The organism is Flavobacterium sp. RSSA_27 (assembly GCF_051547125.1).
GTDB lineage: Bacteria > Bacteroidota > Bacteroidia > Flavobacteriales > Flavobacteriaceae > Flavobacterium.
In genome coordinates, this window is record NZ_JBPTTN010000001.1 from 346,028 (window position 1) to 461,370 (window position 115,343).

A 115,343-nucleotide genomic window follows, 5' to 3' on the forward strand; every position below is an offset into this window, starting at 1 on the left:
CTAGAACCAATTATGAGTAACTCTGAAAGTATTATTCAATTTGGAAATAATGCCTACGGTAAACCTGCGACAGCATTGAATATCTTGAGAGAAACAGTTATGGGTCGTGAATTATTCGATCACGCATTCAAAACTTACGCAAATCGTTGGAAATTCAAACACCCTACACCTGAAGACTTTTTCAGAACTATGGAAGATGCTTCTGCATTTGACTTAGACTGGTTTTGGAGAGGTTGGTTTTACTCAACTGACTTTGTTGACATAGGAATAAATGATGTAAAGCAATATTATGTAACTGATACTCCTACAACCGAATTGAAAAATTCAAAAGTAAGAAGAGGACGTTTTGGTGAAGAAAAAGGACCATTTGTATATTTGGTTGAAGGAACAAATGCCGAATTAAAAGAATCAGATAAAAAAGCATTGAAAATTGAAGAATTCAAGTTACTAGCTGACTATGTTAACGAAAAACTGACTGCTGAAGAAAAAGCAAGTCTAAATGCACCTAAATATTTTTACGAAGTAGAATTCAACAAACCTGGTGGGTTGATTATGCCAATTTTAGTAGAAATCACTTATGAGGATGGTACTACTGAAAACTATAAATATCCAGCACAAATTTGGAGAAAAAATAATGATACAGCCAAAAAAGTATACGCTACTTCAAAAGCAATTAAAAAAATCCAAATCGATCCAAAATTAGAAACGGCTGACATTGATGTTACCAACAACAGTTGGCCAAAAGCAGAAGAAAAATCAAAATTTGATTAAGTAAACTAATAACATTTGTATGAAACAAGCCCGAATCTGTCGGGCTTGTTTTATTTTATTAATATGTACACTAATCAAAATCGTTAAATAAAAGATAAATTTTAGTCACTAATAAAAGAAGACAAGCAGCTATGAATGAAAACAAGTATTAATTTAATAAGTTTGCTTTGTGTTCCTTAATTCGGGAAACTTACTAAAAAGAATTTATACAAAAGAAATGGCAATAGCTGAAAACTTATTAAAGATAAAAGAATCGCTTCCTGAAAACGTTACACTTGTTGCGGTTTCAAAAACAAAACCCGTAACCGATTTAATGGAAGCCTACACAGCCGGGCAACGCATTTTTGGGGAAAATAAAATCCAAGAAATGGTCGATAAGTGGGAACAAATGCCAAAAGATATTGAATGGCACATGATTGGCCATGTTCAAACCAATAAGGTAAAATATATGGCTCCGTTTGTATCATTAATTCATGGAGTCGATAGCTTAAAATTATTAGAAGAAATCAATAAACAAGCTCAAAAAAACAACCGAATTATAGATTGCTTATTGCAAATTTATATCGCCGAAGAAGAATCAAAATTTGGTCTGGATGAAGTAGAATTACAAAATTTACTCAACTCCACTTCTTTCAATCAAATGAACAATATTAGAATAGTTGGATTAATGGGAATGGCTACCTTTACGGATAATCAAAACCAAATCAAAAAAGAGTTTACCCATTTGAAATCTATTTTTGATACCCTACAAAAACTAGAGCTTAAAAACTGCCAACTGAATACCATCTCAATGGGAATGTCAGGCGATTATCCATTAGCTATAGTATGCGGCAGCACTATGGTTAGAATCGGAAGTAGTATCTTTGGCGGAAGATAATTATATACCATTATAGATTAAGGATTTAAGATTTATAAACTGATTACTAAAAACTGTAAACTGAACACTGAATTTGTACGCAATACTTGACATAGAAACCACAGGAGGACAATTTAACGAAGAAGGAATCACAGAGATTGCGATTTATAAATTTGACGGACACGAAATCGTAGACCAGTTTATAAGTCTTGTCAATCCCGAAATTCCAATTCAACCCTTTGTAGTAAAGCTTACTGGCATAAACAATGCTATGTTGCGTTCTGCTCCAAAGTTTTTTGAAGTGGCCAAACGCATCATCGAAATTACATCCGACTGTGTTTTGGTCGCGCACAATGCCAGTTTTGACTACAGAATCTTAAGAACTGAATTTCGCAGACTGGGCTATGATTTCAATTTAAAAACGCTTTGCACTGTTGAATTGTCTCAAAAACTATTACCAGAACAACCTTCGCACAGCTTAGGAAAATTAGTCCGAGCATTGGGAATTCCAATGGCAGACAGACATCGTGCGAGCGGAGACGCAATGGCCACCGTAAAACTCTTTAAGTTGCTACTCGAAAAAGATGTCGAAAAAACAATCATAAAAGAGCTAATCAAAACCGAAATCGAAAAAGGAATCGCTCCAAAACTCTTGGATATTGTACAAAGTATGCCTTCTAGAACTGGAATTTATTACATCCACAACGACAAAGGCAACCTAATTTATATTGGCAAAAGCCGAAACATAAAAAAGAGAATCAACCAACATTTTACTGGAAAATCCAATAAATGTAAAAAAATCCAAACCGAAGTTTTTGCGGTAACTTATGAAGAAACAGGAAGCGAATTGATTGCGCTGCTCAAAGAAAGTGAAGAAATAAAAATCAATAAACCAATACTAAACCGTGCCCAACGCAAAAGTATTTTTCAATTGGCGCTTTATACTGAGAAGGACAAAAATGGCTATTTGAACCTAAAAATTCAAAAATACGATGGAAGAAAAAAAGAAATCACTTCATTTTCTTCTTTGCAGGAAGCCAAAAACACATTGTTCAAGATTACGTCTAAATATCATTTGTGTCAAAAATTAACTGGGCTTTACCAAACCAAAAAAGAATGTTTTCAATACGGCATAAAAGGATGTGACGGTGCTTGCATTGGCGAAATCACCCCCGAAGAATACAATCAAAGAGTCCATCAATTCCTCAAAGAAAATGATTTTGAGACGCAAAATATGATTGTAATAGACAAAGGACGCAACATCAGCGAGCGTTCCGCAGTACTCATTGAAAACGGAATTTACAAAGGATATGCTTTTTATGATTTAAATTATCAGATTACAAATCCAGAAATCTTAAAAAATATTTTAGTGCCTATGCAAAACAACCGAGATGCTAAAAATATAATCCAAAGCCAAATTCGTAAAAGTAAAACACTAAAGATTATTCACTTTTAATAAAGAGCTATTCCTGCTGTACATTACAACTCCTCGCGATTAGAGTAGTTTTTCTAAGGCACAAAAGGAGCTTCCGTTGGTCGCTCTTTTCTACCAAGAAAAAACAAACTCCAATCACTCCGGGGTTTTCATTTCCATCAGGGCTAAAAAAAATGAAACATCTAATCACCATAATAGGACCCACCGCTATTGGCAAAACCGCTTTGAGTATTCAACTTGCGCAGCATTATAATTGCGAAGTTGTTTCATGCGATAGCAGACAATTTTTTAAAGAAATGACCATAGGCACAGCCGTACCAAGCAAGGAAGAATTAAAAGCTGCCAAACATCATTTTATACAAAACAAATCTATTTTTGAGAATTATACCGTTGGAGACTATGAAAAAGAAGTCCTTTCAAAAATAGACGAATTGTTTACCAATAATGATTTTGTGGTTTTGGTGGGTGGTTCAGGCTTATATGTAGATGCGGTTTTAAAAGGTTTTGATGCTTTTCCAGATATAGACCCAAACGTAAGAGCCACAATTCAATCCCAATACGAAACTGATGGAATAGCCTTTTTACAAAACCAACTCAAAACGTTAGACCCTGTTTATTATGAAAAAATAAACAATGAAAATCCTCAAACGCTACTCAATCCACAACGAATGATGCGCTTTGTAGAAGTTTGTGTTGGCACGAAAAAGCCTTATTCTTCATTTTTAAATCAACAAAAAAACAATAGAAATTTTAACCCAATTCTTATTGGTCTTGAGGCAGAAAGAGCAATCATCTACAACAGAATTAATCAAAGAGTAGACATAATGATTCAACAAGGATTAGTAGAAGAAGCTCAAAATTTATACCCTCACAAATCGTTAAACGCTTTACAAACTGTAGGATATCGTGAACTTTTTAGTCATTTTGATGGTGAATGGGATTTACCTTTTGCAATTGAAGAAATCAAAAAGAACACCCGCCGTTTTTCAAAAAGACAACTCACTTGGTTTAAACGAAAAGAACATACTCAATGGTTTGATTACTTATCAGATAAAAAAGAAATCATAAATTTTATTGATTCACAAATAACATAACAAAAAATCTTAATGTTGGCTCTTTAGCCCCGACAGAAGGGATAAACCTTGTGTGCCGGGGTTCGGCTCACAAGTTTAGGAATGATGGCGGGAACGATGTTTACTGAAAAAGCCTGATGATTCGCTCCTAATTCTTACTAATTAACTTTATTTCTATCTTAAAACTTTTTTTTTCAAATGCCTATATCTCCAAACTTTACTTCAATCTTATCAAAAAACTGGGACGTAAATTTTACGCAATGCGCCCCAAATGGTTTTTTGAAATATACTGAATTATGTAATTTATTACAGCTAACCGCTGCGGCACACTCTGAACTTGGAGGGATTAGCTTTGCTGATATGCAGGAATTTCATCAAGCGTGGGTTTTGAGCAGAATGCGAGTAGAAATCGAAGCTTTACCTAAATGGGGTGATACCGTTACGGTAACTACTTGGATTAACTCTTTGGAAAATTCACGCTCGGTAAGAGCCTTGGAAGTACATGTAAATGGAAAAAAAATAGTTGGTTCTGAGACATTTTGGGCAGTTTTTAACACCCAAAAGCGTCGTCCTGAAGCTTTGGCCTTACCTTATGAACATTTTGAATTGTATCCTAATAAAAGAGCAACTGCAAGCACGTTTTCTAAAATAGATATTCATAATGAAAAAGAAATTTTGTTTGAAAAAACAGTTTGCCTCTCGGATTTAGACATAGTAAATCATGCCAACAACGTTAAATATCTTGAATGGTGTTTAGATTTGGTGGACCCAAAATTATTACTCAAACAAAAAGTAGCTAGTTTTGAAATGAATTTTTTAAAAGAATTATCACTTGCTGAGACTGTTCAAATTCATGAAAACATTGAAGAAAATGAAACCATTTTCTCTATTACAAAGGAAGATAAAACCTGTTTTGCCTTGCAATTGCATTTTAAATAAAAATAAAAAAGCTTCGAAATTTTTTCGAAGCTTTTTGGTTTTATGCTGTAGTATTACTTTTTACTACCAATCTGAATCCTTCACCGTGAATGTTTAAGATTTCTACATCTTCATCTGGTTTTAGGTACTTTCTCAATTTGGCGATGTAAACATCCATACTTCTTGAAGTAAAATAATTATCATCTCTCCAAATTTTTGTCAAGGCTAGTTCTCTTGGCATTAAATCATTTTCATGCAGAATTAACATTTTAAGTAATTCATTCTCTTTTGGAGATAATTTGATTGGCTCTTCATTTTGATAGGTTAAAAATCTCAATTTAGAGTTCAAATGAAACTTACCTATATTGAATTCAAATTGCACTTGATCCGTTTTTACTTCAGAAGATTTTCTTTGAATGATGGCTTTGATTTTCATCAACAACACTTCAGAATCAAAAGGTTTGTTAAGGTAATCATCGGCACCTGCTTTGTAGCCTTTCATAACATCTTCTTTCATCGTTTTTGCGGTTAAGAAAATAATTGGCACTTCGCTGTTTTTTTCTCTGATTTCTTTGGCAAGGGTATATCCGTCTTTATACGGCATCATTACATCTAAGATACAAAGGTCAAAAGTATCTTTCTTAAATTTCTCAAACCCTTCCATTCCGTTTTTGGCTAAAACAACTTCAAAGTCATTTAACATCAAATAATCTTTTAAAACGGCTCCAAAATTCAAATCGTCTTCTACTAGTAGAATTTTTTTATTTACATTTTCCATCGCTAATTTATTAGTGGTATTTTAATGATAAAGGTACTTCCTTTACCCTTTTCGCTTTCAACATAAACTTGACCGTTATGGTCTTCAACTATTTGTTTTACATATGCTAAACCTAGACCATGTCCTTTAACATTATGCAAATCTCCAGTGTGTTCTCTATAAAATTTTTCGAACACTCTCTTTTGAGCCACTTTACTCATACCCAATCCATTATCCTTTACTTTAATCAAAAGCATGTCTTTGATGTTTTCAGTAAAAATTTCAATTTCAGGAACACCAGGGGTGTATTTTATGGCATTTTCTAAAATATTTACAATTACATTGGTAAAATGAAAATCATTCAATAAAACCGTAGTTCTTGTAGCATTAAAATGCAATTTTATAGTTCCTCCTCTATCCTCAAGAATCAGGTTAACGTGTTCGATTGCATCTTCTATAACTTCTTGTGCATCGATAGATTCTTTGATAATATCTAATTCTTTCTTTTCTAATTTTGATATTCTAAGCACATTCTCAACTTGGGCATGCATTCTTTTATTTTCTTCTCGAATCATTTCGAGATATTTATATACTTTATCTTTATCTTCAATAATCTTTGGATTCCGAATAGCATCTAAAGCAAGATTTATAGTAGCTATAGGTGTTTTAAATTCATGCGTCATATTGTTAATGAAATCTGTTTTTATTTCAGAAATCTGACGTTGCCTAATCAACTGATTCAAAGCAGAGGTATAAGCAATCAAGATTATCAAGGTGAAAATAATCGACAAAACAGTAATACTTACTAATTCAGACAATAAAAATTTCTTTTTATTGGGAAAAGAAACTAATAATTTATATTTTTCAGTTCCTTCATTGTCGGTAAAAATGGGAGTTGAGTAGGTAGCATCTAAATCATACGTAAAATTTTCAGAATGAATCTTTGTCGCTAAACCATTACTGTAGACACCAAATTCAAACAGCGTATTTATACCACTTTCTTCTAATTCCTTTTTGATCAATTTGGTAAGAACGTCATTTGAAACCCTTTCTTGGATAGGCAAAGCAGCTGCAAAATCTTTATACGATATTTCTAATTGTGCGTTATCTAAAATTGCTAAACTCCCTGATTTTTCGATAGTTACATCTGGAATCAAACTTTTTTGAAAATTCGAGTTATCTACACTATTGTTATTGTATATCTCGGTTTTTCTTTTAGAATTAAAGCTTTTAAATTTTAAATCATCTTTTGCTCCTGTTGAAAAAGTTGGGTTGATTTTATAATCTTCAGAAATAATGCTATTGGAATATACAATGGTCTTATTGGTTTTTTTATTTTTTTGAACCAAAGTAAACTCCATGATATCTTCTCGCTGAGGAATTCTACCCGTACTGTCTTTTAACTTATTGATGTTATTGTAAAAGATATAAGCTTCTTGTTGTTCTAATTTATCGGCTACATTTCCAATAACTTGTTTAACATGAAATTTGAATTGCTCATCATTATTGTTAAACGAAGAATTGAACCAATACACCTGTACTAGAATTATACCAATAAGCGATAAACTCATTAACAGCACCAATAATCTAAAAAACATTCTATTCATGTCACAAAATTAACATTTTAACAATATAATAAATAATGTATTAACCAAATATTAACAATATATTGTCAGATTGTTTTTTCTATAAAATTTTAAGAATTTTAACAATTTGTGCTTTTGTCTTATTAAAATCAATATTTTCGATTACAAAATCACTTTTTGCAAGGCGTTTTGCATCTGTCCATTGCGAATTCATTCGTTGAAGTACTTGATCTTTTGTAGTAGCATCTCTTTCCATTACGCGCTCAATTCTCATAGCTTCGGGAGCAGTAACTGTAATAATTTTATCACATTTTTGATCACCACCACTTTCAAATAAGATGGCAGCTTCATAAATAATAAAAGGAAATTGTTGATAATTAGACAACCAGGTTTTGAAGTGCTGCGCTACAGCAGGATGTACAATAGCATTGAGTTGTTGTAATTTTTTTGGATTGGCAAATACTATTGAAGCTAGTTTTTGTCGATTTAAAATTTGGTTCTCAAAAATTGCATCACCAAAAGTCTTTCTGATAGCTGTAAGAATGTCTTCAGACTGCATGACTTCTTTAGCAGCATCATCGGCAATATAAACAGGGACACCTAATTCCTTAAAATAATTAGCCACAGTAGTTTTTCCACTACCAATACCACCTGTTAAGCCAATAATTTTAGTCATTATACTTTAAAAAATAATTCAGGAAAAGCTTCTTGAGGTTTTTGTTTCAAGAGAATAACTTTGATAAAGGATACCAAAAAACCAGTTCCATATCCCCAAAATTGTTTCCAAACCGCCACCATTGAAAGATATCCAATTTTTACACTTTTATTTTGAATTGAAGAAGTAACAAAAATTATAATGAAATATAAAAAATACAATTGCAATAAAAAATCAAAATTTTGGCTAAACAAATACATGAATATGGAAAAACCAAATCCTAAAATAAAGAAGGTAGGAAAAAAGAAAGTCAGTTTATTGTATTTAGGATACCAACTGTTCAAAATAGGTCTTGCTTTTCCAAACTTATTCACCTGAATGGTAAATTTATCCCAATCAATTCGGCGTTTGTGATACACATATGCATTAGGAATTAATTTGGTTTCAAAACCTAACTCCCACAAGCGAATGGATAAATCTGGATCTTCACCAGGATGTAAGTTACCAAATCCTTTAGAAATTTCAAAAGCTTTACGAGACAAACCCATGTTAAAACTACGAGGTTGGAATTTACCTATTTTTTCAGAACCACCACGAATACCTCCTGTAGTCAAGAAAGAAGTCATAGCAAAATTGATGGCTTTTTGAATATCAGAAAAACTATCCAAAGCTTTGTCAGGTCCTCCAAAACAATCTACATACTTTTCATTAAGAGATGCTTCAACTTCTTTTAAATAATTTGATGGAATGATACAATCCGAATCGAAAATGATAAAATAATTCCCCCTTGCTTTTTCCATGCCAAAATTTCTTGAATCACCTGGACCTGAATTAGGCTTAAAATAGTAAGAGATATTTAATTTATCAGCATACTTTTCTAGTACTTCTTGGCATTTGATAGTAGAGCCATCTTCAACAATAACTATTTCGTATACATCATGATACTGCATTTGTGACAAACTCATCAAAAGTTCATCCACTTCATCCGGTCGGTTATATACTGGAATTATTAAAGAAAAAAACATAGTAAAAAAAGTGGTATTAAAATTAACGCTGTTTTGAAATGAGTTGCAAAGATACTATTTATTCAAACATTTCCATTATTTCCTGACTTACACCTACATTAGAAAAACCACCGTCATGCATCAAATTTTGCAGCGTTACTTTTCGTGTCAAGTCAGAAAACAAGGTAACCGTATAATTGGCACAATCTAACGCAGAAGCATTTCCTAAAGGCGACATCTTTTCTGAATAATTTATAAAACCTTTAAAACCTTTTACACCATGACCCGCTTTGGTAGCCGTTGGAGATTGAGAAATCGTATTTACTCTTACTTTTGATTTTTTACCAAAAAAATAACCAAAACTTCTTGCTATAGATTCTAAGAACGCTTTATTATCGGCCATGTCATTATAATCCGGAAAAACACGTTGTGCTGCCATATAAGATAACGCTACTATACTTCCCCATTCGTTCATAGCATCTTTGTGATAAAGAACTTGAAGGACTTTATGAAAAGAAACTGCTGAAACATTCCAACCTTTTTCAGTAAAGTCATAATTTTGGTTGGTGTAATGATTGCCTTTGCGCACATTTACCGACATTCCAATCGAATGCAATACAAAATCTATTTTACCTCCAAGAATTTTTACAGCTTGGTCTACCAGGTTTTCTAAATCAGAAACAGAAGTAGCGTCCGCAGGAATCACAGTAGCGCCAGTTTTCAATGCTAAGTCTTCAATATTCCCCATTCTTATGGAGGCAGGAGCATTGGTTAATACAAAAACACCGCCTTCTTCATGGACGCGTTCAGCCGTCTTCCAAGCAATAGAATTCTCGTCTAATGCTCCAAAAATAATTCCTTTTTTTCCTTTCAATAAATTATACATAGGTCTAGATTTATGTCAATAAAAAAACACCCTATTCTGTATTTTATTATAAATAAAATCAAAAATAAGGTGTTTTCAACTTCTCTTTATTATTATGCTATACTTGGCACATTTACCAATTCGTTAGCTTCTGCTTTGTAATCTACTCCGTCAAATTCGAAACCAAATAGATTATAGAAATCATGACGGTATCCAGCTAGATCTCCAATTTCGGATAAATTTTCGGTTGTAGCCTCAGGCCATAACTTGGCAACTAATTCCTGAACATCTTCTCTCATTTCCCAATCATCGATACGAATACGTCCTTTTTCATCGGTAGCAATCCCATCGTTGTTGTACAAACGTTCGCTATACAAACGCTGGATTTGCTCAATACAACCTTCGTGAATTCCTTTTTCTTTCATGATTTTATACAACAAAGAAATATACAATGGAATTACTGGAATAGCCGAACTTGCTTGGGTAACCAAGGCTTTATTTACAGAAACAAAAGCTTTTCCATTTAAGTCCTTCAAACTATCAGCTATTGTAAATGCCGTAGCTTCAAGATGATCTTTTGCACGACCAATAGTACCTTTTCTATAAACAGCTTCTGTCAATGCTGGTCCAATGTATGAATAAGCAACGGTCATAGCTCCTTCTGCTAATAAATTTTCCGCTTTTAAAGCCTCAATCCACATAGACCAATCCTCACCTCCCATTACAGCCACTGTATTTTCAATATCGTCGCCTTCACAAGGTTGGATTGAAATTTCAGACACTTTACCTGAATGGAAATCAACTGTTTTATTAGAATAAACACCTCCAATAGGTTTTAAAGTAGATCTATGTAAAACTCCTGTTACTGGATGTTGACGCACTGGAGAGGCTAAACTGTACACTACTAAATCAACTTGACCTAAGTCTTTTTTTATTAAATCAATCGTTTGTTGTTTCACTTCATTAGAAAACGCATCACCATTAATACTTTTCGCATACAAACCGGCTTTGTGTGCTTCTTTTTCGAAAGCGGCAGAATTGTACCAACCTGGTGAGGCTGTTTTACCTTCAGCAGCTGGTTTTTCGAAAAAAACACCAATTGTTGCAGCATTCGACCCGAAAGCACTAGTAATTCTTGAAGCTAATCCAAATCCCGTTGAAGCACCAATTACTAAAACTTTTTTGGCTCCAGCTATTGTACCTTTTGATTTGATGTATTCTATTTGATTTTTTACATTTTGTTCGCATCCATCTGGGTGAGATGTCAAACAAATAAATCCTCTCATTCTTGGTTCTATAATCATAGTATTGAAATTTCTTTTTGTAAAATAAAAAAGCTATTAATTTTTTTTTTTGAACAGTGGTCTTTTTTTGAATCAACAAATATAGCCCATTTTTTTAGTTCAGCAAGGCTTTGGCATGATTTAGGGCCGATTCAGAAACAACGGTTCCAGAGAGCATTTGAGCAATTTCAAGCACTCGTTCCTCTTCGGTCAACAACTTCAATTCGGAGTTAGTCACCTCTCCTACCGTACTTTTAGCTACCTTAAAATGCGAATCTCCTTTAGCGGCAATTTGAGATAAATGAGTAATCGCAAAAACTTGCATTGTTGTACTCATTTGTTTCATAATTTCTCCCATTCGAATAGCGATTTCACCCGAAACACCTGTATCGATTTCATCAAAAATCAAAGTAGGCAATTTAGAATATTGTGCTAATATAGCTTTGACAGCCAACATAATTCTTGACATTTCTCCACCTGAAGCTACTTTTTTTAATAACCCAAACTCTCCTCCTTTATTAGCCGAAAATAAAAAGTGTAATGCTTCTTTTCCATTAGAAAAAAAAGTTGGCACTAAATTTAAATCTATTTTAAAACGCACATTAGGCATTCCTAATTTTTCCAAAATCTGAATCATTTTTTCGGTCAAAACAGGAATGGCTTGTATTCTCTTCTCATGAATTACTTGTGCCAATGCATCTAATTCTTGTTCATTTTTAGTAATAAGCTCCTGGAGCTTGTTAATTTCAGATTCGAGATTACTAATCAACACCAAAGACTGATCTAACTCATTTTGAATCACCAATAATTCGGCAACAGTTTTAACTTGGTGTTTTTTTTGTAAAGTATAAATCAACTGTAATTTTTGATTCGTATACTCTAATTTTTCAGGATCGTTTAGTAACTGTTCAGCATGCTGGTTAAGCTCTAAAGTAATATCATCAAACTCAATAATAATACTATTCATCCGCTCAAGCAATTCTTGATACTTACTCCCGAAAGGAGCTATTCGCTGGAGTGTACTTTTGATTTCTTTTAAATGATGTAGGGCACCAATTTCTTCTTCATGAGCTATGAGTAACGCTTTATCAATAGATTCTTTGATGCTTTCAACATTATTTAATTGTTCAAAATCTTCTTCTAATTGTTCTTGTTCCCCATCAATTAATTTAGCTGATAACAACTCATCTAATAAAAAAGAATGATACTCTTGTTCTTTAAGAGATTCACCTTGTTTTCTTTGAAGCGAAACCAATTGAGATTTATGATTTTTATACTTTTTTAGTATTTCCTGATATTGCTCAAGTTCATTCTTATTATCAGCAATTGCATCAATAATTTTAAATTGTACTTCTTCTTCAGACAATTCTTGTGTTTGTTGTTGCGAATGAATATCTATTAAAAAAAGGCTTAAAGCTTGTAATTCTTGTAGATTAACAGGGCTATCATTAATAAAAGCTCTCGATTTTCCTGAGGGCAAAATTTCTCTTCTAATAATCGTTTCTGCTTCGTAGTCTAAATCATTTTCTTCAAAAAAAGAGAATAAGTTGTATTTTGAAATATCAAATTGAGCCTCAATAACACATTTTTCATCGGTATTTTTCAGTGAAGACAAATCGGCTCTTTTTCCTAAAACCAATCCTAGCGCTCCTAAAATGATGGATTTACCAGCTCCAGTTTCCCCTGTAATTATAGATAATCCATTGGTAAAATCAATTGCTAGTTGATCTATTAAAGCAAAATTTTTGATAGAAAGTGAGGTTATCATTAAAATACGTTTTGAATAAAGCTACTAAAATAAGGCAAAAATATAGGTTGTATTAGTATTTAATTTGACTCCATTTACTTGAATTCATAGGAGAGATTTTATTTAATGTTTCCACTAAATCCGCAATAGTGATGCTTGGACCACCAGAAAAAATCAACACTATCTCATCGGCTTTTGCATCAAAAAATACGCGAGTCAGAAAAGCATTGGGACGTGTTTGATTCAATTTGGATAAATTTAAAATAGCCGTTTTTATTTTCTCTTTAGCTGTTTTTACATCGGTGCTCATTACATCTAAGCCTTGATGATAATCTGCTATAGCTTGACGGTAAGGTGCAAAAGTAGGAGATAACAAATCGTTGGTTAAAAAAAATCGATTCTGAACACCATCTGCTTGACTCCAACCTTTGTAACCACCTTGTTGTGCAACATTTAAAATGTTTTGAGCTGTTTCAAGATAAGTATTCCCACTAAACGATTGAAAACTATCCATATTCAAACCCAAAATCACATAACTGTAATAAGCTATTACAGAAACTAAATTGGATTCAAAAACGGAAGGGTTAAAAATTAAATTTTCAAACTCAACATATTTAAAATTAAAATCTTTGTCGTTATAATTAAGTACTGGTGAACTGTAAGTAGAATTATAAATTAGTCTTGAAGATTGTACCTGAATGGTTCCTGAAAACTGGTCTGAGTTAACAGCCGAAAGCGTAATAAACATAGAGCATTTTATCTTTTCATTCTGCTTTAATGTTTGCCCAGTCCAATCAGTTTTGTTGACAAATTCATTTAAGGCTAATTCTAAATTTTTAATCAATTGCTGATTGGTATTCGTCACCTTTTGAGCATTAATAACTACGGAACAATTTAATTGCTGAGCAAATAAAAAAGTTGTATTGAACAAAATCAAGAAAAAGACCCCTATAAATCTATACATATTCAAAAGTATTGTTTGGTTAGAAACGGCTAATAAATCGAAAAAGTATACTATTTTAATTTATCTTTTTTTTGATTAAAATGTTCACATACTTTGTCGATGATATCGATAGCTACTGCAGTTTTAGTTTTTAAATCCATAGGTTCTACAGCAAAATTCTTATCAATAAAGGTAATCTTATTCGTGGATTTACCAAAACCAGCTCCTTCATCTTGTAAAGAATTCAAAACAATTAAATCCAAATTCTTTTTTTGAATTTTAATTTTGGCATTATCAATTTCATTTTCTGTTTCTAAGGCAAATCCAATTAAGAATTGCTGTTCTTTGGAGGCGCCTAAAGAAGCCAAAATATCTTGTGTCTTTTCCAATTCAATGACAAAATTTTCTGCCGCTTTTTTGATTTTCTGTTCAGCTACGATTTTAGGTCTGTAATCCGCAACGGCAGCAGCAGCAATAGCTACATCAACTTGACCATACAGCTCATGACATTTTGTATACATTTCTTTAGCAGAAACCACCGGAAAAACTTCAATCGAAGAAAATAACGGCTTACAATGGGTTGGTCCTGAAACGAGATATACTTTAGCACCTAATTCTGCAGCTCTATTGGCAATAGCAAACCCCATCTTACCGGAAGAATGATTGCCTATAAAACGAACGGGATCAATTGCTTCATAAGTTGGTCCTGCAGTAATCAAAATAGACTTATTGAATAAGGGTAACTTTTTTTCGATATCTGCTTCGATAAAAGCAATAATATTCTCAGGTTCAGCCATACGTCCTTCACCAGAAAGCCCACTTGCCAACTCCCCACTTTCGGCAGGAATCATTATATTACCAAACTGTTGTAACTTTTGAAAACTTGCAAGAGTTGAAGGGTGTTTATACATATCCAAATCCATTGCAGGAGCAAAATAAACAGGACATTTAGAAGAAAGATAAACCGCAAGCAATAAATTATCACAAACACCATTTGCCATTTTAGACATAGTATTGGCTGTAGCTGGTGCGATAAGCATTATATCGGCCCAAAGTCCCAATTCTACATGATTGTTCCATAATTCTTTAGCTTCTTTTTGTTGAGCTAAAGTATCGGCAGTTTCTTTATCAAAAAACGTAGAATAAACAGGATTTTTGGATAAAACAGATAATGTCAAGGGAGTGACAAAATCCTTAGAAGCAGGTGTCATAATCACTTGGACCTGTGCACCTGCTTTTATAAAAAGTCGTACTAACGAAGCGGTTTTATAGGCTGCAATTCCACCAGAAATTCCTAGTAAAACCTTTTTGCCTTTTAAAACTGACATCAATAGTATTATTTGTTTGAATCTCTATGGTAGATTTTTCCATCCAACCACTCTTGCACTGCTAATGCGTGTGGTTTTGGTAATTTTTCGTAAAATTTAGAAACTTCAATTTGTTCTTTATTTTCAAAAACTTCTTCAAGACTATCATTATAAGTAGCAAACTCTTCTAATTTCTCAGTCAATTCTTTTTTAATTTCAGAATTGATTTGATTTGCTCTTTTAGCCATAATGGTTATTGCTTCATATACATTACCAGTGGGTTCTTCAATTACAGTTTTGTTGTAGGTAATTGTATTTACTGGAGCATTCGTCTTCTTTAAATCCATGACTTTAATTATTTAGTAAATTTTTGTAAATCGTTTTCAATTCTAGCCAACATTTCATCAGCTTTTTCTTTGTATTCAGTATCTGGTTTGTAACGCATTAAAGTTGTATGCGCTAATTTTGCAACTTGTAAACGCTCTTCCATTTTCTCTGGAACACTATTTACTGCCAAGTTGTAGGCAGAATCTAATTTGTAATATAGTGCTTTTTCTTTCAAAGTAGTACCAGGAAAATCAGCAATAAAATTATCTAATGCAACTAAAGCAGACTTATAATCCATGATGGTATTATAACCAACAGCATTTTCATATACTTTTTTCTCAATTTTCTCATTCAAAGTTCGCATCGTAGTATTCGCTTCGGCTAAATATTCTGAATTGGGATAATTATCTATAAATGCTTGCAATTTTTCAATTGCTTTGAATGTATCAACCTGATCCAAACTATATACTGGAGAAAGTTTTGAATAACATTTTGCACCCAAATAGGCTGCTTCTTGTACTTTTTCGCTTTTAGGGTAATTAGAAGCAAAACTTTCAAACTGATAACCTGCTAAATAGTATTGTTTTGTTTTATAATACGACTGTGAGTACATGTAAAACATTTTCTCTGCTTGAGGTTTTCCTCTATATGCTGGAGCTATCTGCTCAAAAAGTCGAATAGCTTTAGAATATTTACCTGCATCATATAGCTTTTCAGCTAAATCATACTTAACCCCCACATCTTCGGTCTTTAATGCTTTTTGATATTCTCCACAAGATCCTAAAGCAAGGGCAAGAAATAATAATGCAACAATTTTCTTCATTTATTTTACTTTTATTACAATTTAACACCAAATAGTTAAAATCAAACGTAACTTTGGCTGGCAAATTTAGGTATTAATTTAGCGACTTCAAAATATATTTTTATTTAAAAAAAAGCTTACGTTTTCTTCGTTTTTTTAAAAATTTTTCACAAACTCAAAAATCCTTTCAGAAAGCGAATCATCCACTGAAACCAATGGCAAACGAACCACATTCTCTGCAATTCCAAGAGCTTTAAAGACTTCTTTTATTCCTGCTGGATTTCCTTGTTCAAAAATCATATCAATACTGTCTGCAATTTTGTATTGAACTTCAAAAGCAGCATCCACTTTTTTGTTCAATCCAAGACGAATCATTTCTGAAAATTCTTTTGGGAATCCTTGACCAATTACAGAAATAACACCAGCTCCACCTGCCAAAACCATTGGTAAAGCAATCATATCATCTCCGGATATCACCATAAAATCCTTAGGTTTATGTTGAATAATCTTCATGGCTTGAACTAAATCTCCTGCTGCCTCTTTAATTCCAATAATATTTGAAAAATCATTAGCTAAACGAAGTACTGTTGAAGGCAACATATTACTCGAAGTTCTCCCAGGTACATTATACAAAATAACGGGTATAGGAGAAGCTTCTGAAATAGCTTTAAAATGTTGGTATATCCCTTCTTGTGTAGGCTTATTGTAATATGGCGAAACCGATAAAATTGCATCAAAAGCAGACAAATTTCTTGTTTGCAATTCAGCAACTACCTGCATGGTATTATTACCACCAACACCCAAAACCAAAGGTATCCTTCCATTGTTAGTCTCAACTACAGTTGCAATAACCAACTCTTTTTCTTCAGCACTTAGGGTAGCATTCTCAGCGGTTGTACCCATTACTACCAAATATTCTATCCCATTTTCTATTGAAAAATTTACAATACTTTTCAACGCTTCCACATCTACTGAAAAATCTGTTTTGAAGGGTGTAACCAATGCAACACCCGTGCCTATTAATGATTGCATATTATGTAACTATTAAATATATATTTATATTGTTTTGGAAAAATAACGTTAAACTTTTCGCTATAATAACAAATACTTTAGTCTAAAAAGCTTAAAATTACAGGAAAACTGACTACTTTTACGTACTTCAAATTTAATTAATAAAGACGCAAAACAAATGGCAAATTTAAAAAAGTATAACGGTTTTTTAAAACTTTTTGTTATATTCTTAACATTTTTTTTAATTTTTTCATGCACTTCAACTCAGATTGGTATTACCAAAATTGAAGGAAAACGTATCCCTGTAAACCAATCAATTAGCGAAAATCCTTCAATTACTGCTTTTATTAAACCCTATAGAGAACATATCGACAAAGACTTGACAACCGTAATTGCTTATTGTCCAGAAACACTAGACAAAAATAGCAGTAAATGGCAATCAACCTTAGGTAATTTAATGGCAGATGCTTGTATACATAGAGGTAACATCATCCTGTATGCCCGTGAAAAAAAGAAAATTGACCTTTGTATTTTAAATCATGGTGGTATTCGAGCTGCTTTACCAAAGGGAGATGTTACAGCTCGTAACGCATTTCAAATTATGCCTTTCGAAAATAGCTTGGTAGTGATTGCTATGAACGGAGAAGTTGTTATGGATATGATTCATTATTTTATCAAAACACAAAAAGCACAACCTCTTGCAGGAATAACTTTTACAATCGACAAAAACAACCAACCAAAAGACATCAAAATTCAAGGAAAACCTTTAGAAATTTCAAAAATTTATAATGTTGCTACTAATGATTATCTTGCCGCAGGAGGTGACAATATGACTTTTTTCCAAAAAGGAATACAGACCTATGACTTAAATTACAAATTACGAAACGTTCTGATTGATTATTTCAAGGAAATAAAAACCATACCTGTGCTAAAAGAAGTTCGAATAGCAGTAGAATAAATTTTAAAAAACAAAAAACCTTTTACGACTTAAAAAAAAAATAAAATGAAAAGAAGAGATTTTATTCAAAAAACCGCTGCTAGTTCTGCTTTATTAGCGTTACCTAGTTTGCCGCTAATGAGTTTTAAGCCTGAAATAAAAAAAATAACTATTCTACACACCAATGATGTTCACAGTCATATAGATCCCTTTCCAGCAGATGATCCTCGAAATGCAAACATGGGAGGTGTATCTAGAAGAGCTGCTTTAATTGAAACTATACGAAAAGAAAACCAAAATGTTTTGTTATTGGATGCCGGTGATGTGTTCCAAGGAACCCCATATTTCAATTACTATGGTGGCGAAATTGAGTTGAAATTAATGAGTATGATGAAATATGATCTCGCTACATTAGGCAATCATGATTTCGATAATGGCATCGAAGGTTTTTATTCACAATTGCCTCACGCCACTTTTGATTTTGTTTCAGCCAATTATGACTTCAAAAACACGGCTTTGGATACTCATATTAAACCCTATAAAATCTTTCACAAAGACGGAATCAAAATTGGTGTTTTCGGATTAGGTATAGAATTACAAGGCTTAGTTGACAAAAAAAACTACAAAGAAACAGTTTATCACGATCCGATAGAAATTGCCCAAGATATGACTCGCATCCTTAAAAAGGAGGAGAAATGCGACTTAGTAATTTGCTTATCTCACTTGGGCTATGAGTACAAAAAAAGTGATGACAACAAGATATCTGATTTGAAATTAGCTCAAAACACTCAAGACATAGATTTGATTATTGGAGGTCACACTCACACTTTTTTAGACAAACCTACTATTGTAAAAAACGCAGCAGATAAAGAAGTTTTAGTTAATCAAGTTGGTTGTTATGGTTTATATCTAGGTAGAATCGATTTCTATTTTGACACTAACAAACAAAATATTGCCAAAGGAAAAGCGATCTTAATTTAAAAAACAGTTATCAAAATGTCCTTTTAACTTATAATAAAGCCAATATGAGATAATTACTAAATCATCTAGACTCTAATTCATTATTAAATTAATTTCTTCTTCCCTTTTTCTAACCAAAAAATAATGTGTCATAAAATAATACCCAATCACTTGTGCTAAATTCCCACCCGTTCTTAAAAAAGTCAATTTAATAAAATAATTATTTAGCAAAAAAAACAAATCCGAAACAAAAACAGTCACTCCAAAAAGAACTAAGAACAAACTACTCCTATGATGAGTTTTTACCAAATTGGCAAACGACAAAATAAACATGGTCACAAAAACAATACTATAAATAATATATAATACAAAATTCACATCTGTATCTCGTAAATCCAAAGATAAAATAGCGTATACAAATACCGTTATTACTCCCATCAAAAGTAGTAACTTAATAAATTCCGATTGTTTCCAGTTTTTTCTTCTGACTTCCACCCATGATAGTCGCAAAAAAATCAAATTCACGCATAAAAAAAGTACAATTGGAACAGTTTCGGTATACGACTTAACAAAAAGATAATACGTTTCACCAAAAAAAGAAAGTAAAAGAACAGCCGTAACAACAGGACTAAATTTTTTCGTTTTGACAAAAAAACAAAGTGCAATTACAATAACAATTCCTCCTTTGAGATAAAGTACAAGTTCATTAAAATGACACAAACTAACTACTCCAACTAAAAAACATAACAAAAAATAAAGACCAAATACTACTTTATCTACTTTCATCCAACAGTAGTTTAAAATTTTCTTCTGTCAAAATAGCTATTCCTAATTGGGTTGCTTTTTCTAATTTGGAAGGTCCCATATTCTCACCAGCAACAACATAATCTGTTTTAGAGGAAATAGAACTTCCTACTTTACCTCCATTATCTTCAATCACCCTTTTTAATTCATCTCTAGAAAATTGTTCAAAAACACCCGAAACAACAAAGGTTTTCCCTAAGAACTTAGTTGTAGCGTTAGGATTCACTTTTTCAACTATTTCCATTTGAACGCCATGCAATTTCAATCGCTCAACAATCATTCTATTTTCGTCATTTTCAAAAAATTCTATTACACTTCTTGCAATGCGTTCCCCTATTTCATCTACCAAAATCAAATCTTCAAGAGTAGCTTGCTCTAAAGCCATAATAGTTTTGTAATGCTTGGCCAGTTTTTTGGCTACCGTTTCCCCTACAAATCGAATTCCTAAAGCATACAAAACACTTTCAAAAGGGATTTCTTTAGATTTTGCTACACCATTAACTAAATTTTCAGCAGATTTCTGAGCCATTCGTTCCAAAGGTAACAGTTGCTCCACTTTCAAATCATACAAATCGGCATAGTTATGAACCAAACCATTATTATACAATAAAGCCACTGTTTCTCCTCCTAAACCTTCAATATCCATTGCCTTACGAGAAATAAAATGCTGAATTCTACCAATAATTTGAGGGGGACAACCATAAAAATTAGGACAATAATGATTGGCTTCCCCTTCAGAGCGCACCAAAGCCGTTTTACATTCAGGGCAATTTGTAATATAATGTGTTACTTCTGAATGTTCAGGGCGCTTCTCTAAATCAACAGCAATGATTTTAGGGATTATTTCCCCTCCTTTTTCTACAAAAACCGTATCACCAATTCGGATATCCAATTTTTCTATTTGGTCGGCATTGTGCAAGGAAGCTCGTTTCACAACGGTTCCTGCCAATTGTACTGCCTCTAAATTGGCGACTGGAGTAATGGCGCCTGTACGTCCTACTTGATATGAAATCGAATTTAATTTGGTGCTAACTTGTTCGGATTTGAATTTATAGGCTATCGCCCAACGCGGAGATTTTGCAGTATATCCAAGCTCGTCTTGATACGACAAAGCATTTACTTTGATTACTACCCCATCTGTTTCATAAGGGAGTTGATGGCGATGCACGTCCCAATAATCAATGAATTCAAAAACTTCGTCTATATTTTTGGCTAGTTTGGCTTCTTTTGGTGCCTTGAAGCCCCAATCTCTAGCTGCTTGTAGCCCTTCAAACTGTGATTGAAACGGCAAATTACTTCCAACTAATGAATATAGTAAACAATCTAAGGGTCGTTTAGCCACTTCTGAGCTGTCTTGTAATTTCAAACTTCCTGAAGCGGTATTTCTGGGGTTGGAATAAGGCGTTTCCCCAATTTCTATCAACTCTTGATTCATTTTTTCAAAACCAGCAAATGGCAAGATGATTTCACCGCGAATAGCAAAGTGATCGGGATAATTCCCTTTCAATTGTAAAGGAATCGATTTGATAGTTTTGATGTTATTCGTTACCTCGTCGCCCTGAAAACCATCACCACGAGTGACAGCTCGGGACAATTGACCGTTTTCATAGGTGATACTAATGGAAGCTCCGTCATATTTTAATTCGCAAGTATATTCTAATGGTAGGTCGCCAAGTACTTTTTGAATCCGTTTTTCCCAGTCTAATAATTCATCTTTCGAATACGAATTATCCAATGAATACATGCGGTAATCGTGAACTACTGTTTGGAAATTTTTAGTGATTGTACCACCCACTCTTTGGGTTGGAGAATTAGCATCAAAAAATTCGGGATGCTCTGCTTCTAATGCTTGCAGTTCTTTTAATTTTTGGTCAAATTCGAAATCCGAAATTTGAGGTTGGTCCAACACGTAATAGTTGTAATTGTGTTGGTCTAATTCGGAGCGCAACTGCTGAATCGTATCTTGAATATTCATGAAATAAAAATGGCTATTTTAGTTTTCAAATAAGGTACTAAAATAGCCAATTTATACTTTATAAAATAGTTTTACGATTCTATAATTGTATTAATTTGATTGAACAATTGTCCATCGCTTAGAAAAGCACCTTGTTGGATTAATTGAAACAAGGAATAATTTCGTTCTTCGGTAAAAACTTTTTTACCCACTTTCATTTCGATGGTATCGGTAAACATGTTATCAGAAAGCCATTGTAACCCTTCTTTGGTCAAAAAATCAACTTCTGGAACCAAAGATTTCAGCACAATTGATTTTACTTCCGTAGCAAAGCATTGAAAAAGGAATATATGATTTTTAGAAAAATGTTCTAAAAACTGTGCCTTAGTTAACACACCCTCCCAAATTAAATCTGAAAAAACATCCAGTTCTTGTTCGGCCACCTCAGGTTTTTCTTTTTTAATGGTATCCCACTCTGCTTTATCAATCGACTGAGTTGCTAAAAAAGTCGTAAACTCTTGGTGTAACTCCTCGAACTGTTCTTTTGTAAGTCTTGTATATTTCATTGTATTATGATTTAACCTAAAACACTTTTACTTCGTATCCGTTCTATAAAATAAAAAATCCCGATTGCGTTAATAAAACGTATCGGGATTTTATAATTTTTAATCTGAAATTATGCTTTCTCAGGAACGATTTCGTATGGTATTTCAACAATTACATCTCTGTGTAAACGGATAGATGCAGTGTATTTTCCAATACGTTTTACGATACCGCTAGTGATGAATTTACGATCAATTTCTTGACCTGCATTCGCTAAAGCAGCAGCAATGTCAATGTTTGTAATAGATCCGAATAATTTTTCACCACCTGCTTTTGCAGCAATTTTAATTTCTAATGCTTTCAATGCTTCAGCAGTAGCTTTAGCATCAGCAACGATTTTAGCTTCTTTGTGCGCTCTTTGTTTTAGGTTTTCAGCCAAAACTTTCTTTGCAGAAGCGGTTGCTAAATGAGCAAATCCTTGAGGAATCAAGTAATTACGTCCGTAACCATTTTTTACTGTTACGATATCATCTTTAAAACCTAAGTTTTGTACGTCTTTATTTAAAATAAGTTCCATGTTGTTGTCCTTATATTGCAGAAGTTAGGTTTCATTTGACCGAAAACCAACAACTATTAATTAATTATTATTTTAGTAAATCAGCCACATATGGCATTAAAGCTAAGTGACGTGCTCTTTTTACAGCTACAGACACTTTTCTTTGGTATTTCAATGAAGTACCTGTTAAACGACGAGGTAAGATTTTACCTTGTTCATTCACAAATTTCAATAAGAAATCAGCATCTTTGTAGTCTACATATTTGATACCTGATTTTTTGAAACGACAATACTTTTTAGTTTTGTTGATTTCTATGTTCAAAGGCGTTAGATATCTGATATCTCCGTCTTTTTTTCCTGAAGCAGATTGTTGTAATGTTGCCATGATAATTAAGCTTTAGTAGATTTAAGTTTTGCTCTTCTTCTTTCAGCCCAAGAGATAGCATGTTTGTCTAGAGCAACAGTTAAGAAACGCATTACACGCTCGTCACGTCTAAATTCTGTTTCGAATGGAAGTAAAACTTCACCAGCTACTTTGTACTCGAATAAATGGTAAAAACCACTTTTTTTGTTTTGAATTTCGTAAGCCATTTTTTTAAGACCCCAATCTTCTTTCGATACCATTTCAGCTCCTCTACTAGTAAGAAATTCTTCAAATTTACTTACTGTTTCCTTTACCTGTACCTCAGATAAAACGGGATTTAAAATGAAAACAGTTTCATAATGATTCATAAATAATATATTTATTTGTTAAATTGGGTGCAAAAGTAGTCTTTTTATTTTAACCCACAAGCGAATTATTAAAATAATCGATTAAGTGTTAAATTTATACCTTTGAATTTGCATTACATAATAAAAAAAAATATATTTACCTTACCAAATCGTAAACTATTCTATTATGAAACTAAACTGTGTTGTTGTTGACGATAGTTCCATACAACGAATGATTATAGCCAAACTAGTTAATAATCACCAACATTTGCATTTAATAGGTGATTTTTCAAATGCCATTGAAGCCAAAAATTGCATGTCAATCCATACGGTTGATTTGATTTTTCTAGACATTGAAATGCCTGTCATAAGCGGGTTTGATTTTTTAGATGGTTTAAAGTCAAAACCTCAAATTATCTTCATCACTTCCAAAGCGGAATATGCCATGAAAGCTTTTGATTATGACGCTACTGATTATTTACAAAAACCCATAGCTCTAGAACGTTTCAACGCATCTGTAAAACGAGCCATTGATCACCATTTATTAAAAACAGAAAACAAAGAAGAAGAAGGGGAACATATCTTTATAAAAAGTAATTTAAAAAAACTTAAGGTTTTCACTTCAAAAATAAAATGGATCGAAGCCTATGGCGACTATGTACGAGTAGTTACAGAAGAAGATAGTAATTTGGTACTATCTACTATGAAGTCTTTTGAAAATGATTTAAGCAAAGACAAATTCATACGAGTTCATAAATCCTTCATTGTAAATATTGACAAAATAGATCGATTCAATAGTAAATTTGCTGAAATTGGCGTAAACAAAATTCCTTTAAGTCGCAATAAAAAAGAAGATCTAGTAAAAGCATTGTCTATGTCATAAAACTACTTTATACTAATAAAAGTCAACATTAACACCAACTCTAATAGTCCTAAACTGAACAACAGCCTCAAAACTATTGACTATTTTTTGAATAGTTTTTTTGGTACTACCAATAGGCTTGTTTTGAGGTATTTTAATCATTATTGTTCTGATATATTCGTTTCTAATCCTATTAATTGCAGGCTCCTCTGGTCCTAACACAGGCATGTCTAGAGATTGCGACATTACTTGATACAACCACAATGCCCCTTCTTTGAGCTTATCAAAATCCCGATGTTTTAATGTAATTTTTATTAACCTATAATAAGGAGGGTATTTATAAATTTGCCTGTCATACAACTGCTCCTTATACATCCCTTCATAATCATTTCGAGTTACTTGTTGGATTGTATTATGCAAGGGATTATATGTTTGAATAATAACCTTTCCTTGTTTTTCAGCTCTTCCGGCACGACCAGCCACTTGGGTCATCATTTGAAAACTACGTTCAAAAGCTCTAAAATCAGGATGGTACAACATCGTATCAGCATTCATAATCCCAACTAAGCTCACCTTATCAAAGTCCAATCCTTTGGCAAGCATTTGAGTACCTACCAAAATATCAATTTCTTGATTTTTAAAACTATCAATTATTTTTTCGAATCCGTATTTTCCTCTAGTAGTATCTTGATCCATTCTCCCAATTTTGGCACTTGGAAATAGAGAAAGTAATTCCAATTCAATTTGCTCAGTACCAAAACCTTTTGTTGTCAAATCAATACTAGAACACGAATGACAATTGGTTGGTTTACCAATAGCAAACCCACAATAATGACAGCGTAACTGACTTTTATATTTATGATAGGTTAAACTAACATCACATTGTGGACACTGAGGAATATGACCACAAGTCATACATTCTACTACAGGCGAAAAACCTCTTCGATTTTGAAACAAAATCACTTGTTCGCCTAAAGATAGGGTCGCACTTATTTCTTGGATTAGGGCGCCACTAAAATGACCTTTCATTTGTTTTCGAAAATAGTTGTCCTTCAAATCAACCAGCATTATCACAGGCATCTTAGCATAACCAAATCGTTCATTAAGTATAACCAATCCAAACTTAGCAGTTTGTGCATTATAATAGGTTTCCAAACTGGGTGTTGCTGACCCTAAAAGCACTTTAGACTTGTGAAAATTAGCCAAAACTATAGCAGCGTCACGAGTATGAAATCGAGGAGCTGGATCGGTTTGTTTAAAGGTTTGTTCATGTTCTTCATCGATAATAATACCTCCTAACTGTTGAAAAGGAAGAAATAATGCCGAACGAGCTCCAATGACAATCTGAGCTTTTTCAGAATTATTCAAAACCTGCTGCCATACTTCTACTCTTTCATTGTTATTATATTTAGAATGAAAAACAGCCACTTTATCTCCAAAATGCAATCTCAAACGACCTACTAACTGAGTCGTTAACGCTATTTCTGGCAACAAATACAGCACTTGCATTCCTTTTTCTAAAAAAGTTTCAATCCATTTAATATAGATTTCGGTTTTTCCACTAGCTGTAACACCGTGCAACAAACAAACATTTTTTTGAGAAAATTGATTTTGTAACGCATCAAAAGCAGCTTGTTGTGAGGCACTCAACTGCAACTCTTTTGAAGCAACGTCTCCTGAATAAGTTACTCGGTCTTGTTGCACATAATATTCTTCAAACACCTCTTTATCAACCAAAGCTTTAACAGTTGCTGCTGTAACTTTTGCAGATTCGACCAACTTTTTTACAGAAATTGGTTTTTTCTCTATAGCATTCAATTGAAAATAATGGAGAACAATTTCTTTTTGTTTAGTAGCATTTTTTAATAGTTCCAATAGCAAAGTCAAACCTTCTTGCGAATTATATTGTGGATGCAAACGAATATAGCGCACCAACTTGGGTTTGTAGCTTTCAGATATTTCTTCCTGTAAAACTAATATGTTTTTATCGATCATTTTATGAATAATCGGAAACACATTCTTTTTATTCAGTATAGCAATGATATCCTCAATTTTTAATGAACTTTGTTGTTGCAATGCTTGATACACCAAATACTCCTGATCCGAAAGTTCTATTTCATTAACAAAAGTAGACAACTGAGCGGTCACGACTGTTTCGCTTTCTAAAAGTAACGCATTAGGCATGGCATTTTTATACACATCGCCAATACTACACATATAATAATTGGCCATCCAAAACCAATGCTCAATTTGAATCGGTGTCACAATGGGTTCATGATCCAAAATTTGATGAATTTCTTTAGCTTGATATAAAACAGGTTCGTTTTGATGCAATTCAACAGCTATGGCAGTGTAAATTTTGCTTTTACCAAAAGGTACCGCCAAACGCATTCCTTTTTTAATGAAAAGAAATTCGGATTCCGAGACTTGATAGGTAAAAGTTTTAGCTAAGGCTAAAGGTAAAATTACTTCAACGAAGAACATGCGGCTTGGGATTTTGTCAAAAGGACAATTTTGAAAGATTATTATATTGGGCTAGACACCAAAAATAATAAAAAATACCCTTATCACTCAATTTCAAAATACAATCTGAAAATTGAATTATAAGGGTACCTCTTATTAAGTAAAAAATTATTTAACTCTATGCCAATATTGCGTTCTTCCGATTAAAGAAAAGCCTACATAACCTCTCACTTTTAATTTATCTTTTCCTTCTAAAGTGATAAAACATTTATACTTTTTACCCGTTACTGGATCCGTAATTGAGCCTCCATTATATTCATCAGCATCTTTATGAAGTCCTTTCACAATTACCATTCCTAGAACCGGCTTGTTCTTTTCGTCTCCCGAACATTCAGTACACAATTTATCTTTTTTTTGGGGATCTAAAATCTCTACAATTTTGCCATAAATTTTTCCTGATTTTTCATACACTTCGACAATTGATTTAGGTTTTCCTGTTTCATCATCTATGGTTTTCCATTTTCCTAATACCGATTGACTTTGAGCTGTGGTTACAACTGCAAAACATAAAACACTTGCTAATAGTAAGATTTTTTTCATTGGAAATGATTTCTTTTTGTTATTTGATTGAATCCCGTTTCTCGGCGATTACCTTATTTGGTCAATTTATAGAAACATAGTTGGATAAAAATTTCTAAAAATAAAAGCACCAGTAATGCTGATTTTTTTACAAAAATAGTACAGAATTTCGTATTCTAACACAACTATAGCATTTTTTTAGATTTTGTTTGATTGCGATGGGACTGAATAATAGCATTGAGCTCAAAACCAAGCAAGAGTAATATACAATTAAGCCATATATAAAACATCAGGATTAATAAAGTTCCAATAGAGCCGTATAATTCGTTGTATTTCGAAAACTTGACTACCCAAATCCCAAAACCATACGAAGAAAGAATGATTAGAATCGTAGTAAAAACAGATCCTACGGAAATAAATTTAGGTTTATGCCGTTGTTTAATTCCAAAGCGTAATAAAATGGAAGTGGTGAACAGTATCATTAACGAAAGGAACAAGTAACGTCCTAGTTGAATTAAAGAAATCGTATCACTTAATACATCCTGAATTTTAGATTTTTGAATAATCACTTCAAAAACAACAATGATTGCTACTGTAAAAATCAATAAAAAGGAAAGGAAAATAGACATTCCAATAGCTACAATATATTGATCCACAAAGCCCCTCTTTTCAATGACATGACGAGACTCTTCGAACCCTCCTAAAATCGCATTCAATCCATTAGCCATCAAAAAAATAGACAAAATAAAACCCGAAGAAAGCAATCCAGAATGGCTATTATTTAGAATATCATTAATAATTCCTGCAATGGCATCATAAGTATTTGGAGGAACACTATGTTCAACAAAACGCAAAAAATCATTCTGAAAACCTTCAATTGGAATGTATGGGATTAAATTCAAAATATAAAGTGCAAACGGGAATAAAGCCATAAAAAAACTAAAAGCAATTGCTCCAGCTCTTACCGATAGTTTTCCATCTAAAACACCAACAACATACGATCGCAAAAAATCATATAGAGAAACTTCATCTAACCAAAGTAGTTTTTGATTTTGCAAAAAATGAATACACTTTTTAACCAAGACATTTTGCCTGATTTTTTTTTTAAACTGTATCTCAAAAGGAACTTTATTTTTTGGAATCATTTGACAAACTGTATTAAAATCAAATGGCTTTTAAACTCAAATCCATATTATAAACAGAATGCGTTAACGCTCCAGAGGAGATAAAATCCACTCCACAAGCCGCATATTCACTAATGGTAGTTTCGTTGATATTTCCTGAAGATTCGGACTGGCATTTGCCGTTAATCATAGCCACTGCTTTACGGGTATCCTCGTAATTAAAGTTGTCTATCAAAATTCTGTAAATACCGTCTGATTTTAAAATTTCTTCAATTTCGGCTAAATCTCTAGCTTCAACAATGATTTTTAAGTCCAAGTTGCTTTCCTTTAAATAGGCTTTGGTCTTTTCGATAGCTTTTGTGATGCCTCCAGCAAAATCGATATGATTGTCTTTGAGCATGATCATATCGTACAACGCAAATCGATGATTCACTCCTCCGCCAATGGTTACAGCCCATTTCTCGGCAGCACGGAATCCTGGCGTAGTTTTACGAGTATCTAAAATTTGAGTCTTTGTACCTTCTAATAAACGAACATAACTGTTGGTTTTAGTTGCAATGGCTGACATTCTTTGCATTGTATTCAACACCAAACGCTCTGATTTTAATATAGATTGCGAACTTCCTGAAACGTGGAAAACCACATCGCCATAGCGCACAGGCGTTCCATCTTGTATAAAAGTTTCTATTTGTAAGGAAGGGTCAACATAGTTGAAAATCATTTTTGCCAAGGCAACACCTGCTATTATCCCATCTTCTTTTACCAGCAATTTTGCTTTTCCCGTGGCCGTTGACGGAATACAAGCTAAGGAGCTGTAATCCCCTGGGCCAACATCTTCACGAATACCATTGGCAATAAACAATTGTAACTCTTGTTGAAACTGTGCTTCTGAAATCATTCTCTTATTATTTTGTGGCGCTAAATTAATCAAAAACGACGGCAAAAGCTAGTCTAAAAACCAAAATAAACCATCAAAATTACTCGAAAAAAAACCAGCAAAAACATGGGTTTTCATTAGGCGTACCCAATTTTTCAAATCCTTCACTTTCACTTTTTTTTTGAAGTAATGTTTTCATTCAAACAGATTAAAATAATAAATTTTTATTGTTTATCAATAAATTTTTGTTATTTTTGAATCAATAAACCCAAAAAAACAAACTGTTATGGAAATCAAAATTAGCACAACACAATTACTACAAATATTGTATTATGTAGCTTTCATTATTTTTATCAGCATTTGCATCGAGTCAGGTATTTATATTTTTAATGGTATTTACACCTTCACCATTAATTCATACAATGCCAATTTTTTGAATCTAAAAGACCTTTACCTATTTGATCCAGGTCATTATGGTGCAATTATGCTATTTATATGTATAGTAACCACATTAAAAGCAGTTCTATTTTATGTTATTGTAAAATTCATACACGATAAAAATCTGGATATTTACCAACCCTTCAATACAAAAATGTATCGTTTTCTCTTGTTCCTAAGTGGTTTTAGCGTTATTATTGCCTTTTTCTCACACTACGGCATCAGCTATTTGGAGTGGTTACAAAAAAAATCTATACAACTTCCCGACTTCAATACCTTACCTTTAGGCGGAGCCGATGTATGGTTTTTTATGGGAATTATATTGTATGTTATTGCACAAATCTTCAAAAGAGGCATCGAAATCCAATCCGAAAACGAATTAACCATATAATTATGCCTATAATAGTCAACCTAGATGTAATGATGGCCAAAAGAAAAATGTCACTCAACGAGCTATCCGAAAAAGTAGATTTAACACTCTCCAATCTTTCGATTTTAAAAACAGGTAAAGCCAAAGCCATTCGTTTCAGCACCCTCGAAGCGCTCTGCAAAGCCTTAGATTGCGAACCTGGCGATTTACTTGAATATAAAAAATAACCTTTCTCAAACCATCACAAAACCTCGACTTATATATTTAACAAGTCGAGGTTTCTTTTTCAGGAGCACAAAACAAAAGGCTTATTTGTTAGCAGGATACTTGCTCTCCGCTATATCTTTGTCTTTTTAAAGAAAAAAGACAAAGGATGCCGCTGCGATCAAGGCTAAGGAGCAGCATTGTTGCTTTTTTGGTTTCATACCTAAGATCCAACATAATAGCTTTTTGAAATTTTTAACGCAGCTTCATTACAGAAATAGTACCTTTGCAAGAAAATTGAAAGATGTCAAATAGTTACATAGGATACCATTTTACTATTGAACCCAAAGAATTAGGTTCAGAAATTCTAATTGCCGAATTGGGCGAAAAAGCATTCGAAAGCTTTACTGAAACTGAAACAGGAATTGACGCCTTCGTTCAAAAAGACCTTTGGGACGAAACTATTTTAGAAGATATTTTTATTCTACAATCCGAAGAATTCAAGATTAGCTATACCTTCGAAGAAATCGAACAAATCAATTGGAACGAAGAATGGGAAAAAAACTTTGACCCGATTGATGTAGACGGAAAATGCCATGTACGAGCTCCCTTTCACGTAAAAACAGATGCCGAATTTGACATTGTCATCGAACCCAAAATGAGTTTTGGTACAGGCCATCACGAAACCACGCATATGATGATTCAGCATTTACTTGATATGGATGTTGCAGGTTTAAAAACACTGGATATGGGATGTGGAACCGCTATTTTGGCCATTTTAGCCGAAATGAAAGGCGCTCAACCCATAGATGCCATCGATATCGACAATTGGTGTTATTTGAATTCCATTGAAAACGCACAACGCAATAATTGCGAACATATTAGCGTTTACGAAGGTGATGCCGCTTTACTTGCTGGCAAACAATACGATTTGATTATTGCCAATATCAACAGAAACATTTTATTGAACGATATGCAAAGTTATGTTGATTGTTTGAATCCAAAAGGCACCTTATTATTGAGTGGTTTTTACGAAGAAGACATTCCGTTCTTAGATGCTTCTTGTACTGAAAAAGGACTTACTTTTGTAAAAAAACTACAAAGAAACAATTGGGTTTCGCTTAAATATAACAAGTAAACATTTTACACCATTCCTAGTATCAAAATACAGCATTATGAGTACTAAAGAAAAAGTAAGAGAAAAAGTCAATATCAAAGAATTGATGGGACTCAACAATGAAATTATAGTATACAATGACGATGTAAACACCTTTGATCATGTAATTGACACTTTAATTCGAGTTTGCGACCACACACCTGAGCAAGCAGAACAATGCTCGTTAATCATTCACTATAACGGAAAATGCACTGTAAAAACAGGACCTTATGACAAATTAAAACCACAATGTACGAAACTATTGGCCGCAGGTTTAAGTGCTGAAATAGTCTAAGAAAAAGTCTTTTATAAAAAAGCAGAATTATCAATACAATTGGTAGTTCTGCTTTTTCTTTTTGATATATTTGGTAAAAAAAAGTACTTTATGGAAGAATACGGCAAAATATTGGTAGTTGTAATGCCTATATTTTTACTACTCATTGCGATTGAAAAAATCTATGGGCATTTTAAAGGTCAGGACACTGCCCCCTATATGGATACCGTGTCAAGTGTAAGTTCAGGAATGACCAATTCGGTCAAAGATGTTTTGGGGATTAGTGTTTCCATTCTGACTTATGAATGGCTTGAAGCCCATATTGCCCTATTTCATTTAGAAGCCAATGTTTGGGCGTATATCATTGCCTTTATTTGTATTGATTTTTATGGGTATTGGTCGCACCGATGGGCACATCAAATTAATTTTTTATGGAACAAACACGCTATTCATCACAGTAGTGAGGAATTCAATTTGGCTTGTGCACTGCGCCAAACCATTTCAAGTTTTGTCAATCTATTTACGTTTTTATTGATTCCTGCAGCAGTCTTGGGAGTTCCTTCAGTGGTAATTGCCGTTACCTTACCCATTCATTTGTTCTTGCAGTTTTGGTACCATACCAAACATATCAAAAAAATGGGCTTTTTAGAAAAAATATTAGTAACACCCTCTCATCATAGAGTGCATCACGCCATCAATCCAGAATATATTGATAAGAATCATTCCCAAATCTTCATTTTTTGGGACAAACTCTTTGGTACTTTCCAAGAAGAATTGGATGCAGTGCCTCCTGTTTTTGGAATTACCCGACCAGCACAAACTTGGAATCCCATTAGAATTAATTTTCAGCATTTAGGATTGCTGATTTCGGATGCATGGCGTGCTGAAAACTGGAAAGACAAACTCACCATTTGGTTCAAACCAACCGGTTGGCGTCCAGAAAATTTTGAAGAAAAATATCCCGTTACCAAAATTAGCGATGTCTATCATTTTGAAAAATATGGGACTCAGCATTCTAAAAAACTGATGTACTGGTCTATTTTTCAAGCCTTGGTTACTTTGCTTTTGATTACCTATATGTATGATTCAATAGGAACGATTGGCTTACCGCACGTGTTTGTATATGGTGCCTTTATCTTTGTAACCGTATACAGTTACACCGAATTGATGGATGCCCGAAAAACGGCTGTCTTTTGGGAGGCTTTACGATTCCTGTTTGCTATGGGGCTGCTCTATTTTTATGGTGATTGGTTTGGTTTGTCTAACTTATTACCTGTGAGTACCTTTATTTTAATTGGGTATTTTTCGATTTCCCTTGCTATGAGTATTTACTTTGTAGCTGTTGATTTTGAAAAAGAAAAAATAGTACTCGCCTAATTGCTTCAATCTTATACTAAACTTACTTAATCTTTATTAAGTGGTCTTTTGACTGCTTACTACTTCTTGTGTCTTATGAAAACAAACAACATCCTCAACAGCTACCTTGTTTTTAGCCTACTATATTTAGTTTTACCTTTTATTGGACTAGATACTGTTAACTGGTATTTAAAGCCTTTTTTGTTGCCCTTTTTGCTAGGAACTGTTCTACTTACAGCTGATTTCCAAGGCAAAAAATTATTGCTTAGCGCTTTATTATTTTCTTGGATAGGAGACATCGTTTTAATGTTTGCAGACAAAGCCGAAATTTATTTCATTTTGGGATTGGTCTCCTTTTTACTTTCTCACATCCTTTACATTATCCTTTTTAGCAGACAACCCAAATCAACATTTAAAGGTACTTCCGTTGTTTTGTACCTAGGAGCTATCCTGATTCTTGGTTACTTCTTTGGAATGATTAGTTTATTGTTTCCGAAATTAGGTCCTTTGCAAATTCCTGTGATGGTTTACGCTGCAGTTATTACTACAATGCTCTTTGTTGCTTATAAAAGAAGTTTGACTTGGGAAAAACCAGCTGCTCATTATATCCTAGCAGGTGCAATTTTCTTTGTGCTTTCGGACAGTATTTTGGCTGTTAATAAATTCTACCACCCCATAGCTCAATCTGGTTTTTGGATTATGAGTACTTACATCTTGGCACAGTATCTTATAGTTTCGGGCCTACTTCGCCTAAACCAAAAAAAGTAGTCTTTTCAGCATAGAAAAGACTACTTTTTTTATCAATTTTTAACTAAAATTCTATTCAGAAATTTAATGAGGCAGTTTGTCTTTGAATAATCCATAGACAAAAGTTCCTAAAAGTGCTCCCAATAGCACTAGCACCACTGGGAAAAATCCAGCGCCTAATAATATAAAGATAGGTCCAGGACAACAACCTACAAGCGCCCATCCTAAGCCAAAAAGAATGCCACCAATCCAATATCGAGTTGACCCTTTTTCTTTGTCTTCAACTTGCATAAGCGTCCCTTTGATATTTTTGATTTGAAACCGTTTCACCAATTGCATTCCGATTAATCCAGTAGTTACCGCTACACCAATTATTCCATACATGTGAAAGGATTGAAAGTGAAACATTTCGTAAATGCGGTACCAAGAAACGGCTTCTGATTTCGTTAAAACAATTCCGAATAGGAATCCAACGAGAAGGTATTTTAAAGCTTTGAACATATCGTAATTATTTTAAAAGTAAAGGCAACAAGAGATGCGCCATAATTAAACCACCAATAAAGAACCCAATTACCGCTTTGAGCGAAGGCAATTGCAAATTACTTAAGCCTGTAATAGCGTGTCCTGAAGTACAGCCACCGGCATAACGAGAGCCAAAACCAATTAAAAACCCACCTAAAAGCAAAAGCGCGATTCCTTTTGGAGATTGAAACACCGAACTGCTAAAAAGGGCATCAGGCACTAATTTCCCATCCGGAGCATCAATACCAAGTGTTGCCAATTGCTCGACAGTTTGAGGATTGATTGCTACGTTGTTTGGAGTACTCATGTAATGTACCGCCACAAATCCACCTAGCATTGCTCCTAGCACCACAACTAAATTCCAGCGGGAGGCTTTCCAATCAAAATCAAAGAAAGCTACTTTTTTACCAGCACCAGCCAAGGTACATAAAGAACGAAGATTAGAAGACATTCCGAATGTTTTTCCAAAATACACCAAAAGAAGCATGACCATTCCGATTAGAAAACCAGAAACGTACCACGCCCAAGTTTGAGAAATAAAATCCATAAATTACTGTTTAATTTTCGGCAAAGATAAGACCCTTTTTACTCTTTTTTGTGAGTTGTGTCACTTAGATTTAAAAACATGAATACTCTTTCCTCAAATAAACCTGCTGAAAGTTTTATATTTGCATAAAATTAACAACCAAGATTGGTATCATTCTTGTTTAAAATTGCAAAAAAGCAAATCAATGAAAAAAATAGTCCTTTTCTCTTGCCTACTTTTACTTGTTTCTTGCATTAGTACCAAATCTACCTTACAAAACGTAGACAACAATGCACCTGTACCCCAACTCTCCAAAAACAATACATTCGTTATATCGGAATTTAGTAAAGACAAAAAGTATGGGTACGATAAAGACTATCCCATCAATATGTTTTATAAAGGCACCAAAGACGACAGGATTAATCAGCAACGCTTTTTGAATGCATTGGCTGGGCCAAACGGGGAAGCGATTACTTTTTCGAAACTAGAAAGTTGTTGTCCTTTCCCTTCAAAAAACACTGAAATGGGAGCTGGATTTCTAGATGTCTACGAAATAAAATGGGAAGGGCAAAAAAAACCAATTTTGTTGTATTTAAACATTTACGAAAGAGGTCATTTGATGGTTCCAATAGGCTTAACATTGAAGAAAAACTAAATTTCACATTGATTCAATGGTTAAGACATACTTAAATATAGATTTAAATCAATATTTTACCTTCTATTTATAATCAAAAATCGCAAAAGCTAATTACCTTTGCACTCAAAATTTAAAAAAATGAACATACATCATATCCCGCAAATTAAGCATACCGATAGTGGTAATTTTTTTGTATTAGCAGGTCCTTGCGCAATTGAAGGTGAAGAAATGGCATTGCGCATAGCAGAGCGTTTGGTTGGCATTACAGACAAATTGCAAATTCCATACGTATTCAAAGGTTCTTTCAAAAAAGCGAACCGTTCTAGAATTGATAGTTTTTCTGGGATTGGGGACGAGAAAGCTTTGAAAATTCTTCGAAAAGTATCAGAAACATTTGGTGTTCCAACGGTTACAGATATTCATACCAACGAGGACGCTGCTATGGCTGCTGCTTATGTAGATGTGTTACAAATTCCAGCTTTTTTAGTAAGACAAACTGATTTGGTTGTAGCTGCTGCCAAAACTGGAAAAGTAGTCAACTTGAAAAAAGGACAATTTATGAGTCCAGAGAGTATGAAACACGCCGTACAGAAAGTATTGGATTGCCAAAATGAAAATGTAATGGTTACGGATCGCGGTACTATGTTTGGCTACCAAGACATGATTGTAGATTATAGAGGTATTCCTACGATGCAGCAATATGCTACAACGGTTTTGGATGTTACGCATTCTTTGCAACAACCCAACCAAACCGCTGGTGTAACTGGAGGTCGACCAGACATGATTGAAACTGTCGCCAAAGCTGGAATTGCAGTAGGTGTAGATGGTATCTTTATTGAAACTCATTTTGACCCAGCAAATGCTAAAAGTGATGGCGCGAACATGTTGCATTTGGATTATTTTGAAGCCTTAATGACCAAACTTGTGGCTATTAGACAAACCATCAATCAATTTTAAGTGTATTTATCTCCTCCCTTAAAAAAAATATCTTATTTATTTGTTTTTTTTATAATCACTATAAGTAATCAAGCACAAGAAAAAACTCCAATAAGATACACTGCTCATAATAAAGGAAAGTTCTTTATCTCGTGGGGAGGAAACAGAGAATCCTATAGCAAATCGGATGTTACCTTTACCGGTAAGGATTATCGTTTTACCGTAGCGGATATGCGCGCTCACGACAAACCCAAAGGTTGGCATATCGATTACATTAACCCTACCAAAATGACGATTCCACAAACCAATTTGCGTTTGGGTTATTTTTTCTCTGATCATTATAGTGTGGCTATTGGAGTAGATCATATGAAATATGTAATGACCCAAAACCAAACGGCCAATGTAACAGGAACCATCAATTTACCTGCATCGGATCCTGGATCTGTGTTTAACGGTACTTACAATAATACTCCTATTGACTTTACCGATGAACAGTTTATAACTTACGAACATACCGATGGATTGAATTATATCAATTCTGAAGTCTCTCGTCATGATGACATTTCTAAATTATTCAATATTAGAAATACCGATAAAATTCAAATTAACCTAACCGAAGGAATTGGTTTTGGCGTTTTGTATCCAAAAACAAATGCCAAATTACTTGGCAAAGAGCGTCATGATGATTTTCACGTATCAGGTTTTGGAACTTCCTTGAAAGCGGGTTTAAATATTACTTTCTTTAGGTACTTTTATGTTCAAGGAGAATTGAAAGGTGGCTATATCAACATGAACGACATTAGAACGACTATGAGCCCTGATGATAGAGCTTCACAAGACTTTTTCTTTTTTCAAAAAATTCTAGCAGTAGGAGGAAAATTCAGAATTTAAGTTGCTACTTTTTATAAAGCACAAAGCGATTTGAACTTATTCAAATCGCTTTTTTTTTTGTTTAACATTGTATTTACCTATGAATTTTTGCTTGTTAAGTAGTATTCTGAACTCAAAACAGCATTAATCATTCATCGAAATCAAAAACTCTTCGTTGTTGCGGGTTTTCTTAAATCGATCATTGATAAAGTCCATAGCTTCAATTGGATTCATATCCGAAAGGTATTTTCGCATAATCCACATACGGTGCAGGGTATTTTTATCCAAAAGCAAATCATCACGTCTTGTACTTGAAGAAGTCAAATCTATAGCTGGAAAGACACGTTTGTTCGCAATTTTACGATCCAATTGCAACTCCATATTACCTGTTCCTTTGAATTCTTCAAAAATAACTTCATCCATTTTAGATCCAGTTTCCGTCAAAGCTGTAGCAATGATACTCAAGGATCCACCATTTTCAACATTTCTTGCCGCTCCAAAAAAGCGTTTTGGTTTTTGTAAAGCATTGGCATCAACTCCACCACTCAAGACTTTTCCTGAAGCTGGTTGAACAGTATTATAAGCTCTAGCAAGACGCGTAATTGAATCCAGTAACACCACAACATCATGGCCACATTCCACCAATCGCTTGGCTTTTTCTAGAACTATGTTTGCAATTTTAACGTGTTCTTGAGGTTCTCTATCAAAAGTGGAAGCAATAACCTCACCTCTTACACTGCGTTGCATATCGGTAACCTCTTCTGGACGTTCATCAATCAACAGAACAATAAGGTATACTTCAGGATGGTTGGCAGCAATAGCATTGGCAATATCTTTAAGCAACATGGTTTTACCCGTTTTAGGCTGCGCAACGATCATACCACGTTGTCCTTTCCCAATTGGAGAAAACAAATCGATAATACGAGTAGAAATGGTGCTTTGTTTTTCGGCCAACTTAAATTTTTCTGAAGGAAAAACAGGTGTCAAATGTTCAAAAGAAACCCTGTCTCGTACTACTTGTGGGTCGTGACCATTAATTTTGAGAACACGAACTAAGGGGAAATATTTTTCACCTTCTTTTGGAGGACGCACTACGCCTTTTACGGTATCGCCAGTTTTTAATCCAAACAATCGAATTTGCGAAGTGGATAAATAGATATCATCAGGAGAAGCTAAATAATTATAGTCCGAGGAACGAAGAAATCCATATCCGTCAGGCATCATTTCTAAAACCCCTTCACTTTCAATGATTCCATCAAATTCAAAATCGGCATCTTTAAAATTACTTTTTTTGTTTTTAAAGTTTGGATTCGGATTTTGATTGGGATTTTGATTCAGATTTTGATTCAGATTTTGATTGGGATTCGGATTCTGATTCGGATTCTGATTGGGATTTCCGTTCTGTTTTTTTAACTGATTGGGATTTATTTTTTTGCTTTGCAATGGTGTTTCGACTACTACTCTCTGTTTATTTTCATCGATTTCCTCTGTTTCAATAGACGAACTTACTTCTGAAATACCAACGTTTTTTGATGCTTTTTTAGCTTCTTCTTTTTCTCGTTGAAGAGCCATTTTTTTCTCGTAAGCCGATTTATTAAATTTGACTACTTTATTGATTTTTTTATCTAAAATTGGAGTTTCAATACCTTTTTCTTCTACATCGACTGCTGCAGCTACAGGGAGCGTTGCATCCGAATGCTGCAACAATTCAGTTGATTCTTTTTCATTTTCTACTTTCTGAAAAGTATTTTTTGAAATTTCTTGTGATTTTTTTTCTCTTTTAACAGCTTCTATCCGTGTTCTTTTAGGCTTATCATTTTCTGTAACCGAAGTAGTAGAATCCTCTTCGCCTATTTTACTGGTGGCTTCTTGATGCTCTAAAATTAAACCAATTAAAGTTTCTTTTTTGACACCGTTAAACTTGATTGTTTTAGCTGTTTTAGCAATTTCTTGAAGCTCTGAAAGCTTCAATTCTTTTAATGCAGAAATTTCAAACATGAATGTTCTATTAGATTATTTAATATAAAAAATCGCGTGAAGAATAAAATAGATTTTTTTTTTTGAATCAACCGTAGTATGAAGTGCTTACGGATTTATGTTGCAATAATACGAATAAAAATCAATGATACAATAGTATTTATTAAAAAGAAAATATATTTTTGCGGTAGAATTTTGTAAAAAATGATACAAAGAATCCAATCAATCTATTTGTTTGTCGCCTTTTTGGCTAGTTTGGTAGTGCCTTTTGTATTTCCGTTGTGGAGAACTACTGATGCTAAAGACTATTATTTCATGCAAAACCCAGTCTATGTTGCACTTTTTGGATTGAGTATTTGCCTGTCCTTGTTTAGTATATTTTCCTTTAAAAAGAGACAAAATCAATTTGTTATGGGCAGATTGAATATCATATTAAATTTAATTTTATTAGGATTATTTGTTTATCGTTCGCTAAATTTATCTGGAGAAACCCCTTTGGTTTCTGAGAAAGGTATTGGGATGTTTGTACCTGTCTTGGCTATCGTGTTATTAGTTTTAGCTAATAAAGCCATCAAGAAGGATGAAGATCTTGTAAAATCTGTGGACCGATTGAGATAAACCTATAAACTTAGTTTATTTGTGCGAAGGAAACCCGAATTTAATATTCGGGTTTTTTTATTACAAACCGTACTTCATCTAATTATAATCTATATATTTGGAAGAACTATACCTACAATATGCAACCGATTAACATTCATTTAGCTGACGACCATCAAATACTAATTGACGGAATAAAAACCCTTTTAAATACCATACCAGAATTTTCAATAGTAGGCACATCCTTAAATGGGGCCCATATTTATGAAGAAGTCACTCAAAACAAAACCGACATTTTGGTTTTGGATATTAGTATGCCTGAAAAAGACGGCATTCAAGTACTGAAAGAATTTGGTGAAAAAGGTTTCCCTTGCAAAGTTATCATCTTATCAAGCTATGATGATATTAAAATCATTAAAGAGGTTATGAAACTAGGAGCTAGCGCCTATTTAACTAAACATTGTGCTTGTGACAGTATCATTGAAGCCATTACTAGTGTCATGACAGGACAAGAATATTTTTGCAAATCGGTTCAAACCAAAATCTTTGAAACTGCTACAAAAAACAATCCAAAATTAAAACCAGTTCCACTTGCCATTGCAGGCACATTAACCGATAGAGAAATTGAAATTATCATTTTAATTTCTTTAGAATATAGTGGAAAAGAAATTAGTGAGCACTTATGTATTAGTACCAACACAGTAGAAACACATCGAAAAAATATTATGAAAAAAATTAAAGCTAAAAACACCATTAGTATTGTGAAATATGCTTTAAAACATAATTTAATCAGGGCTTAATTAATTGGCTTATCTAAAAATGCTTTTCTACTCAAAAACTTCAAAATTCTTTTTTCAATACAATGCCATTTTGCAACTACTGGCATTACTGCTTGTTTTGTTTACTACTACTTGCATAGCACAAGAAAAAAAAATGAGCAAAAAAGAAACCCTCAATTTAATCAATACTGCCATAGTTGAAATGAATGATGAATACTACGAAAATTCACTAATTCATTCACGAACTGCACTTGAACATGCTACCTTATTAAAAGCAAATGATTTGATCGCCTTATGTTATAATACCATTGGGGGGAATTTTGATGGATTATTAGAATATGAAAAAGCATTATTTTATTACAAAAAAGGACTAATTTATGCAGACAAAACCAACAAATCTATCTTAAAATATTTCTTACACAACAACTTAGGAAATATCTATTTTTTTGATGAAAAAGACTTAGAAAAAGGAATTTATCATTATAAAAAAGCCATTGCTTACAGTGCCCAATCCAAAGACACCTCAAAAATGATTTTGACTAAAATCAATATGGCATGGGCATATTTTGATATCCAAAAATTTGACGATGGATTTCCTCATCTAAAATTCGCAAACGAAAATTTCGAAAAACATGGTGATTCTTCATTATTACCCCTTACAAACATGCTCAACGCCATGTATTATAGCACAAAAAAGGACCCTAAAAAAGCTACTTCTTTTTTTGAAAATGCAATAAAACATGGAATCGAACAGGATGAAATAACGGATTTGTCTTACGCTCATTTTGAATATTCAAAATTCCTAAAAAAAGTGGGGAATTATAAAAAAGCGTATTACCACCTCGAACAATACAATACACTTACAGAAAAAATCAATATTGAAGAAAAGCTAAAAAAAGCCAACGTCGCTGGAATTAATCTTGAATTAGATGAATATAAAAGAGAAATTAATAAAATTTCAAACACTATTAAATCCAAAGAAAATTATTGGTCAATACAACAATCGAGAAACAAAAAAATTGTTGTTCTAATCATTACCCTTTCCTTATTGATTTTTATGATTTTTTATACTTTTTCTAAAAATGAAAAATTAAAGCAAACCAATCACTTAAGAGAAATACAAACCAAAATTCAACAAAATATTATTAATGCTACTATAGACGGACAAGAATCTGAAAGAAAAAAAATTGCTGCATTTTTACATGACAATATCAGTGCTTTACTAACCTCCGCAGGAATGCACTTGAATGTGTATAGCACTTCGAGTCAAAATCAAAGTGACGAATTACTAAAAACCAAATACATACTTGAAGAAGCTCATCATAAAGTAAGAGACCTTTCTCACGACTTAATCCCGGCTGTTCTAGTTCGATTTGGACTCGTTTATGCTCTGGATGATTTATGTGAAAAAAATTCAAATTCAAAAATTACCTTCAATTATTCGACTAACATTGAAAAACAAGAACGCTTGAATGAGTTGTTTGAAATGAAAATCTATTTTATCATTTCAGAACTACTGAACAATATTTTGAAACACAGCAAAGCCAATTGGGCTAAACTTGAAACCATAATTCATGAAAACCAACTCATGATTACGGTTGAAGACAACGGAAAAGGATTCGACAACCTTGAACAAAACAGTATAGATGGTTACGGACTCAACAGAATCAAAGCACGAATTAATAATATGAAAGGAGAATTCTTAATTAAGTCTCAAAAAAATCAGGGGACCACGATTAAATTAATAGTTCCTATTGCTTAATTATTTTTTCATTTCGACAATTTCCAAGTCTTTAATTTTATCGCCATCAATCACAAATCGCAACAGTGTCCGTACCTGATGAAAACCACTTTTTCCAGCAGCGCCCGGATTCATATGCAACAAATTATGCTTCTTATCAAACTGAACTTTCAAAATATGAGAGTGCCCACAAATAAATAATTTTGGCGGATTGGTTGCCATTTCGTCTCTAATGGCAGGATTGTATTTACCCGGATATCCACCAATATGCGTAATCCAAACCGAAACTTGCTCACACATAAACCTATTGTGAAGCGGAAATTCAGTCCTCGCCTCAGTCCCATCAATATTACCATACACCGCTCGCAACGGCTTAAGTTTTTTTAACGTATCGGTCACACTCAAATCTCCAATATCTCCAGCATGCCAAACTTCATCGGCCCAAGCTACATGTTTCAAAATCGCCTCATCGATGTGGCTGTGCGTATCCGAAAGCAACAAAATTTTGGTCATACCATTGAATATTAAAAGTAAAAAACAGCAAAAATAAGCGCTTCTCTCCCATTCTAGCCAAAATTTGAAGCTCTTTTTTTTGGAGCCAAACAAAAGGCAAAAACAAACAGGGATTCCCGCTGTCCTTCCTATCTTTTTTCTACACCTCTCCGGTTTAGCCACCTGCAAGGTGTAGAAAAAAGGATATTCCCTCCCATCGGGGCTAGCATCAAACATTCGGCATTTTTTCAGGCAATTACAAAAATGATATAAAATCAAAAAAATCAGTCTAAAGATTGTAAATTTGCAGCCAAAAAAACATGCAATCGTTCAGGGCATTCGCATTTGAAAAAAAGTTAGCCACGAATAGCACAAACTGGCACTACTATTTATAAATTTTAAAATTGAATTGCTCTAATTATAGACCTTAAGAATTCGAGCAATAAAAAACTGCTATAATTAGCGTTTATTCGTGATATTTGTGGCGAAAATTTTAAAAGCGAATGCCTTGGTAATAGTTGCTACACCATTGCATCACAATGAAACGATTACAACCCAAAATCACAAAACATCTTGAGGTACTTTATACAATTAGCCTATAACGGAACTGCTTATCACGGTTGGCAATACCAACCCAATGCCAGCTCTGTACAAGAAACGCTGAACAAAGCCCTTTCGGTGCTATTGAACACCACAATCAATAGTATGGGCGCTGGCAGAACTGATACTGGCGTGCATGCCAGCCAAATGTATGCTCATTTTGATAGTGAAAAAGAACTTGACACAGAAACCTTGGTACACAAACTCAATTCGTATTTACCAAAAGATATAGCCATATTTGACATTATCCCCGTAAGCGATGAGGCACACTCCCGATTTGATGCTACCAAACGTACGTATGAATACCATATCAATACCATAAAAAATCCTTTTCTAGAAGGATTGAGTTGGTATTACCACCAAAATTTGGACGTAGCCTTAATGAATGAAGCTGCTAAATTATTGTTAAATCATACCGACTTTCAGTGCTTTTCGAAAGTCAATACCGACGTAAATACATTTGATTGCACTATATTTGACGCAGTTTGGAGAAAGGAAAAAGATCGTTTGATTTTTACCATTTCTGCCAATCGTTTTTTGCGAAACATGGTGCGTTCTATTGTAGGAACATTAGTAAATGTGGGATTACATAAAATCACTTTGGATGATTTTGAAAACATCATAAAAAGCAAAAACAGAGAAAAAGCAGGTTTTTCGGTGCCAGCGCATGGTTTGTACTTGACCGAAATTACTTATGAATACCTAAAATAGCCCCGATAGTAGTGGAAATCCTTTTTTGTTTTTCCTTTAAAAACAAAAAAGATTATAACGAATAGCGGGAAATAGCTCCTAAACATGAAAGCAAAAGCATTCGATACTCGATTATTCAAAAGAATTTTAAAATACACCAAGCCCTATCAGTTGCGATTTAATGGAGTGATTGCATTTGCGATTTCCTTATCTATTTTTGCTGCCTTACGCCCGTATTTGTTAAAGCAAACGGTCGATGGGTACATCAAAACGCATGACCAACAAGGTTTACTGTTGTATGTTTCCTTAATGGGAATTGTGTTGCTCCTTGAAGTTTTTTCACAATTCTATTTTGTGTTTTGGGCCAATTGGTTGGGACAAGATATTGTAAAAGACATCCGAATTAAATTGTTTGCACATTTGCTCAGTTTTAGGATGAAATACTTTGATTTGGTTCCTGTTGGGCAAGTCGTAACCCGATGTGTATCGGACATTGAAGCGATTGCACGTATTTTTAGTCAAGGACTTTTCATGATTATTAGTGATTTGATGAAAATGCTAGTGGTGCTTATTTTTATGTTCTACATGAACTGGAAACTCACTTGGATTGTTATTGTAGCCATGCCAGTTTTGGTGTTTTTCACGCGTATTTTTCAAAAGAAAATGCAAGTGGCTTTTGAGGAAGTACGTACCCAAATTGCGAATATGAATACATTCGTTCAAGAACGCGTAACGGGAATGAAAATCGTTCAGTTATTCAATCGTGAAGATATTGAGTTTGATAAATTCAAAAATATCAATGACAAACACAGAAAAGCATGGATTAAAACCATTTTGTACAACTCTATTTTCTTCCCTATTGCAGATATTATTTCTTCGCTAACTTTAGGATTTATCGTTTTGTATGGCGGTATCAAAATATTGAACGGTGACAACTTTACCACCTTTGGAGATTTGTTTTCTTACACTATGTTTATCGGAATGCTATTCAATCCCTTGCGCCAAATCGCGGATAAATTCAACGAAATGCAATTGGGAATGATTGCAGCCAATCGTGTGTTTGATATTTTGGATACCGAAGACCAAATTCAGGATACCGGAACCGTAGAGGCGCCTATTTTTGAGGGAAACATCCTTTTCAAAGACGTTCGTTTTGGTTATATTCCTGATGAAGAAGTGATTAAAGGAATAGACTTAGAAGTTAATGCCGGACAAACCATTGCCATTGTGGGTTCTACTGGCGCTGGAAAATCGACTATTATTAATTTATTGAATCGTTTTTACGAGATTAATAGCGGTTCTATTGATATCGACCACCACAATATTGAAAATTATACTTTAAGTTCACTACGCAAGCAAATTGCTGTGGTCCTTCAGGATGTGTTTTTGTTTGCCGATACTATTTACAACAACATTACCCTTAATAATCCAGAAATTACGAGAGAAGAAGTAATAGCTGCAGCCAAAAAAATTGGGGTGCATGACTTTATTATGAGTTTGCCTGATGATTATAATTTTGATGTCAAAGAACGCGGGGTTATGCTTTCCTCTGGTCAACGCCAGTTGATTGCTTTTTTACGAGCTTTTGTTTCTAATCCAAGTATTTTGATTTTGGATGAAGCCACGTCTTCTATTGATACCTATTCTGAAGAATTGATTCAGCGTGCTACCGAAACCATTACACAAGGCAGAACTTCTATTGTGATTGCGCACCGTTTGGCTACAATTGTAAACGCAGACAAAATCGTAGTTATGGACAAAGGTTTAATTGTAGAGCAAGGCACCCATCAGGAATTAATCAATCTAGAAAAAGGGTTTTATAAAAACCTGTACGATTCGCAGTTTTCAATAGTGAATTAGTTTTGAAGTCTTTTTTAGAAATTGCAAAAAAATTAAATAACAGACTAAATTTGTTAGATTATCACATTCTATTAATGAAACTTTCTCAAAACAGAATAAATCCTTAATTTTGTGACCGAGTGAAAAAGAACATTATGATTTTTTTACACACAAATCCATCCTATTTTAAAAATTAAAAATTAAAAAAAATGAAATACGATATTATAGTTTTAGGAAGTGGTCCTGGAGGTTATGTTACAGCCATTAGAGCTTCACAATTAGGTTTTAAAGTTGCTGTAGTTGAAAAAGAAAATTTGGGTGGTGTATGCTTGAACTGGGGATGTATCCCAACCAAAGCCTTACTAAAATCAGCTCAAGTTTTTGATTATTTAAAACATGCTTCTGACTACGGATTGACTGTAAAAGAATTTGATAAAGATTTTGGTGCTGTAGTTAACCGTAGCCGTAGTGTAGCTGACGGAATGAGCAAAGGGGTTCAATTCTTAATGAAAAAAAATAAAATTGACGTTATTGACGGATTTGGAAAGCTAAAAGCTGGAAAAAAACTAGACGTTACTGATAAAGACGGAAAAGTAACGGAATACAGCGCTGACCATATTATCATTGCTACAGGTGCTCGTTCTCGTGAATTACCTAATTTACCACAAGATGGTGTAAAAGTAATTGGTTACAGACAAGCGATGACTTTGCCAACTCAACCTAAATCTATGATTATTGTAGGTTCTGGAGCAATTGGAGTTGAATTTGCACATTTCTACAACTCAATGGGAACAGATGTAACTATTGTAGAATTTATGCCAAATATTGTTCCTGTAGAAGACGAAGACATTTCTAAACAAATGGAACGTTCAATGAAAAAAGCAGGAGTTAAAATTATGACTAACTCTTCTGTAGAACGTATCGATACAACTGGTGCTGGAGTAAAAGCCTATGTAAAAACTGCTAAAGGTGAAGAAGTTTTAGAAGCAGATATTATACTATCGGCTGTTGGAATCAAAACCAACATTGAAAACATTGGATTAGAAGAAGTAGGTATTGCTACTGATAGAGATAAAATTTTAGTAAATGCATACAATGCGACTAACATTCCAGGTTACTACGCTATTGGAGATGTAACTCCAGGTCAAGCGTTAGCACACGTTGCTTCTGCAGAAGGAATCAACTGTGTTGAAAAAATTGCAGGTCTTCACGTAGAACCAATCGATTACGGAAATGTACCAGGTTGTACTTATGCAACTCCAGAAATTGCTTCTGTTGGTTTGACAGAAAAACAAGCCAAAGAAAAAGGATATGAATTGAAAATTGGAAAATTCCCATTCTCTGCTTCAGGAAAAGCAAAAGCCGCTGGAGCTGCTGATGGTTTTATAAAAGTAATTTTCGATGCCAAATACGGCGAATGGTTAGGATGTCACATGATTGGTGCTGGTGTTACGGATATGATTGCTGAAGCAGTTGTAGCTCGTAAATTAGAAACTACAGGTCACGAAATCTTAAAAGCCATCCACCCTCACCCAACTATGAGTGAAGCAGTTATGGAAGCAGTAGCTGATGCTTACGGAGAAGTAATTCACTTGTAATAAAAATAAATCATAAAAAATACCCCAATAAGTTACTAACTTTTTGGGGTATTTTCATTTTATCAAAGTATTGGTCTGTATTATTAAACCCCTTTCAACGCCTCAATCAACAAATCTACTTCTTCTTGAGTAGATAAATGACTGAACGATATTCGCAAACTTGGTTTTTTCAAATCATCTTCCGAAAGCATTTCAGCCAACACATGCGAGGGCTTCACACTACCAGACTGACAAGCACTTCCTCTCGAAACAAAAATCCCTTTCATATCCAAATAAAACAAAATCATAGCCGTTTTATCCGCTGAAAAAGGCAATTGTACATTCAAAATCGGATAAAAAGTAGCAGTTCCATTTTCTTTCACTCCAGGAAAGTGCAACGCTAATTGTTCCAAACAATACTGTTTTAGAGCACTGATTTGCTGCTGTTCTGCTTCTAAATTGGCATAAGAAATCTCCAAAGCCTTTGCCATTCCTGCAATTTGATGAATTGCTTCTGTTCCAGAACGCAGTCCTTTTTCTTGCTCGCCACCAAAAAACAAAGGCTGCAAACCCGAATTTTTTCGAATAAAAGCAAAACCAACCCCTTTTGGGCCGTGAAATTTATGGGCACTGCTCACTATAAAATCGATAGGTACTTTTTGCAAATCCAAAATCGCTTTGCCTACAGATTGCACCGTATCAGAGTGAAACAACGCATGATGCTCTTGACAAATTTGTGAAACGCGTTCCAAATCCAAAACCACGCCCGTTTCATTGTTCACATGCATCAAGCTCACCAAAGTTTTCTCTGTAGATTCCGAAAGCAAGTCTACTAAATGCGTCAAATCAAGAACGCCATCATCCGAATTTCCTACATATTCCACTTGAATACCAAACTCCTTTTGCAATTCCAAAATAGGATACAAAACCGCGTGATGTTCCATTTTACTCGAAATAATTCGCCTCACCTTCAAATCCTTCACTGCCGAGCGCAAAATCCAATTATTGGCCTCTGTCCCACCCGATGTAAACAAAATCTCTTGCGCCGTTGCGTTCAAAGCCTTAGCAATGCTCTTTCTAGACAGTTCCAAAATACTTTTGGTGTGACGCCCCAAACTATGCGTAGACGACGGATTTCCGTAATCTTGCGCCATACAATCCACCATCACCTGAATCACTTCGGGACGCATCGCAGTTGTAGAAGCATTGTCGAGATATACTTTTTTCATATATGTAAAATTCATTTGTCAGTGGTCATATATGGTATCGCCTTTTATTTATCGGTGATTAATCACACAACTTGTTGTTAGTGGCGATTTCATAACTAAATTATATTCATTTTTATTTGGGCGTGCCCCGCCTGATACTTCAACAAGCTCAGTAGTCGGGTCGGGCATCCGCTCCCGCTTTTTTTAGAGCCTGAAAAAAGTCTCTAAAAAAGAGCTCCACTACTACCCTCACGCAAACCCTGCAAAACCAAACGTTCTTTACAGGAAATTCGCTTTTAAAATTTTCGCCACAAACAACACTAATATACACTAATTTACAACGGTTTTTTATTGAACGAATACTTAAGATCTATAAAATTTGTGCCATTCCATTTTAAAATTTATAAAAAATTAGTGACTATTTGTGCTATTCGTGGCTTTTTTTCAAAATGCGAATGCCTTGCGTTCTTTAGGCAACCAATCGTTTTTCTTTTGATTTTTTCAACAGTTCCAAAATGACTTTCTTATTAAAAATCACAACAGAAATCAAAATCAGTATATACGAAAAGAGTTGAATTCCATTTATTTGTTCTTTGAAATACAACAGAGCAATAGCAAAATTAATAATTGGATTGATATACATCAAAATTCCAACTGTCGCTGAGGAAATTCCTTTCAATGCAAACAAATTTAAAAACAAAGGAATGATGGTAAAAAAGACCACAATACATAACAAACAACCATAAAACAAAGGCGTTGTAGGCAGTGGACCGCTATAAATAGGGTAAAATGGCAAAATCAATAATGCAATAAAAAGCAATTGCGCATTGAGCACCAAAAGTTTATCCATTTGATTATTTTTCCGTTGACTTACTAAATAGAGCGCATACGTTGCCGCTACCACCAAGCTATAAAAAATATCATGTAAATCATTCATCGATAACAACAAACAACTCACACCACTCAATGAAACTGCAAACCATTGTGTTTTTGAAAGTGTTTCTTTTAAAAGAAAAAAGGCGAAAACGGTCGTCAATATCGGGCAAATCAAGTAAGCCAAGGAACCCGCTTTTACACTCACATGATTAACTACATAAATAAATATAAACCAATTCGAAGCCAATATCAAACTTCCTCCTAGTGTCAACCACAGAATCGTTTTCTTAACTTTTGGTTCAAAATTCTGAAAAAGAAACCAATTCTCTCGAATCAAACTTTTTCTAAAAACCACATTCAAAAGCGTTAAAAGAAAAACACTCAAGAAAACACGGTAAAAAAGAATGTCCAAAGAAGGAAAATCGGCAATAGGTTTCAGTGCCAAGCTGAAAAATCCCCATATAAAAAATGCAGAAAATGCAGCTAAATAATGTTTGGTTTGTTTCATTTAGAGTAAATAGGAAGGCAAAGGTAGTAATTTCAATTGTCTTGTTTTGCTTCTCTACTAAATGAGCAGGGCAAACGCATCATTTATTTTTTTGCCACGAATACAACTAATACGCACTAATTTTGTGATACTAAAATTTAAATGACACGAATCTTATCTTTCTTTGGCAGATTTGTGCTATTTATGACATTCTAATTTGTGTTAGTTTTTGTAATTGGTGGCTCTAATTTTTATTTTTTTAAACTCATGCGTTTGACCTGACTAAATGAGCTTAGATTAACATCATTTTAAAATCAAGGAATGAAGTGGATACCAATTAAAAATTCTATTTTTGCTTAAAATAAAGTAAAGAAATGAAACGATTTTTAGGAATACTATGCTTCGTAGTAATGATTAGCGGCTGTGATGACGGTGATCTTATTTTAGAAGACATTAATTTTGACGATGCCCCAGTTGCAACTTGTGACAACAATGCTATTATTTACAAGCTAAACGAAAAAGAAGCCTTATTATTAGAACTTCCTGAAGTAGTTTTCCCGAGCGAGACCAAAACGCAAGAAATCACCATTGGAGGAAAAATCAGAGTCGTGTACCGTTTTTTTAATGGGACTGTAAAAAAGGAGAACATTTGTGAAACCATTCCGCCGGTCACACCAATAGTAGTAGATCAATGGACGGCTAATGCAGGCGGAAAAATTGTGATAAAAAGCACGCCAATAAAAAGTACGGATGCTACGAATAATAGTACCAAAATTACGGGATACAACCATTATATCGTGCTAAAAAACATCACGTTTCAAAAAACAAATGGTACACAAGTGTATGATGAGTTTATTTTTGGTGACTATACAACAAGTGTAACTTCAATTCCTTTTGCTTTTACCAAAACTTTAGGACAATGCGCCACCACAAAACAAGTCTACAATTTTATCAATAGTGAGGCCTTAACCTTAAATGCTATCGAGGCCAATTTGATTAAAAACGAAGTAACCCCTTTAAATGCCCCAAGAACAGCCTTACTTGGTGCTACAACCAATTCCCTTATTTACAGCTCGTATACAGGTGGAATTTTGACAGAAAATTACTTTTGTACTACCACTCCCCCAACTACACCAACACTTTTTCAAGAATGGAAAGCTGCAAACGGGGTAGCTAATACCGAAGGAATTATCGAAGTAACTACCACTACTTTCGGTACCGGATTCAAACATACCATTGTCCTTAAAAAAGTAAAAATGGTAAGAGGAAGTGATGATTTTTATCTCGGAGACAATTTCATCTATGGAGAATTAATCACGAATTAGCCCTTCATTTTTAAGCATAAAAAAAGGTCAATTCGAAACGGAATTGACCTTTTTTTTGTACTACTATTACTTACCACTTTGTTTAAAATACACTTCCGTAGCGCCTAAACCGTATTTTTGATAATTGGCATCTTGAAACGAGACGTTATCATAACGTCCTAAGAGAAAATCCAATTCGGCTTTGAGGACGCCTTCTCCTACCCCATGAATAAAAACAATTTTGGGTATACGGTTTTTTATAGCAAACTCGATATGTCTTTTGGCTGTGTCGGCTTGTAAGGTTAAAATGTCGTAATTGGACATGCCTCGTTTGTTGGGTACTAATTTTTCGATATGCAAATCAAATTCGGGTACTCCTATTTCTTTTTTGTCCTTCTTTTGTTTGACAAAACTTCTCGGAGCAGGAATCGTTTTTTCTTTACTAATTTTATCTATATCAATTCTTTTAATAGCATCCATTAAATTACTGGTTTCGTGCATTTTAAGCAATTCATTTGCATTAAAATTCATGATAAAACCATCCTCGGTTTCGATGGTGATTTGAGCACCATTTACTGCTACAACAACACCATTAATATCCTCGTCTAGCACCGATGCCTTGTCTCCTTTAGCCCACATTTTTATCTTCTTTATCTTGATTTTTACTAGGTGTTTTTGCACTTAATCGCATCATTCCGTACATAAAAACAACGATAGCTATAACCATCAAATACAGATTTTTGTCCGGTTTCCTTTGTTCATACAGTGCCACACCAATGGCTACTATCATGATCAGAATCATCAATTTCTTCATCTTAAAAAATTTCAATTTTCAAAAATAAGAAATAAAAAATGAGGAGATCGATTATTGAAAAAGGAATCGGCTTTTTTTGTAAAATTGTACCAAATAAAAGCAAATGCATCTAGAAAAATACATGATTCCTTGTTTGAGCAAAACACTATTTGGCATAGAATGCTTGGGTTGTGGATTCCAACGGGCTTTACTTTTAGTTCTAAAAGGAGAATGGAGTGCGGCTTTTGCTATGTATCCTGCGGTTTACTCAATGCTTGCGATGTTTTGTGGCGTTCTTTTCTTCTATACCAACAAGAAAACAGCTTTCACAAAAAACGGACTAACTTTCTTGATCGCAATCAACTGCATCTTTGTGATTGGTGGGTATCTTTACAAACATCTATAAGAAATACCTAATTTACCTTTACAGTCTATCAAACAAATAGGGTAACTTGTATTTTTGACAATAAAAATGGTGCTATCTCTAAAAAACACCTTACTTTTACGACTTCGAAATCATTTTTTAATTTTACTATTGTGTCCAAACAGCAAATCATTCAAAATATTCGATTGCATAAGAGTCATTTGTCTATTAATTATAGCATAAAAACCAAAACAGAAGCTTTTACTGAAAAGTTGTTTTATACCTTGTTTGATTCGAATGCTTCTTTAGACCAAAGCATTGATGAATTGGAACTTCAATTCAAAGAAATTGCAAAAATTGCTTGTAAAAAACCCGAAGATCTATGCGAATGTGCTTGGGATAATTTCCTTGAAAAATTGCCATTGGTTTTAGAACAACTCAATCAAGATGCCTTATACATACTGCAAAACGATCCTGCCTCTAATAACATTGAAGAAGTGTATTTGGCTTATCCTGGTTTTTATGCTATTGCTATTTATCGTTTAAGTCATGTATTGTATCTCCTTGATTTACTGCTGTTTTCAAGATTAATGAGTGAGTATGCACACCGCATTACTGGTACTGACATTCATGCAGGTGCCAGCATTGCTTCTCCCTTTTTTATAGATCATGCTACAGGAATTGTGATTGGAGAAACAGCGGTAATCGAAGAAAATGTCAAAATATACCAAGGAGTCACTTTGGGTGCGCTAAGTGTGAGTAAGGAAATGAAAAATGCCAAACGCCATCCCACTGTCGAAAAAAATGTTTGTATTTATGCCAATGCTACAATTCTTGGAGGCGAAACGATCATTGGAAAAAACAGTATTGTAGGCGGAAATTCATGGGTTACCAAATCCATTCCAGCCGATTCAACCGTATTAAATACCACAACAACTGAGGTTAAGATAAAAGAAAAACGATAATGAAGCCACAAAAATTAGTTGATCTTATAGGTAACACACCTTTAGTGATAAGTCAACATTTAGTTCAAAATCCAAATGTAACATTACTGCTAAAACTAGAAGGAAACAATCCTGGAGGCAGCGTAAAAGACCGTGCCGCCTACAATATGATCAAATCGGCGATTGAACGAGGGGAGATCAAAAAAGGCGATAAATTAATCGAAGCAACTAGTGGAAACACGGGTATTGCATTGGCAATGATTGCACAAATATTCAATATTGAAATTGAATTGGTCCTACCCGAAGATTCCACTATAGAACGCACCCAAACCATGAGAGCCTATGGAGCTACTGTAATATTGACTCCAGCAAGTAATGGCATCATTGGTTCAAGAGATTATGCCGACAAAAAAGTAGCCGAAGGCGGTTATATAATGCTCAACCAGTTTGCCAATGATGACAATTGGAAAGCCCATTACAAAACCACAGGTCCAGAAATCTGGGAAGACACCCAAGGAACCATAACCCATTTTGTGTCGGCAATGGGAACCACTGGAACCATAATGGGTACCTCAACTTATTTAAAAGAAAAAAATCCATCCATTCAAATTGTTGGAGCACAACCGAGTGATGGCTCCCAAATTCCAGGCATTCGCAAATGGCCAAAAGACTATCTGCCTAAAATTTTTGATGCCACAAAAGTGGATACCGTAATAGAAATAACTGAAACCGAAGCTAGAGCTATGACCCAACGTTTAGCGAAAGAAGAAGGCATTTTTGCAGGAATGAGCAGTGGTGGTTCGGTAGCAGCAGCCTTAAAAATTGCAGAGAACATGGAATCTGGTGTCATTGTAGCCATCATTTGTGATCGAGGTGATCGTTATTTATCCTCAGATTTGTTTGATTAATTTTTTAATTTGATTCAAGTTCCTATTTTTGCGCCACGTAATAATTCTGTACTAGTAACTCTTTTTAATTTGATATAGCTTCTCAATCAAATTACTGTCTCCACAAAAATGATTTTAAAAAAAACAACCGTACTTCTAATCGCATTCATCAGTTCAATTACAGTAGCCCAAGAACGTAACACATCATCTAAAAACAACTTTAATTTTATTGGAATTGGTTATTCAATAGGGGAAACTATGCCTCCACTAAGTATTTTTCCCGAAACAAAACTCCAACAAGGTTTTGACCTAACATTAGGCACCACAACAAATGAAAACAACAGTTGGGCCAAACTTCTGAACTATCCCAAAACGGGAATTTTGCTCTCCTATGCTGATTTTGGAAATCAAGAAAAAGTTGGCTATGGTATTACTGTAATGCCCTTCTTCGATTTTGGCGTTTTGAGTAAGGTCACTGACAGAATCCGTTTTCAAGTAGGTTTGGGTGGTTCCTACAACAATCTCATCTATGATAAAGTTACCTATCCTGGGAACCATGCTATTTCCACACATTTTACTTGGGCTTTTCGTTCCTTTTTGTACTATGACTTAATACAAAGTAAAGACTTCAACCTTAAAATTGGTGGTGGACTTACCCACTTTTCCAATGGTCACACCCGTTGGCCAAACTTGGGTCTAAATTCTTATTTGGCCACGGTTAAAACCGAATTCAATTTTTCAAAAAACACCATGCCTTTGACAGAAAAAGCTACTGATACTGATTCATCTGATATACAAACCTACTACACCACACGATTAGGTTTTGGACAAAAAACACTTTTTAGAAATTACAATTCTCTTAAAAATGTATACACCGCCTCTTTTGGGCTGGGAAGAATAAAGAACAAATCGTTCAAATATGGACTAAGTTTCTATTATAGATTTTATGAAGATTATTTTGATTATATAAAAGAAGAAGGCAGCATAGTGACTACTCATTTTCCAAAACTGACAAAAAATCCTTTTCAAAATGCAACCGCTTTTGGAATATTTAGCAATTGTGAAATTTTGATCAACCATTTCAGTGTAGAAGCAGAATTAGGCATTAATCTTTACAAACCAGCCTACAAATTAGATTGGTATGTAAACAATGGAAGCTATACCGCAACGGGCTATATCGCTGACGAATTTGGTACCAAAGCAAAAATCAAACAATACGTGTCTTCTCGTTTGGGCTTGCGTTACTACGCGATTACTGCAAAAAAAGCTCCACGACACAATGTATTTATTGCTGCCAACATCAATGCTAACTTGGGGCAAGCGGATTTCTCAGAACTGAGTTTTGGATACGTGTACAGTCCCAAATTGAAAAACAAATAATTTCCTTTAAACAATATAATTGCCCTAAAAGTAACAATTTTATTATAAGACTATCCGTTACTACTACTAATAAAAATGGAACGCGAATGACGCAGATTTAAACCATTTTTTTCATACAACTCTGTGAAAATACTTGGCATCAGTGTCCCATTGGTTGCTCTTTTCATAATCAGCTTCTAAGAAGAATTTTATTGAATTATAAATTGTAAATTGTACTACAATTATTTTGAAATAAAATAATAATCCATTATAAAAGCAATTATCATGGCAACAGATTCCAATCCATCTAATTCGTATCGTACAGCGCTACCTTTTTCTAAATTGAAGTACTTTCAATACTTTTTTTTCATAGTGATGCTTTTATATATAGGCAAATCCTTATTCATCCCGTTAAGTTTTGCCTTACTTATCAGCTTCTTACTTTATCCTATTTGCAAATGGCTTGAGAAAAAAGGGACTAATTCCAATATAGCAATAGGAATAAGTCTATTAGGTGTTTCGGTCTTTGGATTTGCTCTACTCCTTTTATTCGTTTCACAAATCCTGCAATTTGTTGGTGAGTGGCATAATTTGGAAACAAAATTAGAAGAAACGCTTCATCAAATCAGTCTATACTTAACCCAACAATTTGGTGTTGACCAAGAAAACCAATCGGTATATCTAAAAAATGCCCTAAACAGTTCAGGTTCTTCGGTGATTTCCATTCTAAAAAACACTATTGCTGGATTTACAGAATCGCTATATTACCTAATCATAGTTCCAATATTTTCAATACTAATTCTCTCCTATCGTACAATGTTGGTAAATGCACTGTATCATTTCTTTCCTTCAGATAAAAAAACTACCATATATGAAATCATTACTGAAACTATAAATGAATACTACAAGTTTATTAAAGGAATGCTTCTCGTTTATTTGATTGTTGGCATTTTAAATAGCATCGGTCTAGCCATAGTAGGTATTCCGTATCCTATTTTATTTGGTTTTACGGCAGCAATACTCACTTTTATCCCCTATTTCGGAATTATAATTTCCTCATTAGTACCAATTACCGTGGCTTGGATTACCTTCAATTCTATTTGGTATCCCATTGGTGTGGTTATTGTATTTGCCGTTGTACAACTTCTAGAAGCTTATATCATTTTTCCATACATAGTAGGAAACCGATTAAAAATAAACACACTAGCCATATTGATTATGATTCTCGCTGGGGGAATTTTATGGGGTGCTGCTGGCATGATTCTTTTTATCCCATTTATCAGTATCGTCAAATTAATTGCTGACCGAACAGACACACTACAATCTGTTTCCTTGTTATTGAGTGATGGAAAAAAGTAATCCGTAGCAATCACATTTGTACAATATTGCTATAAATTTTTATTCCTAAACACAACGCAACAACCTTTTATTAAACAATTCCTATTGAATAAGAAGTGTATCAAAGTGATATTATTCCATTATTTATCCATTTTTTCAGCATTAAAATCTATCATCCATTCTATTCCGAATTGGTCACGAAACATAGCAAATAGCGTTCCCCAAGGACTTTCATCCATTGGCACTTCAACCGTTCCTCCTGCTGAAAGTCCGTTGAAAATATGATACGCTTCCTCTTTGCTGGCAGCACTAATCATAATTTTACTTCGATTTTCGTTTTCATTTACTTGTCCCAACACTTCTGGAACATCACTTCCCATAAGGAAACTCGAGTCACCAATTGGTAATGCGATATGCATAATTTTATGTACTTCATGATCTGCTATAGGATTTTCTTCAGAAGCTATGTCTTTGAATCGTGACAACACGGTGAATTCCCCACCAAAAACCGATTGATAAAACAAAAAGGCAGCTTCGGCATTACCATTGAAATGAATATAAGGGTTTATTTTTGCCATAATTAAAGTTTAAAATTAAAATAATCTTTATGCGTCTGGTATATTAGGCTCTACCAAACGTTTTAATTTCTCTAGCGATTCTTGCCAGCCTAAGTAACACATTTCTGTTGGTATAGCCTCTGGAATCCCTTCTTGAGTAATCCAAAGTTGTGTACCGCACAAAACTGTCTCAAACTGAATCGTAGTAATCATTTGACCTGGCAAATTGGGATCATCAAAAACATCGGTATATTTTAATTTTTCGTTGGGCAGTATTTCTAGATATTCGCCTCCAAACGAATGGCTACTGCCTGTTGTAAAATTGGTAAACGACATTCGATAGGTTCCTCCTACTTTGGCTTCCAAATGATCTACCCTACAAACAAAACCATAAGGAGGTAACCAAGAAGCCATTGCATCTGCTTCGACAAATGCTCGAAATACTTTTGCTACAGGAGCCGCCAAAACGCGATGTAACTCAACAGTGTTTGTTGTCATATTTTTTAGTTTAATTCTCAAATTTAGGAGTTTAAATCTAAAAACCATTATTTTAATTATTCCTTTTTAGAATCTTAATTACAACAAAAGGAGACTATACATCGGTTTTTTCTATCAATTTAAATTCCTGTATTCAATTGGAGTTTGTCCAGTTTTTTGTTTAAAGAGTTTACTAAAGTATTGAGGGTAATCAAAACCCAATGAATATGCAATTTCACTTATTGAGTTGTCAGAATTAAGTAAAATGGTTTTAGCTTCTTCAATTAGGTAATAATGAATATGATCTTGTGCATTCATTCCAGTTTCTTTCTTGAGTAAGTCACTCAAATAACTGGCGGATAAATGCACCCTATCAGCCAAATATTTAACAGTGGGCAAACCGCTTACTTTTATATCTGACTTGAAATAATTCTTTAACAAACTCTCAATTTGCGAAACGGTGCTTGAGTTCGTGTTTTTACGAGTAATAAATTGTCGACCGTAATATCGTAAACAATAATTCAAAAGCAGTTCAATGTTTGTTACAATCAGATTTTGGCTGTAACTATCGATATTTTCTTGTAGTTCGGTTTCAATTTTTTGAACACAGTCATATAACGTTTGTTTTTCTTTATCCGACAAATGCAAAGCTTCTGCTGTTTCGTATGAAAAAAAAGTGTATTCAGCCATTTTGTTTCCTAGCGAAGTACCTCGTAATAAATCAGGATGAAAGAACAAACCCCAACCCATCATATTATCATTTTTCTCTATTTCGTTGTCCATTGTCAGTACTTGCTTTGGTGCTATACAAATCAAACTACCTTCTTGAAAATCGTAGGTTTGTCTACCATAGCGCAATTTGTTAGCACAATAGTTCTTGAACATAATAGCATAAAAATCAGCACTTATTCTCGTACCGTTTTCTATATATTCATCAGCTTTACTAAAATCTACAACAGTCACCAAAGGATGATTCGTTTTGTTTTTCACAAAACTATTTATGTCTGAAATGTTATGTAATTGAATAATGGGTTTCATATTAAACTTGGCTCATTACAATTTTATCAAATAATCTATCTCCTAAATTTATTCTCATCCATACCATTGGTTTTGCTAACAAACCTACTCTATATCTCGTTTTAGGTTTTCTTGCCTTTACAATTTTAGCAATTGTTTTTGAAATTACTAATGTTTTTGAACCCTGTCCGCTGTCATACATTTTTTTGGTAGCGATAACCAGTTTTTTTGTAAGTGAAGCATAAGCGCCTTTGGATGAAAATTTATTAATATTTTCTAGCAAAACATCTCCAAACTCCGTTACAATAATTCCAGGTTCCAAAACTACTACATTGATATTAAATTCTTTGAGTTCTAATCTTAAACAATCGCTAAATCCTTCAACTGCGTGTTTAGTGGCGTGATACCAAGCCCCCATTGGAGTATACATTTTTCCACCCATAGAAGAAGTGTTGATGATTGTACCTGCATTGGCTTTACGCATATATGGGACAACTTTTTGAGTTAAAGTAGCTAATCCAAAAACATTTACTTCAAATTGCTGTCTTGCTTCTTCGATAGGCGTGTCCTCAACAGAACCAAACAATCCATAACCTGCATTATTCCATAGGACATCAATTTTTCCTTCCTTCTTAATGATGGTGTCTACTACATTTTGAATGTCGTTTTCTTTGGTAATATCCATCTGAATTGGAAATCCTCCCAAAGTACTAAGGTCTTGCATTTGCTCTATTCTTCTGGCTACAGTATAAACCGTATGTCCTTGTTCGATTAGTGTTTTTGCCGATTCTTTTCCCATACCTGAACTTGCGCCTGTAATTAAAATTACTTTTTTGCTCATTTTTTTGATGTTTTAAAATTATAGTGCAAATTTCACTCAAAGGAACAATTGATTACTACCTCTAATTCTAGGTTGTTGTATACTTTTTACGGATTACTATTGCTTTAGAGTAGTTACTTGAATTTGTAGTAGTCGTTTTTGGTTAAAATACTAAAACCAATAGCACAGATTTTCAGCAATTCGTTTTGGTTAAGTATTGTCCAATAGCAACAAAAAATTATTGCAACACGATACTATCCAAAAGCAATTGGAAGGATTCTTGTTTTTTGTTTCCTACTAAAAATACAATCTCTTCAAAGGAATCACTATTATAATTAGGAGCTGCTATGCGTCGGCCTCTAAAAGAAGGATACAAGCTATTGAGATCAATGGTAATGGTTTCCCATTCGCCAGTAGTTGCAAAAGTAGTAATATAGGAATAATAGGCTGATGATTGATCTTTGATGCGGAACTGATAGTTTTTTCCATCTCCTTTTATGCGCAACACCACTTTACTTTTGGCAGTGGTCGCCAAAGGTGCAAAACGATACCGCACAGACGAAAAACCTCCATTGTTTTCTAACGAAATCGCACCCGAAAACACACCATTTCCTGCTTGGTTTATGGCAAAATTGCCATAAGAAAGTCCACCCATAACCCCATCATTAACAATAGTCCAATCGCTTGCTTTGGAATTTTTATTGAAATCATAGATGGTAGTGGCTTGTGTCATCATAAAAAGTAACGTGATTAAAAAGTGCATTGGCATTTTTTCTACTAAAGTACTACATCTGACCAGCAACTCTTTAGATTTAACAGCTTTTTAGCATCTATGTTGGATTAAGTTTAGGGAAGACGGAACGGTCTAGGATCTTAACCGAGCGCCATCGATCTGACGATGTAAATCATAGTATTAAGTCACTATAAATGAAACTGTTAAAAATTAAAAATACCATTTATACATCGTTAAATTAGAGTTAAACACAGATGAGCAATAATTGTTTTTGTTTAATTTTATCACATAATTGTTAAACAAAAAATAATCTTATTAATTTAAAAACAACAATCATGAAAAATAAGAATTTTAAATTATTTGTTATGTTAAAAGCTTTTATTTTAATTGCTGCTTTGTCAACTGTAACCATTTCTTGTGATAATGAGGAAATGGATGAAATGAATTCCTCTTCTACTTCCTCAACAGAAACTCTAAAATCAGCAAATAGTGCCCCTAAAAAGGGGGAAAAATCTATCGCACAAATTGCCATAGATGGAGGGTTTACTGAACTTGTAGGAGCTCTAGCTTATGTAGACGAAAAAGAAGGTACTAGTTTGGTAAACCTTTTCTTAAATGGAAAAGACCAATACACTGTTTTCGCTCCAACAAATAAAGCATTTGAAAATCTTTACATGGCTTTAAAAGTTAAAGGAATCAGGGATCTTGATTCAAAGTTGGTCTTGAATGTATTACAATACCATGTTGTCGAAGGACGTCGTGCCGCCAATAGTGTGGTGCCAACAAACGATTCACGGGTAATAACAACTCTACTCGGGGCAACTTTTTCCGTAAATAATAAAGGCCAGATTCAGGCAGTGGGCAATACCGCAACTATAGCAGCTCCAAACATCTCTGCATCAAACGGCATCATCCATGTAGTGGATGCTGTATTATTGCCAATTAAGTTATAGCAATGATTGGTATTATATAAAATAGGACTGACAATTCTTATTACTTTATAAAATGCTGTTCCGAAAGAACAGCATTTTTTATAGGTGTTTTTTCTAATTGACTTCTTGTAACCCGAGACATTTTTAGGGGCACGAGCGGGACGCTTGCGCTAGCGGGGAATTTTCTTCATTTTTTGGGTTTGAAACTAAAGGTAATAGATTGATTTCATGTTGTTTATTAGACTTTCCAATTGGTTTATTGGAGCGGGCACGGATTGTAAATCCACCTATCGGGTTTTAATTGCAACTGTTATAAAACAAGCACCTTCTTTTTCTCTAAACTTATACTTTCTAGTTATAAAGAAAAATATTCTGTTTTTAATTTGGTCACGGGCACGAGCGGGACGCTCGCGCTAGCGGGGGCATTTATTTCCTCAAATATATTTCTTTTCCTCCTAAAAACATAAAAAAATTCTGAAAGTTCCTTTCGTGTTTTGGCTGTTGTATCTGCCGTCTGAGTACTGAAAACTGTCGTCTTAAAAGCGTGAGGGATGGGAGCGGCATCCTCTTGGGGCGGGGTTCGCCCCAAGAGATATAGCGGACAGCCCGACCCCCGATTACGACCAAGGTGTGGGTTCAAGGAAAACGGGTTTCGGGGGGCACGCCCAAGTGGTACTTCTCAACAAATACAGTGGTTTTCAAAAAAAATTGTGAAATTGAATTTGTAAAACGTTTCAAAGCCTTATTTTTGCCCCATGGCAAAGAAAAATACAGACAAAGTTGTCTTTCATCAGATAAAAGTCCTTGATGCTGGAGCAAAAGGCGTGTCGGTGGCTAAAGCACCCGACGGTAAAGTAGTGTTCATCTCGAATGTCGTGCCTGGCGACGTGGTAGATGTGCAAACGTTCAAAAAAAGAAAAGCCTATTACGAAGGCAAAGCCGTGAAGTTTCACGAGTTCTCAGAACACCGCGTTGACCCAATTTGTGAGCATTTTGGGGTGTGTGGCGGTTGCAAATGGCAAAATATGAAGTACAGCCAGCAATTGTTTTTTAAACACAACGAGGTTAAAAACCACCTGCAACGTATTGGTAAAATTGAATTACCGGATTTCGAACCGATTTTAGGTTCTGAAAAACAGTTTTTCTACCGCAACAAAATGGAGTTTTCGTTCTCGAACAGCCGTTGGCTAACCGAAGCCGAAATAGGAAGCAGCGAGGAATTAGACAATAAAAATGCCTTGGGTTTTCATATTCCGAAAATGTGGGACAAAATCCTTGATATCAATAAATGTCATTTGCAAGAAGACCCTTCGAACGCCATTCGCAACGAAGTGCGTGAATTTGCCAATGCAAACGGTTTGACATTCTTTAACCCAAGAGCGCACGAAGGCTTGTTGCGTACGCTTATGTTGCGCACGGCATCGACTGGCGAAATTATGGTGTTGCTACAGTTTTTTGAAGACGATCAAGCCAATAGAGAATTGCTGTTAGATCATTTGTATGCCAAATTTCCGCAGATTACGTCTTTGCAATACGTGATCAACAACAAAGCAAACGATACGTTATACGATACAAACATTCAGTTGTACAAAGGACGCGATTACATTTTGGAAGAAATGGAAGGCTTGAAATTTAGCATCAACGCCAAATCGTTTTACCAAACCAACTCGGATCAAGCTTACGAACTATACAAAATCACAAGAGATTTCGCTGGATTGACAGGTAACGAAACGGTGTATGATTTGTACACAGGAACAGGAACTATCGCTCAGTTTGTATCGAAAAAAGCCAAAAAAGTGATTGGTGTTGAAAGTGTGCCAGAAGCAATCAAAGACGCCAAAGCCAACGCCGAACGAAATAATATCACGAATTGTGAGTTCTTTGTAGGAGATATGAAAGTGGTGTTCAACGAAGCGTTTATCGCGCAACACGGCAAACCCGACGTAATCATCACGGATCCACCAAGAGACGGAATGCACGCGGCGGTTATTGATCAAATCTTGAAAATTGAACCTCAAAAAGTGGTGTATGTGAGTTGTAATTCGGCAACACAAGCTCGTGATTTGGCTTTGATGGATGAGAAGTACAAAGTGACACGCGTTCGACCTGTGGATATGTTTCCGCAAACACATCACGTTGAGAATGTGGTGTTGTTGGAACGTCGTTAATTTTTTTTTGTAAACATATAAGTCATTGAAGTTCCTTTTTAATGTAGTGGGTTTTGAAACCATTGAAGGTATTGAAGGACATATAAGGATTTTCTTTGTGTCCCTTGTGTAAATCTTTGCGTACTTTGCGGTTAGGGTTTTGCAACCATATAAGGCATTGAAGGGCATATAAGAGTTTTTCTTGGTGTGCTTATTAGTTAAATTTTAACACAGATTGCACAGATTTTCACAGATTCAAAAAGTAAAATAACTTGTGTACTTTGCGGTTGATTTTTTAAACCATAGAATGATCTGTATAAATAAATAGTTGTAAATGAAAAAAATAACGCTTTTGCTGTTGGTGTTTTGTTGCTCTTTTTCGAGTTGTGAGAAAGATGATATTTGCGATGCCAATACGCCTACTACACCTAGAATGGTGATTAAATTCTTCGATATCAACAATCCAACGGTTGAAAAAAGCGTGACGAATTTGAAAGTAATTGGCCAAGGAATGACAGAAGGATTGGTTTTTAATCCTACGGCTTCGGGTGAAGCTAAATTCTTGGCGAATACTTCAAAAATTTCGATTCCGCTAAAAACCAATGCCACCACAACTACTTTTAGTTTCATACTAAATTCTGGCAGTACCAATGCTGCTTTGGTTAATACCGATGTGATTAAATTCAACTATACGACCAGCGAAGTCTATGTATCTAGAGCTTGTGGTTTCAAGACTTTGTTCGAAATGAATGCTAATCCCCCATTTGAACACACAGATGGACCAGCTTCTGATACCAAGTGGATGAAAGTAGTTCAATTGCAAAAAACTAACATAAACAACGAAAATGAAACACACCTTTCTATCTTTTTTTAGTGGCTGCTTGCTCTTTTCTTTGTTTAGCGTTCAAGCACAAGAAACGACTACAACAACTACACCTCCGAAAGCAACTAATATCCTTCCTGCAAAACCCAAGCAAGAATTAGAAAAATTGCCTTCCACAAAAAAGGACACTGTTGTGCCTCCAAAATTCAATCGTTATGGACTAAGAGTAGGTGCTGATTTGTACAAATTGACCAGAGGATTGTACGATAGTAACTATAAAGGGATTGAGTTGGTAGGAGATTACCGCATAACGAAAAAATATTTTTTGGCTGCCGAATTGGGTTCTGAAAACAAAACCACCGAAGACGATCGATTGACTTCAACTGCCAAAGGTACTTACCTAAAAGCGGGATTCGATTATAACACTTACGAAAACTGGTTGGATATGGAAAACATCATCTCGATTGGAATGCGTGCCGGTTTTTCAAGCTTTAGCAAAGAATTGAACAGCTACAAAATCTACAATCCTAATCCGTATTGGGGAGAAGTTCCGGCTGTAATTGCAGATAAAAAATACAATGGTTTATCAGCTACTTGGATTGAAGTCGTGGCTGGGGTAAAAGCCAAAGTATTCAACAATGTTTTTGCGGGGTTCAGTTTGCGATTGAATCGATTAATTACCAACAAAACTCCAAGTGGATTTGACAACTTATACATACCCGGTTTTAACCGAACATATGCTGGTGATTTTGGGGTAGGTTTTAACTACACCGTTTCCTACTTTGTTCCACTATACAAGAAAAAAGTACTTCCTGCTGAAAAAGCAAAAAAGGAAGAGAAAAAGCCTAAGAAATAGAAGGAAGAAGAAGAAGAAGAAGGAAGAAAAAAGCGTTTTTACGATTTGTAAAAACGCTTTTTTTATACTTGGAAATTATGAATCAGTTCTGCAACTGAAAACTATTACCCTATGATTCGGACTCCTTTAAGAAAAATCCAAGACATGAATAGTTTTTCACCGTCTTTGGTTTTAGCTGCTTGAAATTTAGGTGCCAAAATTGTACCCAAAACAAATGCGGTTAACGGAATCCAAAAACCTGTCAAACCCGTAAAAGTTGCCACTAAATAGCGAAAACTAACAAACAAAATGGCAAAACAGCCCAATTGGTATAAAAATGCTCGTACTTGTAATTTCGTCATATCAGTCCCCTATCCCGCTGAGGCGGGAAATCCTATTAGGGGTAAATAGGTTTTTATATTTGACTATTAAATTTAAAATAAGTCCTTTTCAACTTTACTTGTAGGACTATATTCCCTCTTCGGGGGTTAGGGGGCTTTGAAACTTGGTTCTTTTACTTCCTTCATACATTTCGTATTTCACCAAACGCGCTTCTAAACTAGCGTTAAACAATTTGATTTTTCGGGAAGGTTTTAAACCGACAAATTTCAAAGCGTCTAAATTCGCGGTAATAAACCAAGCATTGGTGCCTGGATAATTTTTCTTCAACGTATCGCCAATATTTTTATAAAATTCTTCCATATGAATATCCAATCGCTCGTCATAAGGAGGATTGAAAACCATATGCAATTTGCCTTCGGTGGTTTTCTCGGTATCAAAAAAGTTTTCTTCAGCAACCGTTACGTATTCGTCTAAATTGGCATTTCTGATGTTGTCTTTGGCTTTTTGAACCGCACTTGGCGCTTTGTCGTAGCCTTTTATCGTATAATGAAACTCTTTTACTTTTTTCAGCAAACTGTCCATAATTTGGTCAAACAAATCATTATCCCAATCTTTCCATTTTTCAAAAGCAAATTCTTTTCGGTTGATATTGGCTGGAATATTACAAGCAATCATTGCAGCTTCAGCCAAAAATGTTCCTGAACCACACATTGGATCCAAAAAATGACCTTGTCCTTCCCAACCTGACAACAACAAAATACCCGCTGCCAAAACTTCGTTGATAGGAGCAATATTCGTAGCTGTTCTATAACCACGTTGGTGCAACGAATTCCCAGAAGTATCCAAAGCCACCGAAACTTGGTCTTTACCAATATGAATGTTGATTCGTAAATCAGGAAAAGCTTTATCAATGCTTGGACGTTGTCCTGTGCGTTCTCTAAACTGATCTACAATGGCGTCTTTACACTTTTGAGACACAAACTCCGTATGGTTAAAATGATCCGAATGCACCGTTGCATCAATCACAAACGTCTGATTGGCATTAAGGTATTTTGACCAATTCACACTTGCAATACCTTTATACAAAGCTGCTTCATTGGTTGCTCTAAACGAATAAATAGGTTTTAAAATCTTCAAAGCGGTACGTAAAGACAAATTGGCTTTGTACATAAATCCTTTATCTCCTTTAAAACTCACCATTCGTATGCCTTCTTCAACCTCTTGCGCGCCCAATTGACGCAACTCTTTGGCCAATATTTCTTCAAAACCAAAAAAGGTTTTGGCTATCATTTTAAAATTCTCCATCGTATGCTAAATTCCAAGTATTAAATTCCAAACTCCAAACGGTTTGAAATAGTATATTTTCTGCAAAAATACACTAAATTTGCCGGACTTAAATTAAATGAAAACGAATAAATGTCCCAAGACCATAAACCCATAATAAGTCCTACAAACCTTGCAACCAAAAATTGGTTCACTTCTTGGTTTGACACTCCTTACTATCATATCCTTTACAAAGAGCGCAACTATCGTGAGGCGCAAATTTTTATGGATAATTTGACGCAATATCTCAATTTGCCGCCAAAAGCAAAAGTATTGGATCTGGCTTGTGGAAAAGGTCGTCATGCAATTTACTTAAGTCAACTAGGATTTAAAGTAGTGGGTGCAGATCTATCCGAAAATAGCATTGCAGAAGCTAGTAAAAACAGCAACACTAATTTGTCGTTTAGAGTACATGACATGCGTGAACCTTTTGAAGAAAAATTTGATGCTATTTTCAATCTATTTACTAGTTTTGGCTATTTTGAAGACGAAGCCGATAACCTAAAAACGTTAATAGCCATCAAAGAAAGTCTATCCGAAACAGGATTTGCTGTAATCGATTTTATGAATGTGAATCAAGTCATTGAAACCCTAGTTCCCGAAGAAGTTAAAACGGTAGACCAAATCGATTTTCACATCAAACGTTATGTAAAAGAAGGACATATTTACAAAGAAATTAGCTTTGAAGACCAAGGAGAACAGTACCATTTTACCGAAAAAGTAAGAGCTTTTAGTTTACAAGATTTTCAAGAGTTAATGGATAAAGCTGGGATTTATCTGTTGGATATTTTTGGCGATTACAAGCTTAAAAAATTCCACAAAACCGAAAGTGAACGTTTAATCATGATTTTTAAATAAGTTAGCTTTTTAAACATCAATCGTTTAAAAATCTAAAAACCAAATAAATAAAAAAGATGAACTACCTCTTACCGTTACTTGCAGTAATCATTGGTTATATCTTGGCATTAGTTTTCAAGCCCAAAAAAAAATCCAATTTAAAACTTTTATTGGCTTTCAGTGGTTCGTTTTTACTATCCATTACCGTAATCCATCTTTTACCTGAAGTATATGCTTCTCATAATGACACCATCGGAATTTATATCATGTTAGGCATTTTATTCCAGATCGTGTTAGAATTTTTCTCTAAAGGCGCAGAACACGGACATGTACATGGACATGACAAAATGAGCCAAATGCCTTGGTTGCTATTCATCAGTCTTTGTATTCACGCTTTTTTAGAGGGTTTTCCAGTGGGACATCATCATGACTTGGCTATCGGAATCGCCATTCATCACTTGCCCATTGCTATCATTTTGACTACTTTTTTCGTTCAAGCACAACTCAATCGTACCGCCATTTTTGCATTCATGATTACCTTTTCCATGATGACACCACTCGGTACATTTGCGTCAAACTATATTCCTGAATTACACTATTACACCACTGAAATCACTGCCATTGTCATTGGAATTCTGTTTCACATCTCCTCGACCATTATTTTTGAGAGCAGTGAAGGACACAAATTCAATGTGGCCAAAATATCCATGATTATTCTAGGAATCGCCCTAGCTTTTTTCATTTAAAAAATAATTTGGGCGTGCTTTAAGCGCTACTTCGGTAGCTAGCTGCAAATAAATTCACTGAACACCTACGTAAATAATTGTGTGTGAAGTAATCCCTCACACAAAAAAAAATGGTATCCAATAAATTCCTATTTTTACAAGAAAAAGTTTTATTTCATTATGACCTTCACTAAAACCACCGAACAATCCTCAAAATACGAACATTTAGAAAAAATGTCGGTTCAGGAATTGCTACACAATATCAATCAAGAAGACCAAACAGTTCCTTTAGCAGTTGCAAAAGCCTTACCTCAAATCGAAACTTTGGTAAACGAAATTGTAGCCAAAATGAAACTAGGAGGACGCCTTTTTTATATTGGAGCTGGAACTTCTGGACGATTAGGTGTGGTCGACGCATCGGAATGTCCACCTACTTTTGGAGTTCCTTTTGATTTAGTTGTGGGCATTATTGCTGGTGGAGACAAAGCCATCCGAAGAGCCGTAGAAAATGCAGAAGATGACGCGGAACAAGCCTGGAAAGATTTACAAGAATTCAACATCAATGAAAACGATGTGGTAATAGGAATTGCCGCTTCTGGAACAACTCCTTATGTAATTGGTGGTTTAAAAGCCTGCAACGAGAAAAAAATCTGCACAGGAAGTATTTCTTGCAATGCAGGCAGCCCTTTGTCACTAACCTCAAAATTCCCAATCGAAGTCATTGTAGGCCCAGAATTTGTTACAGGAAGTTCGAGAATGAAAGCAGGTACCGCTCAAAAATTAGTTCTCAATATGATTTCGACGGCTACTATGATTCAGCTAGGCAAAGTAAAAGGCAATAAAATGGTCGATATGCAATTGAGCAATGCCAAATTGGTAGACCGTGGCGTAAAAATGATTATGGGAGAAATTCCAGTGTCTTACGAAAAAGCATCCGAATTATTAGCCAAATATGGAAGCGTTCGAAAAGCAGTAGATAACTTCTAACTTTTCATCTTTCACTTCTAACCTCTAACTTCTAACCTCTAACTTTAAATGGCAACCAATAAAGACTTTTTAGCGAAAGGAATTAAATACTTATCAGGAGCTTTGCCCCTACTTTTCCTTGGCCCGTCTATCATTTATAATGCCTTTATGAACCAACATACGAATTGGCATTATTTAGTGCTCGGTATAGGAATCATTGCTTGTTTGGCATCGATGTACTTAATCTTTACAGGCCTTAGATGGATTATGAAAGCTTTATTCAACGACTAATGGAAAACCTAATTAACGTTCAGAAAACCTTCGAAAAAATCATCGCTGTTGATCAAAAAATAAACCATCGCGAATTTGAAGATTGCGTGTTTAATAACTGTGATTTCTCCAATAGCGATTTATGCAACAACACCTTTATGGATTGCGAGTTTATAGACTGCAATTTATCCATGGTGCAACTTGCAGCCAGTAGCTTAAAAACCGTTCGTTTCAAAAACTGTAAACTCTTGGGCATTCAATTTCAAGGATGTGACGATTTTTTATTCGATGTGGGGTTTCAAGATAGCGTGTTGGATTATGCTTCTTTTGCCAATAAAAAAATGCCCAAAACCCAATTTTCAGGATGTTCATTGAAAGAAGTAACTTTTATTGGGACACAACTAAACCATAGTATGTTTGACAATTGCAATTTGGATCGAGCGATTTTTAATGATACCCAATTGGCAGGAGCCGATTTTAGAACCGCATACAATTACAGCATCGACCCCGAATTCAATCCGATGAAAAAAGCCAAATTTACCACACAAGGAATCGTAGGCCTTTTGGATAAATACGATATTAAAATAGAGTAGTTATGGAGCAAAATGCAATTTATCTTGAAAGTGTAAAAAAGCAATTTTTGTATTATAAATTGTTGGGAGAAAAAGCTATTAATCAATTAACTGAAGAACAATTGTTTCTAGCTTTAAACGACGACACCAATAGTATCGCCTTGATTGTAAAACATTTGTCGGGAAATATGCTTTCGCGTTGGACTGATTTTTTAACTACCGATGGTGAAAAGGATTTCAGAAATAGAGATGCCGAATTTGAAAATAATTGGAATACTAAAGACGAAGTAATGGCGCATTGGGATAAAGGCTGGAATTGTTTTTTAAATTCTCTTGAAAGTCTTCAACCAGAGCAATTGAATACCATCATTTACATTCGAAATGAAGGTCATACTGTTATGGAAGCCATAAACAGACAATTAGCTCATTATCCTTATCACATTGGACAAATTGTCTTCTCAGCCAAACAATTGAAAAATGGAGACTGGGAAAGTTTATCCATCCCCAAAAACAAATCTCAAAGTTACAATTCAGCAAAATTTGCTCAAGAAAAGAAAAGACAACACTTCACCGATGAAGAAACAAATCGATTGAAAAACCAATAAAACTTTAAAAACCAACTGTAAGCACATCACTATATGAAAAAAATAATAAGCGTATTGGCTATTTTAAGCATGATTTCCTGTTATAATGTCGAACGAAAATGCTCCGATTTTAAAACCGGAAAATTCAAATTTGAATACGAAGTCAATGGTGTCAAAAAAACAACTGTTTTTGAACGCAAGGACAGCATTGAAATTGAGACTTTTGAAGGCAAAACCGATACCGCTACCATTCGTTGGGTCAACGATTGCGAATATATTTTACAAAAAAAACACCCAAAAAATATGGCTGAAGAGAAAGCCATTCAAATGAAAATTCTGACCACAACAGCCAATTCGTATACCTTCGAATTCGGAATGGTGGGATCAGATGCCAAACAAACTGGAACCGTTACTAAACTTTAGATAATACTAAAAATCTCAAACAACAACACTTAATTTACCAAAAATGGAAGTATTTCTGAATCCTGATGCATGGATTGCCTTATTAACGTTGACTTTTCTAGAAATTGTATTAGGAATAGACAACATCATTTTTATTTCGATAGCTACAGGAAAATTACCTGAAGAAAAACGCAAACTAGCTACCAAAATCGGTATGTTTTTGGCAATGTTCATGCGAATTGCTTTGCTGTTCGGAATCAATTTATTGATTCAGATGAAAAAACCTTGGCTTACCATTGACTGGGGATGGTTACAAGCGGGCATTACTGGGCAAAGTATTATTTTACTTTTGGGAGGATTGTTCTTGATTTACAAAAGCACCAATGAAATTCGTGAAAAAGTAGACGAAAAAGGGCATGAAGAAAAAGAACTCGGCAAAGCAGCTACCAAATCTTTTCAAAGTGTCATTTTTCAAATCATTATGATCGACTTGGTTTTTTCTTTCGACAGTATACTTACTGCGGTTGGGATGACCAATGGCGTACCTGGTGCGATTTACATCATGATTACTGCTGTAATTGTTTCGGTTTTCATCATGATGCAATTTGCTGTTCCGGTAGGTAATTTTGTAAACAAACATCCTTCTATTCAAATCTTAGGTTTATCCTTTTTGATTTTGATTGGCTTTATGTTATTGACAGAAAGTGCACATTTATCCAATGCATTAATCTTCGGAAGTCACGTAACGCCAGTACCTAAAGGCTATTTATATTTTGCGATTTCATTTTCTCTGTTCGTCGAAATATTGAATATGAAAACCAAAAAGAAGTAAGAAAGAAAGACCTCCAAAACGGAAGGTTAAAGTTATTACTTAGAAACAAAAATAAAAGTAGAAGAGAATCTATATTGTCTCTTCTACTTTTTTAATGCAACCTCCATTTATTGACTTTACTAAGAAGTATGCATTGAAATTTCAAAGTCACTTACAAAAATGCATAATATAACTTTAATAAAAGCATTTAACTACACATTACTTAAAATAAACCAAAAGTTTATTGCATCAAAAAAAAGAGGTTAAAAATTGTAATTATAGAAATATAAATTATTTTATGTAATCGATTGTATTATTATGATTCAATATGCAATAAAAATATGAGCAATACAAAACTAGGAAACTACCGTTGGAAAATTTGCAGTTTAAAATTTTTCGCCACAACTATCTATTATATAGAACGACAAATACTTTCATTGACATGGAATGATTTTATTGCAGCTGAATTTAATTGGACCAATAACGATTACGACAACATCACTTCTTTATTCTTTATATTTTATGCAACTTCCTAACATTTTGTCGGAAGATTTGTGGATTGGCTAGATAACAAATGTAAATCATCAGCAAAAAGTGTACTGATTTAGTCTAAAACTATGGGAGTGTTTTCAAAATCCTTAAATTTGAAATAGCACGAAAACACTTAATAAAAAAGCAGCCAAAAATTTCATCAAAGACGTTCGTAGAAATACTCGAAGAATCTTTAGTTACGAACAGATAATCCAAATCATTGTAGAAGCCCTTAGAGCTGAGATGTCTGTTGCAGAATTATACAGAAAGTATTCCTTCAATGAATCTCAGTTTATAAATAGAATAAAGAGTTCTTAGAAGCCGGAAAAAAACGTTTATCCGGCGAAACTACAAGAGAAGCTACCAGTGATGAAGTAGCAGAACTCAAGGAAGAAAATCAGCGTTTAAAAGTAATGATTGCCGATCTGTTGTTGCGTTACGATATTGCAAAAAAAAAGCTTAGACATGCTAAACTAACTGAAAAATAAAAGAAATACATGCGACATACAGTATCCGAAAAACAAGAAATCATTCACATGGTTACGCGTTCAGAAATTGGCGTAAACCGGACACTTCGGGAGAATGGCTTCAACAAAAGTACTTTTTACAATTGGTATCACGCCTAAAGTGAAAACGGTGTTGAAGGATTACATCCAACCAAAAGAGCATCAAACAGGCAATTGATAGCAGGTCTTTATTTCAAAAGGATTAGTGATACTTTTTACCACATTTCTTTTAGAATTTATTATTTGTTTCAAAAAAAAGCTGTTGGAGTTAATTTTCAACAGCTTTTTTGATGGTATGAAATTGTAGGTTAATTATTTAACTGATTTAAAATTTTCGTTCCTTGCTTAAACCCTTGCGAACTTTGCGGTTAGATTTCACATATAATAAATAACCTATTGTGGTGGTTAGGGGACTTTTAAATAGTTGACGATTTTCTGATTTTTAATTCGGGTTTGAGGACGACTTTCTTTTCTATTTTAATGTTATCGCGATTGTTGATTTGTTCCAAAAATACTTTGGCAGCCATTCGTCCCATCACAAGTGGAGATTGATCAACAGAAGAAATAGACAACTCTAAAAATCGAGTAAAAGGTTCGTTACCAAAACCAAAAACGCAGAAATCTTCAGGGATTTTGATGCCTTTTTCTTTTAATTCTTGGATGGCACCCAAGGCTGCAAAATCACTCGAAGAAAAAATAGCATTCGGGGGATTAGGCAGGCTCAATAGTTTTGTTACTGCGTTTCGCCCTGCATCAACATTACTTTTGGTATGAATGACATAATCGGTATTCATTTCTAAACCAAAATCTTTGAGGGCTTGTTCGTATCCTTTGAATCTGTTTTCATAAATCTCTAAAGAACGATCACCTGAAAAATGCGCGATTTGGGTGCAACCCGCGTCAATCAAATTTTTAGTAGCCAAATAGCCGCCTTCAAAGTCATCGATAGTCACCGAGCTCACACCGTCCATTTTTTTCTTTCTATCGAAAAAGATGAGCGGTACATTCTTATCTACTACATGTTTTATAACAGGATCATTTTCTTTGGACATATTAGAAATAGACATTAAAATACCATCAACCTGAGCATTCATTAAGGTTGTAATGTTTTCTATTTCTCTTTTTTCGTCTTCGTGCGTTTGACAAATAATGACATGATAGCCTTCCGGGTGTAGCTCTTCTTCTATACCCCGAATAACCGTAGCAAAAAAGTTCGAATCAATACGAGGAACAATTACCCCTACATTATTGCTTTTGCCACTACGAAGCGACTGTGCTAATCTATTTTGCTTATAATTCATTTTGGTAGCGGTTTCCATAACTAAATCTCGGGTTGCCTCGCTAATTTTTGGATTATTGTTCAAAGCCCTAGAAACCGTTGCAGCGGTGATGTCGAGCTTTTTGGCAATATCATAAATTGTTGTTTTTTGGTCCATATATTAGATGAATTGTGAAATAATTCTTCGGTAAATCTACTAAAAAAATAACCATTCAGCTCTTCTATTGTCATCGATTGCATAACTCGATGTTGTTTTCCCTTTTTATTGTCTATCTTTTAATTTTTGAGTATTAAAAAAGCAAGGTAAACAAGAATTTACTAAGAATATGATAAAAATTAAACTCTTTTTTTTTACTACCTGTTTTTTTAAGGCATTTTTTTTGTTATTATAAAAAAAATATTAGATTTGCGTAATCGATTACACTAATAAAGTCTTTTTTTTGTATCCACCCCGGTTATAAGTTTTCCAAAATCCAAAGAGTTGGTTTTTTTTCAAAATCAACTCAATCGATTTCGGAAAAGGAAAAGAAATTGTCTTAATGTAGGAGAAACCAAAAAACTAACTCATAACATTTTTAAACTATGAAATTGAACCACTTTTCAAGTAAAAAACTACATCCGCTTTGGTTGTTTTCATTTTTACTCTATTTACTCTTTGCAAATGAATCATATGCGCAAAGTTTGACTACTATCACGGGTAAAATTACCGACAATTCAGGCCTTCCAATCTCTGGTGCAAACATCATTCAAAAAGGCACAAACAACACTAGTTCAACTGATTTTGATGGCAAATTTGTCATAAAAGTAAGTAGCCTTAACGCAACACTTACCGTAAGTTATGTGGGACATCAATCAAGGACGGTAAAAGTTACTGGTGAAGTGATGAATATCTCATTGCAACCTGAAGAACAAACTTTAAAAGAAGTTGTAGTAGTTGGTTACGGCACCGCCAAAAAAACAGATTTGACAGGTTCTATCAACACCCTTACTTCTGCCAAAATTACCGAACGAAATGTTACCAATCCACTAGAAGCCATTCAAGGAGGAATTGCAGGGGTTCAAGTTACCTCTAACTCAGGACGACTTGGTGATGGATTCAATGTTATCATTAGGGGAGCTAACTCTATCAATAAAGATGGTTCGAAACCTCTTTTTATCATTGATGGTGTACCCGCAGATGGAATCGATTTCTTAAACCCTCAAGACATTGCTAGAATGGATGTTTTAAAAGATGCTTCATCAGCAGCTATTTACGGTTCTAGGGGTGCTAGTGGGGTAATTATCGTAACGACAAAAGGTGGAGCCAACGCAAAGTCTGGATTTAATGTCTCTTACGAAACATCTTATGGTAACAAACAAGTAGCGCGTTTACCCAAATTTATGAGTGGCGAAAAATGGTGGTACTATCACCAATCTGCTTTCTTGCCTACATCGCTTTCTGCAACGGTAAAAACATATGCTGACATTACTCCTGCTCTATTAAATACAAATGTAGGAGCAAGCGGTACAAACAACGTGCTTTTCCAAAGAGTAGCTAACAACCAAACTTTCGACTGGACTGATGCTGTATTGAGAGGAGCCATGATGCAAAATAATTACTTGTCGGTTTCTGGCAGAGGAGATAATGGTTTGGCTTATAATTTAGCTTTTGGACAACAAAAAGAGACTGGTAATATTGAAAATGAAAGCATCGATAAGTACACTTTCAAAGCGGGACTTAATCATAAAATAAATGATAAATTCTCATTGGGTGTCAATTTGACTATAGCCAAAACAGACGAGCAATTAGGAAGTCCAACAGCGATGCAAGAAGCCTTTAGACAAAATCCTTTTACATCGCCTTGGGCAATTGATGCGGATGGCAATGAAATCATTGGTACTTATGCCTTACAACCAGGAACGTTGAGATACCCAAATAACACTTTAGCAATTAATAAAACAGGTTCTATCAACCCTCTTTTAGAAATTGCCAACTCTAGCGACGAAAGAAAAAGCTGGACAACCATAGGAAATTTATTTGCAGAATATAAGGCCAATAGCTGGTTATCGTTCAAATCTACTTTCTCTTCTGGAAAAGTAGAATCAAAACGAGGCAAAGCATTTGGTGCACGAACTAACATTGGTATCGCTAATAAAAATTTACCTTCTGGTGAAATTGAAAACTTAGATAATTTCAATTATACTTGGGACAATCAATTCAACATCAATTATACGCTAAAAGAAGATCACGTATTTAGCTTTTTGGGACTTCATAGTTTGTACTCAAATATAACAGAGACTTCTTTCTTATCTTCTAGAGAAAATCCTTTTGATACAGGATATGACAATTTGGGCTCAGGACCTCAGTCAACTTATAATGTAGCATCAAACTACTTCAAAAACACTTTAAACTCGTATGCTGCACGATTGAACTACACCTTCAAAGGACGTTATTTATTGACTGCAACTACAAGATACGACGGCTCTTCTGTTTTAGCAAAAGGCAACAAATGGGCTTCGTTTCCTTCTATTGCAGTGGGATGGAAAATCAACGAAGAAGGTTTCATGAAAAACTTAACTTTTATAAGTAATTTCAAACTAAGAGCGAGTATTGGATATACAGGAAACGATAACGTAACTCCATACTCTAGTTTAAGTGTTTTGAAAACCCCAACTTATTATGACTTCAACAATACTTTAGCCAATGGATACATTCCTGCCAGTTTAGGCAACAGCGAACTAACATGGGAAAGAACCAAAGAGGTAAACATCGGACTTGATTTTGGATTTGCTCAAAACAGAATCTCAGGAAGTGTAGATGTATATGATAGATTATCTAAAGATTTATTGTTCCAACAAGCGCTTCCATTAGAAATTGGAATACCAACAATCACATCAAACGTAGGTTCTGTAAGCAACAAAGGAATAGAAGTTGCTTTGACTACCAAAAACATACAAACAGAAGATGTTATTTGGGAAACCAGCTTTACTTTCACTAAAAACGTGAATGAATTAGTTTCTATTTACAATCAAAAAGAAGTAAGCGATGTGGGAAATAATTTATTCATCGGAGAAAATATTCACTCCTACTACAACTTTGTTTTTGATGGAGTTTGGCAAGAAAGCGATAGAACTTTGGCTGCTACTTACGGACAATTGCCAGGAGAAGCTCGTGTAAAAGACCTAAACAATGATGGCAAAATCGACGGAAATAACGACCGTGCCATCATCGGTAATTATGATCCAAAATGGACTGGAAGTTTTTCTACTTCTTTGAAAGTAAAACAATTTGACTTCTCATTATCATTAATCACCAACCAAGGAATGACGGTATTTAGTGATTTCCACAACAACTTTGCTGATGTAAACGACAGAGGCCGTCAAAAATTAGATTTGAAAGACTGGTATGTTCCTGCCAATGGTGCGGGTGTGCCTGAACAATTTTCAAACACTAACCCATTGCCTCGTGCTGCTGGTGTATATTATACTAATAACGATGTTGCTTTTTACAAAGACGCTTCTTTCGTAAAAATTCAAAATATCGCTTTTGGATACAGCTTCAATCAAGATTTATTAAACAAACTAAAAATCAAAAACTTAAGATTGTATGTCAATGTATTGAATCCTTTTGTGTTTACAAAGTATGAAGGATATGATCCAGAATGGGCAACAGCCTCTCTTGGAGTAAATCGTGTAGCATCAACCACCATTCAAATGGGTGTAAGTTTAAAATTTTAAAGTAAAACAAAATGAAAAAAGTAATAGTAATTTTAGGAATACTGGCCCTCTCGCTTAACGCTTGTTCCTCATTTATAGAAGAAGATAATCGCTCTTTCGCTGCTGCCGAAGAATATTTCTTAACAACAGCTGGATTTGAATCCCTAGTGAATACAAATTATTCGATGCTAAAAGACATTTACGGTGGAGATCCGTGGTTGTTTGAGGCTGGAACCGATATGTACTCTGAAGGAAGGAATATGGAACCCGACGGCTTGAGCAAATACCTCAACCTTAACCCAACCTCACAAGGAGTTGACCAACTGTACAGAACATGTTATGCTGCAATTCAACAAGCCAACAAAGGTTTGTATTATGCCAACATAACTGCACAAAGTCCTAACTTGAATACTCGAATAGGAGAATTAAAATTCTTAAGAGCCAATGCCTATTTCTTATTGGTACAAACCTACGGAGGCGTGCCAATTGTTTTAGACAATATCAACACCGCTATTTTAGCCTTTGACAGAAATACCGCAGAAGAAGTATACACCCAAATTTTGAAAGACTTAAATGAGGCTTTGCCAGCAGTGAGCACTGGAGCATATACAGGAAGAGTAAACAGACGTGCCGTTCAAAACTTACTTGCAAAAGTATATTTAACAAGAGGTTACGAAACTTTTGGTACCGCTGCTGATTTTACTACTGCAGCCTCATTAGCAGACCAAGTTATCAATGGTCAACAATTGAACGTTTCTTTTGATAATGTGGTAAAACCTGGCAACGAGATGAACGCCGAAACCATATTCTCAGTACAATTTTCTGCTGCTACCAATGCAACAGGAGTTACTACGCTAGGAAACGCGCAATGCTACTATTTTGGTCCCTATCTTGGTCCAGCTGCAACAGGTAATCCCTACCCTAACAGAAGTTATACCCTATTGCCAACTGTTTATGCGCTTTCATTATATGAAAAAGGAGACAAAAGATGGGAAGGTACTTTTATGACCGAAATTTATTCAAGATACTATGCCTTTTATGAAGTGGCGGATAAATCGGCTTTAAAAATTACAGACTTCTATGAGCCAAGTTGGTTTACAACTGCTGATAGAGCTGCTTGGAAAGCCGCAAACGCCTCAAGATATCAAAATGCAGCGACATTTAGATACCATAACTGGGGAACTTATTCTTCGTCATCTAACGTAAGTGCTGATTACGCAACTATTCCGGTCCGCAAGTTCGATGATCCAACAGCACCTTACGGAACAGCTACCAACAACAGAGTAAGCACTCGTGACTTTATCATTTCTCGTTTGGGAGAAACGTATTTAGTTGCTGCTGAAGCTTACTTAAAATCTGGTAACGCACCAACAGCATTGGCAAGATTAAACGAAGTAAGACGTAGAGCTGGTGGTGGAACAGCAGGTGTAATTCCGGTATTGACTTCAATCGATATCAATACTATTCTAGACGAGAGAGCCAGAGAATTACTAGGGGAATACCACAGATGGTTTGATTTAAAACGTACAGGTACTTTGGTGACCAGAACCGTTTTACACAATCCAAAAATTACCAATGCAAGTGTTTTTAATGGACTAAATGGCAATCTTAAAATCCTAAGACCAATTCCACAAACGGTACTGGATTTAAACAGAAGTACAAATTATCCACAAAACCCTGCGTATTAATAGTAATATTAATCCGTTAAGTAAAAAACAAATTAATCACATTGAATGATAGTTGAAGGTAAATCAACATAGGAAAAACAGAAATAATACTATTTCTCACATTAGGTAGCTATTTGAATAGTAAAACGTCTATTTATTTCTCTAAAAAACTATGAATTCTATGCATCTATATGGTAAAAAACAATTTCACCCAACGAATAATAATTAGTTTTTTATTGGTTTAATCTTTTAGTTTTAGTTATTAGGAGTTTGGCACAATTTTGCCAAACTCCTTTTTTAAGTGAAAAGCCAAGATCAATTTAAAAGAATCCACTTGAAATTAGCAAAAATTAAACCCAATAACTTTTCGTGATAGCCAATGGAAACGATTTCACGCTGAAAGAGAAGATATAATTCGTATTTTAAACCAAAAGGATTTACATTGAGATAAAAACGTTCGAAAAATCACAACATTCTTTCTGGTTTTTTAATCCGTGGTTCGAAAAAACCATAACTTTTACAACCCAATTTCTAGATAATATACTAAACAAGAATAAATGAAAACACTACAACGAATAGCTTGTTTAGTCTTAATAGGAGGCTACCAAGCCAATGCCTAAACTTCGAATATAAAAACCAAAACCTAGGCTGAAATTTATCTAAAAGAAGGCGGAAAATGGGAAGGGCGCAAATACATCGATGGTACGTTCAAAAATGTTCTAAAGTTAAAACTAGCTCCAGAACATACCGATCATTCCTTAAATATTCGCTAAGAAGGCTCAGGCAGGGAAAGCAACAAAATTGGCTACCGCATTAACTCCCTTTCGAGATGGTTCTGGACTTTGGTACCAAGTAACCGACAAAGGAGAGTTGGTGGAAATTATTTTGAGACCTCAGGAACGGCTATTTTTGCTAATGCTTTTGCCAAAGGAGCAAACAAAAGATACATACCCAAAAAATATAAAAAAAAGCGCAGAAAGCCTTTGATGGTAAGACCCTACAATTGATTAAAATTGTTGCGAATGGAGAAGTGATTATCACTCAAGCTTATGCTGTGGCAGGACTTGGCTGAAATCCTTATGCGATGGCTCGTTTGAGTACTATGTCAACGAAAAGAAAAAAGACAACTTCCCAAAACAACCGGTCCCTATATTCTTACAGCATTAGAATTAAACTGATAAACAAGGAGTCTCAAAATCAGTTTTTATTGCTCATTTTCAGCGTTTGTTCTATAAGCACAGCGCAAGAAAGCATAAGGAGCATGGACACCTTATATTCTGTTGCACAAAAATGGGTTATTATATTTACTATCCAGATTCCGATTATGGTATTTTTATTGTCAAAACCAAAGATCCAAAACAGGATTGGTCTTCTCCAATCTTAGTCAAGGAAGTTAAAGGATTAATTGATACCTGTCTGCTTAGGGATGAAGTTGGAAAAGTATACCTTACCTATGCTTTTGTAGGTAGTCGTGCAGGTATCAAATGTATTTTGGAATGTTGCCATCTCGTTTTCACTATTCGTCGAAATATTGAATATGAAAACCAAAAAGAAGTAAAAAAAAGCTGTCGTAATTGACAGCTTTTTTTCATGTAACCAACTTATTTCTATAGTTTTTTATATGCCAATTACTATGATAATCCTGTTATTTTACCTTCATTATCCACATCAATACGAGTGGCATTGGGCACAGAGGGTAATCCTGGCATGCGCATAACTTCTCCTAATAAAGGAATGACAAAACCAGCCCCACTCGCAATTTCAAATTCGCGAACAGTGATCGTAAAATCAGTAGGTCTTCCAATTAATTTTTCATTATCCGAAAAACTAGCAGGTGTTTTGGCCATACAAACTGAAAAATGACTAAAACCAATTTCATTAATCATTTTTAATTGCGTAGTAGCTTTTGAAGAGAATGCAACAGCAGAAGCACCATATATTTCTTTAGCAATCTTTATAATTTTATATTCAATTGCATCTTCAGCTTGATACAGTGGTTGATAATGGGCAGTTTCAGATTCAATTTCAGTAATCACAGCCTGAGCGATAGAAGTAGCGCCTTTCCCTCCTTCAGCAAAGGAATTACAAACCACTGCCTTTACACCTTTTTGAGCACAAAGTCCTATTAATGTATCATATTCTGCAACTGTATCTGTTGGAAAAGCATTGATACATACCACAGGGTTAATGCCAAATTTTTGGATGTTTTCAATATGCTTTTCTAAATTACAAAATCCAGTTGCTATTGCTGAAATATTTTCATATTGAAATTCATTTGCAGCCAAACCTGCATGATGCTTAATTGCTTTAATAGTGGCAACTATTACTACTGCATCAGGTTTTAATCCTGATTGTTCACATTTGATATGAAAGAATTTCTCGGCACCTAAATCGGCACCAAAACCAGCTTCGGTCACTACATAATCCCCTAAAGACAATCCCATTTTAGTAGCAATGACCGAATTGGTGCCTTGCGCTATGCTGGCAAATGGCCCGCCATGAAGAATGGCAGCATTACCTTCTATAGTTTGTACTAAATTGGGTTTAATAGCGTCTTTTAACAAAGCTGCCATGGCCCCTACAACATTCAATTCTCTGGCGAAAACAGGTTGCCCCTCCATGGTTTTTCCAATAAATATTGATCCTAATCTGTGCTTCAAGTCCTCAATATCTTTCGACAAACATAAAATAGCCATAATCTCTGAAGCTGGAGTAATGTTAAATCCATCTTCGCGCATGACACCATTTCCTTTACCACCTATCCCCACTATTATTTGACGTAAGGAACGATCATTCATATCCATAACCCTTTTCCAAGCAATAGATTTTGGATCTAAATTCAAAGTATTCTCTTTACTTTGCAATTCATTATCGATTATAGCGGAAAGCAAATTATTAGCCTTTTCGATGGCTGAAAAATCACCTGTAAAATGAAGATTGATATCCTCCATTGGTAAAACTTGTGAATAGCCTCCACCAGCAGCTCCCCCTTTTAGACCAAAAACAGGCCCTAAAGAAGGTTCACGCAAAACGGCAATTGCTTTTTTACCAATACTATTTAATCCATCTGTCAATCCTATAGTCATGGTTGTTTTACCTTCGCCATACTTAGTTGGAGACATGGCAGAAACCAAAATCAATTTCCCTTTGGGTTCCTGTTGTTGTAAATATAAGGGCAATTTGGCTTTATATTTTCCATACAATTCCAAATCTTCTTCATCAATATGTAATTTTAAAGCAATGTCTTTTATTGAAGAAATCTTACTTTTTTGAGCAATTTCTATGTCGGAAGGAAATAATTTCATACGAATTGAATTTGTTTTTGTTTTTTATGTAAAAATAAACCAAATCCAAAACATAAAACACGATAAAAATCAGGTTTTAAAAAAAACCGTTTCCTATTGAAGTTGGAAACGGTTTTTAACTATTCTAAGGATAAAGTGACTTGCCCATCATCTTCTAATTGAATCGAAGAATCATCAATAGTGTCTTCTATACTTTCAGTGGGTTCGGGTTGCTCTTCTTCTGGCTCTTCATAAGGCAAAGGCTCAAGCAAATTCACTTGTTTTAACTTATCGGTTGTCAATTGGTTTCCTAAAGCTTTAAAGCCTTTTACAGCAATAAAACTCTCGATGTCTACCACCTGATTTTCTTTTTGAACACCTTTCACTTTAGCAAAAATTAATTCGGCTACTGGACGATAATCGGTAGCCACAATCTCTAAACGTGAATTTGGATGCTCGGATATAAACGATTCTTCTTTATTCTCTACTTCAACCAAGAAGCGCTTGATATAATAGCGCTCTTTTTCACCATCATAATAAATAGCTGAAATCGGTTTTTTAGGATTCCATTTTTCTAAAACAATCATATCCTCATCAAAATGAGTAGACAGCTCTGGAATAATAACTTTAAGTTTTCCCGTTTGAGAAATAACTAATATCTTGTCGCTTGGTCTAAATTCACCTAACAACTCTCCTCTTCCATCCACATTCAAGCGCTGCACGGTATCGTCAAACCAAATTTTTCTGGGCAATAAGGTAGAAATTCCTTTCTCTTTTAATTCAATCTTCTTGATTGGATATTTGGTGACCAAATTCCCTTTCGAAGCTCTTCCTTTGATGGCTAATTTGGCGAAATCAATATCAAATTTGAGTTTTTTGATACTACCTACTTGTCTCAACAATACATTTATCACTTCAGCTTCTCCATTCGGATTGCAAGAAAAGTACAAAATCTGTGAACCGGGCGCTTCATTGGTCAAATCATAGGCTTTATCTCTGGTAACACCGGAAACATTGAATCGTTTAATGTAAGACGGACCCGATTTCCCATCACGATAAATCATATTGTAAATCGTGCGTTTATCGCCTTTATCAAAAATGGCAACGTGAATAATGTCTTTACCCACAAATGTTTTAGCATCCACTTTGGTGATCATCATTTTACCATCACGCAAAAACACAATCACATCATCAATATCAGAACAATCTACTACGTATTCGTCTTTTTTCAAACTCGTTCCTACGAATCCTTCTTCACGATTGACGTATAATTTGGTATTACGCAAAACCACTTTGGTCGCTTCGATATCATCAAAAATGCGGAGTTCGGTTTGGCGTTCTCTTCCTTTACCATATTTTTCTTTAAGTTTAGCAAAATAAGCTATCGCAAAATCGATGATATGATCCAAATGATGTTGTACTTCCTTCATTTCGTCCTCTAATTTCGAAATGAAATCATCGGCTTTATCCGAGTCAAAACGAGTGATACGAATCATTGGGATTTGCGTTAGTTTATGCAAATCATCATCGTTAATTTCTCTTACAAAGGAGGGTTTGAAAGGCTCAAAACGATCATACATATATTGAAATAACGCTTCTTTATCCGAATACAATTTGAAGTCAATATACATTTCTTCGCGAATGAAGATTTTCTCCAAAGTAGCGAAATGCCATTTGTTTTTTAATTCTTCTAACTGAATTTCGAGTTCTTGACGCAATAAATCTACGGTACGGTCTGTCGAAATTTTCAACATATTCGAAACCCCAATAAAAAGCGGTTTGTTATCTTCAATCACACAACCTAATGGCGCCACCGAAGTTTCGCAAGCGGTAAAGGCGAACAAAGCATCGATGGTTTTATCTGGAGAAACACCCGGGAAAAGATGGATTAAAATCTCAACCTCGGCAGCGGTATTGTCTTCGATTTTCTTGATTTTGATCTTCCCTTTTTCATTGGCTTTCAAAATACTATCAATCAAAGTAGAAGTATTGGTCGAAAACGGAATTTGAGTTATCACCAAGGTATTTTTGTCTACTTGACTAATCTTGGCACGCACACGAACACGTCCACCACGCATACCATCGTTGTAATTCGAAACGTCAGCAATCCCAGCGGTTTGAAAATCTGGATATAACGTAAAAGGTTTTCCTTTCAGAATTTTTATAGAAGCGTCAATCAACTCATTGAAGTTATGAGGCAACACTTTGGTAGAAAGCCCCACCGCGATTCCCTCTGCTCCTTGTGCCAAAAGCAACGGAAACTTCACGGGAAGATTATTCGGTTCTGCACGACGTCCGTCATACGACACGCCCCAATCTGTAATTTTAGGAGAATACAATACCTCTAAAGCAAATTTAGACAAACGCGCCTCAATATAACGAGAAGCAGCTGCGCCATCGCCTGTCAAAATATTACCCCAGTTTCCTTGGCAATCAATCAATAAATCTTTTTGACCAATTTGCACCATAGCATCGGCAATACTCTGATCCCCGTGAGGATGGTATTGCATAGTGTGTCCCACCACATTCGCTACTTTGTTATAACGACCGTCGTCTAATTCTTTTAACGAATGCATAATACGGCGTTGCACTGGCTTAAATCCGTCTTCAATAGCGGGTACGGCACGTTCTAAGATCACATACGATGCGTAATCCAAAAACCAATCTTTGTACATTCCTGTAACTTTGGTAATGGTATCGTGCTCGTCTGCTTTATCTTCATAAAAATGGTGCATCCCACTGGAAGTCGATATATCATCGAACCCTTCTTGATCATTGGCATCAAAACTGGCGTCGTTGTTTTCGTCTTCGTTCGGAAGGATGTTATCTTCTTCTTCGTCTTTCATTTATATCTTTATAAATCTACTTAATCGTTATTTCAATGCTAAAAAGCATACTTTTCTTTGCAAATATGTTTTTCTGTAGTCACCCAATTTCCGGTTTTGTCTTTTACTTTTTTGGTAACTATTTCACATTCTTTATGATCATTACTTTTGATAATAAAAAATGTCCCACCAAAACCTAGGGCAAAAGCTAAAACAATAAGTATTAACGTTTTTTTGTTCATTTCTAAAATATTATTCTTTCTCGATCACATCCAAATCTACCTTCAAGTTTTTGATGATAAACTCTTGTCGGTCTGGGGTGTTTTTACCCATATAAAAGGACAATAATTGCTCGATTGACGTGTTTTTATCCATCATAATAGGATCCAATCGGATGGTTTCTCCTATGAAATTTTTGAACTCATCAGGCGAAATTTCTCCAAGTCCTTTAAATCGAGTGATTTCGGGTTTGGGTTTTAATTTTTCGATGGCTTCTTTACGTTCTTCGTCAGAATAGCAATAAATGGTTTCTTTCTTGTTTCGAACTCTAAAAAGCGGTGTTTGTAAAATATACAAATGCCCTTCTTTTATTAATTCAGGGAAAAATTGCAAGAAAAAGGTAATCAATAACAAGCGAATGTGCATTCCATCGACATCAGCATCGGTGGCGATTACAATATTGTTGTAACGCAAGTCACCCATATCTTCTTCGATATTCAAGGCCGCTTGCAACAAATTGAATTCTTCATTTTCATATACAATCTTCTTACTCATTCCGTAAGAATTCAATGGTTTTCCACGCAAACTAAAAACTGCTTGTGTATTCACATCACGTGATTTGGTAATCGACCCCGAAGCGGAATCTCCCTCGGTGATAAACAACGTACTTTCTAAATATCTTGGGTTTTTGATGTCTGGCAAATGCACGCGACAGTCTCTCAATTTCTTGTTGTGCAAACTCGCTTTTTTTGCACGGTCTTTGGCTAATTTTCGAATGCCTGATAACTCTTTTCGCTCTCGCTCAGCTTGTAGAATTTTTCGTAGCAACAAATCGGCTGTTTCTGGATTTTTGTGTAAAAAATTGTCTAATTTATTTTTCACAAAGTCATTCACAAACGTTCTCACCGATGCCATTCCTGGCTCAGAGCCCATATCTGTAGAACCTAATTTGGTTTTGGTTTGGGATTCAAAAACAGGCTCCATCACCTTGATACTAACCGCACTCACAATCGATTTACGAATATCAGAAGGTTCAAAGTTTTTATTGTAAAATTCACGTATGGTTCTAACCACCGCCTCTCTAAAAGCAACTAAATGCGTTCCCCCTTGTGTTGTATTTTGACCGTTTACAAAAGAATGATATTCTTCACTGTATTGCGATTTACTATGGGTCATGGCTACCTCAATATCATCCCCTTTGAGATGAATAATTGGATACACCATGTCTTCCTCGGCAATATTTTCATCTAATAAATCTTTCAATCCATTTTCAGAAAAATATTTTTCGCCGTTATAAATTATCGTTAATCCAGTATTTAGATAACAATAGTTCTTAAGCATTTTGACTATATACTCATTTCTGAATTTATAGTTTTTAAAAATGGCTTCATCTGGGGTAAACGTAACCTTGGTTCCTTTACGCTTAGTCGTTTCGATGATGTCTTCTTCTAAAACCAAATTTCCTGCTGAAAATTCTGCTGCTTTTTGCTTATCATCACGAACCGATTCGACTCTAAAATAATTAGACAAAGCATTAACTGCCTTGGTTCCTACTCCATTCAATCCAACAGATTTCTTAAACGCCAAAGAATCGTACTTTCCACCAGTATTCATTTTGGAAACTACGTCGATTACCTTCCCTAAAGGAATGCCTCGACCATAATCTCGAACCGCTACAGTTTTGTCTTTAATGGTCACTTCGATAGATTTTCCAGCGCCCATTACGAATTCATCAATACAGTTGTCTAATACTTCTTTTAAAAGAATATAAATACCGTCATCCGGTGAAGAACCGTCACCAAGCTTTCCGATATACATTCCGGGACGCATCCGGATGTGTTCTTTCCAATCGAGAGAACGTATATTATCTTCATTATAACTATTTTGCTCAACCATAAACCAATTTTGGATTTTTACGCAATATAGCATATATCTCCAAAAAATGAAAGGTGATATTCTTTAATTTTAATTTTAAAAAAGGAATAAAATAAAATTGGAAACAAGTTAGCCTTGTACTAAACAATAAGAAAAAATCAAATGAACTAGTTATCAAAAGAATATGAAAAGTAATTCCTTTCTGGGGAAAATCTTAAATTAGTAAGCCTCAGTTCTTAAAAAAAAATTCATACTTTTGAAACTCAAAAAAACAAAGACATGGCAACAATAACATTAGGCGGAAACCCAATTCACACTTCAGGAGAACTTCCTCAAGTAGGAAGCAAATTAGTAGATTTTAAATTGGTAAAAAATGATTTATCAGTAGCTTCATTAGCTGATTTTGCTGGTAAAAAATTAGTTTTAAATATTTTTCCAAGTATCGATACTGGAACTTGTGCTACATCTGTTAGAAAATTCAACGAAAGTGCAAGTACATTGGACAACACTACGGTTTTATGTATTTCTAGAGATTTACCTTTTGCTCAAAAACGTTTTTGTGGTGCCGAAGGATTAGAAAACGTGGTGAATTTATCCGATTTTCAAGAAGGTAGTTTTGGTAAAACTAATGGCTTAGAAATCTCAGACGGACCGTTAGCAGGATTACATTCAAGAGTAATCATTGTAGTGGATGAAAACGGAGTAATTACTCACACAGAACAAGTTGGAGAAATTGCAAACGAACCAAATTACGAAGCAGCACTAGCAGCACTATAATTTATTTCATGGAATTTCAAAAAGACAATTCTTTTGTAACTGGAAGATTAAAAAGTGTTTCCTATGCTTTTAAAGGAGCAATAAAATTAATAACTACTGAACACAGCATAATGGTTCAGTTTTCTATTGGAATCTTAGTAAGCATTTTAGGCTTTATCATGAACATTACTGCTTCAGAATGGTTATTTCAAACTTTTGCGATTGGCTTAGTCATGAGTATTGAAGGACTGAACACTGCTGTAGAAAAAATAGCCGACTTTATTCATCCAAATTACAATCAAAGAATTGGTTTTATCAAAGATATTGCTGCAGGGTCTGTTTTCTTTGCAGCAATTACCGCAATCATTATAGGTTTAATCATTTACGTTCCAAAATTCATATAGGATTACTATAAAAAGAATGGCAAAATCAAACAAAAAAAACACCCCAGAAACTCCTTCTGATGGTACTACTCCAAAAACTAAATTTTGGGAAGTATCTAAGCAAAACAAACTCATCATCGGTAGTTTACTAGTATTATTTTCTATTGGTCTATTAATCGCTTTTATTTCCTTTTTCCTATACGGTCAAGAAGATCAGAGTGCTGTAAATGCAGTATCCGATAGAAATGAGATAGTGCAAAATTGGTTAGGAAAAATTGGTGCTTTTCTTGCAGATGCCTTAATCTACAAAGGATTTGGAATCGCTTCGTTTTTATTCGTTCGATTATTTTTCCTAACAGGTTTATTTTTATTTTTAGACTTACGTCTCAAAAAACTCAAAAACATATGGTTTTGGGACATGTTTTTGGTTGTAATTCTATCTGTTTTATTTGGCTTCTTTGCTACATCCGTGCCTGAATTAGGCGGAACTGTGGGCTACGAACTCAATTTACTGTGCCAAGACTACATCGGAAAAACAGGTACTTTACTGGTGCTAATTTTCGGTGTCTTAATTTATCTAATTTTCAAATTAAAAGTTTCACCAGAAAAAATTCAAAATTTATTTCATTCTACCAAAGAAGAAATTAAAGATGAAATAGCCAATACTCCTTTTCCGAAAGAAACTTCAAACGCTTACAATTTGGAGGAATTTGCTATTGAAGAGGAAGAAGATATAGAAGATACCATTCATCTGAAAACCTCAGGTTCACAGTTTGAAATCAACAAAGAAGCTTTGAAACCTACAATTAGTAGTGCTTCTGAAATTAATTTGGAACCTCAATTGAAACCACAACCCTTAGTTACTCCAATTCCAAATGAAGTAATTACGACCAACGACGAAGTTTTTGTAATTGAAAAAGCAGCCGAAGAAGACATTATCGAAGAAAATCTTGCCTCACGCTTGGTTTCTGATTTTGGTTTATTCGACCCAACTTTGGATTTATCGCACTACAAATACCCAACAATAGATTTATTAAAAGAATATTCTACTGGTGGAATCACCATCAATCAAGAGGAATTAGAAGAAAACAAAAACAAAATCGTTGATACACTTCGCAATTACAAAATAGAAATTGCTCAAATTAAGGCTACAGTTGGTCCATCGGTAACCTTATATGAAATTGTTCCAGAAGCAGGAATCAGAATTTCAAAAATCAAGAGCTTAGAGGACGATATTGCTTTGTCTTTATCTGCACTTGGAATTCGTATCATTGCGCCAATTCCCGGAAAAGGAACCATTGGTATTGAGGTTCCGAACAAAAATCCTACTATGGTTTCTATGAAAAGTGTTATTGGTTCAGCTAAATTTCAAGAAGCCGAAATGGAATTACCAATTGCATTAGGAAAAACCATTTCTAATGAAACTTTTGTAGTCGATTTGGCAAAAATGCCTCACTTATTGATGGCGGGTGCTACCGGACAAGGAAAATCAGTAGGATTAAATGCCGTATTGACTTCTCTTTTATACAAAAAACATCCAGCCGAAGTAAAATTCGTTTTGGTCGATCCTAAAAAAGTGGAGCTTACACTTTTTAATAAAATAGAAAGACATTATTTAGCCAAATTACCCGATACCGAAGACGCTATTATTACAGATAATGCAAAAGTAGTCGCTACATTAAACTCTCTTTGCGTAGAAATGGACAATCGTTATTCGTTGTTAAAAGACGCTATGGTGCGCAACATCAAAGAATATAACGAAAAATTCAAATCTAGAAAGTTAAATCCAGAATTAGGGCACCGATTTTTACCTTACATTGTATTGGTAGTAGACGAGTTTGCCGACTTAATTATGACTGCTGGTAAAGAAGTTGAAGTTCCTATTGCTCGTTTGGCACAATTGGCTCGTGCGATCGGAATACATTTGATTATTGCGACTCAAAGACCTTCGGTGAACGTAATTACAGGTTTGATAAAAGCCAACTTCCCAGCTCGTATCGCTTTTAGAGTAACTTCAAAAATTGACTCTAGGACCATTTTAGATACCCAAGGCGCCGACCAATTGATTGGTAGAGGAGATTTATTATACACCAATGGCAATGATGTGGTTCGTGTACAATGCGCCTTTATCGACACCCCAGAAGTAGAAAAAATAACCGAATTTATAGGTTCTCAAAAAGCCTATGCCACTGCTTATTTGCTTCCAGAGTTCGTTGGGGAGGAAAGTGGCATTAATCTTGATATGGATATTTCCGAAAGAGACCCCTTATTTAGAGAAGCCGCCGAGATTATTGTCAATGCACAACAAGGCTCCGCTTCTTTACTACAACGCAAACTCAAACTAGGATACAACAGAGCAGGACGACTAATTGACCAATTAGAAGCTGCTGGAATTGTAGGCTCCTTTGAAGGAAGTAAAGCACGTAGTGTAAATATTCAAGATATGAGTTCTCTTGATCAATTTTTCAATAACGAACTAAACAATTAAATCATGTTACCAAGTATTCAAAACTCCTCCATTGTTACTTCAAATAAAAAAATCAAATTCTTGAAATCTTACTTAACAACGGTAGTCTTATTTTTTGTTGTTTTTTCCTCATCAGCTCAAGACAAAAAAGCAAAAGCTTTATTGGAACAAGTCACTAGTAAAGTTAAAAGTTACGACAACATTACGATAGACTTTAAGTACAGCTTGCAAAATGCAAAAGAAAACATCAATCAAGATAGCAAAGGAAATGTTACTCTAAAAGGGAACATGTATGTGCTTAATTTTATGGGGGTAACTAAAATGTTTGACGGAAAAAAAACATACACAATCGTTCCAGAAGATGAAGAAATCACGATTTCTAAACTGAATGAAAATGACGACAACGCTATTACACCTTCTAAAATGTTAACATTTTTCAACTCAGGCTATAAATACAGCATGGACATTATTCAAGATGTTAAAGGAAGAAAAATACAATATGTAAAATTAGTTCCAACGAATGCAAAAGATCAAAGAAAAGAAATCTTATTAGGTATTGACATTCAAACCAAACACATTTACAACTTAATCGAATTTGGAAAAAAAGGAACGAAAACCACACTTACAGTTAATTCTTTTAAAACTAATCAGCCATTATCCAAAAATCAATTTACCTTTGTGCCGAGTAAATACCCCAATTACTACATCAATAAATTAGATTAAACCTAGGTGAAGATACTTGACAAATATTTATTAAAATCATTTCTGATTACATTTACTACGGTTTTTGTTATCCTTTTTTTCATCTTTATTCTCCAAACCGTTTGGCTTTTCATCACAGAATTAGCTGGAAAAGATTTGGATTTTATAATGATCGTAAAATTTTTATTATTTTCTATGCCAAGGATTATTCCTTTGGTTTTACCACTTTCGGTTTTATTGGCTTCTATCATGACTTTTGGTAGTTTTTCCGAAAATTATGAATTGGCCGCTATGAAATCATCCGGAATTTCATTGCAGCGTTGCTTTCGTACCTTGGTGATTTTTATCTTTTTCTTAAGCATTGTAGCTTTTATGTTTGCCAATAACGTTATTCCGTATGCCGAGTACAAATTCATGAGTTTCAGAAGAAACATTGCTCAAGTGAAGCCAGCGTTAGCGATTGCTGAAGGACAATTCAACTCCGTTGGTATGTACAACATCAAAGTGAATAAAAAATCTGGAGATAAAGGAAACTTTTTAAGCGGAGTTACTATTCACAAAAAATCATTAATGGGCGATGGTAATAAAACTGTCATCAAAGCCAAAACTGGCGAATTGATTAGCAATGAAGAATCAAACTTATTGCAATTGGTTTTAAAAGATGGTTATTATTATGAAGATGTTACTCCAAAGAAATATGAAGATCGCGAAAAAATGCCTTTTGTAAAAAGTTCATTCAAAAGAGACATCATCAACATTGATTTATCTAAATTAAACACAACAACAGTAGAAGACACAAAAGACGCCAATACCAAAGGAATGCTTGACGTTGCAGAGCTCAAATACACTATAGATTCTTTATCCAAAAACAGAGCGTCTGAAGCCAAATCGTTTTCTGAAAATATCAATCAAAAAATAATTACACCTTTTGCATCAAGTACAATAAAACCAGCAAAAGACTCTATTACCAAAACCAAAAAGATAAACACCAAAGATCCAATCGGTATTTTTACTGAAGATGAAAAATTAACTATTTATAAAAATGCTATAGCCAATACCCAAAGTACAGTGATGAGTATCGATGGAACACTTTCGGATTTAAAATTAAAGCAGAAGAACATCAACAGTCACGAATTTGTAATTTATGAGAAATTTGTAATTGCCTTTGCATGCTTCTTGATGTTCTTCATTGGCGCTCCATTAGGTGCAATTATCCGAAAAGGAGGAATTGGACTCCCTATTGTATTTGCAGTGTTAATATTTATCACTTTCCATTTCATCAACACTTTTGGAAAAAGAATTTCTCAGGAAGATGGACTAACTCCTTTTATGGGAGCATGGATGTCCTCTTTCATCTTAACACCTTTAGCAATTTTGTTAACCTACAGAGCCATCAATGATATTGGAATCATCAACATGGATCGAGTAACCGAACCGTTTCAAAAACTGGTTAAAAAAGTATTTCCCTCTAAAAATTAATTCTACACATGGTAGCAGATAAAATACAACTCAATACAATTGAGGAAGCAATTGAAGACATTCGTCAAGGTAAAGTAATCATTGTAGTAGACGATGAAGACAGAGAAAATGAAGGTGATTTTTTGGCAGCGGCCGAGAAAGTAACTCCCGAAATGATCAACTTTATGGCCACTCACGGTCGTGGTCTAATATGCGCTCCTCTAACCGAAAGTCGTTGCAAGGAACTAGGATTACATGTGATGGTAAGCAACAATACTGACCCGATGGAAACCGCTTTTACCGTTTCAGTGGACTTAAGAGGTAATGGTGTTACAACAGGTATTTCCGCTTCGGACAGAGCCAAAACCATACTTTCACTAGTAGATTCTAATACCAAACCACATGACCTTGCCCGTCCTGGACATATCTTCCCGCTTATCGCTAAACAAGGTGGCGTATTGAGAAGAACCGGGCATACAGAAGCTGCTATCGATTTTGCTCGTCTAGCAGGCTTTAAATCTGCTGGGGTGATTGTAGAAATCATGAACGAAGACGGAACTATGGCTCGCTTGCCACAGTTGGTTAAAGTAGCAAAAAAATTCAATTTGAAATTAGTTTCTATTGAAGCATTGGTAGCTTATAGAATGCAACACGATAGCTTGATCGTAAAGAAAGAAGATTTTGATATTCAGACCCGTTTTGGTACTTTTAGACTGCGTGCTTACCAACAAACGACTAACAAACAAATTCACATTGCTTTGACTAAAGGTACTTGGAATTTAGGAGAATCCATTTTAACACGAATTAACTCTTCACAAGTCAATAATGATTTACTAGGCACACTTACCAACAACGCCGACAAACAGTTGGACGATATGTTTACTATTATTAATAATGAAGGAAAAGGAGCCGTACTATTTATCAATCAAGACATGCAAGCTGTAAACCTATTAAGTCGAATTACAGAATTGAAACAATTGCAAGCAGGTGGTGAATTCAAAGCTCCAAAAATCAAAATTGACAGCAAAGATTTTGGAATTGGAGCACAAATACTTCACGATATCGACATATCAAAAATACGTTTAGTAACTAATACCGCCCAAGGAAAACGCGTTGGAATGATTGGTTACGGCCTTGAAATTACTGAATATGTAAATTATTAAAGAACTTAAAAACAAAATAGTTTTTTTTTTTTAGGATCTAAAGTATAGAAAATGAAACTATTAAAACAAAGCTTTGAAATTAGTAGTGATTTTTCCAAAAATACATTTGCATAACCAAAAAAGGTTCTTATATTTGCACTCGCAATCACAAAATGAAAGCACCTTACTGGAGAAATGGCAGAGCGGTCGAATGCGGCAGTCTTGAAAACTGTTGACTGTAACAGGTCCGGGGGTTCGAATCCCTCTTTCTCCGCGAGCTGAAAAGCAAATTGAATCAAAACCCTTTAAATCGTATGATTTAGAGGGTTTTTTCCTTTATACCCCCTTCATATAATTCATTAATGCGTGTTCCTTAGGGGATAAATTCGGTTACCTTAATAAAACCAAAATTTTGGTAACCGAATTTTCTCCTAAAGCTTGAAAACACAGAGCTTTAGGACTTAATAAGTAACTAGTTCATTTATTAATCGGGTACCTTTTTTTTAGGATGTTCAGTAACCCGTTCAAAAATTAAGCATCTTGTTTTCTTGGTCTTTTAAAATTAAATTTAAGATAAATCAAAAGGTTACCATTATGAAAACAAAAGTATCTATTCTATTTTACGCAAAGAAAGCAAAAACCTGTACAAACGGCTTAGTTCCTATCTACACAAGGATTACCATCAGTGGTAAGCGAATTGAATTAAGCACCAATCGTTTTGTCGATATTTCGAAATGGTCTGTTGAAGCCGGCAAAATGAAAGGCAATTCAAATGAAGCACGTTCAATCAATAGTCAACTTGATATGTTTAAAGTCAAGATAATTGACACACAAATGGAGTTAATTCATAAAAATATTCCAGTAACAACTGAATCATTAAAAAGTCAACTCCTAGGCAAAACCGAAAGACCTCGTACCCTCCTCCCCATCTTCCAAGACCACAACAACAAAATTAAGGCTTTGATTGGCAAAGAATACGCTTCAGGTACATTGGAACGCTATGAAACCTCTTTGAAGCATACGAAAGACTTTTTACAATGGAAGTACAAGGTTTCCGATATCGAAATCAATAAAATTGACCATGCTTTTATAACCGAGTATGAATTTTATTTACGAAGCGTTCGCAATTGTGCCAACAATACCGCCGTGAAATACATCAAGAACTTCAATAAAATCATCAAAATTTGTTTGGCCAACCATTGGCTCGAGCGCAATCCCTTTGCCAATTACAAATCCAAAGTCCAAGAAGTGGAGCGCGTGTATCTTTCTGAAGAAGAAATTCAGGATATTATCCAAAAGGATTTTGGCAACGACAGACTTTCTTTGGTTCGGGATATTTTCATTTTTAGCTGCTTTACTGGTTTGGCCTACATTGATGTCAAAAACCTGACCAAGGCACATATAAACATAGGAATTGATGGAGAACAATGGATATTTACCCATCGTCAAAAAACCGAATCAGCCTCTAAAATCCCGATTTTACCAGTAACACAAATGATCATTGATAAATACGAGAATCACCCACAGGCTATAAATGAAAATCGTTTGCTTCCCATTTTCAGCAACCAGAAAATGAATGCCTATCTCAAAGAAATTGCAACCGTTTGCAAAATCAATAAAGAACTCACGTTTCACATTGCCCGACATACTTTTGCAACGACAGTTACACTTACAAACGGGGTTCCGATTGAATCTGTAAGTAAAATGCTAGGACACAAAAATTTACGTACTACACAACATTATGCCAAAGTTTTAGACAAAAAAGTAGGCGATGATATGAGAATTTTGAAAGGAAAATTCTCAAACATCATCAGTAACAACAACTTAAAATCCGCCAACTGATTTTTGTTAAAAAAGTGCATTTTTTTTAATGATATTAACAAATTAAAAATATATATTGCAACACTATTTGACATTAATTAAACATAATTAGTGTCAAATAGTAAATATTTCCAAAAACAATTTGTCCTAAAAACTATAATTAGTTGTAAACTAAAATATTTTTTAGACCTTATATGAAAATAACTTATTTGCTTGATTGTTATGATACAGTCTTTCGTCAAACAACGACTTCATCTATTTCAAAAGAAACCCTTTTTGAAGCACTCAAACCCTTTGAAAATAATTCCTTTCGTGTTTTTGAAATTGAAATTCAAAACAATAGTGTTGAAAATTCAATCAAAATAAACAAAACCATCCATTCTTTGCATCCAGAAATTCAACCTTTAGAATTGAAATCTATTTTTCATTTCGAAGAATACCTGGATTACATCCCCAAATTAAACGCATTAGTCAAATTCAAAGGAAAAACTATATACTTAGCCAAGCACTTGACTGATTCAAATATTTTTTATGTATGTGAAAAATGCCCCATAAATGCAATCCCTGCAAGAGAAAGGAATCTATTATACACCCATCAAGTATTAAAGAATGGCAACCTTACCATTAAACGAGCCATAAAAGAGAAGGTTTTTAAAAGCAGATCGAATGTCAAAATTCAGCATTTCATTCAAAAAACGCAACAAGCTTTAGAGTGCCAATTGCATCAATTAATCAAGGTCATCGCTCCAAAGAATAAAAGTGAATTGTATGAATATTCTAGTGAATACAACAAAATAGACTGCTATAAGTGTCAGTTCTATCACTTAGAAAAACTCTTAATTTTCTTAAAGTGTGAATATGAAGAATATCTTAATGATAAGCTCATGGTGCCGTACCGAACCATTTTAAAAGATGAGGTAGAATTAACAGCGAAAATACAATTCGTTCGCAATAGCTTACTCGCTATGGAGATAAACAAAGAACTATTGAAGCTGCTTTTTGATCCTATTTTGAAACTTAATACGCTTGAATTGAAAGATAAAATTAGTTACTACCAATACAATTATGCTAAAAATTATGTGTTGGAATTGGCCCATTGTCTAGCAACAAACTCAACCGATTTCACGCAACTAGAATGGTGCAATTGGTTGATGATGATGCGTGTCAACACCTTTCAATGTTTTGATTTTATTACAGCTCAACTCAAAAAAGAGTTTTCAAATTGTGTCTCGGAAAATGAGAAGTTAGACCTATTGTTTGACTATTTAAAAATTTACAATCAATTCAAAACGAACCAGGCGACATCCTATCAAGAAAACCTACCTGAAATTCACTTCCAAATCTATACTTGGTTAGAGGAAGAAATAGCCTTTTTATCTCGTAAAAAAGAAGTAGCTAAGTTGATTGAAAATCAAAATGAGTATTCGGGTTTTGTCGACAAGATTCACGTAGATTTTTCGGTAGCGCAATTAGCGTGTTTTGTTGATTTGCTAATAAAAGCAGGGATCATTAAAAACAATAACAGAAAGGAAGTGCTACAAGTGGTAGCTCAAACAGTCAAAACTGATATGACCGAAACAATTTCTGTGGATAGCCTTCGGTCTAAATGTTACAACATAGAAACCAGTACATCTGAAGCCGTGGCCAAAAAAATTGAAAAAATACTAGAACTTACGAAGGGCTAATATTTCTTTTAAAATGCGATAGCTAAAGCCTCGCATAGTGAGTAATTCTTCATCAGTAAGAGTAAGGAGTTCCGCAAGCGTTTGAAGCTGATTCAGCTTCATAAACTGCAGTAAGGACTCACTTGGGGTAAATTCAGATTCTGTTTCCATAAGTACTACTAATCTAAGGGGTATAAACAAGCTGCGTGGGACATCTATTATCAGCCACAGAGGTACCGCCAAGCACCCACAGCACACGATTAACAGAGCCCACGCATTGCGTAGGCGAACAGTTAATTCGTGAGCTGATTTAGAATAGTTTGGCGGTTTTCTGTGGCTCTACTTAACTTTCGCTATATGTTTTGAGTTTTTTCGTCTCAATTTTGTATTGTGTCACAAATTTAAACAAATACCTCAATTTCAAAACAATTTAGAGCGTTTTAAAAAAATTTACATTTTTTTTCTGCGTATTTGTTGACTTCCTTGGGGGTTGCAACCCCCGTGTAACTGTTTTGGTTTTTACTTATTCTTTCTATTTGCCCTTATTAATTTTAAATTTTTATAAATATGGCAATCGAAGTAGTTACTAAAGACGACTTAAACCAATTCAAATCTGAACTCTTAGCAGAAATCACCCAATTGGTGATAAAAAACCCACAGCCCAAACAAAAATGGCTTAAATCCAAAGAAGTTTTGGAACTACTAACCATTTCTCCAGGAACACTCCAAAACCTACGGATCAACGGAACCCTTTCCTTCACAAAAATCGGCGGAACCATTTATTACGATCACGATGACATCAATAAGATGCTCGAACGCAATAAAAAAGCTGCTAAACTAACCCTGTTCAAATAATTAGACTTTTTAAAGACAGTCTTTAGTCTTTAGTCTTTAGTCTTTAGTCTATTATCTATAATCTATTTTCTATTCTCTATTCTCTATTCTCTATTTATGAACTACATCAAACACCTCTCCGGTTTCTTCCAAAAAATCATTTATGATACCGACCTGAACCCAACGCATGTGAGTCTATACATGGCGCTATTTCAAACGTGGAATATCAACCGTTTTCAAAATCCAATTAGCATTACACGTAATGAAATGATGCGCATAAGTAAAATATATTCTAAAGCCACATACCACAAATGCATCAACGATTTACATGCGAAAGAGTACATCATTTACGAACCGTCTCACAATCCTTTCAAAGGCAGTTTAATCCATGTCAACACCCTAGAAATCGACTTGGAACAACCTTCCAAGAAAAAAATAAGAAAGTCAAAAAATGAACTACCTACTGAACATGTTACTGAACATCCTATTGAACAAGTAGTGAACAAGCACAAGACAAGTACCTTACCAACTCCTAGACAAGCGCTAGTACCTTATATAAACAATATAAACAATACAAACATTTCAAACATTTCAAATAGTGTAAACGAGAGCACACACGAAAAAAAAATAAAAACCGTAAATAATTTTGAAAAAAAAGAAACGCTAATCGTTGAAGAAAAAAAGAAAAAAAAGTTGCGCGAAAAAAAAGAAAGCCAACAAGACATGCCACCAAAATTGGAAGATGTGAAAAAATATTTCTCTTCACAACAAACGGATGAAATCGAAGGCGAACGCTTTTTCAATCATTTCCAAAGCAACGGTTGGCTCGTGGGAGGCAAATCCAAAATGTACAATTGGCAAGCCGCTGCCAACAATTGGATCCTAAACTTGCAATCTTTTAAACCTGTGCAAATCGCCTTTTCAAATCCAGTGCCTGGTAATTTAAAAACGTCAAACCAAAAGCAATACGATGAACCCTTATAGCGAAATTCAGAAAACATTTGAAATCCAAAATGGCGTCAAAATGTACAACTTTGAGAAATGTCTTGGTGCGTTACAAACCCTTGGGAACTATCATTTTGGCAATCGTTTCAAAATCTACGAAGAAGACCTACCAGTAATTCGGAAATTGATACTTTATGCCATTCGAGATACAGCGTCGATGATCCAATTGGAGATTAATCCAGACAAAGCTTTGCTTTTATCGGGTCCTGTAGGCTGTGGCAAAACATCCTTGATGTTTTTACTGAATTATTTCTGTGCACCACAATCCAGTTACAAAATAAAACCTTGCAGAGACATAGCATTTGAATTTGCCAAAAAAGGCTACGAAGCCCTAGTCCCCTATACCCAAAAAGAGCACAAACAAGCCAAACTCAGCACCTATTGTTTTGACGATTTAGGAACCGAAAAACAAATCAAGCACTTCGGCAACGAATGTAACGTGATGGCCGAAATCATTTTGAGCCGATACGATTCTTTCATTCATGAAAAATCCCTCACCCATGTCACCACCAACCTCTCAGCCTCAGAACTCGAAGCCTACTACGGCGACCGCGTTCGCTCACGAATGCGACAAATGTTTAATTTGATAGCCTTTGATGTTCATTCAAAAGACAAACGCTAATCCCGTACGGACAGCTCGCGAGCTGTCCCATCCCCTCAGTCACTCACAAATACCATTGTCACTTCAAGCATATCTTCCTGAGTAGTTTATGCTGAGCGAAGTCGAAGTAGAGTCGAAGGACGAGAAGTTGAAATGAAACAATTTTAAACAACCTTAAACCCTAAACGATTAACCAATTAACCAACCTTAAACCATTAAACAAAATAAACCATGAATCACCTCTCTCAAAACAAAGCCAAAACCTTCTGGAACTGGTTCCAAGACAACCAGCAAACCATCTACAATTTGCAAACCGTAACCTCCAAAAACCGCCAATACATCAGCTTTTGGATCACCAAACACTTGAACTATTACAGCACAGGTGTAGACTTCGTTATTGCCTTCCCTAATAAACCAAACACTGTAGCGACACTTACCATCACCGCCAATGGCAATCCTGACTATTTCAAAGCCGTTACCAACCTCATCGACCAAGCACCAAAGATCAAGAACTGGGCATTCGAAGCCTTCATCCAACCCACAGAAGACCTTGAACTATTTTCAGAAGAACGCGATCATCCCTTCATTTTTCAAGACATCACCATCAAGGCCAGCCAAGCCAAATTCCTACCCATAGGGTGCAACGAAACCGGCGATAAATTTGACATTATCGTGTACCTCAAAAACTACAACATACACTGCAACACCCACAATTGGAAGGAGGCGCTTTACATCATCCTACAATCTCTTTTTGGTGAAAAATTTGTCTACCAACGTCTCAATTTTGTGCAACTTGCCCAATACCCTGACGACGATTCCGAACTCATAAAACTCTATCTTTTAGAAAACTATATCGACCATTTTCGCTCGGAATTTAGCAAAGAGTAAAATGCCAAGTATTCCAAATCCAATGTATCCCCCGTTTGGACAGCTCGCGAGCTGTCCTTTTTCGCAAGCAGTCCTATCATTCATAACAAACACATCTCACATCTCACTTTTGACTTACAATATTCAATCTTATCGAATTTGATGTAACGTTAAAAGGTAAAAGATGAGGTAGCATAAAATAAGCGCAATTCAATATTTGGCAAATGCTTAATTGCTGTGAATTTAATTGAAAAGTATATTTGAATGAATTAATTATTGATCATTCAAAAAAAATTGTAATTCTTGTACTTTGATAAAATAATTAGATTTTTACTTGTATATATTAAAAAGTAGTTTACCTTTGTAATCAAATTACTTTAAAATAAAAAAAGCTAGAAACTACGCCAATAGTCTCTAGCTTGTGTAAATCTTAATTATTGACTAGCAAAATCAATACTGAGCTTAACAGTATAGAATTAGAGGATGGTCACCTCATTATGTTTTTTGAGTAGCAAAGTCAATCGATGTATTCGGATGCAAATATAGATTCTAAAATTCATTTTTGCAACACTTCATTGTTTTAGCTGCTCCATTAAGCGATTTTATATGAATTAACAGTAAAAATCAACGCAAATGGCAGAAACTATTTTAGCAGCACTGGGTATGGCTGCAGGTAAAGTTATCGTAAAAAAAGCAACAGAGAAGTTGTTAGATAATAAAACCCATATTAAAACATACCTACAATCCAATTTTACAAAAATCAAAAACGAAGATGTTCGTTTTTCCTTGAGTTATCTTATCCGAATCAAGATTCCGGGTACTTCTAAGTTTTTATTAGTTCGGGGTAATCGAATTAAGGACCAACTACAACCTGTAGGTGGCGTCTATAAAAAAATCAATGGCTTTTCAGAATTTGAAAAATGGGGTTTAAAAGAAGACTGTGCTTCCAAAGGGATTAAATCTGATGATGTCAGCAAGGATGATTTACGCTTTAGAGTCAAAGGTAAATATGCTTTAGAGGTTATTAAATGGTTTGAATCTAGAAAAGACCGTGAGACAACTTATGAACGTGAGTTTAACGAAGAACTTATTGCAGACCATGGTTTTGATAAGGATATTTTTAATTTAAAGTCGTTTAGAGAAGTTCAAAAAGTGATGAAAGTATTTGGCTATAGTACTTTTCACCAATGCTATGAAGTATTGATTTACGACATCGTTGAATTTATTCCCACTCCAGAACAAGAAACAGAGTTAAAAAAGCTTTTGAAAACCCCTCGTAATCTGAATGATGACTTCATGATTGTTGATATCAGCGAAATTGAAAGACTCTTAGTAATGGAAAACGAAGAACAAATTGCTAAAATTGGATCGCATACCAAATACCTAATCAATGAAAAATAATATGAAGAAATATACAGAAATAGAATATCAAAAAGAGGAATTGTTGGCCATCACAGCAGCAAACTTAGAGTTAGATACAACCAGAATACAACAAATGGAATCGGCATACAGAGCTGTAAATGATGTACTTTCGAATGATGAAACCTTTTTTAAAGACTACAAAATTAATGTCTACGCACAAGGTTCCTTGCTAATTGGCACAACCATTAAGCCGCTTTCAGGACAAGAGTTTGATTTGGATATTGTACTTCACATAGAAAGCTCCTATCTTAACCATACTCCAGCCGAAATTTATGACGCTTTATATAGAGTATTGAGTAATCATGACACTTACAAACCGCTCCTAGAGAAAAAAAAGCGTTGTGTTCGTATCGATTATAATAGTGACTTTCATATGGATATTCTTCCGGGTTGCATTATCACTATAAACAACAATAGATTGATGATTCCTGAGGATGAACGTAGAAATTCATGGTCACGTACCAATCCTAAAGATTATGCAGTTTGGTTTAAAGAAATTGCTGAAAGAAACAAAAGTAGCTTCATACTTCAGGAACGTTACAATTTAATGTTAAAAGCGGCTGTAGAAACTGAAGATTTACCTTTAGATGTATACAAAAAGACACCTCTGCAAAGTACAGTGCAGATTGTAAAACGATATCGTGATTTATTTTATCAGGGTAAAGAAACATCCAAAATGCCAGCAGTTTCGAGTATTGTTTTAACTACTTTATTGGCGCAATGTCATGAAGGAAATCTATCAATTCAAGAAGCATTAGTAAATGCCTCTCAAAAATTACGTAAACTAGCGGAAGGATATAAAGTGAGAAAAGAAAAATTTGCGATTTACAATCCGGTAGATAATTATGAAGACAAGGATAAAAGAGAAAATTTCACCGACTCTTGGGAGGACAAACACTATAATAGTTTTGTTGCATTTGTTGAAGATTTCGCCAAAAAATTGAATGCTTTTTTAAACAATGGCACAAATGAAACTTCGTATAAAGAGTTGTTTGGTAATGGTTTTTACAAACAAAACATTCAAACTTTGGTTAAACTAGAAGAAAGAGTAAAAGGGAATAATCAATTCGCTACGTTACTAGCTGGGAATGCTTATACAGATAATAGAGGAAATATAAACACAACAACAGGAGTAAGAAATGGTAGCCATGGATTTTTTGCTCAGCCCTAAAGAGCGAGCCCAAAAGTATTGGGCTGGTTTTTTATACAAAACGCTAATCGAATGCGAAAGACAATTCAAATGGATCACTTTCAATATAAAAGGAAGTGTGCTAGTGGGGAAAGGAGCTTTAGAAAGAAATGGCAAAAAATACCATTTTACATTGGAATGTTCACCATTTAATCCTGGAAGAATGGAACGTATTTGGGTAGAAACACCCCATCTAATAAAAAGCTTTGACACGCATTTTAATGGGGATGGATCCTTATGTTTGTACCATCCAATTTTAGATTTGAAAGGAAGACCCTATCTAGATTTGGTAGATGTTTTACCATGGATCTCTGAATGGGTAGAATATTATGAGCTATATTTGAAATATAAAGTTTGGTTAGGTCCAGAACATCCTCATAAAATAAATTAAAAAGAATAAGCTCTTTGCCTAAGAGCAAAGAGCTTATTTTAAATAAAAATAAAATGAAAACAGTTCAAAAATTATCAGAAATTGCCAATATTCGTTCTGGAATGGTAGTAGCTAAAACAGCTAACAATGACGAAAAGTTACTCTCAAATGCCTATGTTAGGATGATAGGCACTTCAGATTTTGATGACAATGGTTTTCTAACACCAGTTCTAGAACCCAATGTTTTGTATAAAAAAGTAATAGAAAAAAATTACTTGCAATACAATGAAGTACTTTTCAATGCCAAAGGGAGACGTTTTTTTGCGTGTTTGTTCAAAAACGAATTCGAAAATACTATCGCTAGTGCTTCTTTTTTGATAGTAACACTATGTAAGGACTGTATTTTACCAGAATATTTAGTGTGGTATCTGAACCATCCCGAGACCCTCAAAGTCTTCGACTCCAAAATGACCACACAAGTGATGCCTTCGATCACCAAACAAGAATTAGGAAACTTAGAAATAATAATTCCTACATTTGAAACACAAAAACAAATCGTAGCATTAGACCTACTTAAAAAGAAACAAATCAACATTCAAAAAGAGTTAATCACTCTTGAAGAAAACTACATCAACGCAATCACCTATAAAAAATTAAAAAATGAGCAATAAAGTAACGCAAAAAGACATCAATAATACCGTTTGGAAAGCATGTGACACCTTTCGTGGAGCCATTGACCCTTCACAATACAAAGATTACATTTTAACGATGTTATTTTTAAAATACGTAACAGACGTATACAATGAAAAAAAATCGGAATACAACCAAAAATATGATGGTAACGAAGACCGTGTAAAAAGAGCTTTAGAACGCGAGCGTTTTATAGTTCCAGACGAGTCGAGTTTTGATTTCTTGTTCGAAAACAGAAACAATCCTAAAATCGGGGAAATGATCAACCATGCTTTGGCGGAACTTGAAGAAGCCAACCGTGAAAAATTAGGAGGTCATGATGGTTCTAACATTTTTAGAAACATCGATTTTAACAGTTCTAACTTAGGCGATGCAAAAGGTAAAATAGCCCGTTTACGCAATTTGCTAACGGATTTTAAATCCTTAAATCTTTCGTCTTCAAATTTAGAGAACAACGATGTGATTGGTGGCGCTTATGAATTCTTAATTGCCAATTTCGCTTCAGATTCAGGTAAAAAAGCAGGAGAATTTTTTACCCCTGGTGAAGTTTCTACTTTACTAGCCAAATTAACGAAATCAAAACCCGGTTCTCGTATTTATGATCCTACCTGTGGTTCTGGATCTCTTTTAATAAAATCGGGTCGTGAAGTAGGTGATAATAATTTCTCCTTATTCGGTCAAGAAGCCAACGGTAGCACTTGGGCCTTAGCGGTTATGAACATGTATTTGCACGGCTATGACAGTGCAGTGATTCGTTGGGGCGACACCCTGCGCAATCCTAAACACAAGGAAGGTGATGCGCTCATGCTGTTTGATACCGTCGTTGCCAATCCTCCTTTTTCGTTGGACAAATGGGGAGCAGAAGATTTAGCATCAGACAAATACAACCGCTTTTGGAGAGGGGTGCCTCCCAAATCCAAAGGAGATTGGGCGTTTATTTCACACATGTTAGAGTCGCTAAATGCCACTGGGAAAGCAGGAGTAGTAGTCCCTCATGGCGTATTGTTTAGAGGAGCTGCCGAAGGCAAAATACGTGCTCAAACCCTGCAAGAAGATTTAATTGAAGCCGTGATTGGCCTACCTGCCAACTTGTTCTTTGGCACGGGTATTCCAGCTGCCATTATTATCTTTAATAAAAAGAAACTAAATAAAGAAAAATTCTTGTTCATAGATGCCAGCAAAGGTTATGATCCGGGCAAAAACCAAAATGTACTAGGCGAAAATCATATCGAGCATATCCTAGAGGTGTATACCCAATTTCACGACCAATCTATGGAAAAAGGCATCGTGGAAGACAAATTTGCCTACATAGCAGACCTAGCCGAAATCACCGAAAATGAAGGCAACCTAAACATTCCTCGCTATGTAGATACCTATGAAGAAGAACCCGAAATTGACATTGCAGCCACTCAAAGTCGTATCACAGAACTCGAACAAGAACTAGCCGGGGTAAAAACAGAAATGGAACAATACCTGCAAGCATTTAAATAAAATCTGATATTAGGGAGATTGTATAAGGAACCCTACTGAAACTAAAAATATGAAACAAGGATATAAAGAAAGTGAATTGGGGTTAATTCCTGTGGATTGGGTAGTTAAGAGGATTAAAGATGTATTAGATTTTTTCCCAACTGCAAGTTATTCTAGAGCGGATTTGTCAGTTGATGGAGAAGCTCAATATTTGCATTATGGAGACATCCATACTAAGTTTGATTTCTATTTAAGAATAAATTCAAAAAATTTACCTAACATTAGTTTGGATAAGCTAAGAAATTATAAAACTCTAAAAGTAGGTGATTTAGTAATGACTGATGCTTCAGAAGATTATGATGGCATTGGGAAAGCTGTTGAAATTTTGGAAGTATCTGAAAACAAAGTAATTCCTGGTTTACACACATTTTTACTAAGAGATAAAGAGGATAATTTTTCATTAGGTTTTAAAGGTTACTTAACGGTAAGTGACGCTGTAAAAAAACAATTTCAGAGAATTGCTGTTGGTACTAAAGTCTATAGTTTATCTAAAACAAGTTTACAAAACCTAAAAATCCCACTCCCCCCTCTCCCAGAACAAAAAGCCATAGCCGATTGTCTAGCGACCTGGGATAAAGCCATAGAAAGCCAAACCCTGCTTATAAAAGCCAAAGAAACCCGCAAAAAAGCCCTAATGCAACAGCTACTTACCGGCAAAAAACGATTGCCCGGCTTTACAGAGGAGTGGAAGGAAGTTAAATTGGGGGATTTGTTTTCGGAACGTAATGAAGTGAAAATTGCAGATTTGCCTTTATTGTCTATTGGCCAAGAGGGAGTTTACCCTCAAACAGATTCAAATAAAAGAGATATATCCAATGCCGATAAGTCAAAGTATAAAAGAATTATCCCTGGAGATATTGGATATAACACAATGCGAATGTGGCAAGGACGTTCTGCTTTAAGTAGTTTGGAAGGTATTGTGAGTCCAGCATATACTATTTTGAAACCAAAGGAAAATGTAAATTCATATTATTTTTCGATACTATTCAAAACGAGTAAGTTAACAAATCTCTTTTGGAGAAATTCGCAAGGACTTGTTGATGATACACTTAATTGTAAATACAAAGATTTTTCTAAAATTAAATACAGAGTACCTTCTTTTGAAGAACAAAATGCAATTGCAACAATTTTAAGTACTACCGAAAAGGAAATCCAAATAGAAAATCAAAAATTAGTAGCGTTGCAAGAACAAAAGAAAGGCATGATGCAACAACTGTTAACAGGCAAAGTAAGGCTAGTATAAAGCGCATAGCAAGCTATTAAAACTATGGAAAAAACAATTTACATCGATGAAAGCTGCCATCTCGAGAATGACCAATTGCCCTTAATGTGCATTGGCTACACCAAAATTGACAGCTCAAAATACGAAACCTACAAAAAGGAGATAAAGGCCATAAAGCGAAAACACCATTCGCCTACAGAAATTAAATGGAACAAATTATCCATGTCTCGTGTAGCCTTGTACAAAGATTTGATTGATTATTTTTTTCAAAACGACATACATTTTAGAGCGATATTAGTAAAAAATAAAGCCCAGTTAAACCACGCAAAATTCAATAAAGGCGATCACAATTCCTTTTATTACACATTGGTGTATCTACTGCTAAAAAACCCTTATGTTAATGCTACCGAAGACCAATTCAAAGTAATTTTGGATATCAAAGACACCCGAGGCAAAGAACGACTGCGCAATTTAGACCTCAGATTAAAAAAGGAATACCAAACAAAATACCAAAAAGAATCGCCTTTTCATTTCTTTCAACACATCCGTTCGGACGAAAGTGAATTGTTACAACTCACCGATTTATTTATTGGTGCCATTACTTATAAAGCTCGCAAAGCCCATAAAGAAGAAAAGGCCTCCGAAGTAAAGAAAATAATCGTAAGGTATCTAGAACAAAAATCGGGTTACGTGCTGCACGATGGTACAAACCCTTTTGAGGAAAAATTCAATATTTTTGATTTTCAAATTCAAACCAATCAACTGTAATATGGAAGAACACGAGTTGGACCTCTTAGAAGATTTGTTTGAAGACTTGACTATTGATGGGCCAGATAACAACCAAATGCATACCTTGTATGGTATTTTTAAACAGGATATGATGGTAGCACCCATTTTTATTGGCAAACAGCAAGTGGGATTTGATAAAAGAAAATCGACACACCCTTTGTTTAAAGGTAAACCGGTAGGGTTTGAACATATTTGTACCCGTGAAAGTAAGCATTCTCGCATCAGATATTTTGACCCAGAAAGAACCAATAAAATACATTGGATAAAACCAGTTGTATTCAATCAAGAAGACAATAGGGTAAAATATTTTGAAAGGCTACATTTTAATGGTCAAAATCAACGGTATTTTTGGTTTCAAGCCAAAAGCTACGTAGTAATTGTTAGAGAAATTACAAGTAATTTGCAATTGGTCACCGCTTTTAAAGTAGATAAAACAGAAGAAAACCGATTTAAAATTTGGTATAGAGAATACCAATAGGCATAAAAAAACCCCACTTCGTAAGTGAGGCACGTATCTTTAGGCAATACGACTGATACAACAAATGTGCTAAGCCAAGTCCTTTACCCTTTGGGTATTGACACCACAAAAGTAGTGCTTTTTTATAGAATATTCCAAATTTTACACATTAAAACAGCAATTGAACACAAAAACGATCGAAACTCCAATCATAAATGGCATTTACTGAAGACAATATTTCGCAAATCCCAGCCCTAAAATTATTGATCAACTTGGGCTTTGAGTACCTTTCACCTCAAGAAGCCTTGGGGTATCGTAAAAATAGAGAAAGTCAAGTACTGTTGACCGAGGTAGTACAGGAACGATTAAACTATATTAATACCATCAAAATTGGTAGTAAAAAGACAAAATTTGAGGCAGCCAATATCGAAAAAGCCATACAAAAACTTCAAGATATTCCATTAGCCGAAGGGTTGGTACACGCGTGTAATCATATTTATAATTTGTTGGTTTTTGGCTGTGCCCTAGAACAATCGATAGACGGCGACAAAAAAAGCCATACCATACAATACATCGATTGGAAAAATCCTGCCAACAATCATTTTCACGTAACCGAAGAGTTTTCCGTAATGCGTACAGGGCGCAAAGACACCTACCGCCCCGATATTGTGCTGTTTGTTAATGGGATACCTTTAGCAGTAATCGAATGCAAAAGCCCAACTATTAAAGACCCTATAAAACAAGCCATTAGCCAACATATTCGGAACCAACAAGAAAATGGAATTCAAAGTCTATATGTATACAGCCAAATACTTTTGGCCACGTCATTGGTAGAAGCCAAATACGCAACAACCAATACCAAAGAAGAGTTTTGGGCCGTCTGGAAAGAAAAAGACAACAACTTCTTAGAAAAACTAGAGGCTATTGTAAATACTCCATTGGCTAAAGATGTTGAAACCAAAATTTTTAATTCTGAAAGTAGAAATTCTTTTGACCATAAGGCCTACATAGAAAAGTACCAACAAAGAGTAGCCCCAACGCAGCAAGATATTTTTATCCAAGGCTTGCTAAGTCCAGAGCGATTGCTGGCTATTGTCAAAGATTTTATTCTTTTTGAAGCGGGAGTGGTCAAAAAAATTGCACGTTTTCAACAGTTTTTTTCGATAACTAAAATTATAGATCGGATAAAACCTGTTCGTAACGGCAAACGCAAAGGAGGTGTGATTTGGCACACCCAAGGCAGTGGAAAGTCCTTAACAATGGCTATGCTAGCGCGCAAAATTCAAGATACCATACCTAATCCACAAATTATTTTGGTAACCGACAGGGTCGACTTGGACCGCCAAATTACGGCAACCTTACAAAAAGTTGAAGTTGACGTAATTAATGCAGCCTCGGGGAAGCAGTTAGTGAGTTTACTTCAAGGCAATGGCGATTTGGTAATTACCACCATTGTTAACAAATTTGACGCAGCTGTTAAAAGCTTATCCGATAAGCAAATTACAGGCCACAACATTTTTGTTCTAATCGATGAGGGCCACAGAACGCAACACGGTGTCTTTAATGTGAATATGGAAAAGGTATTGCCCAACGCCTGCTTCATAGTGTTTACAGGAACTCCTTTAATGAAAAAACAAAAAAATACCGCCAATAAATTTGGGGGTATTATTGATACGTATCCCATTGCAGAAGCGGTAGCCGATGGAGCTATTGTTTCAATTCTATACGAAGGACGCTTAGCGGTTCAGGATGTAAATAGAGCAGCCTTAGACAAAGGAGTAGACCGTGTGATGGAAGACTTAGAGGAGTATCATAAGGCCGATCTAAAGAAAAAAATGAACCGTGCAGGACTAATCTCCAAAACGGATCAAAATATTTTTCAAATTGCTTTAGACATTAGCGATCATTTCTACACTACTTGGGGTGAAAATCATAATGGAGTACATTCTGGCTTCAGAGGAATGGTGGTTTGCCCAGATAAATTAACAGCGGTGAAGTACAAAAAAGCATTTGACCTGATCGCTAAAGTTAAGACCGAGGTGGTGATGTCAGCACCTGATACACGCGAAAACAATGAAGATGTCCACAGCTCTGAATCGCCTGAAGTCAATCAATATTACGACTTATTAAAAACTAAATATGGTCAGGATATGGATAAAACCATCATTCAACAGTATGAGAATGGTGAAAATATCGAGTTACTGATCGTTATTGATAAACTTCTTACCGGCTTCGATGTACCACAAACGATTGTGATGTACTTATGCCGAAAATTAAAAGAGCACACTTTATTACAGGCAATAGCAAGGGTAAATAGAGTCTTTCCGGGCAAAGATTTTGGCTATATTATAGATTATGCGGGGATCATGGAAGAACTTCAAGTAGCACTAGATACCTACTCAGGGAATGAAGATACTTTCGACATAGCAGATCTTGAGGGCTCACTAACAGACATCAATGAACAGATTAAAAAATTACCTCGCGCACACGCAGATGTGGTAGCTGTTTTTAAAGGTATAAAAAACACTTTAAACATTGACGAGTACATTGTTTTGTTGTCTGACCAAGCCATAAGAGATGATTTTTATAACAAATTCAATCTCTTTACCCGAATTCTTAAAATAGCGCTTTCGTCATTAGAGTTTCACAAGGCTACAGAGGATAAAGAAATAGAGAGGTACAAAGACGATCTAAAAAGATTCGCTAACATTCGTGTGGCAGCCAATTCAGTTTACCAAGATAAAATAAGCTTTACTCAATATGAAAAACAACTTGAAAAATTACTAGATCAGCACGTCATTACTGAAGAAATTATACGCTTAGTAGAACCCCTAAATATTTTGGATGCTGATGCTTTTGATCAAGAAGTAGAAAAACTTATTGGAGCTAGGGCTAAAGCTGAAAAAATAGCCGCAGCTACTTCAAAATACATAGCGATTAATGTAGATTCAAATCCAGCACTTTTTAAAAAATTATCTGAGTTGATTAGTGAAACAATAGCAGATATGAGAGCAAATCGACTTTCTGAAATTGAAGCACTCAAAAAATTGAAAGAAATCAAAGAAAATGTCATCAATGGCGCTTCAAATACTATCCCGCTTGAAGTACAAGATAAAAAAAGAAATAAAGCTATTTTTCAATTGTTTGAGGAGGAAAAAATGGAAAACAGTAATACAGTAGACATGACATTAACGTTTGATAAAATTGTTTCAAATTATGAAGTGGTAGATTGGCACAAGCGTACGGATATCATCAATACCATAGAATTAGAATTCGGAGATTATTTAATGGACGTATTCGATGTTCCAATGACAAAAGCAGACGAATTAACCAAAAGAGCTATTGATATCGCTATTGCAAATAGATAAAATGACAAAAGAGCAAATAGAATATGGAAGTCATACTATTGAATTTGAATTAAAATATTCAGATAGAAAAACCCTTGGAGTAAAAATCTTACCAGATACATCGGTCTATGTTACCGCTCCAACAGATCTTCCTTTGTGTAAAATAAAAGAAAATCTAGCCAAAAAAGCGAGTTGGATAATCAAACAAAAAACGTATTTCTTGAATTTTGATACTACGGAAGTATCCTATCAAATTAAATCAGGGTATGCAGTGCATTACCTCGGCAGACAATATAAGGTAATGGTCCAATTAGCGGCTGAAAATGAAGTAAATTACAACGGTAATTTGTTTCTGATAACAGTTAAAAATAAAGAAAAAGCCCAAGCTGTTTTTGACCAATGGTTGAAAGAAAAAGCGATGACTAGAATAACAGAAATAGCAAAACCAATTATCAGGAAATTTGGAGAGTCTTTTTTTATGCCAAAAGAGATATTTTTTCAAGACATGCCCAAACGTTGGGGAAGTTGTACCATAAAAGACAAATTAATTTTTAACCCCAAATTAATTCACACTCCCAAGCGCTGTATAGAGTACGTAGTAATGCATGAATTATGCCATATGATTCATAAACACCATAATGACAACTTTTTTAAATTACTTACTCAAATGATGCCTGATTGGGAAAAAAGAAAAGCTAAATTAGATGGTTATTTGTGAGTTGTTTTAAAATTTCATGCATCTAAGTGTATCAAATAATTTAATTGTGTAGTGTATCCAAAGTAATTAAAAACTCAAATATTTTAAATCATTTCAAAATGTTACATGCATTAACACTCTCAACAATTTTATAAATATGACTGAAAAAATAATTAGAATTAGTAAAGTATTAAGAGAATTAAACATTTCTTTGGAAAGTGCCTTAAAGTATTTAAAAAGTGAAAATATTTATATAGTTGCAAGTCCAAATACCAAAATTAACAATGGCGTATACAACCTTTTAGTTGAAAAGTTTAAAACCAAAAACCATATTTCAGCTTCAAATACTTCAAATGATAATCAACCACAAATGGAGCGCAATAGTCACAGGCTTTTTATCGTAATTGAACAAAAAGAGAGAAGTACTATTGTTAGAGATTGTATTACTGAAAAAACTTATCCCTGTAAAAAAATTGCAAAATTAGTTGGTTACGATGTAACAATGCAAGTTAGAGTGCTGGATGATCCGGATAAACCCAAATTAAGCTATAGCGTTTTAAATGATTTTGTGGAGAATAAAGAGTATGAATTTGAAATACTTGAAAAAAAAGAAAATGGCTATAAGATTGAATACTCTGTCAACTATACTTCTTTCATACCCTTCTCTTTTGAAAAATATATCGAAAACAATAAAATAAAGTTGACAATTGACAAAATTGATGTTGATCTAAATAGATTGTCATTTAAATTACCTACTGCCAAAACTATTGAAGTCAAAAACTATTCATTTTATAATAATATAGCTATTGAAAATGTTTTTTCAATTGGAGAAAAATATAATTTCACAGTTTACGGTTTTAGAAAAATTGATGATAATACCTCTATTTTATTACTAGAGCATCAAGGATTTAAAACCACTGTTAAAGCTTTTCCTTTTCAAAAAGAAAACAATTTGCCAGAAAATGTTACATGTTTGGTTACAAAGATATTTGATAACAAAATGTATCTTCAACAGGATAGATTTTCAACTTTTAATAATCTCTACAAGGAAGGAATGCAATACGAGTTTCATGTGCTTAGCATGGAGAATGATAGCAAATCCAATTCTAATTACTTTCTATTAGAAGATAATTATGGTTTCAATCACAAACTTTACTACCATGAATTTGACAATGCTGATTTTGAATCAATCGAAATAGACAACAAAATTTCTTTGTATTTACGAAAAATTGATGAAAAAGGCTTCTTAGTTTTATACCTTAATTCATTTGCTAATC

Annotated in this window: 112 protein-coding genes and 1 tRNA gene (2 of these 113 running past the window's edge); 71 read left to right on the forward strand and 42 right to left on the reverse strand. The window is 34.7% G+C overall.

The window, feature by feature from the left end; all coding sequences use genetic code 11:
- The 5 genes from ACSVH5_RS01520 to ACSVH5_RS01540 all read left to right on the forward strand — a co-directional run.
- Positions 1-771: the 3' end of a M1 family metallopeptidase gene (locus ACSVH5_RS01520; protein ID WP_438059697.1), read on the forward strand. It extends 1,473 nt beyond the left edge of the window; only the last 771 of its 2,244 coding nucleotides appear in the window; its start codon lies beyond the left edge, outside the window; it ends in the stop codon at positions 769-771.
- 217 nt (positions 772-988) lie between these two features.
- Positions 989-1,648 carry a YggS family pyridoxal phosphate-dependent enzyme gene (locus ACSVH5_RS01525; RefSeq protein WP_438059698.1) on the forward strand — a complete coding sequence of 220 codons (660 nt, stop codon included), beginning with the start codon at positions 989-991 and terminating at the stop codon, positions 1,646-1,648.
- A gap of 73 nt (positions 1,649-1,721) precedes the next feature.
- Positions 1,722-3,083 carry an exonuclease domain-containing protein gene (locus ACSVH5_RS01530; RefSeq protein ID WP_438059699.1) on the forward strand — a complete coding sequence of 454 codons (1,362 nt, stop codon included), beginning with the start codon at positions 1,722-1,724 and terminating at the stop codon, positions 3,081-3,083.
- Positions 3,084-3,235: 152 nt separating this feature from the next.
- Positions 3,236-4,156, forward strand: a complete 921-nt coding sequence (gene miaA, locus ACSVH5_RS01535; RefSeq protein ID WP_438059700.1) for a tRNA (adenosine(37)-N6)-dimethylallyltransferase MiaA — start codon at positions 3,236-3,238, stop codon at positions 4,154-4,156.
- A 177-nt stretch (positions 4,157-4,333) separates the two neighbouring features.
- Positions 4,334-5,074 carry an acyl-[acyl-carrier-protein] thioesterase gene (locus ACSVH5_RS01540; RefSeq protein ID WP_438059701.1) on the forward strand — a complete coding sequence of 247 codons (741 nt, stop codon included), beginning with the start codon at positions 4,334-4,336 and terminating at the stop codon, positions 5,072-5,074.
- Between the two features lie 40 nt (positions 5,075-5,114).
- Here the strand turns inward: ACSVH5_RS01540 and ACSVH5_RS01545 are convergent, their stop codons facing one another.
- The 12 genes from ACSVH5_RS01545 to dapA form a co-directional block, all read right to left on the reverse strand.
- Entirely contained in the window at positions 5,115-5,831 is a 717-nt protein-coding gene (locus ACSVH5_RS01545; RefSeq protein ID WP_438059702.1) for a response regulator transcription factor, read from the reverse strand.
- A 2-nt stretch (positions 5,832-5,833) separates the two neighbouring features.
- The gene (locus ACSVH5_RS01550) at positions 5,834-7,417 is read right to left on the reverse strand and encodes a sensor histidine kinase (protein ID WP_438059703.1); all 1,584 of its coding nucleotides are present in this window, start codon (positions 7,415-7,417) and stop codon (positions 5,834-5,836) included.
- A gap of 79 nt (positions 7,418-7,496) precedes the next feature.
- Positions 7,497-8,072 (reverse strand): dephospho-CoA kinase, encoded by a 576-nt coding sequence (gene coaE / locus ACSVH5_RS01555; protein WP_438059704.1) that lies wholly within the window; start codon positions 8,070-8,072, stop codon positions 7,497-7,499.
- Positions 8,072-9,076, reverse strand: coding sequence for a glycosyltransferase (locus tag ACSVH5_RS01560; RefSeq protein ID WP_438059705.1), 1,005 nt, complete (start codon positions 9,074-9,076; stop codon positions 8,072-8,074). The genes coaE and ACSVH5_RS01560 overlap by 1 nt, the downstream gene beginning before the upstream one ends.
- A 58-nt stretch (positions 9,077-9,134) precedes the next feature.
- Complete coding sequence (locus tag ACSVH5_RS01565) at positions 9,135-9,941, reverse strand: enoyl-ACP reductase FabI (protein WP_438059706.1); 807 nt, start codon at positions 9,939-9,941, stop codon at positions 9,135-9,137.
- A 92-nt stretch (positions 9,942-10,033) separates the two neighbouring features.
- Positions 10,034-11,224, reverse strand: coding sequence for an enoyl-ACP reductase FabV (fabV, locus tag ACSVH5_RS01570; RefSeq protein WP_438059707.1), 1,191 nt, complete (start codon positions 11,222-11,224; stop codon positions 10,034-10,036).
- 94 nt (positions 11,225-11,318) lie between these two features.
- Complete coding sequence (recN, locus tag ACSVH5_RS01575) at positions 11,319-12,971, reverse strand: DNA repair protein RecN (RefSeq protein ID WP_438059708.1); 1,653 nt, start codon at positions 12,969-12,971, stop codon at positions 11,319-11,321.
- A 52-nt stretch (positions 12,972-13,023) separates the two neighbouring features.
- Positions 13,024-13,914, reverse strand: coding sequence for a DUF4835 family protein (locus tag ACSVH5_RS01580; RefSeq protein ID WP_438059709.1), 891 nt, complete (start codon positions 13,912-13,914; stop codon positions 13,024-13,026).
- A 50-nt stretch (positions 13,915-13,964) separates the two neighbouring features.
- Positions 13,965-15,221, reverse strand: a complete 1,257-nt coding sequence (gene coaBC, locus ACSVH5_RS01585; RefSeq protein ID WP_438059710.1) for a bifunctional phosphopantothenoylcysteine decarboxylase/phosphopantothenate--cysteine ligase CoaBC — start codon at positions 15,219-15,221, stop codon at positions 13,965-13,967.
- A gap of 8 nt (positions 15,222-15,229) precedes the next feature.
- On the reverse strand, positions 15,230-15,547 hold the full coding sequence (locus ACSVH5_RS01590) for a DNA-directed RNA polymerase subunit omega (protein WP_026709525.1): 318 nt from the start codon (positions 15,545-15,547) through the stop codon (positions 15,230-15,232).
- 8 nt (positions 15,548-15,555) lie between these two features.
- The gene (locus ACSVH5_RS01595) at positions 15,556-16,350 is read right to left on the reverse strand and encodes an outer membrane protein assembly factor BamD (protein WP_438059711.1); all 795 of its coding nucleotides are present in this window, start codon (positions 16,348-16,350) and stop codon (positions 15,556-15,558) included.
- A gap of 135 nt (positions 16,351-16,485) precedes the next feature.
- Positions 16,486-17,361, reverse strand: coding sequence for a 4-hydroxy-tetrahydrodipicolinate synthase (gene dapA / locus ACSVH5_RS01600; protein ID WP_438059712.1), 876 nt, complete (start codon positions 17,359-17,361; stop codon positions 16,486-16,488).
- A gap of 157 nt (positions 17,362-17,518) precedes the next feature.
- Here dapA and ACSVH5_RS01605 point away from each other — a divergent pair, with 157 nt between their 5' ends.
- Positions 17,519-18,298 carry a 5'-nucleotidase C-terminal domain-containing protein gene (locus ACSVH5_RS01605; RefSeq protein WP_438059713.1) on the forward strand — a complete coding sequence of 260 codons (780 nt, stop codon included), beginning with the start codon at positions 17,519-17,521 and terminating at the stop codon, positions 18,296-18,298.
- 45 nt (positions 18,299-18,343) lie between these two features.
- On the forward strand, positions 18,344-19,258 hold the full coding sequence (locus ACSVH5_RS01610; RefSeq protein ID WP_438059714.1) for a bifunctional metallophosphatase/5'-nucleotidase: 915 nt from the start codon (positions 18,344-18,346) through the stop codon (positions 19,256-19,258).
- Positions 19,259-19,330: 72 nt separating this feature from the next.
- On the opposite strand, the gene ACSVH5_RS01615 is transcribed toward ACSVH5_RS01610, so the two are convergent.
- From ACSVH5_RS01615 to rpsF, 6 genes are all read right to left on the reverse strand, one after another.
- Positions 19,331-20,023 (reverse strand): lysoplasmalogenase family protein, encoded by a 693-nt coding sequence (locus ACSVH5_RS01615; RefSeq protein WP_438059715.1) that lies wholly within the window; start codon positions 20,021-20,023, stop codon positions 19,331-19,333.
- A complete protein-coding gene (gene ligA, locus ACSVH5_RS01620) occupies positions 20,010-22,016 on the reverse strand; it encodes an NAD-dependent DNA ligase LigA (RefSeq protein ID WP_438059716.1) in 2,007 nt (668 codons plus the stop codon). The genes ACSVH5_RS01615 and ligA overlap by 14 nt, the downstream gene beginning before the upstream one ends.
- Positions 22,017-22,087: 71 nt before the next feature.
- The gene (locus ACSVH5_RS01625; RefSeq protein ID WP_438059717.1) at positions 22,088-22,561 is read right to left on the reverse strand and encodes a DUF6495 family protein; all 474 of its coding nucleotides are present in this window, start codon (positions 22,559-22,561) and stop codon (positions 22,088-22,090) included.
- A gap of 110 nt (positions 22,562-22,671) precedes the next feature.
- Complete coding sequence (gene rplI, locus ACSVH5_RS01630) at positions 22,672-23,115, reverse strand: 50S ribosomal protein L9 (protein ID WP_438059718.1); 444 nt, start codon at positions 23,113-23,115, stop codon at positions 22,672-22,674.
- Between the two features lie 67 nt (positions 23,116-23,182).
- Positions 23,183-23,479, reverse strand: coding sequence for a 30S ribosomal protein S18 (rpsR, locus tag ACSVH5_RS01635; RefSeq protein WP_159684738.1), 297 nt, complete (start codon positions 23,477-23,479; stop codon positions 23,183-23,185).
- Between the two features lie 5 nt (positions 23,480-23,484).
- Positions 23,485-23,826: a 30S ribosomal protein S6 gene (gene rpsF, locus ACSVH5_RS01640; RefSeq protein ID WP_159684735.1), complete on the reverse strand. Its 342-nt coding sequence runs from the start codon at positions 23,824-23,826 to the stop codon at positions 23,485-23,487.
- A gap of 166 nt (positions 23,827-23,992) precedes the next feature.
- Here rpsF and ACSVH5_RS01645 point away from each other — a divergent pair, with 166 nt between their 5' ends.
- Positions 23,993-24,688: a LytR/AlgR family response regulator transcription factor gene (locus tag ACSVH5_RS01645; protein WP_438059719.1), complete on the forward strand. Its 696-nt coding sequence runs from the start codon at positions 23,993-23,995 to the stop codon at positions 24,686-24,688.
- Positions 24,689-24,700: 12 nt separating this feature from the next.
- Here the strand turns inward: ACSVH5_RS01645 and priA are convergent, their stop codons facing one another.
- The 4 genes from priA to nadC all read right to left on the reverse strand — a co-directional run bounded on the left by priA (position 24,701) and on the right by nadC (position 29,731).
- Positions 24,701-27,151, reverse strand: coding sequence for a replication restart helicase PriA (gene priA / locus ACSVH5_RS01650; RefSeq protein WP_438059720.1), 2,451 nt, complete (start codon positions 27,149-27,151; stop codon positions 24,701-24,703).
- 147 nt (positions 27,152-27,298) lie between these two features.
- Entirely contained in the window at positions 27,299-27,730 is a 432-nt protein-coding gene (locus tag ACSVH5_RS01655; protein ID WP_438059721.1) for a DUF2147 domain-containing protein, read from the reverse strand.
- Positions 27,731-27,894: 164 nt separating this feature from the next.
- Complete coding sequence (locus ACSVH5_RS01660) at positions 27,895-28,854, reverse strand: YihY/virulence factor BrkB family protein (protein ID WP_438059722.1); 960 nt, start codon at positions 28,852-28,854, stop codon at positions 27,895-27,897.
- A 19-nt stretch (positions 28,855-28,873) separates the two neighbouring features.
- Positions 28,874-29,731, reverse strand: a complete 858-nt coding sequence (gene nadC / locus ACSVH5_RS01665) for a carboxylating nicotinate-nucleotide diphosphorylase (protein ID WP_438059723.1) — start codon at positions 29,729-29,731, stop codon at positions 28,874-28,876.
- A gap of 265 nt (positions 29,732-29,996) precedes the next feature.
- On the opposite strand from nadC, the gene ACSVH5_RS01670 reads away from it, so the two are divergent.
- The 6 genes from ACSVH5_RS01670 to ACSVH5_RS01695 all read left to right on the forward strand — a co-directional run bounded on the left by ACSVH5_RS01670 (position 29,997) and on the right by ACSVH5_RS01695 (position 34,276).
- Complete coding sequence (locus tag ACSVH5_RS01670) at positions 29,997-30,539, forward strand: hypothetical protein (RefSeq protein ID WP_438059724.1); 543 nt, start codon at positions 29,997-29,999, stop codon at positions 30,537-30,539.
- Positions 30,540-30,541: 2 nt separating this feature from the next.
- Positions 30,542-30,745 carry a helix-turn-helix domain-containing protein gene (locus tag ACSVH5_RS01675; protein ID WP_438059725.1) on the forward strand — a complete coding sequence of 68 codons (204 nt, stop codon included), beginning with the start codon at positions 30,542-30,544 and terminating at the stop codon, positions 30,743-30,745.
- A 281-nt stretch (positions 30,746-31,026) separates the two neighbouring features.
- Positions 31,027-31,860 (forward strand): 50S ribosomal protein L11 methyltransferase, encoded by an 834-nt coding sequence (gene prmA, locus ACSVH5_RS01680; RefSeq protein WP_438059726.1) that lies wholly within the window; start codon positions 31,027-31,029, stop codon positions 31,858-31,860.
- A gap of 37 nt (positions 31,861-31,897) precedes the next feature.
- On the forward strand, positions 31,898-32,173 hold the full coding sequence (locus ACSVH5_RS01685) for an ATP-dependent Clp protease adaptor ClpS (RefSeq protein ID WP_438059727.1): 276 nt from the start codon (positions 31,898-31,900) through the stop codon (positions 32,171-32,173).
- A gap of 90 nt (positions 32,174-32,263) precedes the next feature.
- A complete protein-coding gene (locus ACSVH5_RS01690) occupies positions 32,264-33,529 on the forward strand; it encodes a sterol desaturase family protein (RefSeq protein WP_438059728.1) in 1,266 nt (421 codons plus the stop codon).
- Positions 33,530-33,604: 75 nt separating this feature from the next.
- Positions 33,605-34,276: a lysoplasmalogenase gene (locus ACSVH5_RS01695; RefSeq protein WP_438059729.1), complete on the forward strand. Its 672-nt coding sequence runs from the start codon at positions 33,605-33,607 to the stop codon at positions 34,274-34,276.
- A 63-nt stretch (positions 34,277-34,339) separates the two neighbouring features.
- Here the strand turns inward: ACSVH5_RS01695 and ACSVH5_RS01700 are convergent, their stop codons facing one another.
- The gene (locus tag ACSVH5_RS01700) at positions 34,340-34,756 is read right to left on the reverse strand and encodes a DUF6691 family protein (protein WP_438059730.1); all 417 of its coding nucleotides are present in this window, start codon (positions 34,754-34,756) and stop codon (positions 34,340-34,342) included.
- Positions 34,757-34,763: 7 nt separating this feature from the next.
- The gene (locus ACSVH5_RS01705) at positions 34,764-35,324 is read right to left on the reverse strand and encodes a YeeE/YedE family protein (RefSeq protein ID WP_438059731.1); all 561 of its coding nucleotides are present in this window, start codon (positions 35,322-35,324) and stop codon (positions 34,764-34,766) included.
- Between the two features lie 184 nt (positions 35,325-35,508).
- Here ACSVH5_RS01705 and ACSVH5_RS01710 point away from each other — a divergent pair, with 184 nt between their 5' ends.
- The 3 genes from ACSVH5_RS01710 to ACSVH5_RS01720 all read left to right on the forward strand — a co-directional run bounded on the left by ACSVH5_RS01710 (position 35,509) and on the right by ACSVH5_RS01720 (position 37,767).
- The gene (locus ACSVH5_RS01710) at positions 35,509-35,958 is read left to right on the forward strand and encodes a 2-dehydro-3-deoxyphosphooctonate aldolase (protein ID WP_438059732.1); all 450 of its coding nucleotides are present in this window, start codon (positions 35,509-35,511) and stop codon (positions 35,956-35,958) included.
- A 120-nt stretch (positions 35,959-36,078) separates the two neighbouring features.
- Positions 36,079-36,897 (forward strand): 3-deoxy-8-phosphooctulonate synthase, encoded by an 819-nt coding sequence (kdsA, locus tag ACSVH5_RS01715; RefSeq protein ID WP_438059733.1) that lies wholly within the window; start codon positions 36,079-36,081, stop codon positions 36,895-36,897.
- Positions 36,898-37,767, forward strand: coding sequence for a hypothetical protein (locus tag ACSVH5_RS01720; RefSeq protein WP_438059734.1), 870 nt, complete (start codon positions 36,898-36,900; stop codon positions 37,765-37,767). It begins immediately after the preceding gene.
- A gap of 123 nt (positions 37,768-37,890) precedes the next feature.
- Here the strand turns inward: ACSVH5_RS01720 and rho are convergent, their stop codons facing one another.
- Positions 37,891-39,744 carry a transcription termination factor Rho gene (rho, locus tag ACSVH5_RS01725; protein ID WP_438059735.1) on the reverse strand — a complete coding sequence of 618 codons (1,854 nt, stop codon included), beginning with the start codon at positions 39,742-39,744 and terminating at the stop codon, positions 37,891-37,893.
- Positions 39,745-39,927: 183 nt separating this feature from the next.
- Between rho and ACSVH5_RS01730 the strand changes: the two genes are divergently transcribed.
- The 3 genes from ACSVH5_RS01730 to ACSVH5_RS01740 all read left to right on the forward strand — a co-directional run bounded on the left by ACSVH5_RS01730 (position 39,928) and on the right by ACSVH5_RS01740 (position 42,861).
- Positions 39,928-40,341 carry a DUF4293 domain-containing protein gene (locus tag ACSVH5_RS01730; protein WP_438059736.1) on the forward strand — a complete coding sequence of 138 codons (414 nt, stop codon included), beginning with the start codon at positions 39,928-39,930 and terminating at the stop codon, positions 40,339-40,341.
- A 119-nt stretch (positions 40,342-40,460) separates the two neighbouring features.
- Entirely contained in the window at positions 40,461-41,120 is a 660-nt protein-coding gene (locus ACSVH5_RS01735; protein WP_438059737.1) for a response regulator, read from the forward strand.
- A gap of 19 nt (positions 41,121-41,139) precedes the next feature.
- Positions 41,140-42,861 (forward strand): ATP-binding protein, encoded by a 1,722-nt coding sequence (locus ACSVH5_RS01740; protein ID WP_438059738.1) that lies wholly within the window; start codon positions 41,140-41,142, stop codon positions 42,859-42,861.
- Here ACSVH5_RS01740 and ACSVH5_RS01745 read toward each other — a convergent pair whose 3' ends face one another.
- Positions 42,862-43,353: a metallophosphoesterase family protein gene (locus ACSVH5_RS01745; protein WP_438059739.1), complete on the reverse strand. Its 492-nt coding sequence runs from the start codon at positions 43,351-43,353 to the stop codon at positions 42,862-42,864.
- Positions 43,354-43,905: 552 nt separating this feature from the next.
- On the opposite strand from ACSVH5_RS01745, the gene truA reads away from it, so the two are divergent.
- From truA to lpdA, 3 genes are all read left to right on the forward strand, one after another.
- Positions 43,906-44,643, forward strand: a complete 738-nt coding sequence (truA, locus tag ACSVH5_RS01750) for a tRNA pseudouridine(38-40) synthase TruA (RefSeq protein WP_438059740.1) — start codon at positions 43,906-43,908, stop codon at positions 44,641-44,643.
- An 84-nt stretch (positions 44,644-44,727) separates the two neighbouring features.
- The gene (locus ACSVH5_RS01755; RefSeq protein WP_438059741.1) at positions 44,728-46,482 is read left to right on the forward strand and encodes an ABC transporter ATP-binding protein; all 1,755 of its coding nucleotides are present in this window, start codon (positions 44,728-44,730) and stop codon (positions 46,480-46,482) included.
- Between the two features lie 188 nt (positions 46,483-46,670).
- Positions 46,671-48,059, forward strand: coding sequence for a dihydrolipoyl dehydrogenase (gene lpdA, locus ACSVH5_RS01760; protein WP_438059742.1), 1,389 nt, complete (start codon positions 46,671-46,673; stop codon positions 48,057-48,059).
- Positions 48,060-48,142: 83 nt separating this feature from the next.
- Here the strand turns inward: lpdA and ACSVH5_RS01765 are convergent, their stop codons facing one another.
- Complete coding sequence (locus ACSVH5_RS01765; protein ID WP_438059743.1) at positions 48,143-49,267, reverse strand: cysteine desulfurase family protein; 1,125 nt, start codon at positions 49,265-49,267, stop codon at positions 48,143-48,145.
- 448 nt (positions 49,268-49,715) lie between these two features.
- Positions 49,716-50,630, reverse strand: a complete 915-nt coding sequence (locus ACSVH5_RS01770) for an EamA family transporter (RefSeq protein WP_438059744.1) — start codon at positions 50,628-50,630, stop codon at positions 49,716-49,718.
- A gap of 353 nt (positions 50,631-50,983) precedes the next feature.
- Between ACSVH5_RS01770 and ACSVH5_RS01775 the strand changes: the two genes are divergently transcribed.
- Positions 50,984-51,934: a hypothetical protein gene (locus tag ACSVH5_RS01775; protein ID WP_438059745.1), complete on the forward strand. Its 951-nt coding sequence runs from the start codon at positions 50,984-50,986 to the stop codon at positions 51,932-51,934.
- Positions 51,935-52,000: 66 nt separating this feature from the next.
- Here the strand turns inward: ACSVH5_RS01775 and ACSVH5_RS01780 are convergent, their stop codons facing one another.
- On the reverse strand, positions 52,001-52,552 hold the full coding sequence (locus tag ACSVH5_RS01780; protein WP_438059746.1) for a Smr/MutS family protein: 552 nt from the start codon (positions 52,550-52,552) through the stop codon (positions 52,001-52,003).
- Entirely contained in the window at positions 52,542-52,727 is a 186-nt protein-coding gene (locus ACSVH5_RS01785; protein ID WP_438059747.1) for a hypothetical protein, read from the reverse strand. Before ACSVH5_RS01785 ends, ACSVH5_RS01780 begins: the two co-directional genes overlap by 11 nt.
- A gap of 103 nt (positions 52,728-52,830) precedes the next feature.
- Between ACSVH5_RS01785 and ACSVH5_RS01790 the strand changes: the two genes are divergently transcribed.
- From ACSVH5_RS01790 to ACSVH5_RS01810, 5 genes are all read left to right on the forward strand, one after another.
- On the forward strand, positions 52,831-53,112 hold the full coding sequence (locus tag ACSVH5_RS01790) for a DUF2752 domain-containing protein (protein WP_438059748.1): 282 nt from the start codon (positions 52,831-52,833) through the stop codon (positions 53,110-53,112).
- 131 nt (positions 53,113-53,243) lie between these two features.
- Positions 53,244-54,035: a serine O-acetyltransferase EpsC gene (gene epsC, locus ACSVH5_RS01795; protein ID WP_438059749.1), complete on the forward strand. Its 792-nt coding sequence runs from the start codon at positions 53,244-53,246 to the stop codon at positions 54,033-54,035.
- Complete coding sequence (gene cysM, locus ACSVH5_RS01800; RefSeq protein ID WP_438059750.1) at positions 54,035-54,922, forward strand: cysteine synthase CysM; 888 nt, start codon at positions 54,035-54,037, stop codon at positions 54,920-54,922. The genes epsC and cysM overlap by 1 nt, the downstream gene beginning before the upstream one ends.
- Positions 54,923-55,030: 108 nt before the next feature.
- Positions 55,031-56,281 carry an acyloxyacyl hydrolase gene (locus tag ACSVH5_RS01805; protein WP_438059751.1) on the forward strand — a complete coding sequence of 417 codons (1,251 nt, stop codon included), beginning with the start codon at positions 55,031-55,033 and terminating at the stop codon, positions 56,279-56,281.
- 264 nt (positions 56,282-56,545) lie between these two features.
- Complete coding sequence (locus ACSVH5_RS01810) at positions 56,546-57,619, forward strand: AI-2E family transporter (RefSeq protein ID WP_438059752.1); 1,074 nt, start codon at positions 56,546-56,548, stop codon at positions 57,617-57,619.
- A gap of 119 nt (positions 57,620-57,738) precedes the next feature.
- Here ACSVH5_RS01810 and ACSVH5_RS01815 read toward each other — a convergent pair whose 3' ends face one another.
- The 5 genes from ACSVH5_RS01815 to ACSVH5_RS01835 all read right to left on the reverse strand — a co-directional run bounded on the left by ACSVH5_RS01815 (position 57,739) and on the right by ACSVH5_RS01835 (position 61,232).
- A complete protein-coding gene (locus ACSVH5_RS01815) occupies positions 57,739-58,176 on the reverse strand; it encodes a VOC family protein (protein ID WP_438059753.1) in 438 nt (145 codons plus the stop codon).
- 27 nt (positions 58,177-58,203) lie between these two features.
- Positions 58,204-58,653: an SRPBCC family protein gene (locus ACSVH5_RS01820; protein ID WP_438059754.1), complete on the reverse strand. Its 450-nt coding sequence runs from the start codon at positions 58,651-58,653 to the stop codon at positions 58,204-58,206.
- Positions 58,654-58,767: 114 nt separating this feature from the next.
- A complete protein-coding gene (locus ACSVH5_RS01825; protein WP_438059755.1) occupies positions 58,768-59,670 on the reverse strand; it encodes a helix-turn-helix domain-containing protein in 903 nt (300 codons plus the stop codon).
- Position 59,671: 1 nt separating this feature from the next.
- A complete protein-coding gene (locus tag ACSVH5_RS01830; protein WP_438059756.1) occupies positions 59,672-60,490 on the reverse strand; it encodes an oxidoreductase in 819 nt (272 codons plus the stop codon).
- A 217-nt stretch (positions 60,491-60,707) separates the two neighbouring features.
- Positions 60,708-61,232, reverse strand: a complete 525-nt coding sequence (locus ACSVH5_RS01835) for a CIA30 family protein (protein ID WP_438059757.1) — start codon at positions 61,230-61,232, stop codon at positions 60,708-60,710.
- A 305-nt stretch (positions 61,233-61,537) separates the two neighbouring features.
- On the opposite strand from ACSVH5_RS01835, the gene ACSVH5_RS01840 reads away from it, so the two are divergent.
- From ACSVH5_RS01840 to ACSVH5_RS01855, 4 genes are all read left to right on the forward strand, one after another.
- Positions 61,538-62,155, forward strand: a complete 618-nt coding sequence (locus ACSVH5_RS01840; RefSeq protein ID WP_438059758.1) for a fasciclin domain-containing protein — start codon at positions 61,538-61,540, stop codon at positions 62,153-62,155.
- A 734-nt stretch (positions 62,156-62,889) separates the two neighbouring features.
- Positions 62,890-64,302, forward strand: a complete 1,413-nt coding sequence (gene rlmD / locus ACSVH5_RS01845) for a 23S rRNA (uracil(1939)-C(5))-methyltransferase RlmD (protein WP_438059759.1) — start codon at positions 62,890-62,892, stop codon at positions 64,300-64,302.
- A 313-nt stretch (positions 64,303-64,615) separates the two neighbouring features.
- The gene (locus ACSVH5_RS01850; protein WP_438059760.1) at positions 64,616-65,155 is read left to right on the forward strand and encodes a DUF6452 family protein; all 540 of its coding nucleotides are present in this window, start codon (positions 64,616-64,618) and stop codon (positions 65,153-65,155) included.
- Entirely contained in the window at positions 65,127-65,960 is an 834-nt protein-coding gene (locus ACSVH5_RS01855; protein WP_438059761.1) for a DUF6048 family protein, read from the forward strand. Before ACSVH5_RS01850 ends, ACSVH5_RS01855 begins: the two co-directional genes overlap by 29 nt.
- Positions 65,961-66,064: 104 nt before the next feature.
- Here ACSVH5_RS01855 and ACSVH5_RS01860 read toward each other — a convergent pair whose 3' ends face one another.
- Together ACSVH5_RS01860 and ACSVH5_RS01865 are read right to left on the reverse strand one after the other, a co-directional pair.
- The gene (locus tag ACSVH5_RS01860) at positions 66,065-66,301 is read right to left on the reverse strand and encodes a hypothetical protein (RefSeq protein ID WP_438059762.1); all 237 of its coding nucleotides are present in this window, start codon (positions 66,299-66,301) and stop codon (positions 66,065-66,067) included.
- A 106-nt stretch (positions 66,302-66,407) separates the two neighbouring features.
- Positions 66,408-67,586 carry a THUMP domain-containing class I SAM-dependent RNA methyltransferase gene (locus ACSVH5_RS01865; protein ID WP_438059763.1) on the reverse strand — a complete coding sequence of 393 codons (1,179 nt, stop codon included), beginning with the start codon at positions 67,584-67,586 and terminating at the stop codon, positions 66,408-66,410.
- Between the two features lie 111 nt (positions 67,587-67,697).
- Between ACSVH5_RS01865 and ACSVH5_RS01870 the strand changes: the two genes are divergently transcribed.
- The 10 genes from ACSVH5_RS01870 (at position 67,698) to ACSVH5_RS01915 (ending at position 73,928) form a co-directional block, all read left to right on the forward strand.
- Complete coding sequence (locus ACSVH5_RS01870) at positions 67,698-68,462, forward strand: class I SAM-dependent methyltransferase (RefSeq protein WP_438059764.1); 765 nt, start codon at positions 67,698-67,700, stop codon at positions 68,460-68,462.
- A 56-nt stretch (positions 68,463-68,518) separates the two neighbouring features.
- Positions 68,519-69,187, forward strand: a complete 669-nt coding sequence (locus ACSVH5_RS01875; RefSeq protein ID WP_438059765.1) for a ZIP family metal transporter — start codon at positions 68,519-68,521, stop codon at positions 69,185-69,187.
- 159 nt (positions 69,188-69,346) lie between these two features.
- Positions 69,347-70,153: an N-acetylmuramic acid 6-phosphate etherase gene (murQ, locus tag ACSVH5_RS01880; RefSeq protein ID WP_438059766.1), complete on the forward strand. Its 807-nt coding sequence runs from the start codon at positions 69,347-69,349 to the stop codon at positions 70,151-70,153.
- 48 nt (positions 70,154-70,201) lie between these two features.
- On the forward strand, positions 70,202-70,423 hold the full coding sequence (locus ACSVH5_RS01885) for a DUF6095 family protein (protein ID WP_438059767.1): 222 nt from the start codon (positions 70,202-70,204) through the stop codon (positions 70,421-70,423).
- Complete coding sequence (locus tag ACSVH5_RS01890) at positions 70,423-70,995, forward strand: pentapeptide repeat-containing protein (RefSeq protein ID WP_438059768.1); 573 nt, start codon at positions 70,423-70,425, stop codon at positions 70,993-70,995. Before ACSVH5_RS01885 ends, ACSVH5_RS01890 begins: the two co-directional genes overlap by 1 nt.
- A 2-nt stretch (positions 70,996-70,997) precedes the next feature.
- Positions 70,998-71,579: a DUF1572 domain-containing protein gene (locus ACSVH5_RS01895; RefSeq protein ID WP_438059769.1), complete on the forward strand. Its 582-nt coding sequence runs from the start codon at positions 70,998-71,000 to the stop codon at positions 71,577-71,579.
- Between the two features lie 33 nt (positions 71,580-71,612).
- Complete coding sequence (locus ACSVH5_RS01900) at positions 71,613-71,981, forward strand: DNA topoisomerase IV (protein ID WP_438059770.1); 369 nt, start codon at positions 71,613-71,615, stop codon at positions 71,979-71,981.
- A 43-nt stretch (positions 71,982-72,024) separates the two neighbouring features.
- Positions 72,025-72,792, forward strand: coding sequence for a TerC family protein (locus tag ACSVH5_RS01905; protein WP_438059771.1), 768 nt, complete (start codon positions 72,025-72,027; stop codon positions 72,790-72,792).
- A gap of 320 nt (positions 72,793-73,112) precedes the next feature.
- Positions 73,113-73,307: a hypothetical protein gene (locus tag ACSVH5_RS01910; protein WP_438059772.1), complete on the forward strand. Its 195-nt coding sequence runs from the start codon at positions 73,113-73,115 to the stop codon at positions 73,305-73,307.
- Positions 73,308-73,799: 492 nt separating this feature from the next.
- The gene (locus ACSVH5_RS01915; RefSeq protein ID WP_438059773.1) at positions 73,800-73,928 is read left to right on the forward strand and encodes a hypothetical protein; all 129 of its coding nucleotides are present in this window, start codon (positions 73,800-73,802) and stop codon (positions 73,926-73,928) included.
- 296 nt (positions 73,929-74,224) lie between these two features.
- On the opposite strand, the gene ACSVH5_RS01920 is transcribed toward ACSVH5_RS01915, so the two are convergent.
- On the reverse strand, positions 74,225-75,244 hold the full coding sequence (locus ACSVH5_RS01920) for a LacI family DNA-binding transcriptional regulator (protein ID WP_438059774.1): 1,020 nt from the start codon (positions 75,242-75,244) through the stop codon (positions 74,225-74,227).
- Between the two features lie 425 nt (positions 75,245-75,669).
- Between ACSVH5_RS01920 and ACSVH5_RS01925 the strand changes: the two genes are divergently transcribed.
- The 4 genes from ACSVH5_RS01925 (at position 75,670) to ACSVH5_RS01940 (ending at position 82,028) form a co-directional block, all read left to right on the forward strand.
- Complete coding sequence (locus ACSVH5_RS01925) at positions 75,670-78,804, forward strand: SusC/RagA family TonB-linked outer membrane protein (RefSeq protein ID WP_438059775.1); 3,135 nt, start codon at positions 75,670-75,672, stop codon at positions 78,802-78,804.
- Positions 78,805-78,815: 11 nt separating this feature from the next.
- Positions 78,816-80,471: a RagB/SusD family nutrient uptake outer membrane protein gene (locus ACSVH5_RS01930; protein WP_438059776.1), complete on the forward strand. Its 1,656-nt coding sequence runs from the start codon at positions 78,816-78,818 to the stop codon at positions 80,469-80,471.
- A gap of 821 nt (positions 80,472-81,292) precedes the next feature.
- Positions 81,293-81,457 (forward strand): glycoside hydrolase family 88 protein, encoded by a 165-nt coding sequence (locus tag ACSVH5_RS01935; protein ID WP_438059777.1) that lies wholly within the window; start codon positions 81,293-81,295, stop codon positions 81,455-81,457.
- Between the two features lie 283 nt (positions 81,458-81,740).
- A complete protein-coding gene (locus ACSVH5_RS01940; RefSeq protein ID WP_438059778.1) occupies positions 81,741-82,028 on the forward strand; it encodes a family 43 glycosylhydrolase in 288 nt (95 codons plus the stop codon).
- A 53-nt stretch (positions 82,029-82,081) separates the two neighbouring features.
- On the opposite strand, the gene ACSVH5_RS01945 is transcribed toward ACSVH5_RS01940, so the two are convergent.
- The 4 genes from ACSVH5_RS01945 to ACSVH5_RS01960 all read right to left on the reverse strand — a co-directional run bounded on the left by ACSVH5_RS01945 (position 82,082) and on the right by ACSVH5_RS01960 (position 88,674).
- Positions 82,082-83,755, reverse strand: coding sequence for a formate--tetrahydrofolate ligase (locus ACSVH5_RS01945; RefSeq protein ID WP_438059779.1), 1,674 nt, complete (start codon positions 83,753-83,755; stop codon positions 82,082-82,084).
- A gap of 119 nt (positions 83,756-83,874) precedes the next feature.
- A complete protein-coding gene (locus tag ACSVH5_RS01950; RefSeq protein WP_438059780.1) occupies positions 83,875-86,580 on the reverse strand; it encodes a DNA gyrase/topoisomerase IV subunit A in 2,706 nt (901 codons plus the stop codon).
- Between the two features lie 38 nt (positions 86,581-86,618).
- Complete coding sequence (locus ACSVH5_RS01955) at positions 86,619-86,801, reverse strand: hypothetical protein (protein WP_438059781.1); 183 nt, start codon at positions 86,799-86,801, stop codon at positions 86,619-86,621.
- 10 nt (positions 86,802-86,811) lie between these two features.
- Complete coding sequence (locus ACSVH5_RS01960) at positions 86,812-88,674, reverse strand: DNA topoisomerase IV subunit B (RefSeq protein ID WP_438059782.1); 1,863 nt, start codon at positions 88,672-88,674, stop codon at positions 86,812-86,814.
- A gap of 258 nt (positions 88,675-88,932) precedes the next feature.
- Here ACSVH5_RS01960 and tpx point away from each other — a divergent pair, with 258 nt between their 5' ends.
- The 24 genes from tpx to ACSVH5_RS02080 form a co-directional block, all read left to right on the forward strand.
- Positions 88,933-89,430, forward strand: a complete 498-nt coding sequence (gene tpx, locus ACSVH5_RS01965) for a thiol peroxidase (RefSeq protein ID WP_438059783.1) — start codon at positions 88,933-88,935, stop codon at positions 89,428-89,430.
- 8 nt (positions 89,431-89,438) lie between these two features.
- Positions 89,439-89,813 carry a diacylglycerol kinase family protein gene (locus tag ACSVH5_RS01970; protein WP_438059784.1) on the forward strand — a complete coding sequence of 125 codons (375 nt, stop codon included), beginning with the start codon at positions 89,439-89,441 and terminating at the stop codon, positions 89,811-89,813.
- Between the two features lie 16 nt (positions 89,814-89,829).
- Positions 89,830-92,280 carry a DNA translocase FtsK gene (locus tag ACSVH5_RS01975; protein ID WP_438059785.1) on the forward strand — a complete coding sequence of 817 codons (2,451 nt, stop codon included), beginning with the start codon at positions 89,830-89,832 and terminating at the stop codon, positions 92,278-92,280.
- A gap of 3 nt (positions 92,281-92,283) precedes the next feature.
- Positions 92,284-92,982, forward strand: coding sequence for a LolA family protein (locus ACSVH5_RS01980; protein WP_438059786.1), 699 nt, complete (start codon positions 92,284-92,286; stop codon positions 92,980-92,982).
- A gap of 6 nt (positions 92,983-92,988) precedes the next feature.
- Positions 92,989-94,440 (forward strand): LptF/LptG family permease, encoded by a 1,452-nt coding sequence (locus ACSVH5_RS01985; protein WP_438059787.1) that lies wholly within the window; start codon positions 92,989-92,991, stop codon positions 94,438-94,440.
- Between the two features lie 8 nt (positions 94,441-94,448).
- A complete protein-coding gene (gene ribB, locus ACSVH5_RS01990; protein ID WP_438059788.1) occupies positions 94,449-95,582 on the forward strand; it encodes a 3,4-dihydroxy-2-butanone-4-phosphate synthase in 1,134 nt (377 codons plus the stop codon).
- Positions 95,583-95,750: 168 nt separating this feature from the next.
- A tRNA-Ser gene (locus tag ACSVH5_RS01995) sits at positions 95,751-95,835 on the forward strand.
- A gap of 320 nt (positions 95,836-96,155) precedes the next feature.
- Positions 96,156-97,403 carry a site-specific integrase gene (locus ACSVH5_RS02000; RefSeq protein WP_438059789.1) on the forward strand — a complete coding sequence of 416 codons (1,248 nt, stop codon included), beginning with the start codon at positions 96,156-96,158 and terminating at the stop codon, positions 97,401-97,403.
- A gap of 173 nt (positions 97,404-97,576) precedes the next feature.
- Complete coding sequence (locus tag ACSVH5_RS02005) at positions 97,577-99,067, forward strand: hypothetical protein (RefSeq protein WP_438059790.1); 1,491 nt, start codon at positions 97,577-97,579, stop codon at positions 99,065-99,067.
- A gap of 546 nt (positions 99,068-99,613) precedes the next feature.
- Positions 99,614-99,901, forward strand: a complete 288-nt coding sequence (locus ACSVH5_RS02010; RefSeq protein WP_438059791.1) for a helix-turn-helix domain-containing protein — start codon at positions 99,614-99,616, stop codon at positions 99,899-99,901.
- A gap of 96 nt (positions 99,902-99,997) precedes the next feature.
- Entirely contained in the window at positions 99,998-100,864 is an 867-nt protein-coding gene (locus tag ACSVH5_RS02015; RefSeq protein ID WP_438059792.1) for a transcriptional regulator, read from the forward strand.
- Positions 100,851-101,507, forward strand: coding sequence for an ATPase (locus tag ACSVH5_RS02020; RefSeq protein ID WP_438059793.1), 657 nt, complete (start codon positions 100,851-100,853; stop codon positions 101,505-101,507). The genes ACSVH5_RS02015 and ACSVH5_RS02020 overlap by 14 nt, the downstream gene beginning before the upstream one ends.
- Positions 101,508-101,717: 210 nt before the next feature.
- Complete coding sequence (locus ACSVH5_RS02025; protein ID WP_438059794.1) at positions 101,718-102,374, forward strand: hypothetical protein; 657 nt, start codon at positions 101,718-101,720, stop codon at positions 102,372-102,374.
- 612 nt (positions 102,375-102,986) lie between these two features.
- Positions 102,987-103,754: a hypothetical protein gene (locus ACSVH5_RS02030; protein WP_438059795.1), complete on the forward strand. Its 768-nt coding sequence runs from the start codon at positions 102,987-102,989 to the stop codon at positions 103,752-103,754.
- Positions 103,744-104,946, forward strand: coding sequence for an SMODS domain-containing nucleotidyltransferase (locus ACSVH5_RS02035; protein WP_438059796.1), 1,203 nt, complete (start codon positions 103,744-103,746; stop codon positions 104,944-104,946). Before ACSVH5_RS02030 ends, ACSVH5_RS02035 begins: the two co-directional genes overlap by 11 nt.
- Positions 104,924-105,355, forward strand: a complete 432-nt coding sequence (locus tag ACSVH5_RS02040; RefSeq protein ID WP_438059797.1) for a hypothetical protein — start codon at positions 104,924-104,926, stop codon at positions 105,353-105,355. The genes ACSVH5_RS02035 and ACSVH5_RS02040 overlap by 23 nt, the downstream gene beginning before the upstream one ends.
- 53 nt (positions 105,356-105,408) lie before the next feature.
- Positions 105,409-106,005 (forward strand): restriction endonuclease subunit S, encoded by a 597-nt coding sequence (locus ACSVH5_RS02045; RefSeq protein WP_438059798.1) that lies wholly within the window; start codon positions 105,409-105,411, stop codon positions 106,003-106,005.
- The gene (locus ACSVH5_RS02050; RefSeq protein ID WP_438059799.1) at positions 105,995-107,515 is read left to right on the forward strand and encodes a type I restriction-modification system subunit M; all 1,521 of its coding nucleotides are present in this window, start codon (positions 105,995-105,997) and stop codon (positions 107,513-107,515) included. The genes ACSVH5_RS02045 and ACSVH5_RS02050 overlap by 11 nt, the downstream gene beginning before the upstream one ends.
- Before the next feature lie 49 nt (positions 107,516-107,564).
- Positions 107,565-108,797 carry a restriction endonuclease subunit S gene (locus tag ACSVH5_RS02055; protein ID WP_438059800.1) on the forward strand — a complete coding sequence of 411 codons (1,233 nt, stop codon included), beginning with the start codon at positions 107,565-107,567 and terminating at the stop codon, positions 108,795-108,797.
- Between the two features lie 24 nt (positions 108,798-108,821).
- Entirely contained in the window at positions 108,822-109,544 is a 723-nt protein-coding gene (locus ACSVH5_RS02060) for a DUF3800 domain-containing protein (protein ID WP_438059801.1), read from the forward strand.
- 1 nt (position 109,545) lies between these two features.
- The gene (locus tag ACSVH5_RS02065; RefSeq protein WP_438059802.1) at positions 109,546-110,043 is read left to right on the forward strand and encodes a hypothetical protein; all 498 of its coding nucleotides are present in this window, start codon (positions 109,546-109,548) and stop codon (positions 110,041-110,043) included.
- Between the two features lie 194 nt (positions 110,044-110,237).
- On the forward strand, positions 110,238-113,390 hold the full coding sequence (locus tag ACSVH5_RS02070) for a type I restriction endonuclease subunit R (protein ID WP_438059803.1): 3,153 nt from the start codon (positions 110,238-110,240) through the stop codon (positions 113,388-113,390).
- A 1-nt stretch (position 113,391) separates the two neighbouring features.
- Positions 113,392-114,087 (forward strand): M48 family metallopeptidase, encoded by a 696-nt coding sequence (locus tag ACSVH5_RS02075; RefSeq protein WP_438059804.1) that lies wholly within the window; start codon positions 113,392-113,394, stop codon positions 114,085-114,087.
- A gap of 136 nt (positions 114,088-114,223) precedes the next feature.
- Positions 114,224-115,343: the 5' end (the start) of an AlbA family DNA-binding domain-containing protein gene (locus tag ACSVH5_RS02080; protein ID WP_438059805.1), read on the forward strand. It continues 3,584 nt past the right edge of the window; 1,120 of the gene's 4,704 nt are visible here — the first part of the coding sequence; it begins with the start codon at positions 114,224-114,226; its stop codon lies off the right edge, out of view.

Bases quoted from the DNA above. Each gene is read 5' to 3' on its own strand.
- ACSVH5_RS01705 (WP_438059731.1), bottom strand. From the start codon at position 35,324: ATGGATTTTATTTCTCAAACTTGGGCGTGGTACGTTTCTGGTTTTCTA.
- ACSVH5_RS01740 (WP_438059738.1), top strand. From the start codon at position 41,140: ATGCTTTTCTACTCAAAAACTTCAAAATTCTTTTTTCAATACAATGCC.
- prmA (WP_438059726.1), top strand. From the start codon at position 31,027: ATGTCAAATAGTTACATAGGATACCATTTTACTATTGAACCCAAAGAA.
- ACSVH5_RS01675 (WP_438059725.1), top strand. From the start codon at position 30,542: ATGCCTATAATAGTCAACCTAGATGTAATGATGGCCAAAAGAAAAATG.
- ACSVH5_RS01980 (WP_438059786.1), top strand. From the start codon at position 92,284: ATGTTACCAAGTATTCAAAACTCCTCCATTGTTACTTCAAATAAAAAA.
- ACSVH5_RS01820 (WP_438059754.1), bottom strand. From the start codon at position 58,653: ATGACAACAAACACTGTTGAGTTACATCGCGTTTTGGCGGCTCCTGTA.
- ACSVH5_RS01860 (WP_438059762.1), bottom strand. From the start codon at position 66,301: ATGACGAAATTACAAGTACGAGCATTTTTATACCAATTGGGCTGTTTT.
- rpsF (WP_159684735.1), bottom strand. From the start codon at position 23,826: ATGAATCATTATGAAACTGTTTTCATTTTAAATCCCGTTTTATCTGAG.
- ACSVH5_RS01930 (WP_438059776.1), top strand. From the start codon at position 78,816: ATGAAAAAAGTAATAGTAATTTTAGGAATACTGGCCCTCTCGCTTAAC.
- ACSVH5_RS01780 (WP_438059746.1), bottom strand. From the start codon at position 52,552: ATGTGGGCTAAAGGAGACAAGGCATCGGTGCTAGACGAGGATATTAAT.
- priA (WP_438059720.1), bottom strand. From the start codon at position 27,151: ATGTTCTTCGTTGAAGTAATTTTACCTTTAGCCTTAGCTAAAACTTTT.
- ACSVH5_RS01970 (WP_438059784.1), top strand. From the start codon at position 89,439: ATGGAATTTCAAAAAGACAATTCTTTTGTAACTGGAAGATTAAAAAGT.
- ACSVH5_RS01840 (WP_438059758.1), top strand. From the start codon at position 61,538: ATGAAAAATAAGAATTTTAAATTATTTGTTATGTTAAAAGCTTTTATT.
- ACSVH5_RS01550 (WP_438059703.1), bottom strand. From the start codon at position 7,417: ATGAATAGAATGTTTTTTAGATTATTGGTGCTGTTAATGAGTTTATCG.
- ACSVH5_RS01940 (WP_438059778.1), top strand. From the start codon at position 81,741: ATGGGTTATTATATTTACTATCCAGATTCCGATTATGGTATTTTTATT.
- ACSVH5_RS01565 (WP_438059706.1), bottom strand. From the start codon at position 9,941: ATGTATAATTTATTGAAAGGAAAAAAAGGAATTATTTTTGGAGCATTA.
- cysM (WP_438059750.1), top strand. From the start codon at position 54,035: ATGAAGCCACAAAAATTAGTTGATCTTATAGGTAACACACCTTTAGTG.
- ACSVH5_RS01615 (WP_438059715.1), bottom strand. From the start codon at position 20,023: ATGAAAGTAGATAAAGTAGTATTTGGTCTTTATTTTTTGTTATGTTTT.
- ACSVH5_RS02065 (WP_438059802.1), top strand. From the start codon at position 109,546: ATGGAAGAACACGAGTTGGACCTCTTAGAAGATTTGTTTGAAGACTTG.
- ACSVH5_RS01895 (WP_438059769.1), top strand. From the start codon at position 70,998: ATGGAGCAAAATGCAATTTATCTTGAAAGTGTAAAAAAGCAATTTTTG.
- rpsR (WP_159684738.1), bottom strand. From the start codon at position 23,479: ATGGCAACATTACAACAATCTGCTTCAGGAAAAAAAGACGGAGATATC.
- ACSVH5_RS01700 (WP_438059730.1), bottom strand. From the start codon at position 34,756: ATGTTCAAAGCTTTAAAATACCTTCTCGTTGGATTCCTATTCGGAATT.
- ACSVH5_RS02030 (WP_438059795.1), top strand. From the start codon at position 102,987: ATGGCAGAAACTATTTTAGCAGCACTGGGTATGGCTGCAGGTAAAGTT.
- ACSVH5_RS01925 (WP_438059775.1), top strand. From the start codon at position 75,670: ATGAAATTGAACCACTTTTCAAGTAAAAAACTACATCCGCTTTGGTTG.
- ACSVH5_RS01835 (WP_438059757.1), bottom strand. From the start codon at position 61,232: ATGCACTTTTTAATCACGTTACTTTTTATGATGACACAAGCCACTACC.
- ACSVH5_RS01890 (WP_438059768.1), top strand. From the start codon at position 70,423: ATGGAAAACCTAATTAACGTTCAGAAAACCTTCGAAAAAATCATCGCT.
- ACSVH5_RS01910 (WP_438059772.1), top strand. From the start codon at position 73,113: ATGAGCAATACAAAACTAGGAAACTACCGTTGGAAAATTTGCAGTTTA.
- ACSVH5_RS01790 (WP_438059748.1), top strand. From the start codon at position 52,831: ATGCATCTAGAAAAATACATGATTCCTTGTTTGAGCAAAACACTATTT.
- ACSVH5_RS01900 (WP_438059770.1), top strand. From the start codon at position 71,613: ATGAAAAAAATAATAAGCGTATTGGCTATTTTAAGCATGATTTCCTGT.
- ACSVH5_RS01590 (WP_026709525.1), bottom strand. From the start codon at position 15,547: ATGGATTTAAAGAAGACGAATGCTCCAGTAAATACAATTACCTACAAC.
- rho (WP_438059735.1), bottom strand. From the start codon at position 39,744: ATGTTTGAAATTTCTGCATTAAAAGAATTGAAGCTTTCAGAGCTTCAA.
- ACSVH5_RS01865 (WP_438059763.1), bottom strand. From the start codon at position 67,586: ATGGAGAATTTTAAAATGATAGCCAAAACCTTTTTTGGTTTTGAAGAA.
- ACSVH5_RS01810 (WP_438059752.1), top strand. From the start codon at position 56,546: ATGGCAACAGATTCCAATCCATCTAATTCGTATCGTACAGCGCTACCT.
- dapA (WP_438059712.1), bottom strand. From the start codon at position 17,361: ATGCAATCATTAATAGGCACGGGTGTTGCATTGGTTACACCCTTCAAA.
- ACSVH5_RS01805 (WP_438059751.1), top strand. From the start codon at position 55,031: ATGATTTTAAAAAAAACAACCGTACTTCTAATCGCATTCATCAGTTCA.
- ACSVH5_RS01695 (WP_438059729.1), top strand. From the start codon at position 33,605: ATGAAAACAAACAACATCCTCAACAGCTACCTTGTTTTTAGCCTACTA.
- ACSVH5_RS01605 (WP_438059713.1), top strand. From the start codon at position 17,519: ATGGCAAATTTAAAAAAGTATAACGGTTTTTTAAAACTTTTTGTTATA.
- ACSVH5_RS02005 (WP_438059790.1), top strand. From the start codon at position 97,577: ATGAAAATAACTTATTTGCTTGATTGTTATGATACAGTCTTTCGTCAA.
- ACSVH5_RS01770 (WP_438059744.1), bottom strand. From the start codon at position 50,630: ATGAAACAAACCAAACATTATTTAGCTGCATTTTCTGCATTTTTTATA.
- murQ (WP_438059766.1), top strand. From the start codon at position 69,347: ATGACCTTCACTAAAACCACCGAACAATCCTCAAAATACGAACATTTA.
- ACSVH5_RS02000 (WP_438059789.1), top strand. From the start codon at position 96,156: ATGAAAACAAAAGTATCTATTCTATTTTACGCAAAGAAAGCAAAAACC.
- ACSVH5_RS01765 (WP_438059743.1), bottom strand. From the start codon at position 49,267: ATGAAAAAAGTATATCTCGACAATGCTTCTACAACTGCGATGCGTCCC.
- miaA (WP_438059700.1), top strand. From the start codon at position 3,236: ATGAAACATCTAATCACCATAATAGGACCCACCGCTATTGGCAAAACC.
- ACSVH5_RS01920 (WP_438059774.1), bottom strand. From the start codon at position 75,244: ATGGACCAAAAAACAACAATTTATGATATTGCCAAAAAGCTCGACATC.
- ribB (WP_438059788.1), top strand. From the start codon at position 94,449: ATGGTAGCAGATAAAATACAACTCAATACAATTGAGGAAGCAATTGAA.
- ACSVH5_RS01685 (WP_438059727.1), top strand. From the start codon at position 31,898: ATGAGTACTAAAGAAAAAGTAAGAGAAAAAGTCAATATCAAAGAATTG.
- lpdA (WP_438059742.1), top strand. From the start codon at position 46,671: ATGAAATACGATATTATAGTTTTAGGAAGTGGTCCTGGAGGTTATGTT.
- ACSVH5_RS01830 (WP_438059756.1), bottom strand. From the start codon at position 60,490: ATGAGCAAAAAAGTAATTTTAATTACAGGCGCAAGTTCAGGTATGGGA.
- ACSVH5_RS01690 (WP_438059728.1), top strand. From the start codon at position 32,264: ATGGAAGAATACGGCAAAATATTGGTAGTTGTAATGCCTATATTTTTA.
- ACSVH5_RS01525 (WP_438059698.1), top strand. From the start codon at position 989: ATGGCAATAGCTGAAAACTTATTAAAGATAAAAGAATCGCTTCCTGAA.
- ACSVH5_RS01850 (WP_438059760.1), top strand. From the start codon at position 64,616: ATGAAAAAAATAACGCTTTTGCTGTTGGTGTTTTGTTGCTCTTTTTCG.
- ACSVH5_RS01755 (WP_438059741.1), top strand. From the start codon at position 44,728: ATGAAAGCAAAAGCATTCGATACTCGATTATTCAAAAGAATTTTAAAA.
- kdsA (WP_438059733.1), top strand. From the start codon at position 36,079: ATGAACATACATCATATCCCGCAAATTAAGCATACCGATAGTGGTAAT.
- ACSVH5_RS02045 (WP_438059798.1), top strand. From the start codon at position 105,409: ATGAAAACAGTTCAAAAATTATCAGAAATTGCCAATATTCGTTCTGGA.
- ACSVH5_RS02070 (WP_438059803.1), top strand. From the start codon at position 110,238: ATGGCATTTACTGAAGACAATATTTCGCAAATCCCAGCCCTAAAATTA.
- ACSVH5_RS01545 (WP_438059702.1), bottom strand. From the start codon at position 5,831: ATGGAAAATGTAAATAAAAAAATTCTACTAGTAGAAGACGATTTGAAT.
- coaBC (WP_438059710.1), bottom strand. From the start codon at position 15,221: ATGTCAGTTTTAAAAGGCAAAAAGGTTTTACTAGGAATTTCTGGTGGA.
- ACSVH5_RS01905 (WP_438059771.1), top strand. From the start codon at position 72,025: ATGGAAGTATTTCTGAATCCTGATGCATGGATTGCCTTATTAACGTTG.
- ACSVH5_RS02010 (WP_438059791.1), top strand. From the start codon at position 99,614: ATGGCAATCGAAGTAGTTACTAAAGACGACTTAAACCAATTCAAATCT.
- ligA (WP_438059716.1), bottom strand. From the start codon at position 22,016: ATGAATATTCAAGATACGATTCAGCAGTTGCGCTCCGAATTAGACCAA.
- ACSVH5_RS01870 (WP_438059764.1), top strand. From the start codon at position 67,698: ATGTCCCAAGACCATAAACCCATAATAAGTCCTACAAACCTTGCAACC.
- ACSVH5_RS02050 (WP_438059799.1), top strand. From the start codon at position 105,995: ATGAGCAATAAAGTAACGCAAAAAGACATCAATAATACCGTTTGGAAA.
- ACSVH5_RS01710 (WP_438059732.1), top strand. From the start codon at position 35,509: ATGAAAAAAATAGTCCTTTTCTCTTGCCTACTTTTACTTGTTTCTTGC.
- ACSVH5_RS02025 (WP_438059794.1), top strand. From the start codon at position 101,718: ATGAATCACCTCTCTCAAAACAAAGCCAAAACCTTCTGGAACTGGTTC.
- ACSVH5_RS01735 (WP_438059737.1), top strand. From the start codon at position 40,461: ATGCAACCGATTAACATTCATTTAGCTGACGACCATCAAATACTAATT.
- fabV (WP_438059707.1), bottom strand. From the start codon at position 11,224: ATGATTATAGAACCAAGAATGAGAGGATTTATTTGTTTGACATCTCAC.
- ACSVH5_RS01580 (WP_438059709.1), bottom strand. From the start codon at position 13,914: ATGTATAGATTTATAGGGGTCTTTTTCTTGATTTTGTTCAATACAACT.
- ACSVH5_RS01645 (WP_438059719.1), top strand. From the start codon at position 23,993: ATGAAACTAAACTGTGTTGTTGTTGACGATAGTTCCATACAACGAATG.
- rlmD (WP_438059759.1), top strand. From the start codon at position 62,890: ATGGCAAAGAAAAATACAGACAAAGTTGTCTTTCATCAGATAAAAGTC.
- ACSVH5_RS01955 (WP_438059781.1), bottom strand. From the start codon at position 86,801: ATGAACAAAAAAACGTTAATACTTATTGTTTTAGCTTTTGCCCTAGGT.
- ACSVH5_RS01540 (WP_438059701.1), top strand. From the start codon at position 4,334: ATGCCTATATCTCCAAACTTTACTTCAATCTTATCAAAAAACTGGGAC.
- ACSVH5_RS01875 (WP_438059765.1), top strand. From the start codon at position 68,519: ATGAACTACCTCTTACCGTTACTTGCAGTAATCATTGGTTATATCTTG.
- rplI (WP_438059718.1), bottom strand. From the start codon at position 23,115: ATGGAACTTATTTTAAATAAAGACGTACAAAACTTAGGTTTTAAAGAT.
- ACSVH5_RS02075 (WP_438059804.1), top strand. From the start codon at position 113,392: ATGACAAAAGAGCAAATAGAATATGGAAGTCATACTATTGAATTTGAA.
- ACSVH5_RS01825 (WP_438059755.1), bottom strand. From the start codon at position 59,670: ATGAAACCCATTATTCAATTACATAACATTTCAGACATAAATAGTTTT.
- ACSVH5_RS01885 (WP_438059767.1), top strand. From the start codon at position 70,202: ATGGCAACCAATAAAGACTTTTTAGCGAAAGGAATTAAATACTTATCA.
- ACSVH5_RS01560 (WP_438059705.1), bottom strand. From the start codon at position 9,076: ATGTTTTTTTCTTTAATAATTCCAGTATATAACCGACCGGATGAAGTG.
- ACSVH5_RS01950 (WP_438059780.1), bottom strand. From the start codon at position 86,580: ATGAAAGACGAAGAAGAAGATAACATCCTTCCGAACGAAGACGAAAAC.
- ACSVH5_RS01975 (WP_438059785.1), top strand. From the start codon at position 89,830: ATGGCAAAATCAAACAAAAAAAACACCCCAGAAACTCCTTCTGATGGT.
- ACSVH5_RS01660 (WP_438059722.1), bottom strand. From the start codon at position 28,854: ATGATTCCAAAAAATAAAGTTCCTTTTGAGATACAGTTTAAAAAAAAA.
- ACSVH5_RS01785 (WP_438059747.1), bottom strand. From the start codon at position 52,727: ATGAAGAAATTGATGATTCTGATCATGATAGTAGCCATTGGTGTGGCA.
- ACSVH5_RS01595 (WP_438059711.1), bottom strand. From the start codon at position 16,350: ATGAAGAAAATTGTTGCATTATTATTTCTTGCCCTTGCTTTAGGATCT.
- ACSVH5_RS01745 (WP_438059739.1), bottom strand. From the start codon at position 43,353: ATGACCAAAATTTTGTTGCTTTCGGATACGCACAGCCACATCGATGAG.
- ACSVH5_RS01655 (WP_438059721.1), bottom strand. From the start codon at position 27,730: ATGAAAAAAATCTTACTATTAGCAAGTGTTTTATGTTTTGCAGTTGTA.
- ACSVH5_RS02060 (WP_438059801.1), top strand. From the start codon at position 108,822: ATGGAAAAAACAATTTACATCGATGAAAGCTGCCATCTCGAGAATGAC.
- ACSVH5_RS01670 (WP_438059724.1), top strand. From the start codon at position 29,997: ATGGAAATCAAAATTAGCACAACACAATTACTACAAATATTGTATTAT.
- ACSVH5_RS02020 (WP_438059793.1), top strand. From the start codon at position 100,851: ATGAACCCTTATAGCGAAATTCAGAAAACATTTGAAATCCAAAATGGC.
- ACSVH5_RS01775 (WP_438059745.1), top strand. From the start codon at position 50,984: ATGAAACGATTTTTAGGAATACTATGCTTCGTAGTAATGATTAGCGGC.
- ACSVH5_RS01730 (WP_438059736.1), top strand. From the start codon at position 39,928: ATGATACAAAGAATCCAATCAATCTATTTGTTTGTCGCCTTTTTGGCT.
- ACSVH5_RS01855 (WP_438059761.1), top strand. From the start codon at position 65,127: ATGAAACACACCTTTCTATCTTTTTTTAGTGGCTGCTTGCTCTTTTCT.
- coaE (WP_438059704.1), bottom strand. From the start codon at position 8,072: ATGACTAAAATTATTGGCTTAACAGGTGGTATTGGTAGTGGAAAAACT.
- ACSVH5_RS01915 (WP_438059773.1), top strand. From the start codon at position 73,800: ATGCGACATACAGTATCCGAAAAACAAGAAATCATTCACATGGTTACG.
- ACSVH5_RS02040 (WP_438059797.1), top strand. From the start codon at position 104,924: ATGGATTTTTTGCTCAGCCCTAAAGAGCGAGCCCAAAAGTATTGGGCT.
- ACSVH5_RS01610 (WP_438059714.1), top strand. From the start codon at position 18,344: ATGAAAAGAAGAGATTTTATTCAAAAAACCGCTGCTAGTTCTGCTTTA.
- tpx (WP_438059783.1), top strand. From the start codon at position 88,933: ATGGCAACAATAACATTAGGCGGAAACCCAATTCACACTTCAGGAGAA.
- ACSVH5_RS01815 (WP_438059753.1), bottom strand. From the start codon at position 58,176: ATGGCAAAAATAAACCCTTATATTCATTTCAATGGTAATGCCGAAGCT.
- ACSVH5_RS01945 (WP_438059779.1), bottom strand. From the start codon at position 83,755: ATGAAATTATTTCCTTCCGACATAGAAATTGCTCAAAAAAGTAAGATT.
- recN (WP_438059708.1), bottom strand. From the start codon at position 12,971: ATGATAACCTCACTTTCTATCAAAAATTTTGCTTTAATAGATCAACTA.
- ACSVH5_RS02055 (WP_438059800.1), top strand. From the start codon at position 107,565: ATGAAACAAGGATATAAAGAAAGTGAATTGGGGTTAATTCCTGTGGAT.
- ACSVH5_RS01625 (WP_438059717.1), bottom strand. From the start codon at position 22,561: ATGAAATATACAAGACTTACAAAAGAACAGTTCGAGGAGTTACACCAA.
- nadC (WP_438059723.1), bottom strand. From the start codon at position 29,731: ATGATTTCAGAAGCACAGTTTCAACAAGAGTTACAATTGTTTATTGCC.
- ACSVH5_RS01960 (WP_438059782.1), bottom strand. From the start codon at position 88,674: ATGGTTGAGCAAAATAGTTATAATGAAGATAATATACGTTCTCTCGAT.
- ACSVH5_RS02035 (WP_438059796.1), top strand. From the start codon at position 103,744: ATGAAAAATAATATGAAGAAATATACAGAAATAGAATATCAAAAAGAG.
- ACSVH5_RS02015 (WP_438059792.1), top strand. From the start codon at position 99,998: ATGAACTACATCAAACACCTCTCCGGTTTCTTCCAAAAAATCATTTAT.